The following is a 115,343-nucleotide window of genomic DNA, read 5'->3' as shown; positions in this document are numbered from 1 at the left end:
ACTAACTTTATATTCCAAACCTTTTGTCAAGAGTAACCAATATGAACCATTTTTAAAAAGAAGTTCAGACACATGATGCATATTAACAATAACTTGTCGACTTACTCTTATAAAGTAATTTTGCACCTGAGTTTCTACTGCGGTCAGACTTGCACGAACTAATACTTTTTCATTATTAAAAACTAACCAAATAAACGGTTTATCACATTCAATCGCAACCAAATCACGACAAAAGGCTGTTTTTAACCCTCCTTTATAAGAATAAACGAATGAATTATCTTTAATTTTTATCGTATCCATATAATTTAATTCTTTTATTTCCTTTATGACACAGGTTTACCAACTGAAGTTTCAAACATCCTCCAAGTCCGCACATACTGCATTAATGGTTCTTTATACATGCCACAGACTTTGAGAAATTCTTTACGGTTCTCTTCTTCCTGCTTAAAACTATTAAAACGGGAATTTTCATAGCGATAATGAAACAAGTGATATAAAGCTCCGACTGCACGCGAAACCGGTAATCCCACTATTTCCATTCGCTTGACACGCTCCATATCTTCCATTCCCCAACCGCAAAAATGTTCATTTTCTCCTCCTGCCTCCAAATAATAATCCTTATGTACAAGAAATGCACCACCGACAGAATGAATAAAACAATTTGAATGTTCTTTTTCTTTCAGAAATTCAATCAAACGGTTGTCACGAAAAACACAACTATCCTCCATTGAACAAAAATTGAAACGTCCGTCATAAGGAAAACTCATTACTGATTTCCCATTCCGAATATCGGCTATAGAAGAATCAATTTGATCGTCCGGCACTATCACATCAGTATCCCATATACCGACAATCGAAGTATCTGTTTCGTACAACAACTCATTCAGATATTTCGTCCGATAAAAAACAGAATTATTGTCTTTCACAAAACGATAAGTCACATTCAGACAATTTCCAGGTACTTTATATTTAGAATCGTTATCGGCTTCCAACACTATTATTTTGCTCCGTTTACGTTTCGATAACTGATCTAAAACGACATCCAGGTTTTCCCGCCGTTCGGACGAATCGATACGGACCGGGATTACAAACGTAACAACATCATCTAACGGTTTATCTACATTACATATATGGACAATCTCTTTCTCACCCAATAAGCGCTTTGTCCTCTCCGGGAAGATTCCTAAAACATCTATTTTCCGGATATCCTCCAATAAACAGTCATCGACTATTTCAATATCTCCCAGGCGATCCAGAAATTGGATCAGGTTTTGTTTATTAATAAGAGTAGCCGTGCCCCCTTCCGGAACATCTATCCGAAGTGTCAAATAATGTATCCCACCATATAAAAACTCCTTTTGCTCTTTATTCCAATTTATACTGAGAGCAGACAAACGCGTATCCAACTCCATCAGTATTTCATTTTCTTCACCTTCAGCAAATCCGTTACGCAAAATGTATATAAGCCCGCATCCCAAACTACAAAAACTAGATTCCTTTCCTAAATACGGAACAATTTCTATATCATTTCCCAATAATTGCTCTAATAACTCATCCGCTTGTTTTTCATAAATTACCTCTCCGGTATAACTCGCATAAGTATACAATGCTATAATTCGTCCAATCTCCGGAATACCGACAGTCCATTCGTCCGGCGTTTGCTGATTGGCGTTCCTATAACGGTTTATAAATTCAATCTGATATTTTCGGCGTATATCATACGCAAATGCTTCCTGTTCATCTCGATGTAATTGGGATATCTGAGACGCATGCCAACGATACATCATTAATACATCTGGTAAGTTTTCTACTTTTCCTGCTAAAGAAAACCGTGAGATCAAATCGTAATCAGAAGAATATACATATTTTTCATCATATCCTCCATACTTCCTCATCACATCAGTTCGAATCATCAGAGACGAATGCAAAGATACATTACCCTGTAGTAAGCCTATCATCAACTGCTCATGCGAAGACGGCAAAGTCCATTTCATTCCCGGAATAGAAAAATCAAGTCCTGTACCTAATATCCAAAGATCCGAACAAGCTTCCAAATATTGATATTGAAGTTCCAACCTTTGAGGATAAGCGACATCATCTGCATCCATGACACAAATATATTTCCCAACAGCAATTTCCAGTCCTTTATTCCGGGAAGGATAGTTCCCTATATTCTGTTCATTACAAATCAAAACAATACGTTCATCTGCATATGATTGAATAATAGCCAATGAATTATCTGTAGAGGCATCATCCACAATGATAAACTCAAAACGCCCAAAGGTCTGATGCAGTATACTATCCATCGCTTCATGAAGATATTTCTCTTCATTAAAAACAGGCATTATGACGGATATGTCGATCATGGTATTTAAACTTTTAAAGATAATAGATGTTCATTACTGAAAATAGAAACGCAGTGAACACCCAAAGACAGATTGAAACATTATAATGCACAATTTCCCCAATATAAGATGCCCACTGCTACTTCCTTATATAGCACGTAAGGAATGGTTACTCTATCACAAAATCGCCATATAGGCAGACGTCGCCATACACCACTTCTAGCTTATAAACACCCGAAGCTTTAATTTCATGGAGTTTAACTGATTGTGGAGAACTATAAACCTCTGCTAAAATTTCATTCCCTTCTGCATCCATTACTGTTACAGTCACATTCTCCGGAGAATTCAGGAAATTAAGCAAAATTACATTTCTCTCTAATAAAGCACTCACAGGAATGACACTACGCAAAGCCTCAGAACCGGCTTGTTTAGCTTGCAATTCTATATGCCTGGAATCCATTATTTTGGAATATACACTAAAAGTGACAAGCATACAAAAGAATAAAATAACTGTCTTTTTCATAATCGAATTTTTATTTGTTTTCCATATTACAAAGTAACACATCTTCTTTATAAAAAAAGTGGAATTTTCAATTTCAAATTCCACTCATACACAGTTGATTATAAACAAATTACAACACAATATTAAAAAGAGCAATTTCAGAAAATGGATTTTATGTCATATCATCCAACATATCTTCCAAAGATTTCTCTTCATACGACACAGCATATTTCCTAAGAATATCTTTAGAGTATTTAGAAATAGTGTTAGGTGCTAAAGCCAATATTGCAGATATTTTCGCAGTCTTTACTCCTAATAAGAACAGACAACAGAGCCTCAGTTCTTTTTTATTCATTGTTGGGTAGTTCTTACAGAGTTTCTTTATAAATTTAGGGTATACAACATTAAACTGCTCCTCAAAGGTCTTCCACTCTTCATCAGTATATTCAACAACAACTTCTTTTCTATCGAATAGCCTTTTCATTTGTGGACAGTTTACCTCGAGGTATTTACGCACCAACGACTTCGTACTCTCTTTCACCCCTTTAATAACAGACTCTTTTTCATTAATCTCATTTTGTAAATCGACAATTTGTTTATTTAAAGTGTCTGTTTTTTCAAAATACATATTCTCCAGTCTTTGTTTTTCGGCTTCCACAGATTCCATTTTAACTTTATTATCTCTCAGTTCTTTCTTTTTGAGAGAAAGTTCATGTAATTTGTTTTCATATAAAGAATCTTTTTCTTTAATATCATTCTGCAAATTAGCAATCTCTTCATTCAAGACTTTATTCCTTTGAGCCAAAACCTCTTCCTGTTGATTATTCGCAATACCTAAAGACAGTCTTGCAGTCACATTCTTCTCTAGCTCTATTACTTTTAACCTAAGTTCATTTTCTTTCCCTATTAATAATGCTTTATTAATTTCAACTTCTGATCGACTCTCAGAAAGATTATGCTCCATTTCTTTAATCATTATTAGTTTTTGACGAAGTTTCTTCTGATATCGGACAACTAATAGAATTAGGAGTACCAGCATTGCTATTATCAGAACAGAAAAAATAAATATTGCATTTTTCCTCTTTAATACTAATTGATTCTTTTCATTAATAAGTTTCTCATGATTATAACGTGCTTCAACCTCTGCTAATTTATCCGGCAAATAAAGGTGTTCTATCGAATCACGTAATAAAATATATTGATTATTATGTTCATAGGCCGCTTTGTAATCTTTCCGATCATATAATAAAGCTGAGTATTCACGATTCTGTTGACATTGAATATACAGATTAGGACTACCCGAGGCTTTATCAAGATAACAAAATGCAGAATCTATTTGACCTGTTTTACGATATAAAGAGCCTAATGAATAATAAGAAGAATATAACAAACTTTCATTTTGTGTTAGTGATATAGACTGATTAAGAAGATTAATGGCGTCCTGATACAAACACATACTTTCAAAAACACTGCTCAAACCGACCAAAATGGTGTTACTTAAGTTATTCCAATTATTCATTTGTGAGATATCCAAAGATTTTTTTAGATAAAAGATAGCACTATCCAATTGAGCTAAATTTTCATAAGCAAGACCGATATCCCGCAATGTAAAAACCTCCCCCAATAGAGACTTATCTAATCTGTAACTGGCATTTGCCCTTTGATAAAATAACAAAGCATCTTTATATAATAAATTCTTCTTAGACAGATCCCCTAATTGATTATAAATACGAGCCTGCAAATTATAATCCGTAGTTTGCAATACCAATTCCTCCGCTTTTAAGAAACTGATAATTGCTTCATCAAAAAGTAACATATCCATATACACCCTGCCCTGGCAATAATAAGCTTGCGCCCTTCTTTCTATGTTACCCTTCTTATCATAATAATGTACCGCTATATTTATCAATGAATCAGACGTATGCGTTATATACTTCTTATCCCGCGCCTGAGTGATCAATAAGCTCCAAAGTACCTTATCCTCATTAGACAGAGCCTCCGGCCGTATGATGCTATCTAAAAGATACAAGGCACTATCAGGTCTTTCATTCATATATCCCTCTGCCTTTTTCAATAAAGGAGAGACATTGGTACTTCTACTACAAGCTACCAAACAGAAAAGTAGCAGAAGATTTAGTATTAGCTTAAGTCCTTTTGACATACGCAATTGTTTTATAGAATGCAATATAGAACTTTATTTTCAAAAGATCACAAAAAAATCAATACATTTACCAAAAAATTATACAATGAGTACTTCATGTCCTTTTTTATCTATAATAGTTCCGATATATAATGTCGAAACTTATCTGGAAGAGTGTTTGAACTCCTTGATCAACATACGGATAATTTCAAAGGAGATTATTTTGATCAATGATGGCTCAACTGATCGGTCCGGTGAAATTGCAGAGAAGTTCGCTTCTTCTCATTCCTGTATAAAGCTCTTTCATCAACCGAATCAGGGATTGTCGGCAGCACGTAATAAAGGACTGTCTGAAGTTCAAGGGGAATATATAATGTTTATCGACAGCGACGACTGGGTAATAGAAGGACAGACCGAAAAAATGTTCTCGGAAGCTATCGGTTTTCACCCCGACATAATAATGGGAAATTCCGTTTGTTATTATCCTGACGGACAAACCGGGACCTTATTTAATTCAATCCCATCCCATTTATGCCACATCTGCCTGACAGGAAAAGAGTGTTTTTCAGAATTAATGAAACACGGGGCTTTTCCTCCGATGGTTTCTAATTTCCTGTACAAAAAAGACTGGCTAAACAAGCAAACATTGTATTTTGAGAATGTTGTCCATGAAGACGAACTCTGGACTCCCCAAGCTCTTTGCCTTGCAAAAAGCGTTTACATCACCAACATTGATTTTTACGGATACCGGCAACGGGAAGGTTCTATCATGAGGACATTGGTCACGTCCAAACGCGTACGAGACCTGATCTATATAGCTAATCGTTTGATTCGTTTTGCATCGGGATACAGTTTCAATGGCCCGGACCGGGAAATGAAAAGCGAACTATACGCAAAAGCTTATATGTTATATAATTTAGCTTTCTTATCACTGGCCAAAATCAAAAATGGTAATTTCACTTTACCGTCACATGCATTGTATACCATTTTTAAAATATACCACCATCTCTCACCACTCTCAAAAAAGAGGATTTACCGTTATTACAAAAATGCCCAGAATAATTTGAAGAGTTATTTAAAATGGAAGATATCTTACTGGGCGGAAAAATTATCTCCTGAAATAATAAAAAACAAACATATTATATTGATATATAATACGATGTGGGATACTCCTCTAAACATTCCCGTTGAGCAGATTCCAGAAGACTATAGATTCACGACTGATAGGCAGTATTATTCTCTGGCACAAACTGTTATTTTCCACTTACCTACTTTAATCAATGAATTAGAAGACGACCTGGAAAAACCTGAAGGACAAATATGGGTTGCCTGGATATTGGAATGCGAAGAAAACTACCCGTTCTTCAAAGATTCGGAATTCATGGAACTATTTGATTTATGGATTTCCTATCATCAGGATGCAGATGTTATCCAATCCTATTACAAATATGATTACACAAAATTATTTAGAGAATCAATAGATTCAGAATCGAAACAAAAGGATATCTGTATGCTTATATCCAGCCCAATCAATAACAGTCAACGTCAAGAGTATTTGAAAACTTTGATGCGGTTTATCCCTATCGATTCATACGGTAAACTATTCAATAATAAAACAATGGAACAAGATACCGGACGGGACTCCAAATTAGAATTATATAAACAATACAAATTCATTATCGCATTTGAAAATGCTTGTGCAAAAGATTATGTCACCGAAAAGTTCTTCGATCCGTTGATTGCCGGAGCCATTCCCATCTACCTGGGAGCACCTAATATTAATGATTTTGCCCCAGGAGAGCATTGCTTTATCAATGTCAACGATTTTCGATCACCAAAAGAATTGGCCGATTATATAAAAAAGTGTTGTAATAATCAACAGGAGTATCAATCGTTCTTCCAATGGAAACAGAATGATCTCCGCCCTCAGTTCATAGAAAAAGCCCTGCTACAAAAAACACCACCCTTCATCCGCTTATGTGAACAGTTGGAGAAGAAAAAAAATATGCCACAAATAATAGAGCCTTTAGGTAAAATATATATCTGTGCTTTTGCTGATTCACATATACAACATAGTCCAGTAAGATTATTAGAACAGGCAAAGAGTTTTAACCTATTCAGTAATATATTCATTTATAATGAACATCATTTACCGCACTCCTTCGTTAAAGACTTCGAAACTCAGCTCCGTCCCCATTCACGAGGATATGGTTACTGGGTATGGAAGCCTTTTATCATTCTGGAATCATTAAAGCAAATACAAGATGGTGATGTTCTATTATACACAGACATAGGATGTCATTTGAACAGTAATGGAATATCTCGCTTACTGAAATATTGGAAAGAAGTAAAAAATAACAGAAGCGGATTTCTTGTTACCGAATTAGATAAACTTGAAAAATCATGGACAAAAGGTGATTTACTCGACCATTTCCAGGTAAGAAATAATCCACAAATCACAGATACCCCCCAATATCAATCGGGGATTATCTTTATTCGAAAGAGTCCGGAAACAATACAAATTGTGAAACAATGGTTGGAAGTCTATTACCACAATTTCCATTTAGTAGACGATACACCTTCCGTATCCATGAACATGGATGGTTTTATCGAACACAGACACGATCAAAGCATCCTTTCCATATTACTGAAACAACATGGAACCTCCGCCATCCCTGTAAAGGAATGCTTTTTCCCCGAATGGACATTGCTCGAAAGAAAATATCCGATACTAATAAAAAGAGATTTAGTGTGATATAAATTATATACTTAAAAACCAGGTAAATTATTATACACAGAAATAAACTCTTTAAGTAAACGCGGATCATTATTTTTTCTTATCCTGAATACTCCCATTGTATCTGCCTGCTCCTCAAACTTCAGAAAAGGCAAGACAGTATAATAATAGGGGCGGATAAAAAATAGTTTGAACATCCGGATAATTCATTTTGTAAGAGTTCCAATTCCTTATTTGTCATACGCATACATTTCGATTAACGGATGCAAGGTAAAGCTTTATTTTCAAAAAGATTTATCCAAAAGTGATATTTATAAAAAAACATACCTATCTCCGGTACAATTCCTTCCATTCCGTATTATATTTGTATTCGTACGTTTTTACGTTTGATATATATCAAACGAATAAAACACATATATGCTTCTTTCGTTTGATGATTGATTTCCTTTCGTTCAATGATTATTGAATGAATGGGTGTACGGGATGAAAATTTGTTTTGGCTGGTATTAATTTAAAACAAGATAGGAATGAGTTTAAAATTCGGATGGTACAAGACACCGGTCCCGGGAGACAGGGAAGACAAAAAGATTCCGCATGCACGGATCATTTCACAAGGTACGCTCGATACGAAGTATATGTGCAAGATGATCTCGATGTCGAGCACGATCTCATCGGCAGACGTAAAAGGGGTATTGGAAGCACTTAACTTCTGGATGGGGTTTCACCTGGCGGAAGGGAATAGCATCGAGCTGGACGGACTGGGATATTTCACACCCACGCTGAAAAGCCGGACAGTAACGGATGAAAACGGTAAAGCCAAAGTCATTGCAGAAGCCGACACCGTCAGTTTCCGCTGCGCAACCTCCCTGAAAGAACAGGTCAGGGAAGCCGGACTGGAACAGGTGAAAAAGGCGAAAACAGAAAAACTCACACAGGAGCAACGGCTGGAGAATATTATGAAAGAGGTGAACAAAAACAGGTGTATCAACACTGGCACCTGCGTGCAGATAAATCATTACAGCCGGTTCATGGCCCTGAACGATCTGAAGTTACTGATAGACAGCAATAAGCTAGTTCAGATCGGCAGAGGGAAACAAACAATGTATATACGGTCATTTTAGCAGGGGGGAAATTTATCATTCTGCGTTCTGTCTTTTATCTTTATTCAAAATTTCGCGGTGGCGAAAATAACCGCCGCGAAATTTCAGATTAATTCCGGTAATAGGACATTTTATCATTGAGAAAAAATGGATTTATTACCGTAAATTTGATTTATCCACATGGAAAACAGCTTATCGGTCAAGGAAAACACTTTATTGATTTCAGTAATAATGTCTTTTTCCAGCAGTTTTTTTACGGCCGACTGTACTGAACTTGCAGATGTCAGGCTATGTCGTTTTATAAACGATCCGGATGTAATACGCTCTGCTTCGCCGTCTTTGGCAATAGCATAGAGTAATTCTTTCTGTTTTTCAGGGATATTTGATAATATTTCACGGAAAATCGTATCATTCGCCGCAATCATGTTGTTGATAGCTGCCCGTATCATTTCCAGCGTACAGATTTCCCCTTCTGGGGTGTCGGCAAAAGCTTCGTTAAAAGTTTTCTGAATGTAGAACGTATGCCCTTTAAACAGGGTATAAACCCGTTCTACATCTGCAACTTCGATTCGGCGGTTCCGTTTCAGGAAATGTCCGACAATGAACGGGATATATATATCCGGAGCAATTGCGGTCAACTCAAGCATATCCGCACTATGATAAAAAGGGCGGGCGGCGGACAGGAACATCTCTTGCATCATATGCCGTTCGCTACCGGCAAAAATGAAATGGCTATTCCTTATTTTCTGAATGTGAGTACGCAACAAGGCTTCAATATTCTTTTCCGGATATTTGGCGATCTGCTGAAACTCGTCGATCGCCACGATACAGGGTTTGTCAGCCGCTTCCAGATAACGAAAAATCTCATCCAACGTATATTCGGGACGATCTATATCACCTAACTCTATATTAAATGTCGGTGTACCGGAAAGCGGATCAAATCCAAATTTTCCACTGATGGATTTCAGGGTTTGAATGAAAAGGTTTGTCATTTTCCGGCTGCGGGGCAACAATGTTTCGTAAATCTCACGCCCTAACAAATAAGTAAATTCACGCAGCCCCGATGTATGCAGAATGTCGATGAAAAAAGTGTAATATTCCTCCCTGATCTCCGGCTTCTCATAACAGAATTGAATCAGTCCCGTTTTACCCATACGGCGGGGAGATATAATAACCATATTGTTTCCGTTCGTGACAGACTTTATCAGGCGGGCCGATTCCTGTATACGATCACAAAAATATTCCGGTTCTATTTTACCGGTTACGATAAAGGGATTTATAACTTTTGCCATATACTCGATCTTTTCAGCAAATATAATTATTTAATTCGAATTATTCAAATCGAATAATTTATTCGAAACCTATAAAGATTTTTATTTGCATAATAGGAGAACAAAAAGTATTTTTGTAATAGCCATTAATGTAACGGCCATTAAATTAACGTCAATTTAATTAGCAGCAGTCAAACCTTATGATATTACTCTCAAACATAGATTTCACCCTCCCGCTGGCTGATCCGGTATTGAAGTTCTTACTGATACTGCTGATCATCCTGGCGGCCCCGCTCCTGTTGAATAAACTCAGGGTTCCACACCTGCTGGGACTGATCATTGCCGGAGCCATTATCGGGCCGAACGGCTTTAACCTTGTCCTGCGCGACAGCAGTATCATTCTTTCGGGGACGGCAGGGTTACTTTATATCATGTTTCTGGCCGGGCTGGAAATAGACATGGGGGATTTTAAGAAGAATAGCGGGAAAAGCCTTGTATTTGGGATGTATACGTTCCTGATCCCTATGATACTGGGGACGGTCGTTGGATTATGGGTGCTTGATTTCAGCATGGAGACGTCCGTACTGCTCGCCAGTATGTTCGCATCCCATACACTGATCGCTTATCCGATCATCAGCAAGCTGGGGATCAGCAAAAACAATGCTGTCAGCATAACCGTCGGCGGGACTATGATCACGGATACGCTGGCTTTACTGGTGCTGACAATTATTGTCGGGATGGCGACAGGAAATGCCGACAACGCTTTCTGGATACGCCTGGGCGTTTCCATCGTTATTTTTGCCTTGATTGTGTTACTGGTGTTTCCCTTTATCGGACGGTGGTTCTTCAAACGGGTACACGATAATATTTCGCAATATATATTCGTGCTGTCGATGGTGTTCTTCGGTGCATTCCTTGCCCAGTTAGCGGGGATGGAAGCGATCATCGGCTCTTTCCTTGCAGGACTGGCCCTGAACAGGCTGATTCCGCAAAGTTCGCCGCTGATGAACCGTGTAGAGTTTGTCGGGAACGCGATCTTTATCCCCTTCTTCCTGCTGAGTGTGGGGATGCTGATCGATTACCGGGCTTTCTTTACCAGCTTCGAAACGATCAAGGTTGGTATGGTCATGATCATCGTGGCTACGGCAGCGAAATATGCGGCAGCCTGGCTGACACAAAAGACCTTCCGGCTGTCGGTCGACCAGCGGAGTGTTATTTTCGGACTGAGCAACGCCCAGGCGGCAGCTACACTGGCAGCCGTCATGGTCGGGTATAACGTGATCCTGGGAACCGATGCCAACGGTGCTCCCATACGGCTCCTGAATGAGAGCGTACTGAACGGTACGATCCTGATGATCCTGGTGACCTGCGCCATCGCCTCCTTCTCCGCCCAGAAAGGAGCGCATAATATAGCGATGAAGGAATCCGGAGAGGAGACAGAAGACAAAGATACGAAGGACGAACATATCCTGATCCCCGTCAGCAATGAGGAGACGGTTGAAGAACTGGTCAACCTCAGCCTTGCCATAAAATCAAAAACGAATACCAGCGGGTTATATGCCCTCAAAGTGATAGACAACCAGAATTCGGACGACAAGACACTAAAATCCTCCAAACGGGTATTACAGACCGCCGTCGATACCGCCGCGGCCACCGACACGCGGCTGAAAGGATTGCTCCGCTACGACCTGAGCATCTCCAACGCCATTACCAGCGTCGTGAAGGAACGGGAGATAACCGACCTGGTCCTCGGGCTGCATAAGGAAAAGGACATACCGGCTGCATTCCTGGGAAATATTGTTGAAAACGTATTGCAGCACAGCAGCGTAACGACCTTTATCTACAAACCGGTACAGCCGCTGGCCACCATCAAACGTCACCTGATTATCCTGCCGGACCGGGCGGAAAAAGAAATCGGCTTCATACCGGTCATGAACCGGGTATGGAACGTGTTGCAGAATACCGGGGCAAAAGTCGTGTTCTACGGTTCGGAGGATACGCTGAAAGCCATCAAAAAACTCTTCGCCAAAAGAGCGGGAGAAATATCATATGTAAACTTCAGCGACTGGGATGATTTCCTGATCGTGTTCCGGGATGTGAAAGCGGACGACAGCATGTGGGTGATCTTCAGCCGGAAAGAAGGTTATTCCTATGACCCCGTAATGCCGCGTATCCCCGGTTATCTGAACAAGTATTTCCAGAGTAACAGCTTCATCCTCTCCTACCCGATCCAGGCTAGTATGGACGAAGGGACACGGTACCTGACGTGAAAACAAATCATAAACAGTGAACAGTAGTTGACATATTTCAGTTATATTTGCAGACTGGAACAGAATAAGTAATCAAGAAAATAATGAATAAAGCGTTACATAGAATGGGAGAATATGTCATGTTGATGGGGAAATCCATATCAATACCTGACAGATGGAGCATGTTCTTCAAACAATTGATAAAAGAGATATACAAGCTGGGTGTCGATTCTCTCTGGATCGTGGTTATCATTTCGGTATTTATCGGTACGGTTATCGCCATCCAGATATCATTGAATATCAGTTCACCGCTGATTCCTAAATTTACGATCGGGTATACGACTCGCGAAATTATCCTGCTGGAGTTTTCATCCTCCATCATGTGTCTGATCCTAGCCGGTAAAGTGGGAAGTAATATCGCCTCCGAGATCGGAACCATGCGTGTAACGGAGCAGATCGATGCGATGGAAATTATGGGAGTCAATTCGGCTAACTTCCTGATTATGCCGAAAATTGCCGGACTGATGATCTTTATTCCGGTACTGGTTATTTTCAGTATGTTTACAGGAATTATGGGAGGTATAGCCGCCAGCCATTCGACAGGAACAGGTATGACGCCGGCCTCTTTCGAATACGGCTTGCAGTTTTATTTCAATGAATTCTATATCTGGTATTCTATTATAAAATCTGTCGTTTACGCCTTTATAATCTCATCGATAGCCGCTTATTTCGGTTATTATGTGAAAGGGGGAGCACTCGAAGTCGGTAAAGCGAGTACGAATGCTGTTGTAATGAGCAGTATCATGATCCTGCTGGCAGACGTAATAATGACCCATTTAATGCTTACGTAAGAAATGATAGAAGTAAAAAACATAACGAAATCATTTGAAGGCCGCACAGTGCTGAATGATATCAGCGCCGTTTTTGAAACAGGGAAGACCAATCTGATCATCGGACGAAGCGGTTCCGGAAAAACAGTCCTGATCAAAAATATCATCGGCCTGATGAAACCGGATTCGGGTGAGATCCTGTACGACGGGCGCGACCTTACTTCCATGGATAAACAGGAATTGAACATGCTTCGCAGGGAAATGGGCATGCTGTTCCAGGGATCAGCCTTGTTCGACAGCATGACGGTTCTTGAAAATGTGATGTTTCCGCTCAATATGTTCTCTAAAGAATCTTATAAGGATAGGGAAAAAAGAGCCATGTTCTGCCTGGAACGTGTGAATCTTGCGGAAGCGGAACATCTGTATCCGTCGGAGATCAGCGGTGGTATGATGAAACGTGCCGCTATTGCCCGTGCGATCGCATTGAACCCCAAATATCTTTTCTGCGACGAACCCAACTCCGGACTGGACCCTAAAACGTCCCTGCTGATAGATGACCTGATCCACGATATTACAACGGAATATAAGATGACCACGGTTATCAACACCCATGACATGAACTCCGTAATGAATATCGGGGAAAACATCATCTTCATCAAAGAAGGTGTTAAAGAATGGCAGGGAACAAAAGACCAGGTCATCACCTCCAACAACAAAGCCCTCAACGACTTCATCTTCGCATCCGACCTGTTCCGGAAAGTCAAGGAGGCGGAGATGCATCAGGACGATGGAATTTGAGGATTGAAAATTAAAAATTGAAAATTGAAAATTACTTGATAGAAAAAGAGAGACGGTTGTTAAATCAAATGAGTATTTAACAACCGTCTTTTTAATTTTCAATTTTTAATTTTCAATTCTCAATACCCAAATATCTCTTCTTTACTCAGTTTCGTTACCGGTCCGTACTGTTCCAGGGACTTCAGATCCAGGTCCTTTTCATCTCCCAGTACACAATAGGTATAGGTACGTCCTTTCACCCACTTCTCCTGGAAGGCTTTGATATCGGCAAGGGTCATGGAAGGAGCCTTTTCGTACAGATCCTTACGACTGTCAACATTTATTCCCAAATCCTGTGCATTCAGATAGGCCCACAAAACATCGGATTTAGTGATGCGCTCAGTCCGCAGACGGGTAATCAGTGCCTCTTTCGCCAGAATAAATGCTTTTTCAGACTCCGGCATGTTATTGATAATATCATCAAATGCTTTAATGGCATCCAGCATTTTGTCATTCTGTGTCGCAATGAATGTCCGGTAGACATACGGATATTTTAATTTATTCGGAGTGATCAGGAACGCACCAGCCGAATAGGCCAAACCGCGGGCTTCGCGCATTTCCTGGAATACGATGCTGTTCATTCCTCCTCCGAAATATTCATTATACAAATCCAATGTCGGCTGAATAGCATAATCGTATTTCTCCCCACGATTTGAGACGGCGGAGAAATAAATCTGTTTAGCATCATACTGGGCAAACAGAACTTTATTTCCCGGTGTTTCCTGCTGGACGAAATCTGCGGCGGCAGGAGCCGGTTCCAGTTTATCCGGTACATTGTGGTATTTTGAAATCGCGTCCAATACAACCTCTGGCTTTGCCGGACCATAATACAGGATTTTATGCTTGTATGAATTGATCTTATGGATACGATCGACCAGTTCTGCCGGATCCATCTGCCGGATTTCTTCGGTAGTCAACACATTCGTAGCAGAAGACTTCGGTCCCCAGACTGCATATTGGATCAGTTTATTAAAATTCTGCCCCTGGTTCAATTTCGCATCCGAACGTTTTTTCAGGATATCATCCGCCAGATTAGCATAAGTATCCTTATTCACCTGTGCATCCGCCAGGAGTTCCTCAAAAAGGGCCATAGCCTGCGGCATTTTATCCTGTAATCCCTGAAGACTGACATACGTGCGATCCGAACCCGGGAAAACACTGAAATAGCATGCCAGCTTATAAAATTCTTCGTTGATCTCCTTCAGGCTTTTCTTTGACGTACCCAGATATTTCATATATTCAAAAGCTGTTCCCATCGCCTTATCATTATCATTCCCCATATCGAATACATACATCAGGGAAAAGAGATCATTGGTCGTATTTTGTTTATACAATACCGGAATACCCGACTTTGCCTCTAATTTCTGTAAATCTTTTTCGAAATCGAGGAAGACCGGTTCTATCGGCTTCACCTGTGCCTGCTGTATCTCTTTCAGGAAGATACTGGAACTATCCCGGTTCATAACGATCGGAGTAATTGCAGGCTTGTCTATCTTCTTCTCATTCGGGTCCTGTCCCTGCCGTTTATAGATAACAGCATAATTATTTCCGAAAACCTTATTGGCGTAATCGACAATCTGTTGTTTGGTCACTTTATCCATCTTATCCAACTGCGCTACCTCATCCTTCCAATCTTCGCCATTAATAAAGGCGGAAACAAACATATCCGCACGGGCTTCATTGCTTTCCATACGGGAAGTCTGGCTCAGTTTCAGATTATTGACAGAGGCTTCCAGCAAACCTTCATCGAACTCTCCTTTTTTCAGTTTCTCAATCTCTGCCAACAACAAGTCTTTCACCTCTTCAAGCGTCTGTCCCTGTTTCGGCTGTCCTCCCATCTGATAAGTCGTATAATCAGCCATTGCATCGACACCAGCATAGGAAGTAAGTACTTTCTGTTGCTGGTTCAGGTCCGCATCCAATAATCCGGCCTTCCCATTATATACGATCAGGCTCAACAGGTTCAGCAGATATTGTTCAGGATTATTTGCTCCCGGAAGACGCCAGCCTAATGTCACATTCTCGGCATCCAGTCCCAGCACTTCCCTGACAACCGGTTCTTTGAACGGGGCTTCATGTGTAACCGGCAATTTGGGTAAATTGGGATTCGGCTTCATATGCCCCCAGTATTTATTGATCGTTTCAATCATCTGGTCCGGATCGAAATCACCCGAAAGACAGATGGCGATATTATTGGGAACATACCAGGTCGTATGGTAATTCTTTATATTCGTAATAGAAGGATTCTTCAGATTTTCCTGTGTACCGATCACCGTCTGTGTGCCATACGGATGATCCGGATAAAGGGCAGCCATCAGGTTTTCCTGCACTTTCATACCGTCATGGGTCAGGTACATATTCTTTTCTTCGTACACCGTTTCCAGCTCCGTATGAAAACCACGGATCACATTGTTTTCGAAACGGTCCGCCTGTATCCTTGCCCAGTTATCGATCTGGTTAGACGGAATATCTTCCGTGAACACAGTCTGGTCCACCCAGGTATAAGCATTGGTGCCGCTGGCCCCGATCGTTGCCATCAATTTATCATATTCATTGGGGATGGCCCATTTGGAAGCCTCATAAGATACACTGTCTATCTTATGATAAATGAGTTTTCTCTCACCCTCATCGGTCGTTTTGCGATATACCTCAAAAAGTTGTTCGATTTCATCGAGCATCGGTTTCTCTTTTTCATAGTTCAATGATCCGAACTGCTGTGTTCCCTTGAACATCAGATGCTCAAAATAATGGGCGAGCCCGGTCGTTTCCGCAGGATCATTTTTACCTCCCACTTTGACTGCAATATAAGTCTGGATACGCGGTGTCTCTTTATTGACTGTCAAGTAGACTTTCAAGCCGTTGTCCAACGTGTAGATACGTGCTTTCATAGGATCGTTAGGGACTGACTCGTACTTAAACGGGGAGGTCTCCTTACATGCTGCCGCCAGTAATATAATCACGGCCAGCGAAAGAAACGAAATAATTTTACGCATAAGATTTAGATTTAGGAATTCTATGGCGCCAAATATAGGAAAATATACTCTAAAAAATCCTGTAAGTGATAAAATACTTAAGGTGTAAACAAAAAAGTATTGAAATCTATCGGAGTCGCTTCAGTTCCAATGCTGTAAAAGTGGTTGGTAATTATCGGAAAACGGTAAGGATCTTCTGTTGGAATGATGATTCCAGTGCCGCCGTTAGTCTCAGAGACCTCACCGTCTACGGATAATTTGACTTTATGAATATGCAAAGGGGTTCCGGTAGCATCTACCAATACGATCTGCAAGGTGTAATCTTTATCTGCAGGAAGCGGTACAGGGAGAATATAAGAACCTTTTTTCGTTGTTCCGCCTGCAATAAACTCACTCTTGGGTATATTGACAACGATCTTGTCGCCTGCGTTCGAACTCATCGGACTTATGATAAAATCATCCGGAGTTTGTTTGAGCAGAAAGTTACTTTTGTTTTGTATCGTATACAACTCAATATGTAAAGCACTTACTTCGACACCGTTTATTTGGGTCGGAATATGATTGAAATACCCCGACACTCCGGCTACACGACGATACAAATCCACATATCCGGTATTGCCGTTTAGAAGACTTAGCGTGAAAACAGAAGAACCGGCGAATAACTCCGAAACTGCAATATCAGCACGCCCTTTGCCGGTAGCCAGTATGGCATTAGCATCCTTCAATAAGGTACCGGTAACCTGGTCGGCCCGAATCGCATCCGGCAGGCCATACGTATCCCCGGCCCGGTCATCCAACCCGATTGCCAGGAAAGTATATTCCTTCTGAGGCTGAAAGCCTCCATATTGCACCTTATATTTCTGCTCCCGTGTGGAAAGCCCGTTTTCAGCTCCTGCGACATACTGCCAGTTTATATTCTCAGAGGCCACACAACGGGCGTCACCTGTTGTGCCATCGAAAATATACAATTGTACCTGTCGGACATGTTGAAGGTTGGCCGGACCGGTTAATAAGGTACGGGTCATCAAATCAGGAGAGGTGTTAAAGACTAACATTACCGGTTCTTTATCTTTACCGGGCTCTCCTACATCTTCGCTACTACACCCTAATAAAGAGAAGAGCAATAACGAACAAAGCAGCCTGTATAATCTTGTATATGACAACGTTTTCATATTCATTGTTTTTTTACTATTAATAGTTGCTGAGCTTAAGTACCCTGGGTACTTTTCCATCGATATAAACCTTAATCAGATTGATACCCGGAGACAAGCGTAACCGATATTCAGTTGCCGGATAGGATACCGAATCGACCAACCGTCCACTAACATGGTAAACTTCACAACGGGTCATTGTTGCAGATGTAGCACGCACGACCACCTCATCCGTTCCTTCTTTGTAACAGAAGATACGGTTTTCATCGGATATACCGTTTTCACTATTGGTCATTGTCTCTTTTCTCAGATAAAAACGCCCGACATTGGTTGAGAGATTCCCCAATACGATTGTTGTTTCAGGAGTATCGAGTGAATATTGTAGTCCTTTCTCTGCATCAAACAGGTTCCACCCGGTCCATTCCCCATTTTCTGTTTTGCGAACTGATAAACTTACATCCGCAGGAGTCCGCAGATAAAATCCAAGCTGGATCTCCGCAGCATCGTCAAGTTGCTGGATATCGAGCGCTTTTTCATCCGCAATACTGAAAAGAGCGACAGAGGGACGAACTTCATTATCGATAAGAATCCCAGCGTCTTCTCCCACCACATATTTTTTATCCGCCATCGGATTCCATCGGATCAAGGCGTTGCTCTCCGCCTGCCCGGCGGACGCGGTCAAAAAAAGAGAGCCAGGATCCGGCTGTGCCGGGACAACCGTACTTTTCAACTTATTTTCCGTGCCGGGAGCAGAGACCAACATAGCTTCCGTAAACCTGACCGATTGGCTGGCAGACGGAGACTCTATGGTTATGAAAAATGACTGCATGGGGGCAATCCGGGTATAACCGGCACCGTTACTTAATAGCTGACCATCCGCTTTGATAGTGGAATTACTGCTATTGCCATCATAAACCTGCACAGATTTTACCCCGGGATTCTCTTTCATAAATTCCGAGATATCTATGTGAGACATGAACATATTTCCCACCAGAAAATATGTTCCGGCCGTTTTATTTGTCAATGTAACCGAGATCGGGAAGGAAACACCTTGGGTATTATTTTCATAGATAAAACGACCGACTCCCGAACGGGCGATAGTCTCTTTTATGCCCGTACCCTGATTGTCCGTAGTCACATATTCATACTCGGTATGTTCCTTGGGGAAACGAAATATGAGCGGCAAAGTAGCTGTACCCTGCACAGCTTTCAGAGAAAAACCTTTTCCCATACTGTATTCCTGCGCCAATGCATTAAATGGCTTCGTCCATTGAGTTTCCGTAGGTTTTACGGTTACTTTTCCATTCCTCAATGTTTGACCGACAGCATCACTGGCCCATAAACGTTGATAAATACGGGGATTAAAACGATTTTGCGGTGTAGAAGCTGCATTCAGCGATGTAAATGGTGCCGGATTTCCTCCTGCCGGAATAAACATATCCCCGGTCACCATACTCTTCAACGGAGCCGCAAGCATATAATAACGATCCGAATTAAGCGTCAGGTCTACCCAGGCTTTTTGATAGATCAACAGATGAGTTTTTACGACCTCTCCTCCGGACTCAAAATAAATATTATTACATCCGTTTTGCTCTATGTTGGTCAGAACCGGATAAATATTGCAATCGGAAGGAATGGTCACGTTGGTACATATCAGCGGCGAACCGTTGGTCCAGTTTTCCCAATGGTTCCAATCGAAATTTTCCGGATTGATCTTCCAAGTTGTATTCAAAGGATGCACCTTAAAAAACGGATCGGATACGATCTTTCCATTCTTATCTTTCACGATCAGGTCAAACCGTCCGGATGTGGATATGGGACCGATCACCCAACTAAAAGAGCCGTCGGCACTCGTTATGGAATAAGAAAGTCCATTGATACCGAGGGCAGTACAAAACAAGGTATAATTATTCCCCTGAATGCCGCTACCGGTAACCGTAAGATTGTTGTTTTGACAAATCGGCCCCACATTGACATTAGTAAGACCAGTACGGTCGCCCGGACACGATTCCTCATCGATACAATCCGGTATGCCATCTCCATCAATATCATGACGAAAAAATAAGCCGTATAACTTCAGATTATTTAATAGATCGGCCACACCGTTCACCGTAATACGAACTTCATCAAAGGGGCTCCTGGGGCGCATCATCAAATATTCCTTATCTCCGTAGCCGATAGCATCCAATCCCAACACACTCCAGTTTGTAAGCGTCTCGCCTGTAGAAGTGCCCTTATAATAGGTTTCCATAGTCATCCAGTTCCCGACCGCAACACCAGCCAGATAAGTCGACTGGTCTATGATCAACCCCAAATTATGAGTTGCATTCAATACACCGCCCACCTTAACTGCTATCTTTATGGAAGAAGCTACACCTATACCGTTGACAGAGGTATAGGTCGCCGGATTATTATCGATAAGATTTTCGAGGTTCAATATTGTACCGCCAACGCTTGCTAAGGCATTGATTCCGGTTGCCGCATAATTGATAGCTGCCCCGGTATTATCCGTCGATATGATCGTCGTACTACAGTCAATCGGACTGCCATAACAACTCAGGGTCGCCGGTTCGACAAATGCGCCATAAATGCGTAATGTGGAAATGTCCGTGGAAAGGACGCCACTTTTCCATAAGGCTATTTCATTGAAATTCTTGTCGGCAGGAACAACAATACTGTAACGAACTTTCAAAGAAGAATCGCTACCGATAGCCCCAACCGATATTACGTTTGTATTATCTATTACCTTTTCATACGTTTTTGTCTGGTTGTTATAGACCCTTATCTGGAAGAACTGGAGCAGATTAGCGCTTAATAACGTAGACTTGGACTCAACAACGAAACCAACCCTCTTTGCCGTACCATCGCTAAAAGTTCCGCTATTCTTTTTTACACCTACGATCTGTAAGTTATCTGCAATGTTCAAGCCTCCGTTATATTCGGCGTAAGTACTCATACTGGCATCGATAATATTCTCTTTATGAGTCATATTACTCAATGAAATCAGGCTTCCGCTGGATTCGTTGATAGCAGTCGACAAGGATACACCGGCTACAGGTTGGTTACAGGCATCGGATACTGCAGTCTGTATCCCTTTGGTGATGGTTACCAGTCCGGTATCTCCATCAGAGGCTGTTGCCCGGAACACATAGTCACCGGTTACACCGGCTGTCATATTCGTGACCGTTCCGGTAGATGAGACGGCTACATTTTCTCCGGTAGGTTGGCTTACCACCTCCCATTTTGTGATATCACTGTTTCCCGTAAGCTGGTAAGTCGTTTGCTCCGCACAAATCGCGGTATTCACGGTTAGTCCTAAATTGTGATGGTGAGGGACTGTCAGAGGGTCATAGATATAACCGTAATAGACAGATTTAGTGCTTGTGCTTACTGCGCTAGTAAAAGATAATCTTGCCTTATTGAAGGCTTGGTCGGCAACGACAGATACCTGAACCATTCCTTGCGAAAGGACTCCCAATCCCAGGACAGAGGGATCTAAGGTTGTAGTAGATGTCTTCCCCTTACTATCAGTAAGTATCAGCTTCGTCGTGGCAAGTAAACTAATATTCAATATTCCTGCATCTTTATATTTAAAACCTATTTCAGTTCCGGCAGGATAATCATTAGTCCAAGCTAACTCGACATAGGCAGTTCCGATAAGGGAACTGACCGTAGCGAAATCCGTCAGATTAGGAGTGATCAAGTTTCCTGCATTACTAACAGCTAGTACAGGAGCTCCATTTGCACTCAACCCGGCTATCGAATTATTGGTAGTCAATGTTTTTTCCACAGCATCCCCCACGAAAGCATACCTGATCTTCAGTTCTCCGATAGCAGCCAAAGCGACTCCTGTATTTACAAGGCCGATCTCATCAAAATCCTTGGTAGACGAGACGGTTAGATAAGACACCGCTTCCTGTTGCCCAGGCAGTTGTATCAGATGAAGACTAAGCGCACTTGTATTTTGCCCCTCCTTTACGAGAATTGTTTCCTGAAGTGTCCCTCCCTTATACAACATAATACCTATGCCTTTCAATACATTCAGGGATAAAATACTGCTATTTCCCCCCGCTTGTATGCAAAAACCTGCTGTAGTACCTGCCGGATATACATTTTTAAGATCCTTGATCCGTACAACAGGACCTACCGCCACATCTACTCCGACTACCCCGCTGAACGTGGCGTAATTATTCAGATTCTCATCCAGCAAATAATCCATATTTTGTACACCGGAAGCCACTTTCGCCACATTGACCAAATTATTGATCAAGCAATCGGGAGCAACTAATGCTTTGCGTGTCAGGCTCTCTGCCGTACGTATGTTAAGTGCGGAAAAAGCAAACAGAATGATTAACAGAGGTATATACTTTCTCATGATTTATTAAACTCTAAAAGTACCGGATATATGTATTGATTGTACAGGAAACAGGGCGAAGCAATGTAGGAATCGCCTCGCCTGTTATTATCAGGATATATTCTCCTTATTCAACGACTAACTTATGGATGAATTCCCAGTTATCGTTTACACGAAGCGTTATGATTTGTCCTTTGAAAAGATCTTCAGGCTCTTCGGTTTCTCCTCCTCCGGGATTTTCCGGATCTCCGGGTTTGGCCATTGTCTTCTCGCCAATGGTATATAAATGGTTGCGCACGAAACTATAACTACCGGTCGATTCGTTTGCGATTGCTACGTTATCTTTATTTACAACATTTGTCTGGGCTGTTGCCAAATTTACCGTCCAGTATTTTATAATTGTATTGGCGCCGTCTAATAATTGCAGTTCTAATGTACTCCTATTTTGGTTGGCAAATGGAATAACGAAATTACCGGCAAATACGGTTCCTTTTTTCGCATTAAAATCAGCACGCATAGCTACGGGGATCGCCCAGGTAGAAGCCAGTTCGGTGCCGGCATCCTGATCGTTTAACAGACCATCGTCGTTCGTATCCATCGGATTGGCAGTAAACCAGTCGCTTAATGTAATCTGATAGAGAATAACTGCATTGTCGGCTCCTGCTGCATCATGGAATTTGGCGTTTGCTGTTGCTGAAGTTTTTCCGTTTACGACATATTTCACGTTCGCTCCTCCCGTTTTTCTGAAGCTACTATTGAAATTAGTCATTTCTAATTGTGTGTTTTTTGCTGAGGCTACCAAACGCAGGGTAACAGCGTCTTTATTATCTACTTTAGCCGGAATATTTTTAAAATAACCGAAAGCACCTGCCACCTGGCGGTGGAGATAAAGAACGTTGTTAGCGACATTGGCCGTCAATGTAAAATTCCGATTGGCGTCTACGGTAATTTTTTGGATGGAACCGGCAAATACTTCTTCTCCTTCTGTTGTAGTCGTTGCGGTTACATAGCTAAACGTATTTGCGCCTGACCAGTCTTTTACGATATCGGTAAGAGCCGGAGAATAGGTATAATTAGAGCCGGAAGAGGTATAACCGATCGCATAGACTAAGTAATTACCCGGGTCCAGGCCGACATTACTTCCGTTTGTAATCTCGGTTTTCAGATTCAATGTCGTATAACGCCCATGGTCCGCAGAGCCGTCATTTGCAGAACCGTTATATATAATTCCGGAGGGAGAAGATGCGTCGCTCCACTGATTATACTCTTTATCAAAAACACAGCCGGTGAGAGCATCACCCGTTCCTAAAGAGAATATCGCGACCTTCACTTTATCGATAGTCTGTGTCGCCTCCGAACTGTATAGCGGACGTCCTGCCTTTGTGGTCAGACCGTCACCGGTATTAGCCACACGGAGGATCAATTCCTGTCCTGTTCCGGATTCCGGACCCGGATCATCTTTCGGGTCACCATCGTTACTACATGCAGAGAACAAGAACATGCCTGTCGCTGCTAAACATAAAAACTTCTTCATCATTTTGAAAATTAAAGTGAAACAATAATTGTTACTTACTGATTTGTCAGTTGATTACCAAACCGTGTTGTTGCTCCCAGTTATCGTTTACCAACATGTAAATCAAAAATTCTCCGTTACCGTTGTACACATATCTTAATACAGTCAGTTCATTTCTCTTCAGGATAATATTCATTCCTTTGGGAGAAAAAGTCGGAAGATCGTACGTATCAGTAGCGTAGAAGTTTAGTTTTAACAGCGAATATCGATCTTTTCCGGAAGGCGCCAATACTGTTTTTATAACAGTTTCCTGAACATCCTGCCGGTCAAATCGTTTATAGACGGATGTTGATTCTGTGTAATTAAAGTGACGGTCCACTCGTTTAAAGAGACTGTCAATTGTATTATCGGAATGATTTGCAGAACGAGGTAAATTTACCAGATGAACGATTAATTTACCTTTTACACGTTCCATATCTACAGTATAGAGATAATTCTCCGCATCATATACCAGTGTATCATCGGCCAGGTAAAGGTCATCGCTTTCCCGGTTACCAATGTGTAAAATTGCTTTTTGAGGATCATCCTTTAAAGGACTGTCATCCGATAATCCTCCCCATACGGTAAATACATATTTTCCGAACGGAATATTATCTGGTAATCCGACAGAATATACTTTTTCATCTCCTATTATATTGAATACATTTTTATGTTCAATTACCTCTCCTGTATTGAGATCTGATAAGGTATAATAAAGAGTAGGTATATATTCCCGAAAAGACAGATTTTCTTCCTTATATTCTTCCAACTCCACATTGTTGATATTAAAATAATTTTTATCTTTAACAGCTATATTTATTTGCAAGGGAGGACATGGCTTAATTTCTTCTTTTATACAAGAAATATGCAGCCATAAAGACATAAATAAATATAGATAATTTTTGACACTCATATCTTAACTCGACAACATTTACCGTTGGATATTAAGAACACATCAATAAGGTTTTAAGTTCTCAATTTCTCTTTCATTATTCGGAAATTTTGGAACGGAATATGTTAATTATTTTTCTTAAGTTAAAAGTCTGTAAGTACCCGATAAAACACGATTAAAACGAAAACAAATTCAGGTAACAAGATAAAAAAAAGGATATACCACAGATGGCATATCCTTTTTTAAAATTATTTTTCCGGATATTAAATTCCGAATGCTTCTTTCACTTTATCTACATAATCCAGCTTTTCCCAGGTAAACAACTCTACTTCGCAGACTGTCGGCTGTGGGTTATAACGGGATATAAATGTTTTGGTAACCGTTTCCGGCTTACGTCCCATATGACCGTAAGAGGCTGTTTCCAGATAGATCGGGTTACGCAGTTTCAGGCGTTCTTCAATGGCTTTCGGGCGCATATCGAAAAGATCCCAGATCTTTTCAGCGATTTCACCGTCTGTCATTTTTACATTTGCACGGCCGAAGGTATTCACGAAGATGTTCATCGGTTTTGCGACACCGATTGCATAAGATACCTGTACCAGCATTTCATCAGCCACACCGGCAGCCACCAGGTTCTTGGCGATATGACGGGCAGCATAAGCGGCAGAACGGTCAACCTTCGAAGGGTCTTTACCGGAGAATGCTCCACCACCGTGGGCACCTTTTCCGCCGTATGTATCCACAATGATCTTACGTCCGGTCAGTCCGGTATCACCGTGAGGGCCACCGATCACGAACTTGCCGGTCGGATTCACATGGTAAATGATATCATCGTTGAACAAAGCCTGTACATGAGCCGGATACTGGGCCTTTACGCGCGGTACCAGGATACTCTTTACATCGGCTGCAATCTTCTTCTGCATAGCGATATCGGCTTCTTCCTGGCTAATGCCTTTAGGACCGATAAACTCGTCATGCTGAGTCGATACAACGATCGTATCGATGCGCAACGGCTTGCCGTTGTCATCATATTCAATAGTGACCTGGCTCTTTGCATCCGGACGGAGATAAGGCATTAGGTCGTTTTCGTTCTTGCGGATCTTAGCCAGTTCCCATAACAGGCTGTGTGAGAGATCGAGAGCCAAAGGCATGTAATTCTCTGTTTCATTGGTAGCATAGCCGAACATCATACCCTGGTCGCCGGCACCCTGGTTATAAGGGTCTTCGCGTTCCACACCACGGTTGATATCGCCACTCTGTTCATGGATAGAAGAGAATACGCCACATGATTTCGCTTCAAACTGGTATTCACTCTTGGTGTAACCAATTTTTTCGATCACGCTGCGTGCAACATCCTGCACATCCACATAAGCACTTGATTTAACTTCTCCAGCCAAGACAACCTGTCCGGTTGTAACAAGGGTTTCGCAAGCAACTTTCGAGCTCTTGTCATACGCAAGAAACTCATCCAGCAAAGCATCCGATATCTGATCGGCTACTTTATCGGGGTGCCCTTCGGACACCGATTCGGAGGTGAATAAATAACTCATTACTTTTTAATTGAAAATTGAAAATTGAAAATTGAAAATTAGTAGGGACTAAAGAACGATGTTCAATTAACAACGGGTTATTAATTAATAATGAATTGATAACGGAAGGACCATATATGCCGAACGGCTAAGAAAAGTATCTTGTTTTTAGCATTTTTTCCTGTGGTTGCAAGCAATACAAATCTATCCACATCAATTCGGATGCAAAGATAAGAATAATTGACAATTCAAAATTGAAAATTGAAAATTATTTTTTCTTTTTAGTATTCCGAAGCGCTTTCTTGTATTTATACTCGGCTTTCATTTTGGCAGAGCCTGATTTATGGGTACCTCTCAGAAAGTCAGAATATTTGATTTTCTTGTCGCCGGTATTTTCGTCGCTGGCTTTTTTCTTGAAAACCATTCCTCCACCGGTCAGGATTTTTTCTATATCGTTCATTGTTTTATCTTTTATATTTATGTGAAAACAGTGCGAAGTTACAAAATGTTGCCTTTTATAACAGAGAAATAACAGGCTTTTTAAATACGGGATGAATTACATTCGGGGCAATTTCGGCCAAAGGTTCCATCACGAACAGACGTTCATGCATCAGCGGATGCGGCAAAGTCAGCTCCGGAGTTTGCAGGACCAGGTCGTCATACAACAGAATATCGATATCGATAATACGGTCATGATAGGCTCCGTTACTTTTCTGTGTACGCCCCATCTCTATCTCGATCTCCTGGGTCGCTTTTAAAAGTTCAAGCGGAGACAGAGCCGTTTCAAGCTGCAAAGCCGCATTCAGGAACGTATTTTCCGACTGAAACCCCCAGGGTTCCGTTTCATAAAAACCTGAAAGGGCGAGAACGTCTCCCACCCTTTCAGCTAACAGCGCTGCGGCCGTTATCATATTCCGTCTTTTATTTCCTATGTTCGTACCTAAAGCCAGGTATGCGATAGCCATAAACCGCGTCTTAGATAATCAACATTGCGTCACCATAGGCACCGAAACGGTATCCTTCTTTCAGGGCTACCTCATAGGCATCCATAATCAGATCGTATCCTCCGAATGAAGCAGTCATCATCAGAAGAGTCGACAGCGGCATATGGAAATTGGTGATCATGCTGGTAGCCACACTGAAATCGTAAGGAGGGAAAATGAACTTATTGGTCCATCCTTCGAATTCCTTCAGGTGTCCGTCAGTACTTACCGCCGTTTCTACCGCACGCATCACGGAAGTTCCGACAGCACAGATCTGGCGACCGTCGTCCTTACCCTCGTTCACAATGCTCACAACATCTCCGTTCACGACCATCTGCTCGGAATCCATCTTATGCTTCGTCAAATCTTCCACGTCGATTTCACGGAAGTTTCCTAATCCGGAATGAACAGTCAGGAAAGCAAAACGGCAATCCTTAATCTCCAGACGTTTCATCAATTCGCGGCTGAAATGCAGACCGGCTGCCGGAGCAACCACCGCACCTTCTTCCGTAGCGAAAATGTTCTGATAGCGATCTTCGTCATCGGCTTCCACCGGACGGTCGATATATTTAGGCAGCGGGGTTTCACCCAACGCATACAATGCTTTTTTAAATTCATCATGATTACCGTCATACAGGAAGCGCAGGGTACGGCCACGGGAAGTCGTATTGTCGATCACTTCGGCAACCATCGAATCGTCTTCTCCGAAATAAAGTTTATTACCGATACGGATCTTACGGGCCGGATCGACCAACACGTCCCAAAGACGAAGATCTTCGTTCAGTTCACGCAACAAAAACACTTCGATACGTGCACCGGTCTTTTCTTTGTTACCATATAAACGGGCTGGGAAAACTTTTGTGTTGTTGAAGATGAATACATCTTTTTCTCCAAAATATTCCAACAGGTCTTTAAATACTTTGTGTTCGATCTCCCCGGTGTTGCGGTGTACAACCATCAAACGGGACTCATCCCTGTTCTTTGCGGGATGAAGAGCGATCAGTTCCTGCGGCAAGTTAAATTTGAATTTAGATAGCTTCATAATGTTACTTTATTTATTTTCTTTTTATTCTTATCATTTATCAGAAGGAACCGCTCCGGCTTCATCAGCCACACGATCCCCAATCGCTTCGTCCAGAAAAGCATCGATATCTTCCGGATTCATGCATTTATCCAATGTTATATCTCCGATCCGGGTACGTTCCAATCCGATCAGATGGGCACCCGAATTCAGGGCTACACCGATATCGCGCGCCAAAGCACGGATATAAGTACCTTTACTACACACCACACGGATCTTAATGACCGGCAGGTTGCATTCCAGCAACTCCATCTCATCAATCACCAGTGTCTTCGACTTCAACTCCACTTCTTCACCTTTACGCGCCAGTTCATAGGCACGTTTCCCATCCACCTTGCAGGCCGAAAAGACCGGCGGAATCTGCTGTATCGTTCCTACAAACGAATTCAGTACCTCTTCCACCTTCTCCCGGGTTATATGTTCCGTCGGATATACGGCGTCTATCTCCTTTTCCAGGTCAAAAGAAGGGGTCGTTTCTCCCAGCTTCAGGGTAGCGACATATTCTTTCGTCTGATACTGGAATTCGTCGATCCTTTTGGTTGCCCTGCCGGTACAAACGATCATCACTCCGGTAGCCAGCGGATCGAGCGTTCCGGCATGTCCGACTTTTATTTTTTTCACTTTCAGCTTCCGCGATAATTTATAGCGGAACTTGTTCACCAGATCGAACGAAGTCCACGTCAGCGGCTTGTTAAAATATAATACCTCTCCTGCAATAAAATCCATTCTAATTTACTTCATCAATGTGCATGCAATAGTAACCAGACCGGCTATTGCACAATAAATAGCAAAGTAGATCAACTTTCCTTTCTTCACGATATTGATCATCCACTTACAAGCCAGACAACCAGACAGGAAAGCCGCTACAAAACCGACAACCAGCGAAAGCGTCGGGATATCCCCGGCGATATCTTCACCTTTTACCAGTTTCAATACATCCAACAGGGCCTCTCCCAGAATCGGAGGAATCACCATCAAGAAGGAGAACTGAGCCAGTTTCGCTTTATTATTACCCAGTAACAAACCTGTGGCAATCGTTGTTCCGGAACGTGAAAGTCCGGGCAAGACGGCACAAGCCTGAGACAAGCCGATAATAAAAGCATCTTTCATCGAAATATTTTCTTTCTGCCGGGGTTTTGCATAATAAGAGAAGGCCAGCAACGCCGCTGTCACCAGCAACATGCAACCGACTATCAGCAAACCCGATCCGAAAATAGATTCGACCGTATCTTTGAAAAATACTCCGACAATACCGATCGGTATCATGGAGATCAGGATATTGATCGCATAACGTGTCTCACTGTTCATCTGAAACTTGAACAAGCCGCGAAATATCCATTCGATCTCTTTCCAGAGTATAACTAATGTACTAAATACCGTAGCCACATGGACTACGATTGTAAATGCCAGATTCTCTTCTCCTTCAATTCCGAACAGCGCCGATCCGATAGCCAGATGTCCGCTGCTGCTTACGGGAAGATACTCCGTCAGTCCCTGTACGATCCCCAGCACCAAGGCTTCCAACCAACTCATTCTGCGATTTCTTTACCTTTGCTGTTTTTCAGGATTCCTACAATCATCAGGCCGAACCCGATCACAGTTACTACCGGAGCAACAACGATACGACGTGCACTGAATATCTCCGGGTTAAAACTGGTTGTATCACCAGAACCACCGCCACTCATCAACATAAAACCCACAATGATCACCGCCACTGCAACCGCGATCAGAATAAAATTTTCTTTTCCGAAAGCAAAATCTCTCTTAGCCATCTCTTTTTGTTTATTATATATAATACAACTTATCAACACCCATACGGAGGTACTTGTTTACAGCAAATACGGTAGCCGTTACCGACAACAGGATTCCCAGCAGGAACACCGCCGCATATACAACCAGTAAAGCCTTCACATCCAATAGCTGGATAAAACCGTCCAATTCGTGTTGTAAATAATATAACGAACCGGTCAGCATTAATATTGCCAGGATGGATGCAAAAATACCGCTTACCACATTATAGCGCACAAAAGGGCGCCGGATAAACCCGGAAGTAGCTCCCACCAATTTCATTGTATGGATCAAAAAACGTTTGGAATAAATCAGCAAACGGATCGTATTGCTGATCAGGACAAACGATATAGCCATCAGCATAACAGCCAATGTGAGCAGGATAATGCTCAGGCGTTTCATATTATCGTTCACCATCTGCATCATATCCTTCCGGTAAAGCAGGTCGGATACAGAGGTATATGTTTTGATTTTCTTTTCGATATGCTGTAGGCTGTCCGGGTTTGCATATTCGGAATGCAGCTTCACTTCGATAGATGCCTGCAACGGATTAAAGCCGAGGAAGGTTTCCGGATTCTCACCCAATTCTTCTTCCAGTTCCTTCGCAGCCTGTTCTTTCGATATATATTCGGTAGATTTGATAAAAGGAAGCGCGTCCAGGCTTTTCTGCATCTTCTTGATATCTGCTTCTTTCTGATTATCCTTCAATACAATAGAAAATGATATATTTTCCTTGACATAAACCGACAACTGATTTCCAAGCAACCCCATCAACAAAATCAACCCGAGCAGGAAAAGCACCAGGGCGATACTTATGATGGAAGTAAGACGAGAATTAAAGAAAGAAACCGAGTTAACCTTATTATTTTCAGCCATCAGACGTAACCTTATTATTATTCAATAAATTGGGGAGATACGCACAGGGTGCATACCTCCCAATTTTTCTGCAAAAGAACGAATAAATTGCGAGACAGTAATTACTTTATAATAATTTAACTAATAAGAAGAAAGTTTTCAACTTGCTATTTCACTGATAATCAAAATATTTTTCTTTTTGACGATAAACACAGTAAGCAATGGTTTCTCCCATCTCATTTATTATTATATAAGGAAGATATCTTCCATAAACAACAATTTTACTGATTTTTAGTCGTTTATAATCCAATTTGTATGTATTTCTATAAATACCACCTGGTTTTAATTTCAACACATCTAAAGTGTCAGAAAAACCAAAACCAGAAGGACTATAAAGACCTCTTTTCCCATCTTTATAAACTATATCTAAATAAAAAGGAAGATTATATTTCACTTGGACTATTTCCACCTTAAACTTATAACCATTCTTTATTTGAATAGTCAATTTTTCTGCATCCTTATCAAAAAACCACTCCACAAGTAGCGTTCCCTCCACTTCTATGTCTTTATATTTTTTCATCTCACACTCTTGCGCATAACAGTTATTCATCCAACTAAAAAACAAAAGTATACAAAAAACAATATGCACTAATATTCTTTTCATATCTATAAATATTTATAAGTTATACATTAATGAAGAGTGACCGCCTAATAACATATATCTCCAAAGCATATATTCTCTTTCCGCATCGTACTTAGTTGAGACATTAGGAACAACGAGTCTCTCGGATTTATATGCATTAATTTCATTCTGATAATATTCTGGAGAATATAATTCACTAACTATTTTATCACCTGCTACAAATTGTTGAGGATTTGTACAGTCAAAATACACATACTTTAACAAATAATTTTCGCATTCTATTGGCATAGAAATCAGTAAAGGGGGATCTAAAATCATTGGATCTTCATTAGACAAAGGTTTATCGTGAAGACAATGATAAGCTTCATGGTAGAGTATAGAAGTCTGATCTTCATATTCATAATCAAATAACTTATAACATATTTCAATTCTTTTCTTTCCCGTTTCTTTATCCACTATAACTCGTGCATTGGAACCACATCCTGTTACCAATGCAATCGGTATAGTATCAATGTTACATCCCAATTGCTCAATTTTTTTCTTTATTTCAGGGATTGACTGTTCCCAATTACTTGCATTTAGCTTTTTATTATCATGCGGAGAAGGGGTCCCCCCACCTCCACCACCGATAATAGGTGTTTCACCGCCGATTATCGGATTGTTATCAGTAAAATCGATGACTGTTTCCTGCTTCCATACAGTTCGCTCTTTACAATACAACTCTTTATGCACCTCGACTTCTCCCCATTGAATAATTCCATAATGGCAATCATAATACTCTTTCACCCAACTACGGGTCTGAGGAGATGCCTCAAATTTTATCTTTGCCGTAGATTCATCCCCGAATATATTATAACTTAACTCATCAAATACAAAATCTTGCTGATAATAGCAAATAGAGTCGTTATCGCGGGTGATTGTTTTGTAACGAAGAGTATCTCCTACCAAATCGAAAAACCAGATAGTATTGATGATCTTTTTCGTATTATCCTTATATACCGGGACAAAGAAAGAGATATCCCTCTCGTCTTCTTCCCCCATTGGAATAGCATACTGCCATAATGGATTACCATACAACTCCTTAAACCGATTGAAAAAAGGAATGGTACTATCCACTTTTTGCATAGTAGCCTGGATTTGTAATATATTCTCGTCTAGCGTAATCGAAGATTTTGTAGATAAGGACATAAACTCATTCTCCTCCGGGAAAAGTGGAATATCGTCTTCGCAAGAGCATAACACCAGAAAGAACAACATTAATGCGTAATATAATTGTGTTTGCTTCATACTATATTTCTTAAGGTTAGGAAATTATATATTCCGAGCATTCAGAAACGACCTCCGCCGGGTCTGTTGAGAAGATTGATCGTTTTGGTAAACTATCAATTAGGTTCAATAATTCTTTTAAAATCGGGAATGGCACAATTCCCATTGGACCATTCCCTCTATTTTTTTAAGTGTGTTATGTAAGGTTTTGAATTATATTAAAATTTCATTTCGTGTAAAATAATATTGCCAGGGTTATCAATACCCGGCATTCTGCTGCCCTTTGATCTGCGGATTCGCATCGATCTCATCTTTAGGGATCGGCCATACCCACATATGATCGTCGGCAGACTTTACCATATCCGTACCTAAAGCAGGCAGGTAAGAAATATCCTGAGCTTCGCTTGAAGAACGGTTCAGCCCCTTCTTCCAACGTTTCAGGTCAAAAAAATAAGGCTGTTCACCGAATAATTCGCGTACATACTCATCCTGAATTTCTTTTATCAAAGCATCCCCTTTATAAGATTTATCGCTCCATCCTTTCACACGGGCAGTCTTCAGTTTATTCAACATCGCGGAAGCATTCGTTTCATCTCCCGACATCGCATAAGCCTCAGCCGCAATCAGATACATTTCAGAAATACGGAAAGCCTTGGTCTTATTTATGTTATTGCTCTTTCCTTCATATAATTCAGGGTTACCCGGCCATTTCTTACAATAAGTAATCATAAAATCCGGAACAGTCTGGGCATCGATTGAATCATACGTAAAATAAGCATTATAGCGAATATCATTGTCCTTATCATACAAATTCAATACTGTGTTAGTCGGCAAATAAGAAGGGCGGGGTAATTTATCGATAATACCGCTGAATGCGCTACCCAGGGCGTTCGGTCCTGTTTCCTTGGCTTTCACCATGGCAAACTGCCAGATGGCTTCCGTTCCGTTGTCATGCAACCACATATCAGCATAAGCATCTCCATCTGTCATCAATGGATAGGTACCACTGTTTATCAGCGCGGTAGCTGTAGATATAGCAGTTTGGTAGTCCTCTTTTTCCAATGCAATTCTGGCTTTCAATGCTTTTACCACATCAGCCGTGATATAAGCGGAGTTTATCTCTCCTGCTGTCGTTACATATTCTTCCGCTTTTGCCAGATCGCTGTCGATCTGTTTATAAGTCTCCTCCAACGTGCTACGCCCCGGATATGTTCCGGCAATAGATGGTGTCGAATTATATTCTTCAACAAGAGGAATACCATATTCGTTAGCAGTGGAGGACGGATCATAATTCTTACAGAAATGGAGAGCCAACTCAAAATAAGCATATGCTCTTGTAAAATAAGCATGCCCCATATAAAGCCGGATTTCTTTCCGATCGTCATCCGATAACGAATTATCTGCTAATAAAGCTTCTGCCCCCTTCAACAGGACGTTAGCGTTTGCTATAAAATTATAATTATCGCTCCAGCAACCGGAAAAAGCTCCGTCTGTAATGGTATAGTCCCAGCGGTAAAAAGCACCATACGTATTTCCGTAATCAGCCGTAGCCGTTATCAATCCGGACTGAACCAACGCATCCATAGTATAGCTATTTTGCACATAGCCACGCCATTCCGCATGAAACAAATTACTATATTTTCCACAGTCCTGGACAGACTGAACAGACTGATTGGTAGGTATGCTTGTTTCCGAAGCCAAATCCATATCGCAAGCTGTAAAAGCAGCAAAACAACAGGTAGCAACTGACAATATAATAGATTTTTTCTTCATGATTTTCTTCTTTTTACAAATTATTAGAACGTAAATTCAGCACCAAATGAGAACTGGCGGGTATTCGGATATTTACCCAACTGCAAGTTAGAATCCACTTCCGGGTCCGCTCCCTGATATTTTGTAACAGTCAATAAGTTACGACCTACAGCAAATACCCTGACACCACGGATAAAACCTGTTTTTCTCAACAAATTATCCGGCAAGTTATAACCGATCGTTAAATTCTTCAAACGCATAAACGACGCATTTTCAATCAAATGAGTATCAAATTGAATGGCAGAATTCGCAGCCGGAATATCCGTTATCTGCCCTGGTGTTGTCCACATATTTTCCATTACGACAGCCTGGTTTAACTGTCCGACGAAATTCGGATTTTCAACGAAGTACCGGTTATTGTCAATCATATATTTACCCAGCATGAAAGAAAAGTCCGCATTCAGCGTGAAGCCTTTCCAGGAAAACTGAGTATTGAAACCACCTACCCAGGGAGCAAACTGATTTTTACCGGTAAACACGGCATTATCCTCGGAGTAGGTTTTTGTTTCATTCCCGTCTTTGTCCAGCCATATTTGTTGTCCGTCCTGCGGATCAACGCCTTTCCATCTCACATAATAGAAATCACCATACGTTTTGCCCACCTCATATTTAACACCAGTATTGGCTACAACATATTCATCACGCCCGCCAAACAATTCTGTAATCTGGTTCTTGTTATAGTTTATATTTGCCGAAACACTCCAGAAGAGATCCTTATTGGAGATTATATCATAAGATGCGGTAAGTTCGATACCGCGGTTGAACATACTGCCAATATTTCCCCATCCTGAGCCATGTCCGGTTGTATAAGAGAACGGGATCGTCATCAACATATCCGTCGTCACCTTATTATAGAAGTCAAAATCGACGCTCAGGCGATTAAAGAAACGCGAATTGAAACCGATATTCAGTGTTTTTTGTTTTTCCCAGGTCAGATCGTCATTTTGCACGGAAGAAACTCCGAAACTCTGGTTTCCGTTGTAAAGGCCTGTACCGATCAATCCTAAAGACGGGTAATACGGGTCACCATCAAATGCAGAGTTACCGGTTGTACCATAACTGGCTTTCACACGCAATTCGTCCAGCCATTCTACATCCGCCAGGAACTGTTCTTCCTTCATATTCCACATAGCCCCTACAGAAAAGAAAGAAGCCCAACGTTTGTTTACTCCAAATAAAGAAGAACCATCCGTACGGTAAGAGGCATCCAGATAATATTTTTCATTGAAATTATATTCTGCGCGTGCAAAGAAAGAGTTCATCGTTTTCTTTTTCAGACTGGCACTCGGCGCTTTGTAAGTGGTACCATGACTTACCATGGACAAACGAGAATCCGTTATACCGTCTACACTGGTTCCGAAAGAACTGCCATCGTATATGATCGATTCCTGTCCGACCAAAGCTGTAATATTATGCAACTTATTGATATCGAACTTATATTCAGCCGTATTAGTCAACGTAAAAGAAGAATACCGCTGGAAAGTTTCGGCAGCGCTACCCGAATAATTATTATATCTGGCCGGCAAACTTTTATAGCGATACCTGTAATCAAACGCATCCATAGCTTGAGCGGCACGAATTGTCAAACCCTTAACCGGAGTCAGTTCTTCGAACATATTTCCATAAAGACGAATTTTATTCTTTTCGGTCGGTTGATTTTCCAATAAATAATAGGGATTCCAGAGTCCCAGCACATCCAGTAAATCTTTCCGCTTGCCATAAGAAATGCTGCCATCGGCATTTTCAATAATTTCATAAGGAGTTTCATAAGGGACAGCCCAACGGCTCAAAGTACCCACATTATACCAGCTATTACCGGTACTGGCAAATCCGTTTGTTTCAAAATCTTCATAAGACAAACCTAAATTCAGCCCTACCCGCAGCCAGCTGAACACTTTTGAGTCGATATTACTACGCAAAGTTTCACGGCGCATACCGGAAGCTGGTTCCACACCGTCCGCATCATAATGACTGGCTGAAATAAAATAATTTGTATTATTTGCTACCCCTGTGATACTTGCATCCAATTGCCATGTCGGGGCATTATTCTTTAGGAAATAATCTGCCCAATCGGTGGAAATCCCCATATTCATGTATTTTTCAACCGTAGAAAGATTTGCATCGGGTTTAACTGTTTTCCAGAAATTATAATACTGTGTCGTATTCATCATCTCCGTAGTAGGCAATGCCGGCTGTGAAAAGCCATACTGCCCTTTAACACTAACAGTGGGTTTTGAACCTTTACCACGCTTTGTTGTAATTATCACGACACCGTTTGCCGCACGGGAACCGTAAATGGATGTTGACGATGCATCCTTCAAAACAGTGACATTTTCGATATCACTCGGATTCAAAGCAGTAAAAACACCGCTGGAAATCGGGGAACCGTCCAAAACGAATAAAGGCTCCGTAGAAGAATTGATAGAACCGACACCACGCAAACGCATCGAAACATTTTCGCTCGGTTCGCCGGAAGAGGTGTATACCTGCAAACCGGCAACCTGTCCTTGTAAAGCGTCAGCAAAGTTCGCACTCGGACGATTAGAAATCTTTTCTGATTTAACAGCTGCAACAGAGCCGACCATTGAACCTAATTTCTTTGCCGAACCATAGGTTCCTGTAACCAGCACTTCATCCAGCATCTCTGAAGAGTTTTTCATCCGGATTGTCAGATTCGGAGCGATTTTAACGGTCATCGTTTCCATTCCGACAAACGAGATTTCCAGAACCTTTGCCGAATTCGGGACATTACTCAAATTGAAAAAACCATCAGCATCAGTTACAGTACCGATAGTTGTCCCTTTCACCATCACAGTCGCTCCAATAATCGCTTCTCCATCCTCGTCGGAAAGAACTTTACCGGTTACCTTAGACGACTGAGCCATCACCAAACCTACACCCATTATACAACAGGTAAGCAATAACATCATTCTTCTTCTCATAATTTTACATTTAGATTGTAGTATTAAGTCTATAATACTAAGTTCTCGTAGGACTTATGTAAATCATCAGGATGGTTTACTTTGCGGATGGCATATAATACAATATAAAACAACATGTTAGGTTTCTTGATTTAAGGTAAGGAAAATAAACACCGATCAAGTCTTTTAATATATTTTATTCAACAAATCATAATTACAAAGAATAGGGCAGGAATGATGAATATGCATAAATCAGGAACAGAACCGTATATCAAGTAAATGCCAAATCAATAAAATCATCTAAAGCAAAATTTTCACAACAATATAACCAGTAGAAAAGGAATATATGTTATACGGCAGATTTACTGTATTTTTCCATGCTATTTAATTCATATAAATAAATATATGTATAAATTTGCATTTACTAAGAACGTAGTCCTACGAGAACTCTGTTAATTTATCCTTCTCTCATTGAATATCATTTGACTCGGGTTAATCGTTTCATTTAAAAACCCTGACATTATTCTACTCTGTAAATCAATACAATAACATATAAAAAAAGATATAAACAAAAATTCTTACTTCCAGATGATTTTCCATAATAAACAATTCGGGTGTCAGTTAAAAACAAACCGACACCCGAATAAATAATAGAAGGAACAAATTATAATAATCAGATCATTCGCCCAGATTCTCAAAAATGTCACCTTCCTGAATATTATCAGCTTTCATTTCATCCTGATAATATTCCCGGGCCAGGGTTGCATATTTTTTATACATCTTCAGAGCCGTCCCTATTTCGTCACCCTGCGTGATCGGAGTACGGGCTTTATTGATCCGGGAGACGAACTCCAATTCCCAGTCGCCAAGTTCACTATAGAAATCATTCGCGCGAAAGGCTTCACGGCCATGAGTCATAGGAAGACCTTTTTCCGAATACTCTTTTCCTTCATCCAAATGTTCCTGTAACATGGCATAAAACTTTTCCCAACGTTTCAGGTAATAGCTATCGATCAGGCCGGTCCACTCACGCCAGGAGTAATCGAAGATCAGCGGATCGCCATCAGCTCCCCAGACAGTCACTAATGCCGTGGCATCTTTTTCGAGCAAGTCTTTTTCCTCATTCGTAGTGCCCCAGCTACGGGCATCGGTCAGCCATTTATCGAAATTGAATTCCGGACGTGTACGCAGCAAAACATCTACGTCACGAAGCATTTCCAGAAAACGGTTACTATGTAAAGTGAAAGCCGCTTTGTCTTTCTTTACAAATGCTTCTGCCGCTTTTTTGTGGATGGCCTGTCCCAGGTTCGACATTAATTGCCGCTGAATATCGACCACATCGAAACGATATGGAGTAGAAGCATTCAGCTTATCGGCATCTTTCAAAAGTAAGCCCTGTGCCTGGATTACCAGTAAAGGAGAGTACGGAATGCCTAATCCGGCATTCGGACCTGATTTTTTTACATTCAATGCCGGACGGGCTGCAATAATAGAACTACGTTCCGTACCATTCGTACCAGGACGATACGGACCTTCAAGCAGATGCAACCAAGCCTTATGCGCATTTTCAGAAGCTGCACCATAACGACGCTCCGCATAATTACCCAGCCATTCTTCGATATCCACTTCATCGGCATGAAGCGGCATTTCAAAAGCCAAGTCATAATAAACCGGATTTTGTTCAATCGATTCCATAAACAAACCGGAACCGCAAACATTAGGTGATTTCTGTTTGGCAACAGCATATTGATTAGATGCCAGCAAACGTAAATCGCCATGCAGGTTGATACGGCCTCCGAAGTTATGCAGGTTACCTGCAACTACGGGGTACCCCCAACAAGTATTTTCCTGTCTGCTTCTCCCCCCGTTCAGGTCGAGTATCAGAAGATGTTCTTTGGGAACAGCTTTTACGATCGGCTCGCGAAGGCTCCAGGCCTGCATCGCCCAGGTAGCAGAAGGATCGAAATCCTGAAATAATTTATAGATGGAATTTCCGACGGCACTCAGGTATTCCGGTGTATCGATCGGCGGCCGGCTTTCATGAAACGGATCGGCAGCATACACGCCATGCGCACCGAACAGTTTCTTTTCTTCTTCCAGGAAATCACGACCGAAAGCACTGAACAACGAATCGGTCGGATCCAGCTGCGCGGCACCGGTAAAACCACACCAGGAAGGTTGCAACTGTATTTTTGCATCAGGATATTTATTTTTCAGTTCACGCGGGACATAACCGGAAAATCCTTGCTGTATAGGCTGCATTCCCAATTCCAATTGACGATTGATGACCTTTTTTCCCAGTTCCGCATGGCTGTCTATCCAGGATTTAGGTAACGGGCCGCCATAGCTTTGCAGATTTTGCATCCATTGCCAGGCAAAATGTCCGGGACCAGCCAGGAAGGCACGGGCTTCTTCATCTGTAAAATTGTATTTCAGCAATGTATTATACCAGACCGCTTCAAGTCCGACAACCGACAGCGGCATATTAATGGAGTTCATCGCCATATAATCCAGCTCCTTCTGCCAACGCTCCCAGTCCCACCAGGAGGCGGTATAACTGACGGTACAATAATTCATATACACTCTATACTTGCCATTAATCGTATTTTTTATCACCTTTTCCGGAAGCGGCAATTGTTCCGGTAAATCAAGCTGGTTGCCAAACCAGGAAACATGCGCATTGCAAGTATATTTCAGATATTGATTGTAAGCCGTTGCCAGGGAAACGGTGTTGTTACCCCGGAGAAGTATTTTTCCATCAGCGGATGCAATCTCGTAAGCGTCCTCCCCGTTGACAGGTTCTATCAATTCCAGCTTAAACTGTTGGCCGTAGCCGGGCGTAACACGCTCGATCAAATCATAAGCGGCCTGAATCTGCGGATCTTTTGTACATCCAATACAGAGTAATGTAAGAATAAAGAAGATAATTTTTAGTTTCATTTCGTATCTCTTGTTTGTTATTTATTAGTCTCAAAAGTAAGAATACGCACCTCTTTAGGTTGTAGTTCGACAGTCAACGTATCTCCATAACTCCATGTACCTTTTAAACCCTCCATTCCACTATTCAGGGGAGAAGATAACTTATAATCTTTCACCTGTTTTCCAATACCTATGGAACGATTCATTGTAATCGTCAATTTCTGGGGCTTACCGGAAGGGTTGTGCATGGATATATACCCCAGCTTTTCACTCCAGCCGGAATAACCATACACCTTCTTTTGTCTCGGATCGCCTCCGTACATTTTGACGTGTCCGAAAGCCGGGAAATAATTACCGGCCCATTTTATTCCTTCTGCCAACACATCCCAATCCGATTCTGACAAAACATGTGTCTTGATATACAACTCGATAAACCCGGCTCCACGACTTAAATTCATAAAGAGATAATCGCGAAACTCATCTGCCGATTCTCCGGTTGTCGTTTTCTTCGGTTCATGATTAAAAATCGAATTGATCGGGAATTTAGTATTTTCCGTTTTAAAAACTTCATAATAAACTCCATCCCGGTAAACCAATTCTTCGCTGCGATCAGCCCCTCCTGCCGCATCTCCGCAGTTAATTAACCAGACAACATCAGTATACTGCAACCACCAGGGACTCAGATAAGCACCGTTTGTAATGGCAGTAAATACATTCGGATTTATTTCATGCTGGCGGAGCATTATTTGCATCAAGCGTTCCGTTCCCGCTACCAGATAGTAGGTTTTCAATTCATCATATCGGGTATCATTCAGTCGCGGATCATTGGCTGCAAATCCTTCTGTGTTCAATTGAGGCATCATTGGAGCACCACGGCCATTCAATTCAAAGTCACGAGTATTCAAATGGCCGAAGAGACCGTCGTATTTAAAATAACCGACACCCAGTTTCGTTAAATTCAATATACGTTTTTCCAGCTTATCCATATACTTCGGACCAGCCATCGACATGGATAAGGACAGGGCCTCATATCCACTCTCACGCAAGACATTCACCTGCGAACGGGAACCGAAAAAACATCCCGGACTGAGCCATAATCCCAAAGTCGATTTCACCTCTTTCATTAATTTGAGAGTCTCTTCAAAATCTTTTGAAAATTTATTATTGATACTCCAAACACCATCAGGCTTGTCTAAATCCGGCAGAGAAGTATCTTCCCAACCATCATCGATCACATAGGCTTTTAAAGGTTCCACACCACGACGAGTCACTAACTCCTGCTGGATATGCCGGACACTTTCCGCAAACTTCTGCTCATTCACCCCCGGACCAAAATCGAACCAACTGTTATATTGTACCTGAAGACGAAGGGGCCGGATACGGATATCATCAATATATTCAAAGAAAGCATCATCGATATAATCCGGATCATCCGCCGTCCCCATCACACTTTTATAAGATATATAGGGAATCTCCGGATATATTTGTTTCCCCCACAGATATCCTAACCTCATCTGCTGTTCGGTTACCGTATTAGTCGAGGCCGGAAATTCCACACCCCAATATATACCACTCGTCAACGTATAAACAGGCTGTCCCAGTCCCGGACTCCAATTCCCGGGAGCCTGAGAAGTAATCGCCTTTTTGGTATAAGGTTGATATACATCTTCCAACGAAAGCACATCGACGTCTATACGCTCCAGAGTTATCTCTTTTTTGCTTGTGATCGACAAATATTTATGCAAATAAGGTTTATTATCCGGCAACTCATAATAGACATTCAAGATCAAATCATTTGGTTCGTTAAACAGCGTCACCTGTAACCCCTTACCCGGTTGTTTACGATCCAACTTGTATTCTTTTGTTTTTTCTACTTTAAAATCTTCTGATCGCAAAATAAAATCAGTCCCCACCTTATCAGTCCCCTCTGAAAAGCGCAGAATAAACTCATCACAGGCAACAGGAACCAGCTTCGTACCTGTCTGCTTATTTACGATTTCCGTTGTATGGAGAAAATCTTTTGTTGTAATTTTTCTTGAAAGGTATTTATTTTCAAGAGAATATATTTCCTGTCCAACTGCATAGATACTGAAAAAGCAAAATATACACAACGCTAATATTAATCTCATTTTATACTTTTTATTATTTAAAACTATCTCTGAACATACTAATGGTATGCAAAATAACACCTCTCGAACGTATTATCTGCATACCATCAGTTCATAATCATCTTTCAGTTACTATTCCGCAATCGGGACATGATAAACCGTTGCACTCGCTTCAAAGGTATCCAGAGAGCCAAATGGTTGATAAACAGACACCACAGTGAATTCATCTCCTGCTTTCAAGTTTGAGAGAACAGTCTCCGATGTATCATTCTCCACTTTCTCCTCAACTGTTTTAGGGTTAGACGGATCAGTATTATCTGTATAAATGATCATGGTATGCAATAAAGTCTCGCTCTCTATTGAACTCCAGGTCAACTTAACGCTATTACCTTCTTGAGCTACTACTGTTCGTATTTCCCTGTTTCGCAAAGTCGAAACATATTTGGAACCGTAAATATCTGCTGTTTTTTCTACATTTAACGATTTATGCCCTTCGTCATCTTTTGTCACAAATTTAAAAATATAGCTATTCTCAGGCAGATTCAAATTTGTTTCCATTCGCATAACACCTGGTTGAGTACGATTCACTTCTACAACAGCAGAATCTCCCCCGTCATTCCAGTAAATTACTGTTTTAGTAATACGAGGATCCGCATTGATCATCCAGGTAAATTTAATACGCTCATTTCCGGGATAGGCCTCCAATGAATCTACAACGCCAGTATAGATTTCTTCTCCCCATTTCAGATACTCCTCATGTACATCATTGATATTTTCACAACTGCTTAATCCTATGATGATACAAATAAACCCTGCAATGTTTTTTATTACACTTTTCATTCTGATTCTCATTTTAATAGTTTATTGATCATTACCCCAAAAAGTCAATTCAGCAATATGCAAATAGGCAGCTCCCGACCATGTACTTTTCACAACAAAACGCAGATAACGTACTTTTTTCAGGTCCAAAGGTGCAGAATACTCGAATCCCTTAGAAGCATACTCCGCATCTTCATTGGTGACAGTTCCGTCTCCGGAAGGTTTCAAAGTAACATAATCACCAACTTGTACCCAGTCGTTTTTCCACTCTTCCGTCCAATATTCATCGTCCATTCCTTCTTTATAAGTATCGGTAGCCCATACTTCGAACGTTTTAGGGTTGTAATGTTTATAGAACCAGGACGTACCGTCACGATGATACAGCTTAAAACGACTCAATTTTGCATCGACACCTAAATCCAGTGTAAAATAGATTGGTATAGATCCATCTTTCTCCGTTGTATGCCACATAGTCGAAAGACTATTATCAAACATTTTTTCGAATGTCATGCTTCCGCTATAATTTGTACTATTATCCTTTGGCAAAACAAGCCGTTTATGCTTACTCTTATCCAACTGCATTTCATAATACGGAGAAACCTCCTGTTTAATGGTATCAGAAACATTTCCCCACTTATCAGTCAGATATAAGGCAAACACTCGTTTGACATCATCATAACCTCTAAAGGAATAATCACCTTCTTTCATATTCGAATAATATGTTTCCCCATCTTCCAATTCACCTTTACTGTTTGTCGCCATTATAGTTAAACCTATCTCAGAGCCTAATTCATTGTCCCAGGTAGCATTGACACCTCCAAAGTCTGCCTGCAATTTTACAGAGCTCAATATAAGATCGACTATCGGCGTTGACGGATTGATGGTCACCACGAACGGTTCGGAAACATTTTCACTATGATCAACAACATATAATGTGACATCTAATGGGTCCGTTGTTCCCAAACCTTCAATTTCCAAACTGTTTTTATAAATCGAAGACCTCACCACATATTCCCGGTTATTAACATAATAAACCCCCTTCACATATGAAATATCGGTTTCTTTAGGTATTGTATACGATATCTTAGCCCCGCCGGGTGTACTTTCTACCTCCACTGCCGTGATCGTTGATGGGGCTGTACCATCTGTTGGAGTTTGTCCGATATGATCTTCTGCACATGAGATCAATACCAACAAGAAAAATGAATATATTAACTGTTTCATAATGTTCTCTTTTATTATTTCTAGATATTACTCCCAGCCAGGATTTTGTACCAGATTCGAATTAATTGTTATAGAATTTGTCTTGATTGGCCATAGATAATCTTTAGTCTTAAATATACGGTTAGCATAAGTCACCACCGTATAATAAGAATCGACTGTTTCCCCTTGATAATTCCAGCCTCTAACCGGTTGATTCAAATAATCCATGGCTTCTTTCCAACGGCGCAAATCACCGGAGCGAACCCCTTCACAAGCCAATTCATTCAGACGTTCCTGATGAATGATCTCTCTCATTCCTTCCTGTGTATTCGGTTTATTAGCCAGTTTGGATTTCTTCCAGGATTCAACAACACCTTTTAATCCGGCACGCTCCCGAACTTTATCAATATATCCATAAACATCCGCCACAGGAGTAGAGTTTGCTTCATTCAAAGCCTCGGCATATAAAAGATAGAGATCGGACATACGAACTAGCGGAAATGAATAACGAACTCCGTTATAAGTATTGGAAGCCGTCCCTGCAGTTGTTTCATAATTGATTAACTTCTTAATAAAATAGCCGGTCGGAATATGTTCACCCGTACTTCTGAACCCGGATATTTCACTCTTACGGGCATGCAGATACCATTTATCATTATCCGTAATTTTACCGGCACCTTCAAAAACAGATCTGTCAAATCCCAGAGTCGCATAAAAACGAGGTTCCCGGTTAAAATGAAGCTTAGCTGTCACCTCACCCGGTTCCAGATAAAACTTATCCTTATCCGTAACCTTCTGCGTATCGTATCTGTTTTCGTAGTCCCATGAAGGATCCTCATCGATAGGAATACCGTTTTCAGTATAAAACTGTTCTGCAATCTTCAGAGTAGCACATATTTCATTTGTTCCGTTCCCCAGATTGTTTACGACCAGGTGAGGCATACAATATTTTTGCAAAGCTCCCACATCATGTGTCGATCCCCAAACAACCTCTTTATTCCATTTTTCAGAAAATGCAGAACGAAGTGTCAACTTTAATACAGTTGTATCAGATATAGAAGTGGTCGGTCTAAAAGTATACAATTGATGTCCTGCCAGCTCACAGGTATCTATCGCATTTTTTAGTGCTGTCGCCGCACGTTGCCATTTCTCCACTTTAAATTCAGTGTCTATCAGTTTCCGTCCCTGATTATCTACAAAATGTATATAATCCGCATTACCGTTAAATAACGGGCTGGCAGCCCAGACTAAAGCTTTTGCTTTAATAGCAACGGCTATAGGCTGCGTGATACGTCCAGCTTCATTTGTCTTATCAGCAATTTCAAGCGGAAGGTCGGGAATAGCTTCATTTATCAAATTCACAATATATTCCACAACATCATCCACCGGTTCCCGATATACACGAACATCTTCCGGAGAAGCTGAAACCGGTAAGTTCTCATCAATGATTGGAACAGGTCCGTATAAAGTCATTAAATAGTAATGATAGTAGGCTTTCAAAAATTTGACTTCCGAAATCCAACGGTTCCTTTCATAATCCTCCATATCATGTACCCGGTCAATATTTTCCAGAAAAATATTACAGTCGCGTATTGCCACAAACAATTTCTTTCCACTTTGTTCACCATCCCAATAATTCAGATACGGGTTATTGGCATTCTGACTCCCTTTGGCAATATAAGTCACCGGATTAGTGACCCAATTAGGCTGATCAATATCCCACCATATCTCATCTCCGGTCATCAACTCCGTACTACTCCAAATATCTGTCGGATTCGGCAGATAACTATAACAAGTAAAAAAGAAACGTTCAGCTGCCGCTCTGTTATTAAACGATTTCTCTATTGTTGCAATATCATCCGGCACAATATCCAGATAATCTGCACATGAGGTAGAGAAAAAAGTCAATGCAATTATGACCAATCTCGAAAAGCATTTCATAATATTCTGATTTATAAGTTAATATTGACTCCAAAATTAAATACACGCTGTAACGGGTAATTAAAAGCATTACCAGCCAACTCAGGATCCCACATTTTAAATTTCGACCAGACACAAAGATTGTTGCCGGTCACATAAAGCCTCACATTTGCCAGATTTATTGCTTTTACCCATTTCTGAGGCAAAGAATAGCCTACTTCTACCGTTTTTAAACGAATGAATGCACCATCCCGCATAAACCAGGTACTGGTTTGCTCATTATTTTTGACCTGACTAGCCGATAGCCTGGGCCACAAAGCGTAAATATTTTTATTATCTTCAGACCAATGGTCATCTGCATAATATTGCAACAGGGCTCTCGGAGCTGTATTTCCTACAAACGGAGCTGTTTTTGCTGGATCAATCCAGAAAGAAGAACGAGCCGACCCCTGGAAGAAACAAGAGAAATCAAAACTTTTATAACCCGCAGAAAGACCGAAACCATAATTTATCTCCGGAGTTTTCGGGAAGCCGATAGGTACCATATCACGGTCATCGATAATCTGGTCACCATTAATATCCTTATACTTGATATCACCGGCACCATAATCACCAAAAGTTTGTCTTGGTGAATTTTTGACCTCTTCTTCATCCAGGAATAAACGTTCAGCAACCAATCCCCATGTCTGGGATATCTTCTTTCCTTTACGTGACAACCAGGGGGTATCACTGTAATCGGGTTCTTCATATTCCACATATTCACTACTTGCATAAGTGAAATTACCACGCATAGATGCCCATAAATTTTTTGAGAAAGAATGATTATAATCAAGAGAAATATCTATACCTCCTCCTTTTGCTTTACCGACATTAGCCTGAGGAGTAGCCTGCAATCCCATTGTAGTCGGAATATATGCACGTTCCTGTAGAATATTCGAACGATGTTCCGTGAAATAGTCTACCTGCAACTCCAAACTATTCCATAAATTCAACTCAAGTCCCAAGTTCATTTTCTTTCCTATTTCCCAGGTAATGAAAGGGTCCTCATAACGGGATATGGAAACACCATTTCTGGTATAATTAAAATATTCGCCGAAAGTAAATCCTTTCCCCGAATCGTTTGCATTTACTTGGGAAAGATAAAAGAAACGGTCTTTATCCTCACCGATCTGGTCGTTACCGACTAATCCGTATGTAGCCTTCAATTTCAGTTTACTCAGCCACCCGGAATAAGGTTTCATAAAAGACTCATTGGATACTATCCAACCTAAACCGATAGAAGGGAAAAATCCGAAGCGTTCATTTTTAGCAAACCGTTCAGAACCATTATAGCCAAAGTTGCCCTCCACAAAATAACGGCTATCGTATCCATAGGTAAAACGTCCGGCTAATCCTATATTACGATGCGGAAGAGCCAACTGCAATGTCTCCGCATTACTATCTACATAATCGCGCATTGTATAAACTAACATACCGGACACATTATGCTTATCATTAAATTCTCTCTGATAAGCAAGCGCACCTTCAAAATACAAGGTACTGGTTACCTCCCGGGCCCCGGTTGCAAACTCCAGATATTCCGTACCGCCATCCGGATTCAACGCTGTCAATTTATATAAGTCCGGACTGTCCGGATTGGCAGAATATGAATAATAAAACGGTTTATATGAATTTGAATTACCCAGTTTAGAATATCGGTTCACATTAAACAATGCTCTTGCAGATAATCCTTCTGTAATAAAATCCAGTTTCTGTTTTGCCTCAAATTGAGCTAACATGGTCGAACGGCTATATTCCTGATAACCTTTAACCATATCGGCATAAGGATTCGAATAATTACCTTCCCCATAATTACCGAAAAGAATATGAGAAGTATATTTATTTGCTTCGTCAGCCGGATAATAAGGTTGGAACAATACAGGACTGGCATTTACGGCCTTACTATATAAAGACGATCCACCGTCTAACGGACCGGAATAATCATCAAAGGCCCCATGCAGACGGACAATGATTTCAGTCGATTTTGTCAGGTCTATATTAATATTCGAACGTAATATATACTTATTAATACTGATATTATTATTAAAATTATTACGTTTATCCATCTTAATAATACCATTGTCCTTATTATAAGCTGCTGCTACATAATAACGGGCTATTTTACCACCACCGCTAATACTCATGTTGTAACGTTGATTGAACGTGTGATTATTGAATAACATATCACGCCAATCGATAGCCGGATATTGGAGAGGATTTAATCCTTTTTCCGTATTTACTATTTTGGATGTAGAATAAGGTAAGGCAGCCAACGGGTCACGTGTACGCACAGCTTCATTGTGCATACGCATGTAAGTGACCGGATCGGCAATCCCCACTTGTTCAGTCGGAGAAGAGAACGAACCTTCAGCACGAACGGAAATGCTGACCTTTCCCTCTTTACCTTCTTTGGTACTGACAAGAATAACACCATTCGCACCACGAGCCCCGTAAAGAGCGGTTGCATTTGCATCTTTCATAATAGAAAAACTGGCTATATCATCTGTCGTCAAACGGGCCAGGTCCTCTGTTGTCATCTCTACTCCATCAATTAAGATCAATGGATTGGACTTTCCGGTACCAAAAGTCGTCACACCACGAATAAAGAAATCCGAATTATCTTCTCCAGGTTCCCCCGTACGCTGATAAGAGATCATACCTGCAATACGCCCGGAAAAAGCATTCGTCAAGTTACTGGAAGGGACCTTCAGGTCAGAAGGTTTAATCGTTGAAACGGAGGCTATCACACTTTCTTTTTTCTGTTTGGCAAAAGCAACAACCGTTACCTCTTCCAATTCATCCACCTTTGCTTTCAGAGTTACGATCAATTCTTTCTTGCTTGCTACCGAAATTGTCTGAGGTTCCATTCCCAAATAAGAGAATGTCAGCTTATCGGTATTCTTCACTTCTATACTAAAAGTTCCGTCGATATCCGTTGTTACCCCACGTGGAGAACCTTCAACTACAATAGCGACCCCCGGTAACGGTTCCCCTGTCTCATCCATGACCTTTCCCGTCACATTCTTTTGCTGCTGCGGAGTCGATGTAGAAACAGGCAAAGGCCTCTCTTCTTTCTTTTTTAATACAACCTGACGATCTTTAATCTCATATGTCACCGGAGTATCCTTCAATAACTTATTCAACACCGATTCTATGGATTCATCTTTTACGGAAACATTCACTTTACGATTCGTGTCCAACACTTTTTCGTAAAAAAGGAATACAAACTCACTATTTTGCTCTATATAATTAAAAACGTCTTGTATTCTACTTTTCTCAAAATGGAATGTAAATTGTTTTACTTGAGCATAATTCGATATCGAAGCAGCATCAAGATTTAACGAAATTGTCAAAAAAAGATTAACAAAGAAGAGGATTTTAATTTTTTTTATCATCCACTTCATTTTAAATGTATTATAATTCATATCTTTGTGATTTAAGGATTTAACCTTTATGCTATTGGTTCAATCTGAGATTCCGGATAGTACCGCTAATACTATCCGGATTTTTTATTTTCTGTGTTCTTATATCATAGGCTTATCATTTTATTTAAGGTTAAACAATATATCATCTATCGCTCTTTTTTATGAATGGAATACCCCGTATCTGTCTTCGCCCACACAATCGGGGCTGTAGAAGAAATCAGGATGATCAAATCGTCCAACGACTGTTTCAAATCGACTTTACCGCGCATTTTCAATTGGCTAGCCTCAGGAGATACATCGATCGTTACTCCATAGAAACGTTCCAACTTTTTAAACACATTAGATAAAGGTTCGGATTGGAGGATCAGCAACCCATCTGTCCAGGCGATATAATCTACCGCTTCGACTTTTTTTACCGCTCCTATTTTTCCATTATTAATAGCAGCTAACTGATCCGGCTTCAATTCAATCTTATTTTTATTCCGGTCGGATAAACGGACAGAACCATTAACCAGCACGACTTCATTATTCCGGTCATTCTTATATGCACTCACATTAAATGTTGTGCCCAATACCTCTACATCAAAGGAAGTCGTTTTAACAACAAACGGGAGTTTCTCATTTTTTATCACATTCAGACAAACTTCTCCCTCCACATATATCTCGCGGTGATTACCGGAAAACACACGAGGATAGACCACACGCGTCCCGGAATTAATATGCACGGTTGAACCATCGGATAGAGTCAGGTGGGTATATTTTCCCTTCGGTACCACAATCTGGTTATACTCTTGTTCTACTACATCTAAAGAGTCGGCTTCTTGTTTTTCTTCATTAATTAATACACTTCCTTTAGAAGAATATGTAACCGAAGCAGTCTTTTCTTCAACAGTTATTTTATCCTGAGAAGATAAATAGACTTGAATCTGGGAGCTATCCAAAACAGGCTCCTCCAGTAATGCAACATATTTGTCCAAAGAATCAGAATTGCCGGGTTGCTTATATTCAATAAGGAAAAATAAAAATATAACCACAGCAGCTACAGCTGTTATCCCCATATAAATACGCCGTTTCAAAGAAAAGACTTTCTTTGAAACAAGTCCCTTCTCTATTTTTTCCCATACTTCATCTTCACCCTGCTTGCGTTCATTATCACGAAAGCGGAGATAAGTAATTAATCGGTCTGTAACTCTTTGAAATTGTTTATAATTCTCTTCCATGTTATTATCTTGACAATAGTATAACTGGAAAAGAGATTTTTACTCCTCACTTTTTCAGAAAAAAATTTATTTTTTTTTCTCTCCTGCCACCATCCTTTGCAATTTGGCAACAGCACGGGCTACCAAATTCATACATGAATGTGGATTAATATCTAAAGACACAGCCATTTCATCCCACGAAAACTCTTTGATAAAATAAAGATATATTGCATTCCTTTGGTTCGCCGATAACAGGTTATAGGCATTCATCAACAATCTACTTTTCTCTAGATAGTCATCTTCCTTTTCAAACAATCGTACTAATTCTACATCTTCCACCAGAAAATCAGCAACCATATTTTCTTCTAAACTAACACTACCGACCGCCCTACTCGATTTGTCGAGTAAAAGATTTCTAAGTGATTTATACAAATAGGCCCTAATATATTCAATCGAAGATAATGTATCTGAAACAAACAACTTTACAAATAAATCCTGAATGCAATCTTTTGCCATTTCTTCATCATTACAGAAAGAAAGAGCATATGCCAATAATGGAGAATAATAACGCCGGTAAAGTTGTTCAAACGCAACTTTATCCTTTTCAATTATCAATTTCCACAATTGAGCATCAGACAATTCTACATACCTCATTTCACTCTTCATTCCATCAGAAACTATATATTTCATGTATCTACAGACAATACAGAATGCATTAGTTCTGATAGAACTGAGGTATTTATATCTTTTTAGAGGCTGATTAATAAGGACTTATAAAACAGAGTAAAATATCGTTTTTCTTTAATAATAGAGCTAACTTGTTTAAAATAAACTATATTTGCGTGTCATAAATGGGTTAGTTCTATCAGAACTAATTACTTATGAATAAAAAAAGACACAGCTTTTATCAGAATCTGACATAAAGCCGTATCTTTTTATCTACTTGATATACAACTCAATCAATCTATCGTTTCACCAAATAACGTTGCTGAAGACGCACGGTTAATCCGTACTTTCACAAACTGACCGACTTTATAATTCTTCTTATCGAAAATAACCACCTTGTTCTGGCTGGTACGGCCAAATAACTGTTCACGTGAACGCTTGGAAAATCCTTCGATCAGCACTTCAAACTCTTTACCGATATCACGCAGGTTGCTTTCCTCGGATAACTGATTCTGCAAATCGATCATACCCTGTAAACGACGTACTTTCTCTTCTTCCGAAACGGTATCCGGGAGATGTTTGGCGGCATAGGTTCCGGGACGTTCCGAATATTTGAACAGGAAAGCGGCATCATACCTCACTTCACGCATCAGCGAAAGTGTTTCCTGATAGTCTTCTTCCGTCTCCGAATGGAAACCACAGAACAGATCGGTAGCAATAGATGCTTCCGGCACGATGCGACGGATAGCAGCGATACGGTCCAGATACCATTCACGGGTATATTTACGGTTCATCACTTTCAAAATCTTCGAACTGCCGGATTGGGCAGGAAGATGGATATACTTACATATATTATTATGGGCGGCAATCACACGAAGCGTATCGTCGCTCATATCTTTCGGATGGGAGGTCACAAAACGGATACGCATATTCGGAGCTTCCAGCGCAACCCGCTCGAGTAACATCGGGAATGTTACGGTTTCACCATCTTTTTCAAAAGCATACGAGTTGACATTCTGCCCCAGCAGGGTGGCTTCTTTAAAACCTTTATCGCGCATATCCCGGATCTCACTCAGGATACTTTCCACATCCCGGCTACGTTCCCGGCCACGGGTATAGGGCACGATGCAATAGGTACAGAAATTATTACATCCGCGCATGATCGACACAAAACCGGAGATATGCACGCCACCCAGCTTCAGCGGCATTACATCTTTATAGGTCTCCTGTGTGGAAAGTTCCACATTGATCGCCTTTTCCCCATGCTCGACAGCTCCGACCAAATTCGGCAGATCCATATAAGAATCCGGCCCGACCACGAGGTCTGCATGATGCACATTGATCAACTCTTCTTTCACCCGTTCGGCCATACATCCCAGTACACCGACAATCAGCGATTTCTTTTTGCGTTTCAGCGACTGGAAATACTGTAGTCGCCCGTAAACCTTCTGTTCCGCATTATCACGCACAGAACAGGTATTTACGAAGACAGCATCAGCGTCTTCAATCTTGTCAGTCAGGGTGTATCCGTCCATTTTCATAATGGAGGCGACCACCTCGCTGTCCGCTACATTCATCTGACACCCGTAGGTCTCGATGAACAATTTTTTCTCCTCATTTCCGGCTGTAGATTTTAAGTCTACGCCATTTTCCTGATTCGTCATTTCGTTCTTGTTAATAAAATTTAAAATCTTGTATTCTATAAAAATAAACCTCCAAAGGTTTGCACAGTTCAATTCCGAGCACTATATTTGCATACGAAAAACGTAAATTTTTTCATAGTTAAGGTTTTGGTTAAATCGAATAAGGGTGGCTGTGAAGTTACCCTTATTTACTTTTATACCCTTTATAATTCTTACCTCTTTCACTATTCAATAATTCTTCGTACATTTGGAGTGCAAAAATAATCAAAGTTATGGATAACGTAGGCGATTGGATCTATATTGTTTTTCTGATAGTTGCAGCGATAAGCGGTTTATTCAGTTCAAAAAACAAAAAAAAACGCCCGACACAAGTCCTCGGACAGCCCGGACACGATACATACCCGGAGGAAAATACCTCTTCGGGAAAAGGTTTTTGGGAAATTCTGGAGGAGGCAACTACCCCTCAAAAGCCGGAAGCACCAACTGCACCGATCCATAAAAAGAAAAAAAAGACACCTGCCTCAAAACCATTTTTATCCACCGAGCAGGAAATCCAAAAGTCAAAAGTCAGTTCATCCCAACCTATGAACTTCCCCATCGAAGAGGAACATTCCATGCTGGAAGATATAGAGTTCAATAACGCCGAAGAGTTAAGAAAAGCTGTTATTTATTCAGAAATACTCAACCGCAAGTACTGATCTATATTCTTTTTTAATACCTTTGCAGCCGTTTAGCTGACTAACAAGTATTTATCTAATATAAAAACAGTATAATATCATGGCTTTAAAATTCATTACAGCTGAAGAAGCTGCTTCGTTCGTACATCACGACGATAACGTAGGATTCAGTGGTTTTACCCCTGCCGGATGTCCGAAAGTTGTTCCGGGAGCCATTGCTAAAAAAGCGATGGAGGAACATGAAAAAGGTAATCCTTTCCAGATCGGTATGTTTACCGGTGCTTCTACCGGAGACAAGCTGGACGGTGAACTGGCTCGTGCCAATGCAATCAAATTCCGTACTCCATACCAATCAAATAAGGATCTGCGCGCTTTGCTGAATTCTCACGGGGCACAATATTTCGATATGCACCTGTCTGAACTGGCACAAGACCTGCGTTACGGTTTCCTGGGAAAAATCGACGTTGCCATCGTTGAAGCTGCTGATGTAACCGAAGATGGTGAAATCGTTCCGACGAGCGGTGTAGGTATCCTTCCGACTATCTGCCGGATGGCTGACCGCATCATCATTGAATTGAACAGCCGCCACCCGAAGGAAATACGCGGTATGCATGATATTTATGAACCGGCTGATCCTCCTTACCGTCGTGAAATCCCTATTTATACTCCTTCCGACCGTATCGGTACTCCTTATGTGAAGGTTGATCCGGCTAAGATCGTCGGTATCGTTAAGACAGAAGAGCCGAACGAAGGCGGTAAATTCTCTCCGCTGGACGATGTCACAATGGCAATCGGTAAAAATGTTGCCGACTTCCTGGTAAGTGAAATCGAAGCCGGCCGTCTGCCGAAAGAATTCGTTCCGTTACAGAGTGGTGTAGGTAATGTTGCCAACGCTGTTTTGGGTTGCATGGGAGCCAACAAAAATATCCCTGCGTTCAATGTCTATACAGAAGTTATCCAGGATGCGGTAATCAGCCTGATGAAAGAAGGCCGCGTTAAATTTGCCAGCGGTTGCTCATTATCTGTAAGTAATGAAGTAATTCGCGAAATCTATGCAAATCTTGATTTCTTCAAGGATAAGATCCTTCTTCGTCCGCAGGAAATTTCCAACAATCCGGAAGTAGCCCGCCGCTTAGGTTTGATCGCTATCAACACAGCATTGGAAGCTGACATCTTCGGAAATATCAACTCTACTCATGTATCAGGTACAAGAATGATGAACGGTATCGGTGGTTCAGGCGACTTTACCCGTTCAGCGATGTTGTCTATCTTCACAACTCCTTCTACAGCGAAAGAGGGAAAGATCAGCGCTTTCGTTCCGATGGTATCTCACCTGGATCACAGCGAACACTCAGTGAAGATCATCATCACCGAATACGGTGTAGCCGACCTGCGCGGTAAATCTCCGATCGAACGTGCCAACTGTATCATCGACAATTGCGTTCACTCGGATTACAAACCTCTGTTAAGAGAATATCTGGCAATGGGCGTAAAAGGCCATACCCCGCAAAACCTGAAATGCTGCTTCGCATTCCACGAAGAACTGGCTGCTAGCGGCGATATGCACAATGTAGACTGGAGCAAGTATAATAAGTAATTATCGTATATAACAGCACGCAGAATAGATTACCGATCTATCTGCGTGCTGTATTTTTTCCACTTTCCATTTCTTTTTGTCACGAAACAGACCTTTTCCAAAACATAACTATTTTTCTTTTTCTCCTTCCAGACAAACACAAATCACAATTATTAACACATTATTAAAAGGATATCCAGCTCCCATTTAATTTAAAACAAAATGCAAACTCGTTTAAAACGAGAAAAATTTCCTTTTAAACGAATTGATGGTTTATTTAAAGAAAGTTTTTTTGTTAATTATAGCAAAAAACACATGATAAAGCAGTTGGACTCACCGTAAAAAACATGCTGTTTAGCAGTTTTCACCTTCTATTTCACACTTAAAGCAGGAACAAATACAAACATCACAAGGCTCCTGTTAGAGACAAATTCATCACATATTCACAAATATAAATTGAGAACTAAATCAGATCAACACAATAAGCGCTAATTTTGCAACATAACAATATTGCACAAACGCTGTAGAATCGCATCTGATTCAACACGTCCGATCAGAGACACATTGAGAGCAGTCATAGAAGGGGTAAATTGACGTTTTGACATACTCAATAATAACTATTGTCTAAATGAAAATAATATAAACCATTTATTAAATACACTTTTCGAACCATCAAGCAAACCATTATTTATTCCATATAAATATATACTATAAACAAAGTTTATTTACTAATTCTCAATTTATTAAAGTATTAATATACTTATAAAAAAATAAAGAACCGAAAGTGTAGTTATTTCCTCATCAGACAAACTTATATTTACAATAATCTTATAAGATAAACCAAAAAAAACAAAAGTTCAAAAGAGACTTTCGATCTGATCTGCTCCACCAACAATGCATAATAGAGATTATGCTTGACTCACTCAAAAAAGTTAGACGATTAACTCTAACTAAACGATTTTATTCGTTTACTGACGATCATATTAAATAATGACTACCTATAGTTGTTATTTAATCTCTACATTAGAAGATGTATTTTTCTTCCAACGAATACTAAATATTATCAATCATTAATTCACATCTCATGAAAAAGAATATTACTTTTAGCTATATATTAGGAATACTTATAATCCTAATAATTAATTCATGTTCAAATGAAGTATTAGATAATTCTAATAATGTTATGCAATATAACAAAATTCAGACAAAAGCAGTAACATTAGACCCTCCTCTTGATTATCTTAATGATCTTCAAGGAATCCCTATAAACATATATTTACCTCCGGGTGCATCTGGAGTTGGTAAAAAATATTTATCTGCAAATAACAAGGATAATAACCTATTGGCTTCAGATCAAGACTCAGGTTCTGGACAAGAACGGTGGATCTTACATAATTTGAGTTCAAATAATGAGAATCGATTCTCTATTAAACCACAAACCGGAAAGTTTCATTATATATCAGCATGGCAAGACCCTAATGACAAAGAAGAGATATACTTATATATGCAAAATGATGAATACCCTGCATATGACAACGAATTTACCGGTTGGAGATTTATCCCTGTTGACAATAAATTCCTCATTGAAAGTGCAACTTCTCCCAAAAGATGGTTAACAGTGTGGTACGGCTTTTATTGGGTAAATTACGTCCTTCCTCCTACACCCATTAATAATATAGAATGTAGATTTGATATTGAACCGATTAATGAATTCATATTAAATGATATAGAATACAAATCTTTAAATAATTCAGATCAAATAATTGGAGAAAACTATCCCATCGTTTCATACCCTCTTGAAAATTATACAGATATACCTATGACCCAAACTATTCAATCTGTAGCAAACTATTCAGAAAAATCAACTTTTTACGAAATGGAAGGAAGAAGTTCAACTAGTACACTCAAGATAGATGCAAATTTTAGCATTAATGTTCCTAAAATTATAAAAATACTAAATTTCAGTGGAACTGTAAGTTATACTAAATCTTCGACAGACAGCTATCAAGTTACTACAGGAAGGGAAGAAAGTAAATCATATACATTAACAAGAACTATATCAATGGAAGTTCCTCCACATTATAATCTCTATATTGTAACTACATCCAAAAAGTTCAAACCTAAAGCCAAATATGTTGGCCATTTTTATAGTTCTGAACTAGGCAAAACGATACGAATGAGTGGAAACTGGGAAGGAGAACAATTTTATGAACTTAAAGTTCAAGCTTTTGATAATGCAGGAAAACTCTTAGGAAACTTCAATGAAAATGGGACGTTTATACCAACAAACACAATTGAAAAAATGGATATTGAAGCAATCAAACAATCTATTGCAAAAAAATAATACCATTTCTTCAATATAAATTATCTGCAAGAGGATGTGAAATCATCTTCTTGCAAATAAATATATAGAAAATATCAAATTGCATATATTTTGTTTATCTTTGAAAAAACATAATAATATTTTGCTTAATGAGACCTCTGATTATTTTATTTATTAGTATAATGTTAATGATGTCATGTAAAGATGACACATCGACTGATTGTTCCATATTACTAAATATGGATATAAACAATGGAGCCATTCAAGGAAATCCTATTAAGTGTAATTTATCAATAGTAAATCATGAAAATTGCATTCTAGACAATATACTTGTATCTTTTATAGCAGAAAGAGGAGAAGGAGTAATATCATATAATAATATATTATATAAGCAAGGTGACGAATTTGAGTATAACTTACAAGCATTTCCTAAGTTAGAATTCGAATATATACCGCTTATGTCTGGAATACAAAGTTTATCATTTACAATCAAAACAAACACAGATTTATTAACCAAAACAATAGAATTCGAAGTTATCAAACCTTATTTAGAAGTAGAAATCCCCAATTTGCCAGAATTCATTAACACTCATGAAGAAAGTAAAATGAGATTGATAGTTAAAAGTAATCTCCTAAATCTGAAAATAACATCTAATTTTACTAAAGGATCAGGAACGGTTCAATTCAATAAGGATTTATTATATGAGACAATGAATATCACTCAAACAGAAAATATTATCACTATTTGTCCAAACTCAAAAGGGGAAATTAGAATTGATTTTTATATTTTCAATGATTTTGGAAGTTCCAAACATTATATAATTGAGTGTTTGTCAATATAATATCCTATATAAAATATAGAATTCAAAAAATAATATCAAGATTCATACTTTTACCAATTTATTATATTATAGTTTTTTGATTTTTATAGTAAAACACATTTTAGATTATAAGCAAGTTTTCATTTTGAATATAATCTACTGAGTTGAAGATATCTTGTTCTTCAACTTGGTAAAATGCAAATTTTTCATTTATATTTCTAATATATTTCATAAATAACAATTGAGTATATTACAAATATAATACAAGAACAACAATATTCTACTACACTTTTGAGTAATAAAAGGCATTTTTATAACAAACATCTTCACACAAAACATCTGAGAACAAATTTATATTTGTATATTTACAAAAAAATACACAAAAGAAAAAAAAGATGAATAAAATCAATATAAATAGTTTTTTCTCGCCAATAAACAAACCTAAAATTGATGATAATTTAATCGATAAAATGAAAAACAGTATGGATATAATCGACAGAATGGCGTGTATCTTAAATCAATCTTTATACGTAATAGATTATCTAAAACAAAATTTCATATATATTTCTCCTAATAAACTTTTTTTATGCGGATATACTATGGAACAAGTGAAAAAATGGGGATATTCATTTTACACCAAAGTAATTCCAGAAGTCGATCTAAATAGATTACTTGATATTAACAAAGCTAGATTTGATTTTTATTATAAACTTCCCATAGATAAACGCTATTTATACACAATTGAATACGATTTTGATTTAATCAATATCAACAAAAAAGTAACTAGAGTAAATCAAAGGCTAATTCCTCTTATCATTAATGAATATGGAGATCTTTGGTTAGCACTTTGTATTGTAACCCCATCATATTCAAAAGAAAAAAATAAAACAATTATAAAAAGTATACATACAGGAGAACAACTCATATACCAAGCAAAAATAAAATCGTGGTATAAAAACATTTTACAACCACTTACAGTAAAAGAAAAACAGATTTTACAATTCTCTTCAGAAGGATACACAAATACAGATATTGCAAAAAAATTATCCTTAAATATTAACACTATAAAGTTTCACAAACGAAATATATATCAAAAATTAGATGTAAAGAATTGTGTTCAAGCAATTTCAGTTGCATCACATTGGGGATTACTTTAAAATAATTTTCTCATAGACCAATAGATCTATTATAATAAGATTATTAGAACAATGCGTAATAAAATTGTGGGATTTTTTTTTGTTTTCCTGTTTAAGACAATATCAACTATTACTCTAGTGTACATTCCAGATATAATAAATGATCCTACCGACAACTGCAGAGGAGGCATAAATACTGTATATCAAGATACTGATCCAAACATTGTTCCATCCATTCGGTAGATATTCCTTGTGCATTCAAGTTTTGAATAATATAATTCACCACATTTACCTCGAACTTATTCACGTTTTGAAGTTGACGAAGTGAATAATCTTTATCGAGAAAAAACAAATCCACTCCATCCCAAATTATAGGGATGAAGGACTTTTACCCCCATATCTATACAAAAATCATCAAAAAGAAAAGGAATATTAGATGTAAAATCCAATGCATTTAAGCAATATTAACACCCTTAATATAATCTTGCAGATTATTTTTATTCAAAAAAACATTTTCCACTTTTATATTAGCTCCAGGGTTAATTTCATATAACCTCTTCAATAGAGACTCAGTCTTACTATGCCCGATATTGTCCATTATATAATTTTGTCGGTTTAGATTACTAAGTTCTACAGAATCTCCATCTATAATAGTTAAATTTTCAAAACCAATTCTTAAAGCACATTCAGCAATATAACTACCCAAGCCAGCACCTGCTAATAATATTTTAGTTTGTGCAATCAGGTTTTGTTCTGTCTCATTTATATATATATTATTACGCTTATATCTTTCATTTTCCATACTTATTAAGCCCATTTCACAAACTTTGTTTAAATAAATTATTACATACGTTTCAGCCACAAAGAAAAGAAACGGTCATAAACCATATAAAAGACCCCTTCTTTGGTTACAAAATCCTTTTCCAACAGGCCTTTTAAAGCAGATTGAACCGAACTGCTCGACGGTAAACTATATTTATGGATAAATTTCCCGGAAGTCAATGCAGTCGCTTTTCCCTCCTTACAAATTGCAATCAGCAACTCTTTTTGCTTTTCCGGTAACTGATAGAGCAATTCCGAATAGGTAAACGAATAAGAATCCAGGATAAAATGTACGGCTTGTTCAATCATCTCCTTATTACAAACCTCACCGGGGGGAGTTACAGCAAAAAGGATATTCAATATTTTCTGAAGATACCAGGTAATTCCTTCAAAACGATCATACAAAGAAGCTACAACCTCCTCATCTATATCCTTTTGAGCCATTCTGAAATGATGCCGGGCAAATTCGATATATTTTTGCTTATCAATAGCTGCCAAATGAAGAATCGACACACTCTGATAAAAAGGACGGGCCGGGCTGATAAACATTTCTCCCATCAGATGACGCTGAGAACCGGCAAACACAAAGCGGGCATTAGGACAATGCTGAATATAGGTACGGAGCAATGCTTCCGTATTCTTTTCCGGATATTGAGCGACTTGCTGAAACTCATCGATAGCAACAATACAAGGTTTGTCTGATAAGGAAAGATAATGAAATATCTCATCCAACGTCGTCTCCGGTGATTTGACATCTCCCAACTCTATATTCCATTGAGGCATACCGGACATATCAAAGGTAAATCCAGCCTTCAACGATGTCAGACTATTGATGAACAATTCCCACGCCTTCCGTCCCTTAGGTTTTAAAGCAGTAAGAATAACTTTTCCCAATTGAAAAACAAACTCGCGGAGTGTCTTCGTTGCATAGATGTCGATAAGAAAAGTATAATAATGATCTTTCACCTCTGCCAATTGAAAACAATGCTGAATCAATCCGGTCTTTCCCATACGGCGGGTAGAAATGATAGCCACATTATTCTCGTTCAACAGCCAGCGAAGCAACTCTTCCGTTTCCTTTTCACGATCACAGAAATATTCGGGAGCAATATAGCCGCTTGTTACAAATGGATTATTTATCAAAAGCATACAACAACCTTTTTATGCAAAGATAATTATTATCTTATAATAATCATTGTAACATAATCTATATTTTAGGCAAAATACCTTTATACTCCAATTCAAGAACAAAAGAACTTACAAACTCATCTATTTAATCAACCGACAAGGGAATAACGATATTACGTGCCTCCTGTCCGTCGAAACCCGTGTGAGTTCCATTCATTGTGGCAAAGAACATATAGGCAGGCATACCGTTTATAAACAGGATAAAAGGACGTTCCATATTTCCCATTTCCGTTGTCCGACCATCCGCCCAACGTATGGTCTTCGAATAGGCTTTTGCCGGATGACAAACTTCCCACTGAATGCAATCCTTAGAACGTGCCAAAACACCCCCACCCTGCTCGCCGGTATATTCACCGCGATGATCTTTAAAGGTTGCATAGAAATAAGAGCCCTCTTTCCACAAGAAAGGATCTTCCGCCTCCCCTTGAACAAAAACCGGTTTCTTTTCATTCAAAACCTTTAATGGGCTATCCGGAGACTCCGCATAGGCAACCCCAAGGTGCATCTTCGAGTATTTCCCTTCTCCTGTATGAGCACGCCCTTTAAAAATCATATAAACATGCCCATTCGACAAGATTTCCGGAGCTGGGTTGGATGCCAGGTAACTATAAAACGTATTGGGTTCTACATCCAAAGAAGGTTTATCCGGTCTTTGCCAGGGACCATAAGGAGAGTCGGCAACAGCAATTCCTATCCGCTTGTTGAAGCGGGAAGAGATGCACCATTTACTTTGAAGAGTCAATTCTTTATCCGACGGTTGCATATATGGATGTCTCGTTCCTCCATAAAACAGATAAAAACGTCCTTTATGTTTCCGTATCTGAGGATTATAGGTAGAACATCCATCCCAATATTGCGCACCGCGAGGCCCCAACGCTACATCATGAAAACGATAAGGTCCTTCCGGACGCTCTGAAACTGCATGAACAATTTCTCCCGCAATCATCCATCCCGGATGGAACTTGTAACTTTTAGGTACACGGGTAACATACATATGATACATGCCTCCGTCTTCTACAACAGAAGCCCCCCACACCCAATAACCGTCCATCTGAAAACTTCCTTCCATCGGTGCCGGAAGCATCTTCTCCATCGAGAAACGACTTTGTTGACCATACGATGTATGAATCATACAACACAGTAAAAAAAATAATAATCCTTTCATGGCTTTTCACTTAAAACTGACATCAACGTATAAATTTGTTTGTTGTTCCATTTCACTGAAACTTCAAAGTTCCCACGAACCAACATTCCTTTATAAGTACCCTTTGCCCAAAAATCAGGCAAAGCCGGTAGTGGTTCGTAACAAAACCTTTCTCAACATATATTTCTATTTTTATGTTTTCAATTTTTTGAGTCTGTTAGTCTATACAACTAAAAAAACAAACTCAAAATACTTACTTACCGCCTTTCACTCCCCAGTAGTTCATTTCGGACTTCGCTATATTACAAGACCCTACTTTTAAATCTCTATCGGAAGATCTTTTATACAGGACAGCCGTTTCTCCTTTTTCCAAAAGCAACTGTACAGTTCGATCGTTTAGGCGCTTCACTTTTGAGGCAGGCAATGTGCATTGCAGGTTCTCATTACTTCCCAGGTGAACGATACAAGGTTCACCGGCAAGACTGGTTATCTCTATTTTACGGGTTTGTCCTCCCTTACGTATGGCACTGACCGTGAAAGCCCCTTCTGCACGCAAATCAGAGAACGAAGCATCTTTCCAGCAATCAGGCATAGAAGGAAAAACACTGATACCATCGCTACTTTGCAACAACATCTCCTGCAAGGCACGAGCAGCAAAGAGCGAACACTCTATGACCGGAGAACCCTCTATATACATGGTGTTGGGCATCACAAAGCGTTTGTTGTTATGATGCGCTTTCAATTGTTTATAGGCATTGTTGCCATCTTTCATCGTGGAATATAGTAAAGAGGCAGCCGCATTCGACCAACCGTATATCTGCTTGCCATTCTCCACTGTAAGCCAGTGCAACAAGGAACGTTCCACTATCTCTCTGTTTTCTGGCTGGTCGGGAGTCAGCAATCCGAAAGGCCAAACCATAAGCAAATGAGACCAGTGCCTATGCGACTTTTCAAAAGAAACCGTAGCACCAATCTTAAACCCATTTTCATCGGTAGGATAAGCTACCAGATTGTTTAATATCCATTCCCATTCCAACGCTAAGGGGTCATTTAATGCGTATCGTTCGTTCAGGTACAACAAAGTATGGCAAGCCCACCTCAAGATGGAAAGATTGTAGTTGTTATTACTGTCCCCTTCTTTGTTATATTCGGGTGAATGCAATACTGGAAGATGTAGCTTGCCATCCTCTCCCTTTTTCAGAAGATGACGATACAGATTTACACTCTGTTTCAACAGCGAAAAAAAGGCATGTGCCGTACTATCTGTTATCAGACGTTCGTTCATTGTATAGCGATACTGCATCCAGTAGAGGTGCAATGCCCAAGTAAAGTCTCCCGGATTGATGTAACGATCCGGGGCTTTGTCTCCATTCCCCCTCAACCCTTCATAACAAGTGGTGTGCGGAGTGGTAGCGCAATTATCTACACCCCAAATATCCTTTGCATTTCTCACAAAGTTAGCTCGCTTTGTATCAATGAAGTTTGTAAACGACTTGCTCAACTCCGCATGATTTGCCGTGAAAACAGGGTAATAGGCCACTTGAATATTCAGATTCCACCACACTCGCGGCCAATTGGTCTTTCGGTTCCAAGGTCCTTGCAAATCCAAGACGATACCATCTTCACGAATAGCACTTCCATATTTATACATCTGAATCCAATAGAATCCCTCTATCTGACCATCTGGAACAGACAGGAAACTCGCTGGATAAAACGTATGCCACCACTGACGATGTTCTTCTATCCTTGTTTCCGAAAGAATCTTATTCACAGAACGAATTGTTTCAAGAGCAACAGCCTTGGAATCATTTGAAGGGTAAGAATCTGCGACGGTTGCCATAAAAGAAGAATTGGACATACTTAGGTTCTGATGTTGCCAAGCAACCGTATAGGTACCGCCTGCATTACGTATCTGTTCACTATACTCTATTCCATCCTCTTTCCCTTTATTGGGAGGGGGATTATAAGGTAAATTTGTGAAATGAGCAGTATCCCACCTCACAATAGCCTGCGCCCCATCCCATGTAAATGCAGCAACTTCACTTCCCTCAGTCTTTATATCGACTATCAAAACCGGACGATTAGCATGTACATAAGCTGTAAAAGAGATTGTACCTTTATCCGTATGAATATCTCCCAAGATTTCAGCATTCCAGAGCGAAGTCCGCAAAGATCCCTGACGGATTGTACCCTTGGTTCGCAACAAGAACCCTCCCATCAAGATTCGTCCGTTGTCATAACGATGGTCTGTCACATCGGAACGTCCCATTGCCAATCGTAAGGTGTTACAGTCTTCTTGATAAACAGTAGTTCCGATGAGTCCATTTCCGATAAAGGCCCCTTTATCAAATTCCTGTGGAAGAAGTTCCCAAATCGGATCGTGGCGTTGCAAAAAGGTTGCCCAGTCAATATGGTCTGTACCTGATGCAAAAGAGATCATAAATTCTGATAAAAACACAAATACAATTAATATCTTCTTCATAATAAATAGACTTTTATTCGATAATATTCCTATTCTATATTTCTCACACAAAAATAACAACTATCAATCTGTGACAATTGCATAAAAAGATATTATTATTGCACAATCTTATCCCATAAAAGAATCAATGATTTTGACAGTTTAAAACTATTCCATCCGGGCGAAAATAAAAATCCTTCCGAAAGAAAACTGAATTTCTCTCGGAAGGATTTTTTTATATCAGTAAGACTGATGAGCCTTTATCCGGTATTTATCAGGGTTGTTTTCCGATATAAGCCAGGATACCGCCGTCTACATATAATACATGTCCGTTTACGAAGTCGGAAGCATCGGAAGCCAGGAACACAGCCGGTCCCATCAAATCTTCCGGAGTTCCCCAACGGGCTGCCGGAGTCTTCGCGATGATGAAAGAATCGAACGGATGGCGTGAGCCGTCCGGCTGAGTTTCACGAAGCGGGGCCGTTTGCGGAGTTGCGATATAACCCGGGCCGATACCGTTACACTGGATGTTATATTGACCATATTCGGATGCGATATTACGTGTCAGCATCTTCAAACCGCCTTTTGCAGCCGCATAAGCAGAAACCGTTTCGCGTCCCAGTTCGCTCATCATCGAACAGATGTTGATGATTTTTCCGTGACCTTTCTTTATCATAGAAGGGATAACGGCTTTAGAAACGATAAACGGAGCGTTCAGGTCCACATCGATTACCTGACGGAATTCGGCAGCACTCATTTCGTGCATCGGAATACGTTTGATGATACCGGCATTGTTTACCAGGATGTCGATAACGCCTACTTCTTTCTCGATCTGGGCAACCATTGCATTTACCTGCTCTTCGCTTGTCACGTCGCAAACATACCCTTTTGCTTCGATTCCTTCCGCCTTGTAAGCAGCTATACCTTTATCCACCAGTTCCTGTTTGATATCGTTGAAAACGACCTTTGCACCAGCCTGAGCAAAAGCAGTAGCCAACGCAAAACCAATTCCGTAAGAAGCACCTGTTACAAGTGCGACTTTACCTTCTAATGAAAAATTTACCATAATAAATAATGTGTTAATGTGCCAATATGCCAATGTGCCAATAAACGCACAAGCAGTTAACACTGTTTTTTTTATTTATAGCAACGGGGAATTGGCACATAGGCACATTTTCCCCATTGGCATATTATTTTAAGTCCGTAATTTTAGAGAAATCCTGATCGCCATAGTCCAGGTTTTCGCCGCCCATACCCCAGATAAAGGTATAGTTGTGCGTAGCAGCTGCACTGTGGATAGACCATTCGGGAGACAAAACAGCCTGGTCGCCCTTCATCCAGATATGGCGGGTTTCATCCACCTCACCCATAAAATGGCAGATGGCCTGGTCTTCCGGAATATCGAAATAGAAATATGCTTCCATACGACGGCTGTGAACATGTGCCGGCATTGTATTCCATACGCTACCCGGTTTCAGTTCGGTCATACCCATCTGCAACTGGCAGGTAGGCAATACCTGATTCACGATCATCTTATTGATGTTACGGTCGTTCGACATTTCCAGTGAACCCATAGCTGCAACAACGGCATCCGCTTTCGTCACCTTCTTATCCGGATAATTACGATGAGCCGTAGTCGAGTTGAAATAGAACTTAGCCGGATTCTTTGCATCCTTGCTTTCAAAAGTCACTTCACGATCTCCCGAACCCAGGTAAAGAGCTTCCTTAAAATCGAGTTCGAAAGTGGCATCGCCGGCTTTTACAATACCGGGACCACCCACATTGAAAATACCCATTTCACGACGTGTCAGGAAATAAGGAGCTTTCAACGGATCAATCGCTTCCAGTTGCAACACTTCGCCGGCAGGCATGGCGCCCCCGACAATCATACGGTCGTACATGGAATAAACCATGTTCACTTCATTCGGCGCGAAAACTGTTTCGATCAGGAAATCCCGACGAATACGTTTCGTATCATATTGCTTGGCATCTTCCGGATGCGCAGCATAGCGCAATTCATAATTTGTTTTCATATCAATCGGATTTATTTAGTTATTATTTTATTTCAATGCATGATCTGCCTTTACATCGCTTTCACCCTTCCAGGCACGCAAATTCGTCCATTCGGTGTAAGGGACCGACCAAAATTCGTCTGTAAGCGGCAAGCCTAGTGGCAACAAACCGACAGCACAAAGATATGTGCTTCCCGTATTAATATAAGACTCAGACATATCAATTTGTTCACCAGTGAAACCTACACGCAACCAACCGTTTGCATCAAAGTTCTTCGGTGATTTCATTACGTTACGGATAACAGCAGTCATTGCACAGCGAACCTGGGCCGGTTTTACCCGCTCAGGCAGTATATGCATCAAACCGGCCTGTGCCAATGCATGAAATGCACCGAAACGATACACGATAGAACGGCCTACTACCGGGAAAGTTCCTTCCGGCGAGATAAAACGTTCCAGCTGTTCCGCATAGCGTGTATGACGGGGCAATTGTGTTTCCAGAAAGTCAGCACCTTCGATATTATGTTTCTTCATAGTCACCAAAACGTCCGTCAACATCGGGTGAATAACGAAACTATTATAATAATCCATGTGGAAAGCAGGACCGTCACCATACAGCGCATCTCCTTTATACCATTCGTCACGGAACTTCTTGACACCATACGTCAGGCGGTCCATATCGCATTCGCCGGTAAATTCCAGCAAAGCGGCCTCGACCATAGAAGCAAACAACAGCCAGTTGTTTTCCCAAGGCTTGATGGCACGGCTACGTTTAAATTCCGTAATCATCCATTCCTTCGCCTGCGGGTCCAGGTTATCCCACAGCTGGGTTCTGGCACGCAACAATCCCTGAGCCAGGAAAGCGGCATCCACCAATGGCTGATACGGTTTTCCGAAGACCAGATAATCGGGAGAATCCGGGTTTACAGCATTCTTCAAGCCTTTCACTGTCAATTTGATATATTTATCACGCAGTTGTCCTTCGGGCGTATTGTCCGGACCCAGTTCCAGCCAGGGAGCAATACCGCATACCAGACGGCCTACCGCTTCCAGATGAGCAAAATCACTTCTGTCTTTCGATAAAGATTCGTAAGGCATATTCTTTTTCAACGTATTGTTGCTCAGGTTTGTCAATACCGGGTCAGCAATACGGGTCAATGTTTCTACCCAAAAGGCACGGTCCTGGGTACCGTTTTGCTGCGCTTTTCCTGCGAAAGAGATGCAGAGGCAGCAAACTAAAATAGCGGTTGTTTTCAGAAGATTTGTCATAATGGCATTATTTTTCAATTAGTTTCTTTAAACGCATCAATGCTTCTACATAATAATAGTCAGCATAACTCAACGGAACATCCACTTCGCTGTTTCCGGGGAAATGGCCGGTGGAATGCATCAAAGCAAAATTACAGTTCATTCCTTTCGCAGCCAGATATTCGGGGGTTGTCAGAGAACGAACCTGCTGTTCTGCAAAATCGAGGTAGCTTTTTGCTTCTTCGCTCTTATCCAGTTGGCTCAGTTCAATCAGTGCAGAAGCCATAATAGCCGCGGCAGAAGCATCTCTCGGCACATTCGGGATACCCGGAGCATCAAAATCCCAATACGGAACCTTGTCTGCCGGCATATTCGGATTGTTCATGATAAATGCCGCAATATGTTTAGCCTGATTCAGATATTCAGGTTTGCCGGTCTCGCGATACATCATGGTGAAACCATACAACGCCCAAGCCTGTCCACGGGCCCAGGCTGATTCGTCGGCTGCTCCCTGGTGGGTTTGTTTCTTATGAGGAACACCGGTTATCGTATCGTATGAAACCACATGATAACAGCTATAATCGTCACGGAAATGATTATTCATTGTCTTGTCGGCATGAGAAACAGCCATTTTATAAAAGCAGTCGTCACCGGATGCTTTGGAAGCCCAACTGAAAAACTCCAGATTCATCATATTATCAATAATAACCGGGAACTGCCAGATTTTTTTATTGAAGTCCCAGGAACGGATAGCTCCCACCCGCTCGTCAAAACGAGTCGCCAGCGAATTGGCACCGGTCAGCATCACCTCTTTATATTCCGGTTTGCCGGTCAGGCGATAACCGTTTCCATAACTGCAATACAGCATGAAACCGACATCGTGGCTGTAAGTGATATTCTTCACTTCTTCCACACGGTCCGTAAACATTTCGGCATATTTCTTTAATTCCGGAGTCGGATTGTTTTCGTACAGATACCATAATTCACCGGGGAAGAAACCGCTGCACCACCAACTATAGTCGCTTGTTTCCAGTTTTCCGTCCTTTCCGATTGCTTTGGGAAGACGGCCTTCCTGGTTTTCCAGGTCTTTAGCCATCAAAAGGGCCTGTTCGGTCGATGCTTTCAAACCACGGTCAATCACATCAGCAAGGGGTTCTTGTTTGGGTTGCGAATCACACGAAGACAACAACACTGTGAACGCAAACACACCATACGAAAGAAATTTGTTCATGATAAAAATAGGTTATTAAGTTTTTAAGTTTGTGGCAAATATACATGTTTATATTCTAAAAAACGACATTGCGCCACGAAAAAGGCAAAAAACACAGAATATAAAGAGCTTCCTTCTCCCTGTAACAAAAACGAAACACCAATGTAATATTTACTTCAAAGCGTCTTAACCCATTCTTAATACATGTTACCTTACTTTGCACTCAGAACAAAGAGGTTAATGACGTGAGAAAGTTTTTTGAAAAAATTGTAGAAGGAGGACTATTAATCAGCGGAGGTGTAACCAGTTTCACGATTCTGTTGATTGTCTTTTTTCTTTTTAAAGAAGCATCCGGCCTTTTCAACAGTCCGGTAGTCGAAGAGGGATACGTGCTTGCCGTGAATAAGAGTAACGATGTGAGTCATCTATCACCGGAAACAATCATGGATATTTTCGATGCCAAAATAACCAACTGGAAAGAGGTTAACGGCAAAGATGAAGAAATCCTGGTCTTTCGTTTTTCCGACCTGACGCAATATTACAGTGAAGAGGAATTGGGAGATGAATTTCAGTACGTTCCCGATAAAATCAGCGAACTCGTCAGCAAAGAGCCGGGAATCATCGCATTCTTTCCTCAGCAATATCTGGCGAAAGACTTCGGGGGAACCGTTCTTCCCGAAGAGAAAATATCGCTTTCCGACTTCTTCGCCGGCACCAAATGGTACCCGACCTCTGCACCTGCTCCTATCTTCGGATTGATACCCCTGTTGCTCGGAACATTGCTGGTCAGTATCGGCGCCATTGTTCTTTCGCTCCCTTTCGGTATTGCCGTTGCCATCTACCTGGCAGAAATCGCGAATAAACGGACCCGGGAGATACTGAAGCCGGTTATAGAATTGCTGGCAGGGATTCCTTCAGTCGTATACGGTTTCTTCGGATTGGTTGTAATCGTTCCGCTCATACAGAAAGGACTGAACCTTCCGGTTGGAGAAACAGCCTTTGCCGGCAGTGTCGTTCTGGCCATCATGGCGTTGCCGACCATTATCACGGTTGCCGAAGATGCCATGCGCACCACGCCGCGTGCCATGAAAGAAGCGAGCCTGGCCCTGGGAGCAACCCAATGGCAAACAATCTATAAGGTAATCATCCCCTATTCCATATCCGGTATCACATCGGCAATCGTCCTGGGTATCGGGCGGGCAATCGGAGAAACAATGGCAGTCCTGATGGTAACAGGAAATGCGGCCGTTATCCCGACCTCCTTCTTTGAACCCGTACGGACCATTCCGGCAACCATCGCGGCAGAACTGGGAGAAGCACCTGCCGGAGGAGCTCATTACCAGGCATTGTTCCTGTTAGGGGCAGTATTATTTATCATTACACTACTGTTAAGCATTACGGTAGAATACATTTCATCCAAAAGAAAAATGTGATTAAGCTATGGCACCTGTTCAAAAGTTAGGCAATGTTGACACAAAGAAACGGACTTCACAGAAAGTTGCGTTCGGTATATTCACACTTCTCAGTTATCTGGTTGTTGTCATTCTTTTCCTTATTCTCGGTTTTATCATTATCCAGGGAGGAAAAGTAATCAGCTGGGATTTCCTGACGGAAGCGCCGGCCGACGGGATGACTGCCGGAGGTATTTTCCCGGCGATTGTCGGAACACTTTATCTGGTATTGGGTAGCAGCCTGATTAGTTTCCCGATTGGAATCATGAGCGGCATCTATATGAATGAATATGCGACAAACGGAAAAATAATCCGTTTCATCCGGATTATGACCAATAACCTGAGCGGTGTACCGTCAGTTGTATTCGGACTATTCGGAATGTCCCTGTTCGTCGTTACCCTGGGGTGGGGAGACTCCATCATCGCCGGTTCGTTTACCCTGGCACTGATGTCTTTACCACTGATTATCCGTACAACGGAAGAAGCCCTCAAAAGCATCGACGATTCTTTCCGCCACGGCAGTCTGGCACTGGGAGCAACCAAGCTACAGACCATTCGCAGGGTTGTATTACCGATGGCTTTTCCAAATATCATTACCGGATTAATCCTGTCTATCGGACGTGTATCCGGCGAGACGGCTCCTATCCTGTTTACCGTTGCCGCTTACTTCCTGCCCCAGCTGCCGGGAAGCATCTTCGACCAGTGTATGGCCCTGCCCTATCATCTGTATGTCATTTCCACCAGCGGAACAGACATCGAAGCCTCACGTGGAATGGCCTACGGAACGGCTCTGGTACTGATTGCAATCGTATTAATCGTAAACTTACTGGCCAATGCGCTGAGAGGCTATTTCGCCAGGAAAGTAAAAATGAACTAAATAATATGCCAATAGGGAAATGTGCCAATATGCCAATAAAAGAAAAGCTAACATTTCGCCCCCTGTTGATACATTTTTCATCGGCATATTGGCACATTGGCATATTAGTATATTGATAAATTATTTATATTATGATAAAGATTGATGCTCAGAATGTAGATTTCTATTATGGCGATTTTCATGCCTTAAAGAATATATCTATGCAAATTGAAGCAAACACGTCGGTCGCCTTTATCGGACCGTCCGGTTGTGGTAAATCCACCTTCCTGCGCTTATTCAACCGGATGAACGACCTGATACCCGACACGCACATGGACGGAAAAATCCTGATTGACGGAAGAGATATTTACGGTAAAGGAGAAAAGGTCGACCTGCTCCGGAAAAATGTGGGTATGGTATTCCAGAAACCGAATCCTTTCCCGAAAACAATCTTTGAAAACGTTGCCTACGGGCTCCGGGTAAACGGGATAAAGGACAATGCTTATATCGAAGAGACTGTTGTCAAAACCCTCAAACAGGTTGTTCTTTGGGATGAAGTAAAGGATAAACTGAAAGAATCGGCTTTCGCCCTGTCCGGCGGCCAGCAACAACGTCTGTGTATCGCCCGTGCATTGGCCATATCGCCTTCCATTCTTTTAATGGACGAACCGACTTCGGCATTGGACCCGATCTCTACCGGTAAGATAGAAGACCTGATACATGAACTAAAAAGCGAATATACTATCGTAATCGTTACCCATAATATGCAACAGGCTGCCCGTGTCAGCGACAAGACCGGGTACTTTTATCTGGGGGAACTGATAGAGTTCGATAATACACGTAAGATATTTACCAATCCGGAGAAGGAATCGACTCAGAATTATATTACAGGACGGTTCGGGTAATTGAAAATTAAAAATTAAGAATTGAAAAATTATATATGAAAGTCATAGATCAGGAGATTGCCTCCTTAAAAAACAGCATCAGCGAGATGTGGGCATTGGTCCACCAACAGTTATATAATGCCGGCGAAGCCATGCTAACCGGAGACAAGGAACTGGCCTACAAAGTAATCAGCCGCGAACGCCGAGTAAATGCGTTCGAACTGAAGATAGACAGCGACTGCGAAGATATCATCGCTTTATATGCTCCCGTTGCCGTCGACCTGCGCTTCGTTCTTGCCATGTACAAAATCAATACGAATCTGGAACGCCTGGGAGACTTCGCCGAAAGCATCGCCCGCTTTGCCGGAAACCTGCCGGAAGGTGTTCCCGTCGACCCGCAACTGATAAAGGATACCCGGGTGGAAGAAATGTTGCAGGAATTGCTGAGTATGCTTACACTCAGCCAGGAAGCATTTGAAAAGGAAAGTTCAGAAATTGCATCACGCATCTTCCTGAAAGATAACCTGATCGACGAGATCAACCATAACTCGACCAGGATCATTGCCGATTACATAGAAAAGCATCCGGGAAGTGCCCTGGTCGGCCTTTACATGGCCGGAGTCATCCGCAAAATGGAACGCTTTGGCGACCACTGTACCAACATCGCCGAAGAACTGATATTCTATCTGGATGCCAAGGTAATGAAGCACATCGGAAAGACAGAAAATTAAAATAGGCATAAATAAGATTTGTGTTTTACGTTTCTATCTTGTAATATTGTATCCGTTAAAGGGAGCAATATCTACAATACTATCGTGGAGATTCATGAAACAGAATTAATAGCCGGTTTGAAAAGTGGGGAAAGCAGAGCCTACCGCACTTTATTTGACAACTATTATCATCTTCTATTCCGTATTGCCTGTCAATATGTAAGGGATGATACAGTAGCCGATACCATCGTCGGTGATGTATTATCCCATATATGGGAAACACGCGAATCACTCCATATCACCTCTTCACTGCAAGCCTATCTGGTCTGTTGCATACGTAATTATGCAATCAATTATCAAAAGAAATTATTTGCAGACCGGGAAATCAGTATCGACGATTACGAAGAATACCCGGAAGCTATTCTTCAGGGACTGTTCCTCTCCGACGAATATCCGTTGGGACAATTGCTAGAAAGAGAACTCAACGAGCAAATACTCCTCGAAATCAATAAACTTCCCCGCGAAACCCGGCAAGTTTTCATCTTTAGCCGGATCGAAGAGTTGGCTTACGACGAGATCGCAGATAAAGTAGGCATCTCGGTTAACACAGTCAAATACCATATTAAACAAGCCCTGTCTACCCTCCGTACTCGTATGAAAGGCTATTTATCTTCCATTTTGTTCTGATACATTTCAATCCAAAATCATTTTTTTGAAAAATATTTCATTTTTCACTACCCTCGCTCTACCCGTATGTTGTCTTTAGGGTAAGAAGCATAAAAATGGATCAAAATAAACAACAAGAATACTACGACGAGCTGATCACCGGTTATCTGAACCGGTCGCTTACTCCTGAGCAGGAGAAAGAACTCAGCCGTTGGGTCGCAGCAAACGAGTCTCATAAAAAATATTATTATGAAATGACCGAGCTGTGGCTATCTTCCTATGATAAACAACATAAAAACAGAAGAAAGAACGAAGCCGTATACCGCCGTTTTGCCGAACAGGCCGGATTCAGAAAACAAAAATATCTGTTCCTACGGGAATATACCCGGATCGCAGCGGCTCTGCTGGTCGGAGTTTTCCTGGGTACTACCGGATTATATCTGTTCAATCAGTCTAACAGACAGGACGAGCAGGCAATGATACGGACCATTGAAGTGCCGCTCGGTTCACGAAGCCGCCTCCAACTGGAAGACGGAACCATAGTATGGCTGAATGCCGGTAGTAAATTCAGCTGTCAACCCGGATTCTCACAGAAGAACCGACAGGTCACACTGGAAGGAGAAGGTTATTTTAAAGTGGCCCGTAATGAAAAGCTGCCGTTCATCGTCAATGCAAAAGAAATCGACGTGAAAGTACTGGGTACAAAATTCAATGTCAAAGCCTATTCCGACGATCAGGAAATAGCCGTTACCCTGGCTGAAGGTTCTGTGAACATGATAGACAGAGCAGCCCCTGCCAATTCCGTCATTATGGAACCTCAACAGCAAGCCGTTTATAACAGACTGACCCAAAAGACAGAAGTTAGAAAAGTTTCGACAGACGCAATCTGCCAATGGACAACAGGGGCCCACTTCTTTAATGAAGTCAGTTTTGGAGAAATCGCCGGACAGTTGGAAAAAGCCTTCGACGTAACCTTCATTTTCCGGAATCCGGAACGTCGGAAACTCCGCTTCTACGGAGAGTTCCGCAGCACGGATACGCTTAACGACATTCTGACGATTATGTCTTCCAGTGAGAAATTTACTTACAGACGAAATAACAATATCATTGAGATATATTAAAATAGTTGATAATTAAAAAAGAAAGGAGAATCACGAAAAGAAAAAAAGAAAGCACAAAAAAGAGCCGGAAAATGTTCGCACCATTTCCCGACTCACGAGTTCATTAAAACTTAATAATTAAATTCTAATCACATTACAAAAGTATGGAAAACATTCTTTATAAAGAAAGAAAAATCACGCTAATTGTTCGCAACCGGTTCTATGTAGCCTGGTTATGTATGATACTTTTCGCAACAAGTATGCAACAGGCGTTCGCAGCATTACCACAAAATCAAAAGATCACACTGAATCTTCAAAATGCCACGATAAAAGAGGCTTTTGAAACAATCAGAAAACAGAGCGATTACATTTTCTTCTTTGAAACCGGCGACGTGGATACCCGGCAGAAAATCAGTCTGCAAATAAGCAGCGAATCCATTAACGATATTCTGAATCAGGTACTGAAAGGAAAAGGCCTGAAATATGAAATCAAAAACAAACACATTATCATCAAACCGGACAAGACACCGCAACCGGCTCAATCCTCCCGACAGTCGGGAACGATCAACGGCGTTGTTACCGATGAAAAAGGGGAACCGATCATCGGAGCCAACATCATGGTCAAAGGGACCACGAACGGTACAGTCACAGACTTGGACGGTAAGTTTGTCATTCAGGCATCTCCCGGCGATATCCTGGAGATCAGCTATATAGGCTACAACCCTTTGCAGATAAAAGCCGGCACACAAACTTCCCTCTCCATCAAAATGACGGAAGACACACAGAACCTGGAGGAAATAGTTGTCGTTGGGTATGGTACACAAAAGAAGTCAGACCTGATCAGTGCAATCACTTCAGTACGCGGAAAAGAGCTGGCCGAACAACCGGTTCCCCGCGTCGACCAGCTATTACGCGGCCGTGTAGCCGGGATGCAGGTCGTTCAATCAAACGGAACGCCGGGAGCCTCATCGAGTATCCGTATCCGTGGCGGCAACTCACTTTCAGCTAGCAACGAACCGCTTTATGTAATCGACGGTTTTATCGATGCCGGAGACCTGAATTCCCTGAATCCGAATGATATCGAATCCATTGAAGTACTGAAAGATGCTACATCCACTGCCATTTACGGAGCCCGCGGTTCAAACGGTGTTATCCTGATCACGACCAAAAGGGGAAAAGAAGGTAAAGCACAGTTTGACGTGGAAGCATCCTACGGCTGGCAAAAGTTACCTAAAAAGATAGACTTGCTCTCTACCGGAGAATATGCTTCTTATCTCAATAAAATTGCCCGAATGAACGGGACCACGGTACCTTATGACGACCCGTCCAAAGTTACAGGCGTAGACTGGCAGGACGAACTATTCCGCACTGCTCCTGTTTATAATGTAAACCTGTCAAGCAGCGGTGGTACGGAAAAGATCAAATACCTGATCTCGCTGAACCATTTCGATCAGGATGGCATCATGGTCGGTTCCGGTTTTAACCGTACGACTTTACGTACGAATGTAGATGCAGAAGTCAATCCCTGGTTCAGTCTTGGCACAACAGTCAGCCTGTCACGCGAATTCAGCGATATATCCACACTCCCGAGCGATTATTCATTAGCTGTTTACGGAATAGGCATGTCGCCTATCGGAACGGCATTCAATCCGGACGGTTCATATAATTATACCGAATCCAGCCGCCCGCTCGGTCGTAATCCCCTCGCAGAAGCCTTGCTACCTACGGATGAAAAGAATACTTATTATGTATTGAACAACTCTTACCTGCAATTCAAGATAGGAGAACATTTCACCTGGCGTTCTACATTAGGTATCAAATGGAACTACTGGCGTGAAGATTATTTCTCTCCGCGTAAAGGCTCTTATCAGGAAAAAACCAACAGTGCCAAGGCGACTACCCTGCAAACACAGGACTTGCTGACAGAGCATACATTGACCTATACACTGAAAAAGGAAGTACACTCATTTTCTGCCCTGGGAGGTTTCACCGCGCAAAAAGGCTACGATAAAGGGTTATCTACCGAAGTCTCGAACTTTGCCAATGATATCACCGGATTCTATGACCTGAACTCCGCCCAACTGAAAAACTCGGTCAAATCAGGTTACCACAACTGGGGATATATGTCCTGGCTTGGACGTATCAACTATTCTTATGACAATCGTTACCTGCTGACAGCCGTAGCACGTTACGACGGATCATCCCGTTTTTCTCCGGGAAACAAATGGGCATTTTTCCCTTCCGTTTCCGTCGGCTGGAGAATTACGGAAGAAGATTTCATGAAAAGCCAGCAGGTTGTGAACGATCTGAAACTCCGCCTCAGCTATGGCCGTGTCGGAAACCAGGCTATCGATATCTATTCAACCCAGTCGCTCTTCTCATCCGGCAGCACGATCCTCGGAGGTCAGGAAGTTGTTACTTACACTCCGAGCAAAGTCCCCAGCAAAGATCTTACCTGGGAAAAGACAGACCAGTTCGATGCCGGAATTGATTTTTCTTTTTTCAACTCCGTCCTGACCGGTTCGCTCGACTATTACCATAAAAAGACCAGCGACCTGCTATGGGAGATATCCGTTCCTTCCTACATCGGACAATCCACCCAGTTGCAGAATCTGGGATCGCTCTCCAACCAGGGAGTTGAATTATCATTGAATGCTTCCCTTATAAACAAGAAGGATTTTCAGTGGGATATGAACTTCAATATCTCGACCAACCGCAGCAAGGTACTGAGCCTTGGCCCGGACCAGGAAAAACCGGTAGGAGAACATTGGGGCGGTTATTACAGCAGCATCCTGAAAGTAGGATCACCCGTCGGACTGTTTTACGGTCAGGTATACGAAGGTGTACTGACCCAGCAGGATATCGACGCAGGAAACCTATCCGCCCGTCCGGGAGATCCGAAATTTAAAAATATTCCCGATGATCCGAACAACTCTACCGTTATCGGTAATGCCAATCCGGATTTCTTCGGAGGATTAGGCACAACAGTAGCCTATAAAGGAATATCCCTAAACGCCTTCTTCCAGTATTCGGTAGGCAACGATGTGATGAACCTGAACAGTGCCTATTTCCTGCCGGGTAATGCCAACGTAAACTGCTACCGCGAACTGGCAGAGAAGATGTGGACTCCTGAAAATCCGGACACAGACGTTGCACGTCCTGGAAACAGTTACATCTACTCCGTCGATTCACGCTTCGTAGAGAACGGAAGTTTCCTTCGTCTCTCTTCGCTGACCCTGGCGTATGATTTACCCCGCAACCTACTGCAATACATCGGCCTGGCTTCAGCCAGAGTATATGCAACCGGCAACAACCTGTTCAATATCTGCAACTACCGCGGATACGACCCGGAAGTCAGCCTCTACTCCACCAGCCCGATCCTGAAAGGATACGACTGGGGACAATATCCGATGAACCGTTCATTCTCCATCGGACTTAAATTCACTTTGTAAACCTATAAAATGATTGAAAGATGAAAAAGTATAATATCCTTCTGATTTTATTTATCCTGTTCACTACAGCCTCCTGCTCCGGGTTGCTGGATGAAGATCCGAGAGGAGACGTTGCTGGTAGCAACTTCTTTACAGATGAAGAGAATGCTTTATCAAACATAAATGATCTCTACAATGCCTTCGGGGATGCAAACGTATATAGTCGCCAGGCAATGATGGTCATGGAATTCGGCACAGACCTGGGAACACGTTCCCCTAGCGATAACTGGCCGACACTCGACCCGATAGCGACCTATACGCACGATGCTTCCGCCCAACGTATCTGGTGGGTATGGCGGGATAGCTACAAGTATATCCGGAATGCCAACCTCTCGATCGCCAGTATAGAAAACATGGATGCTTCCCTGTTCAAACATGCCGGAAAAGAACGGCTGCTGGCTGAAGCACGTTTCATCAGGGGATTCCTTTATTTCCACCTGACAAACTTTTTCGGCGATCTGCCGGTCATCACCGAACCTGCCGAGGATTTGAATTCACTGTTGCATCTTTCACGCACACCCGCCAGCCAGATCAGAAAAGAGATCGTACTGGCAGATATGCAATATGCCGCCGACCATTTACCGGAATTCGACGAGTACAGCAGCAATGATGCCGGACGTATCAGCCGCAGTACAGCAATCGGCATGATGGCAAAGGTCTACCTGTTTGAAAAGGATTACGCCAAATGCGCCGAACTCTGTAAAACTCTTTATTCGGAAGGTAAGCGGGGTTTACTGAACCAGTATGCCGATGTTTTCGATTCAAAATACAATAACAGTAAGGAAAGCCTTTTGGCTATCCAGTCACTGATAGAGAAAAAAGAATCGCCGGCACAGACCACTTGTTACGGTGATTTCACAGAAGATGACGACAGTCCGTATAACAATGGCAGTGCCATTGCCCCGTTACTGCCTTTTGCCTCCTACTACGTACCGAAAGAAGACCAATGGTATGATACGGAGAATGACAACCGGTGGGGTTTCAATTTCCGCCTGGCTTCCGAATCCAAATATAAGGAGTTGATAGACGGAACAGGCACATCAGCCAAACACCTCGGTGCCGGTATCAAATACAAAGGGGAGATTGTCCGTATGCCATATATCGTCAAATTCTGCGATGTAAACAACCGCCGTCCGGACCGTTCGGGTACATCGCTAAACTTCCCGATCCTGCGCTGGTCAGATGTACTACTGATGTATGCCGAAGCGCTGAATGAACAGGGAAATACAGGCGAAGCATTCACTTACATCAATGAAGTCAGAAAACGTGCCTATACAAACAAAGACAATACCCTCAATCCGGGTTGGGAACTCAAAGGACTTTCACAAAGCGAACTGAAAACGGCAATCCTGAAAGAACGTGCATTGGAACTTTGCTTTGAGGGACACCGCAAATTCGATCTTTCCCGTACCGGGACACTTGAGGCGGCGATCAAAGGTGTCACTCACCTGGATGATATCGAATTTCTATTCTCCGAGGCGTATTATCCCAAAGAAGCTGCCCGCAACGTGCATAGCTGGCATCGCCTGTTCGGAGTACCGACAAGTGAGATAACATTAAACAGTAACCTTCTTCCCCAGAATGAAGGTTATTAAACACCATTATTATTTATGCTTAACAAACTAATTTCGGGTATATCTCTGATTACCCTCTGTTCTAACATAGTAGCGCAAAGCCCCGGACAGGGGCTGGCCTACTATCAGTCATTCGATGCCCCACAACCGGAAGCGATCCGGATGGCAGAAATTGCGACGCGGGATTCATCTTCCCTTTTTCTGGTACATACATCGTCTTACAGTGAAGGACTGAAAGGGAAAGCCCTCGACCTGACAGATGAAGTCTCTTACCGTATTCCCCTTTCCCTAACGGCAAAAGATTGCCCGTCTTTCGACGACGGCCGTTCTTTTTCCTTGCAGGTTTGGGTTAAAACCAAGCCGGGCGCTCCTTTAGGCACACCGATCATGACAAATGCCACCACCAAGGAACCTACCGGCTGGTGTATCGGCACACAGGAAAACGGTGCCTGGTACCTGAGCCTGAATGACGGGAAAAACAGTTACACCTACCAACCGACAGCACAGCGACAGGCAATCAATGACGGAAAGTGGCACCAACTGACAGTCTCCGTAGACAAGACAAAGGAAGAAGTATGGATGTACCTGGACGGACGCAATGTCGCCATCTATCAGATCGAAGGATTGAAATCACTTGAAAGTAAATTCCGGACGATTATAGGAGGAAGCGACGAAGAGCAAGACTGGGAATGCCGGGGCGAATGGATGGCTTTCAACGGAAAAATCGATGAAGTGAAAATGTGGGACCGCCCGGTCAGCAGCACCGAAGTACGGGAGAGTTACGAGCAGTTCTTTCCTTTATCCCCTCTTTATCCGTCATACAAACCCGACCGGTTAAAAGTACAGGTATGGAATATATGGCACGGAGGACGCCGCTTTGGTAAACAGGTCGGTGTAAACCGCGTCATCGAGGTATTAAAAAGGGAAAATGCGGATGTGATCGGCCTGATCGAGACATATGGTTCCGGAGCAATCATTGCTGATTCCCTGGGGTATTATTTCTATCTGATCAGTTCCAATCTCAGTATCATGAGCCGTTATCCGATAGATGAAACGATCCAACTGTTCCGCTCGTTCAATTCGGGAGGGGCACTCATCCGCATAAGTGAAGAACAACAGATTGCTTTCTACGATATCTGGCTCCATTATCTGCCCGATGTTTCGGACCTGAACAAAGGAAAAGCAGCCGTAAAGAAATATGAAGAAGATGAAGCACAAACCCGCATCCCGGAGATCAGGGAGATTCTGAAACAAATGGCTCCCCGCACTGCCCAATCGGCAGAAACCCCGGTCATATTGGTCGGAGACTTCAACTGCGATTCGCATCTGGACTGGAACGAACAGGCACGTCCCGCCCATCTGGGCGCTTTTGCCAAACTGGAAGTATCCAGACAAGTCCTCAACGAAGGTTTTACGGATAGTTTCCGCCACCTCTATCCGGACGTTCTGCTGAATCAAGGGGCGACCTGGTCTCCTCTCATCAACCTGGGATCCAAAAAACTAAGCTGCCTGCCCCAACGTATCGACTATATCTATTATAAAGGAGACAAACTTATCCCGTATCGTTCGGAAGCTCTCTCCCATCATCCCGTAGGCTGGCCGTCAGACCATGGAAGTGTAGTGACATCATTCTACTTTAAATAAAAGGCAAACTGCAAGTATTGCATATCACTACTGTCTTCTTTTCATATCACAGTTGGATTCCGTTTGTTTCACAGATGGATTTCTTTTGTATCACAGCTGTGATATGAATAGAAGATCAAGGGAAAAACCACTCTACCCCGGAACAAAGTCATTGTATGTCCCAGGCTGCGGGCTAGATCCCAAGGGTAATTTTACTTTCCGGCCTTGTTCTTTTGAATAAATGCAGTAGGGATCATTCCGAACTCATTTTTGAAGATACGGGTGAAGTATGACTGGCTCTCGATACCAATCCGCTCCATCGTTTCACGGATAGACAAGTTTTCCTCTATCAGTAATGTTGCGGCCTTTCGCAGACGGTAACTTCTGATGAACTCGACGATCGATTTATCCGTCAACGATTTGACTTTCGCATAGAGTTTACTCCGGCTCATCGATAACTCGGAGGCAATGTAGCTGACATCCATGTCCGGCTGGTCGATACGGCTCTCGATAATCTCGATCAGACGGCTGATAAATTTATTATCCTGCTGGTTAGCCGCCAGTTCCCGGCTGTCAACGAAATAATTCCGGGCATAATGTTCCTTCAGGTTTTGCTGTTGCCTGAATATATTCTGCACAGTCAATTTCAGAAGTCCGAAATCGACCGGCTTTTCAAAATAAGCATCCGCACCGGAGTCTAACCCTTCCATCTGATTCTCCAATCCTCCTCTGGCTGTCAGCATAATGAACGGTATATGGGAATAGTTCATGTTTTCCTTTATCTCCCTGCATAAAGTGATTCCGTTTTTTACCGGCATCATAATATCACTGATGATAAGGTCGATTTCCATTTCTTCCACTATACCGGATGCTTCCGCTCCATTCCCGGCCTCGACAATTTCAAAAGAAGCACGAAGATGCCCCGCCATCAAACCGCGCAAATCCTCATTATCTTCCACTAAAAGGATTCGTTTCCTGTCTCTCAACAAGAAAGATTCCTGTTTATCTGATTCCTGATTATCGAACCGGAACTCCGGTTCGATAAAATATGACATTGTCATATTTTTCGCTGATGCTTCATTTTCCAACAGTTCCGCAGCATCATACATTTCTTTATCCAGAGGAAACTGCACAAGCATTTCCGTTCCTTTGTTCCGTTCACTATAAATAGAAATAGCTCCTTTATGAAGCAATACCAGGCTTTTTACCAATGCAAGCCCGATTCCGGAACCGATATGAGCCTCCGTATCATCCGAATCGACTTTATAGAAACGTTCAAACACCTGGGCTATAGATTCGGCAGAGATACCGACACCTGTATCCTTGACCAGAATACTGAAAGTCCGGACCAGCTCCGGATTAGATTGTATTTTATAGCTGTTTTTAAAACCGGACCGGAAAGGTTCCTTATCCAACCGGGTCTCGACGACAATATGCCCTCCGTTGCCTGTGTACTTGAAAGCATTGTTCAATAAGTTCATAATTACTTTCTCCATGACCTGTTCATCGAAGTAAACAGACGCAGATAAAGCAGGATCGCACTGAATCGTGTAGTCGATCTCTTTTTGCAAAGCATACTCCTGAAAATCAGAAGCAACCTCCTGAACAAAACGGTTGATGTTGGACGAATGGACCTTCAGCTTCATTTTTCCGTTCTCCACCGTCCTGAAATCCATCAGTTCATTAACCAGATTCAGCAGGCGGCGGGCATTACTGTTCAACAACCGGATATAATGATTGTTCCCGTACTGCTGTTGCATATGCTCGACAGAAGCCATGATAAGAGACAACGGAGTTCGGAAATCATGGGAAATATTTGTAAAGAAGCGCAGTTGAGCCTGATGGTTCTCTTCCTTCTTCTTCATTTCCAGAGAATCCATATAAAGTTCCAGTTTCAGTTTTTTCTGATGATTGTAGTAATATAAAACAGTTCCTCCCAAAGTAAAAAACAGGAAACCGTAAATCGTATACGCCCACCAGCTAAACCAGGGAGCCGGCAACCTTCTGATCCGGATCGTTGTCGGAACATCATTCCATACCCCATCATTATTGGATGCCATCACTTCAAATGTATAACTACCCGAAGGCACTTTGGCATAAGACACGATCCGGCTTGTGGCATCGATCTCTATCCAACGCTGATCGTATCCCACCAGCCTGTATTTAAACCGGTTCTTCTCCGGTATCAGGTAATTATCGGAAGACAACTTAAAACCAAAATTTATCTGGTTATAATCTAAAACGATCTCTTTGGTGGTAGAAATCGACTGGTGTAATGGAGAACCGGTTGAATCGGGTTTTACAATCGCATTGTCTATATAGAAATCGGTAATAATAGCAGTCGGTTTAAATTCACTGAGCAACACTTCTTTCGGATTGATAATTGTAAAGCCGTTAGTTCCGCCAAAATACAATTCACCGTTTTTCCCTTTCATACAGGCTTTCGGATAAAATACGATCCCCTGTATCCCGTCTTTCTTATCAAAACGGAAAAAAGTATTTTTCTCTATATTATATTTAAACAGGCCGTTATCCGTACCCATCCAAAGATCGTTATCATCATCCGTACAAAGACTGTAAATAGTGGATACTTCATAACGCAAAATATCATTGACGGAATAAAACCGGTTATTCTTCACATCATATCTAACCAACCCGCTCCCAACCGTTCCAATCCAAACATTCCCTGTTTCATCCAGACATAACGCCTGTGCCCTGAGGCTGTAGGTCGAATCCGGAGCAATTTTCCTGTACTCTTTAGTTCTGACGTTCATATAGTAGAGTTCCTCGTTATTGACTACCCATAAATCATCGCCTTTCCCCCGGCAAAGATCCGAGATGGAACTATTGTTGTTGTCCCTTTTCGACATATAATGAGTAAAACGGTCCGTAGCAAACGAATAGAAAGAAATACCGGTCGACTGATAGCTGATCCATAGGCCGGAATCAGCTTCCAGGATTATCTTTCTCAAATCGTTGGTCAGCATTCCGTTGTCCGAACGATAATCTTTATTGAATCGTTTAAAAGCCGAAGTTTTGTGAGAAAAGCAATCCAGTCCTCCCCGGTACATGGCAACCCACAGGTTCTGCGACGGGTCGATGAGCAGCGATTTGACATTATCGTAGGTTAGACTGTTTCGCGACGGATTATGGGTATAATACCTGAACTCCCCCGTTTTCTTATTCATTCGGTTGACACCGCCTCCTTCCGTAGCGATCCACAGGGATTCATCATCCTCAGCAAAACCACTTACCACTTTATGGTTCAAACCGTTTTCACGGGGACTGAATGTACGGAAACGGGATGTTTCCTGAAAATTGAGATAACATAAACCACCCGAGTAAGTACCTATCCAGACATTTTTCTGGGCATCTTCTTCTATCGTCCATACCGAGTTGCTGGGCAAAGTAAAAATATCCGATTTTGAATTTGTGAAATGGGAATATTCCTCCGTTTCCGGATTCATGATATATAATCCTCTCTGAGTACCAACCCACACATAACCGTTCTTATCGACATATAAGGTTTTCGACGGAACATATTCGTTATTCAGCGTACAAAAAAAGCTGTAGTGGTTAATAATGGACAAAGTCTGATAATCCAGCTTATACAGCCCATAACTTTCGGTCAGCACCCACAACTCATTTCCATGTTTTTTTATTTCGATAATTGCCTGATTATCCGGAAGCGCACAAATTTGCTCAAAAAGCATTTTATCATAGTCAAACCGGTATATCTCACCATTGGAAGTTCCGGTTATAAGTTCATCCTCATCAGCACACAAGGTTACGGCATTATACAATAAACCTTTTTCCGACTCCATTCCGAAAAAGGTCTTTTTATCCACATCGAAAATGCCCAGGCTGGCACTTATCAGCCAGAGGTTCCCCCGGGAATCCGTTTTAATGTTCATCGCATTCGGCTTGAACATTCTTTTAAAAGAATCGGTAATCTTATCGTAAACGAAAAGCCCTTTATTGGTTGAAACGAACAAATGTCCGCGGGCATCCAGTTCCACATCCCGGAAGTACCATTTATCCGAGGTATCCAGCATTCTGAAATAAGAATAATATCTTTTAAACTGGTAACCGTCAAAACGGAAAAGATCGTTCTCCATAACGATCCAGATAAAGCCGTCGCTATCCTGCTGAATAGACTTTACCCCATCATAATAAAAGCCACCCTCAGGCGACAAGGTGTGGAATTTGTAGTTTTTTATATTCCCCGCCAGAGCCGGCATACTGAAAGACAGGCAAATAAATAGTATCAGCTTGTATAAAGTATGATTTTTTCTGAGTCTAAACATCGTAATCCCTCATTTTGTATAGAAATAAAACTCCCCCAAATATAGGATATTCAGGGGAGAGTTCTTTATTCAGCTTCGAAAAATATACGGATGTAGCCTTTTTTTGACTTTTCATTCAGACGGATTCCGATACGGGAAAACTCAGGACCGTTTTCCTGTATTTTTTCAGGGATAATGGTATATCCTTTCGGAGATGATACTTCTATTTTTACATTGGCTGTATGTTGCTTGCCTGACAGTTTTATTTTATTGTCTCCCTTTTCCTCCCAGTCGGCCAGTGTCGTAACAGCAGATTCAAAAGAGCCGGCCTGATCCAGTTCGAAACGATCTTCTATCAGCAAACTACCTTTTCCGCTACGATCAAACACAAATTTACGGGTATATGATTTCAGATTCGGACAATCGTAAGCACTCGTTAAGTCCAGGACATATTCATCACGGGCAGCCGTAAAATCCGTTCCGATGATTTCTGCCCGGTATTCTTTTCCAGCTCCCTGTAACGCCTGGTCTATCACTGCGACAGGATGGCCGAAAGAGGAAATCGACTTGAATGTATACCGTTTATCCGTCCACATCGCACCGGCATAATGATAAGGACCTCCCGGATCACCCGCCAGTGTCTCATCTCCTATGATAAGAGAATAACTTCCCACATCATTATGATTGTGATGTTCGGCATTATTTCCGCCTTTCAGGGCAACTCCCATCGAATGTGCCGTTGGATTTTCCGGACGACAAATCAACACACCGGCTTTGTCAAAGAACATTCTGACCGGTTGGCTTCCGGCTGTCTTTGCTGCACTTTCAGCATGGCTGGATGTCTGTAAGGCCGTATTCTGGAAAAGTAACATCGCAGTAAAGACTGAAGGCCGGAGCTCCCGGGTATCGATCTGATCGTAAGCAGACAAGCCCAATCCCAGATTATGGTTACAATACCATAAAATCTGCGGAGAGACAGTCGTTCCGATCCGGCAGTCGGCAAAAGCCGGATAAGCCCCGTTGATAATTTCGAAATTGATGCCATACATTGCTATCTTTTTCATCTTCTCACTCTTGAACAAGTCTATGGCGCCTTTGGTGCGCTGATACAACTGTTCCCGTAGAATGATGTAATGCTGGAATCCGTAATTAAAATATCCCAGCCCTTCCGTACAATATCCGTCATCCGTATATCCCAGCACACTGTTCTGTGAATAATATTCGGCAGCGGCAACAAACAGGGCCCGTTCTTTCCTGTCTTTTATAATCCCGACAGCAGCACTGGTAACCCCTGCCAGACAAACGGCATTCCAGTTATTCGTATTATCGAACCAGTTAAAAGTATATCCTTTCCCCGTTTGTAAAGCATCTTTAACCGGATTGAAAGCGCGGGTATACATGGAATCTATCACAGCCTGTCTGACCGGTTCACTGATCTTATCATCCAGGAAATAAAGGGTCTCCGCCAGTTCATGGACAAAAGCAGCCGCCACCAGGTCCACTTCATGTTTTTTCCCATAAAACACATTCAGATACGTATCGTGAGCCGGAAGTATCCAGGAACGATGGGAGATCAGGTCTTTCAGGGTCGATTCTATTTTAGGGACAAAACGTCCTTTATTCTCCATACATTCAGCCCAGACCAACGGTGCCAGACGCGATTTCCGGGCATTCAGCATTTTCTCGCCGGGAGGTCTGACTCCATTCTTCGAAAATTCCAGATAGAGTTCATCATCCCAGGCCGGCATTTCCGTATTCAAGACCTCCTCAGCCTTTTTCAATACAGAAGGATAGTCAATTTTATCTTTGATCTTTTCCCACTCCGCACGGTTGTGATAGGATACGCCAAAACCAGCCGGCTCCTCCTCCAGGTAACCAGCAATTTCATTGATTCGCTGCCGGTTATTCTCTTCAAAAGGGATACTTTTCGGTACTTGCGCTGCCAAAACAAAAGGCAGCAGACAAAAGGTTAAAAGGTATTTTTTCATGGTATACTGTAATTAAAGATTTATTCAAAACAACTGTATTCCGGAGTTTTTCACGTTCGGCTTCTTTTCTCCGGGTATCAGGCAAACATCTACACACTGCCGGGTATTTGCCGGAACTTCAAATTCGAATCCAACAAAGATAGTTCCTTTATTGGAAGCATCATACTCATGGGGAGATTCCGTACTCCAGGTCCTGCTCTTTATCGCAACCGCCCCTTCAGCTTGTATTGTCAGTTTCTTTCCGTCCATGACAAGTACAATGGTATGGTCATCAATGATCTGAGGGGTAGCGACTGTCAGCAGATTCCACCGTATCGAAGCCGCCTTGTCATTTGTCCGGATTTCATCACGGATCAGGACATATTCGTTATCGATAATCCCGGCACCTCTTTTCAGGCTACTGACTTCCGTTCGGTATAAAGACGTAAGATCCATTGAAACAGACATCTGCTCATCCTTCTCTGTAATATTCTCTACCGGGGCATGCCCTGCTATGATCTGTTTCTTTCCATTTACGGTCAATGTATTATGAGCCATATTGTTATAGCGGAACACATCCCAACGGGGAGATTCCTGCGTCATATTCCACAGGTCAATACCTTTCGATTCCAGCGAATGATAATCCTGTGCCCCGAAGTCCATTGCCCACCGGATGCCATCCGACTCCATCACGAAAGAGCCTATATCCATGTGTCCATGACTTTCCTTCGGGGTTCCTCCCTTCACACCCAGGTAAATAGCGTTATCCGATTCCCAGGAAGTCCGCATAATGGCAAGAGCACTTTTACCTTGTCCCGTATACATCCGTTCGACAGGAGTCATGACGTCTTTAAACGAGAGATCCTTACCCCATATAAGCAACATGGGGAGATAACGGTCTTTAGTCAGACTGGGATCTTTTCTGACCTCAAGCGTTTTCAACTTATCCAGTTCTCTCCAGATAAGCGAAGGGGTATTCGTCTTTCCGGCAAACCAATACATAACCGGATTCACGACTGTGGAACTCCCGTTATCGGCAAAGTTAAAACATTGCAGGCTGGCATGCCTGGATTCCGTAACACGTTCCAGCGATTTTGTGACAGCAAGTCCATTCACCGCCCTGGCTGTACCTTCCATATGTTGCATAAAAGAGGCTGTATTCAAAAATCCGGGAGCCTCGCAAAGGCCAAAATCCTTTTTCCAGATCGTTTCCAGCAGATCAATGAACAACACATTATAGGTCGTCCCATAAATCCAGTAACCGTATCCTTCAGGATAGGCCCCGTTATTCACATAAACGGTCATCGGTTTGCGTATCGACTCCAGAGCACGGTTTATCAGAGCAGCAGATTCCTCCGGTTGTTGTTCATACAAGGCCAGTGCTCCAAAAGTAATGCCTCCGTTACAAACCTGGTTCCAGTTGTTATTGCCACCCAGCCAGCCGTTATATTGTTTTTCCAGCGATGGCTTCAGGCCCTTCTCCCTGATTGCTGCGGCAATCTGTTTCCTCGATTTTTCAGACAACCGGGGATATAGCCAGTCATATCCGATCGACACGGCAGAAGTCATCTCCGCCACATCCAGAAAATGACTGGGATTCCAGTCCGACAGACCGGCCATTGCCAGCAACTCTTTTTCCGCCCGCAGAAAATAGGCATCCTCCTGCGTCAGACGAAAAGCATACGACAGATAAAGAATCCTCCGGATAGCTTCACGCGAAGTATGTAAGATTCTGCGCCCTTTCTGGTTACGGGTAAGGACCGGGAGCGAAAGCATCCGGTCGCATTCCTGTATAATCTCGTTGTGCAGGGTTTGCAACAGAGGCTCGGAAGATATCTTATCCTTCAACAGTGTTTCTTCTCCCTTGGTTAAAAGAAGACGGGGGTGCTCCGGAATAACCTCATGCGAAGAGATCCCGGATAATGACTGTGCATGCAAGACTACCGGCAAAAGCAAGGCGATCAATAAGATATACTGTTTCATTTTTTCTCTATTTGGGTAACTGAATAAAAAGAAAGTGTACCGGTCTTGTAGGATATCCGGTACACTTTCCATAATTTGTTATTTCAACTTATACTCCGGATAAGCGTCGACCACATGCATAATGCCATTGGTCGGCTGCAAATTAGAAGTCACTACCGAAACGACCTTTCCCGAATTTACCACTTCATTGATCCGGACTTCAAACTTATTTTGAATATCATTTTTTTGGCTTCTCAAACTAAGATACATCGTTGCCTCCGGATTCATGGTTTCAACTTTTACCGGTGTAGTTGTCAGATCCAGAGAATGATAACGTCCCTTTACAATATATGAATTCAGTAATGTCTTAATATCTTCCACTTTCATTGCCTGCAAACCGGAATAACGATTATCCTTTAGATAACTGGTGAACGCTACGTCATTCAGAATAATAAAAGTACGGTCGTCGGTCTCATATTCCTGCTGGTAACCGGCCAGTGTAATTGCGTCATACAGCAAAGACATATCCATATTTTTACGGCTTTCAATAAAAGCATAGGCCGACATATCCATTGTCAGTTCAACCGGACTGTATTCATATTCAAAATCCTTTTGCAGATCAAGTCCGAACAGGTTACATGAGCTGAATATTGAAGCCATGAAACAACCTGCAATCAGTTGGAATAGTATTTTTTTCATATCTGTATCTTTTTAATAATTACCATTTTGAACCAAATTCGCGTTTTCCAGAATATTATTATAATATACCGGCCAGTAAAGCTGCCATTCATCTGTAAAGCGGGGACATACGTCACCTGTTTGCGCTTCAATGTAATTCTCAAAATAATCGTTCATCACTTTCATCGCCCGGCCTGTACGGATCAGGTCAAACCAACGGCGTCCCTCACCCAACAGTTCCAGTTGCCTTTCCTGAAGGATAGCATCCTCCATAGCCAGGGTCCGGTCCGAAGTATTTGTAAAATCGGCCATCGTCTTCAGTGACAGTCCCGCCCGCTCGCGGATCATATTCAGTAATTCCAACGCTTCTTCCTGTCTCTGCTGCTTATTCAGCGCTTCCGCCCTCAACAATAAAATATCAGCATAACGGTAAAAAGGAACATACTTTTCATTTGCTTCAATCACACGTTCACCCGGTTGCCATTTCCAGATGGAAGCATCGCCATTCGGACTGGATATATGGTTGGATGCATAGACAATCGTAGTATCGATCGTCTGATAACGGCGAAGGTCCATACGATATTCTTCTGTATTCCACAAGTTCTTCACTCCTTCCGAGGGTATCATCTGCGGGGCGGAGGTCCGGCACATCATATAGATAATCCAGTTTTGTTTATTATTCTGGTAAGACCATTTCATTGTCCAGATATTTTCGCTGGTAGTACCGTCTGCACAAACCTGGGCAAATTCAGTCCCTTTGAGAAGCGAATAGCGTTTCAGATCCATCAGTTTTCCGGAGTAAAGAATCGCTTTGTCATAGTCACGCATCCACATGGCGTAATCGGTATAAAGGGCATACAAGGCACCGGGATTGAAACGGAACACATCATCCTGGCCTTCGTCCACTAATTTCACAGCTTCTTCCAGGTCTTTTCCCACCAGGTCCAACACCTGCGACTGAGGAGACTGAGTCGGTTTTTCAACATCAGCCAAAGATAAAGTCGGCTTTTCTACCAACGGGACATTTCCCCATATCCTCGCCAGATTGAAATAACAGAAAGCACGTAAGAAATAAGCTTCAGCCAGATAATTATCCTTCTTAATCGCAGTCAGTCCCTGCACGTCAGGTATATAATGCAAGGCATAATTAACAGTAGAGATAGATTTATACCACACATTCCAATCAGCAGAAACATGAGATGAATTCAGTTTATTGGTATTGGCGGCATAGGTAGGCATACTGCTGGAAACCGTTGTTCCTACAAAGTTATCGGAACGCATCTCAAACCAGGTCATATAATTACCGGCACTGTTCTTATTATAGTTTGTCTGGAAATCCGCATAAACAGAATTCAATGCGGCACGGACATCATTATCAGTCTGCCAGAAAGTGGAAGTTGCAATATCACTCACGGGGTCCACATCCAGAAAATCATTCAGGCAAGAGGTGAACAAAAGAGTCGACAAGAAAACTGCATATATCTTTTTCATCTTCATATACATTTAAAAGTTAACATTTACTCCGAACAGAATATCTTTTGCCTTCGGATAGGAGTTATTATCATAACCTACGGCAAATCCGCTGCTTGGTAATTCTGGGTCGAAACCGGAATAGTTCGACCAGGTAAAGAAGTTTTGCATCATAGCTGATACGCTTAACGATTCAACACCGATCTTTTTCACGATATTTTTAGGCAATTCATAAGCCAGACGGATATTCTTCAAACGGATATACGAACCATCCTCGATCCAGAGACTGCTGGCAAAGCGGGTATTATCCATGACTGCCGCACCATTCGGTTTCGGAAACTTGGCAATATCGCCGGGAGCTTTCCATGAATTAGCGATATTAGCCGGATTACCGCGGGTGATAGCCGACCATTTATGTTCCGAACGACTCTGCTCGTAAGCATTGAATACATCTCCGCCTATGGCAAAGGAGAAGAACAAAGAAAGTGTGAATCCTTTATATGTAAAGTCGTTATTGAAACCTCCGATCACGTCCGGCTGTCCGCAACCCAGTACCTGACGGTCTTTGGCATCGATGATACCGTCCTTATTGACATCGTCCCACATAACATCACCGCCTTTGAAAACATCACCGGTTGCCGTATTATAACGATACTGTTTGATCTCGCCGTCATAAGCCTTGCCATCCAGTTCATAGCCGGTAAAGCGGTCTTTTTCATCAAATATCGGAGTAAGCTGTTTCCAGTCGGGGGTAAAGGCATTCGATTCATCGTACGGGAAAATAGCATTAGCTTTCCATCCATACATAGTTCCTACCGCATATCCCTTATCCAGGATATATACCGTATTGATAAACTGTTGTCCGCCCTCCGGAATGGAAACGATCGTATTCTTATTGAACGAAAGGTTCAATGAGGTATTCCACTGGAAATCTTTCGTTTTAATATTGGTTGAATTCACCGTTATTTCCCATCCTGTATTTTTTACATCGCCAATATTCTGATAAGAACTGCTGAAACCGGATGTTTGCGGCAATTTAACCTGATAAAGAACATCTGAAGTCTTTTTGTTATAATAATCTGCTATCAATCCGATTCTTCCGTCCAGGACAGAGACATCGAGACCGATATTGTACTGCTGCGTCTGTTCCCATCCCAGATTCCTGTTCTCTAACTGGTTCGGGTAAATACCCGGCATATCCGCATAGAAATTTGTTGTATACAATCCCAAAGAAGAGAAGTTTCCGGCAACCTGGTTACCCGTTACACCATAACTCAGTCGTAATTTGGAATCGCTGACTACCGGTTTCATCCATTTCATAAACACTTCATCCGAAAATCTCCATCCCAATGAGGCTGACGGGAAAAAGCCCCAGCGTTTATCCGTACCGAAACGGGAAGAACCATCGTAACGCAAGTTAGAATTAAACAGATACTTACCTTTATAACTGTAAGAGATACGTCCGAAGAAAGAAGCCAGCCGGTTCGCAGTCCAGGTCGCTTTCGTATTGGTCATATCCACACCACCATAGGCATTTGAAATTTCAATGGCGTCACTGATATTATCGACAACGGCCAGTTTCGTCATTTCTGTTTTAAACTCCTGGAGACTGAAACCGCCCAGCACCGTTAACGCATGGTCTTTATTGAACGTTTTATTATAAGTCAGCACATCTTCATGTGTCCAGCTGGTTTTCGTATCGTCCTGGTTGGTCGATTTACGACGTCCGTTCACATCCAGGATAGCCGGACGGAAACTCTGGTATTTCTGTAAATTGATACTACCGGCAATACTGGCTTTAAACTTCAGTTCGTCCAAAATCTTATATTCCAAAAACTCGTACAGGTCCAGATTGTATATCTTATAATTATTCTTTCCTACCATACTTTCAGCCAAAGGATTACTACGGCTTGCCAGAATCGGGGTATAACTGCCGTCGGGTTCTATCACATTATAGTTGGCAGGACGCTGAAGGAGACGCGACCGGGATTCACTGGTCGACCTGCGCTGGTTGGAAATAGTCAGTGCCAGACGATTACCGATAGTCAGACGCGGAGTCGCGTTGTAATCGGCATTGATACGGGTTGTCAAACGCTTATTAAAGGTGTTGATCTGAATACCCTGCTCTCCCAGATAACCTGCACTGACAAAATATTTCAATTTCTTTTCCGCACCGGAAACGCTGACATCCACCTGGTTTGTCCACGCATGTCTGAACAACAGATCCTGATAGAAATTGTCGGCTGTCATGGACGGGTTCAAAGAGTCGCGGTTGGCGATCGTCGTATAATTGCCGTTCAGGAAATTACGTAAAGTTTCATATTGGATACCTTGCAAACGGCTCATCTGGGCCAGTTTTTTACCTATCCGTGACTGTTTCAATGAATAATTAGCAGAAACTTTTGCTTTTCCTTCCTGTCCCTGTTTGGTAGAAATAATGACAACACCATTGGCAGAGCGGGAACCGTAGATGGCAGCAGAAGCGGCATCCTTCAAGACCTCGACAGATGCTATGTCACGCGGATTGATATTATCGATATTCGAAACTTCCATTCCGTCAACAATAAACAACGGATTGGAACCGCCGTCACTCAAAGTGGAGGTACCGCGAATACGGAATGTAGCGGCAGTACCCGGTTCGGAAGTACTCATAATATCCAGACCAGAGACTTTCCCTTGCAGGGCAGACGCAATGTTTACTGGCTCATTGGACTGTATATCCTTATCACTTACAGAAACGATAGAACCGGTAATATCCCTTTTCTTCATCGAGCCGTAACCGACAACAACAACTTCATCCAAAGCCTGGGAAGATTCTTCCATACTTACATGGATGATCTTCCGGCTATTGACATTGACCGTTTGTGTATTATATCCCAGGAACGTAAACTCCAAAACACCGGTAGCCGGCACCTGGATCGAATACTTACCGTCCATATCGGTCATAGTTCCGGTTTGTGTTCCTTTCAATACGATATTGACGCCGGCCATCGGCCCCAGTTTGTCGTTCACTGTACCGGTGACTTGTATATTCTGAGCAGAAAGGACAGTCCCAATGCTAACAAAGAGCAGCAGGAGCAAAAACTGTCTGTATTTATTAATGTGGTTCATTGTATACTGAATTTAAAGTGATTATTCTTGTTTCGTTGTTACAGAGACCGTATAAGTGGCAGTCTTCTTGCCATCTTCCGAAGTGACTATGAATTGAACAGGTTCCGTAAAATCATAGGCTTTCCCATCCGGTTTGTCAAACGAGGCATTAAAGGACTCCGGAGAAAGTTCAAATTTCGGAACCAGCTTTGTCAGATCTGTGTTTGCGGGCACCACAAGAGTCGCAGTTTTGTTATTCTCATTACAAACCGCTTTCACAGGTTCTCCCGTTTCCGGGTCTGTAACAGCAGGGATAGCAACAGAATACAGTTGACAGGCCGCATACTTGTACGTCATATCCAGTACCACTTCATAAACGGCTTTTTTCCCGCTTTCCGCCACAACCGTATATTCAATGAGACCAGCAGAAAAATCGACAGCCTCCAGGCTTTTGGGAGTGACACTCGTCCAGGGAGCCGCCACAATCTCCGGACGAATCTCCTTCAGGTTCAGATGTGAAGGCAGTTTCAACGTAATTGTTTTTTTACTCTGGTCGATAGTAGCAATGTGCTGTACAAATACATTGCCTCCGTTCTGGGCAGGGTTCAATGTAAAGCGAACAATACTACGCATGTTGGATGGCGGATAATCACTAAGATCTTCACTGCCACAACCAAAACCGATAAAGACAAGGCACAGAAACGTGCTTAAATAAATACTTAGTTTTTTCATGTGTCGAATACAACTAAAAAGGTTAAACATCTATTATTTTATTTTTCTCTCTCTGCGAATTTATACATCTCGGATGCGACCATCAGAAAAGCGCCGCTGCCATATTCCTGGTTATCCGCTGCCTTTACATTTTCAGGGCTGGCACCGATAGCCTGTACATATCCCAATTTCCCGTTTTCATCTATACACTCCAGCAAGGCAGTCCATGCCCGGCGTACTTTAGGCATATAAATATCCGGAGACAATAATCCGTTATTAATTCCCCAGATCATAGCGTAAGTGAAAAAGGTGCTGCTGCTGGTTTCTTTTACGGGCACTTCTTCCGGATCCAGAAGACTCGCACGCCAGAGTCCGTCCGGTTGCTGAACAGATGCTATTTTTGTTATCATTTGCATATACAGTTCCTTATAATCCTTATAAATCGGACTCTTTTCCGGAATCAGCGATAAGAGTTGGGCCAACCCGCCTACCACCCAGGCATTTCCCCGTCCCCAGAATACTTTCTTTCCATTGGTTGTCAATGCATTGAAATAACGCTTGTCCCTAAAAAAAAGACTATCGTCTTTACTATACAGAAAATCAGTTGAATCCCAATACATTTCTTGCAGATAGTCGTAATATTTACCATCACCTGTTATAGCAGCCAGACGGGCCAGCACCGGCGGTTCCATATATAAGGCATCGCACCACCACCAATCGACACGACCGGGTTGAGGGTCAGCGATCAGACTATCTATTGCTTCCTGTATCCCATGAAGCATCTTCGGATCCTTCTCTGCTTTATAGGCATCCAGATAAGCCTGCCCGCAGGCCAGATCGTCTGCATGGCGGTACCGGCGTCCTCTTTTCCAGTTCCATCCATCAGCCCATTTCTTCGTCTGTTCCAGATAAGCCGGATCAGCAGTTGTCTGATACGCGTACATTATACCGGAATAAAAAACAGAACGGGCCCACTGTTCCTGTTCCGCATTTATATCTACCGGATGGTTAACCTGCCATCGGAAAACATCGAGCATTTTTTCTTTAATAAATGCTTTTGAATAAATATCTTCTTCAGCTGATTTCTTTTCTCCGGAAAAAGAACAGGAATAAAGCTGGATTGTTAATACACTGACAAAAACAAATTTCAATTTCATGATTTGCGATTTAGGTGATTTTTAGTCCAAAAGTACAGGGATAAGGAAAAGGTCTTTTGTCCGAATAAGCATCCTTTTGTCTCTATTTGCCTTTTACACAGGAAAAAGCAGAAAAAAAACGATTTGTACTAAATTTGAAGACAAATGAGCAAAAACTCTCTTATTGCCATATTACCCGTTTATATATATCTTTGCCCCCCAAATCAACAAACAGAGAAAGATTCATGAAACGACTGACTGTATTTTGCCTGTCGGCCTTGCTGACGGGAACAACTTTTACCGCTACTTCGCAGAAGACGTTAATTCCTAACAATACGGAAGTATTCAAACTGTCGCTCGAAACTCATGGTTCTTATAACGAAGCGCTTTCCGGGGAAGCCGAACGCGACCGTTTTCTGTTGAATGATTTCAAGGTGGAAGCGACCGGCACCGTCCTCCCCTGGCTTTCCTATACCTACCGTCAGGTGCTCTGTTACCGGAATGAATGGGTGCGTGCCAACGGATTCGGTTCTTATATCGAGAATGCGTGGGTGAACTTCCAACTCTCCGAAAAATTCTCCGTCACTGCCGGAAAGCAGGATGCTGCCTGGGGTGGGTTCGAATACGACGAATATCCTTACCGGATTTATGATTATAGTGATATGAATGACTGGATGGACTGCTATTTTACAGGAGTCGCCGTCAGCTACGAACCTACCGGAACACAGGAGATCTGTGTACAGGTGACCAACGGCAACGATAACCGTAGCAAATCTCCTTCTTTCTATAACCTGGGATGGAACAGCAGCTATCTGGATGAGATGTTATCTCTCCGCTATTCCGTTACGGCCGGACAACAGGCCAAAGGAAACTGGATGTGGATGGTATGGGGCGGACAGCAGGTGGAAGCCGGAAAATTCCTGGGATATTTCGATGTGATGTATACCCGGGGCAAGATGGACCCGCTGGGGATGCTGGCCGAACAGTTCGAACCCGAAGACGAAGAGAACGAGGCTTCAATAGGAAATACAAGTTATCTATCGCTGGTCGCCCGTTTGAATTATCAGATCCATCCGAAGTGGAACCTGTTCGTAAAAGGGATGTACGAAACTGCATCCGTATACAAGGCTAACGGCCCTTACGAGTCGGGGAAATACCGTACCGCCTGGGGATACCAGGGAGGGGTCGAGTTCTACCCGATGGGAGACGACAACCTGCATCTTTTCATGACAGGTACCGGACGGGCTTACAGCCTGACAGAAAAAGCAAAGGCGTTCGATGTCTTTGCAGAGAACACCGGACGCCTTTCCGTAGGATTTGTTTATAAGATTCCTTTATTCTAAAATTGCAGCAACAACGAATCTCCTGCCTCCATCTCTACTGTCAGCATACCGTCGATAACCGGTAAAGAAGCCGGCTTCTGATTTACTTTGATGCTCATATCCGATGATTCGGCAGGCAGTTTGAGGCGGAATGTTCCCGGAACAACAGCTTTAAGTCCGGCTTCCGTCATTTTTCCTTCTGCCCATTTGGCTGATACTTCGCCACCGCCCTGCACTTTGAGTCCTTTGAAACTGCCGGTCTTCCAGGCTGTAGGCAAAGCCGGGAGCAACTCGATATTTCCGGTCTGGCTCTGTACAAGCATTTCGGCAATACCGGCACAACCACCATAATTGCCATCGATCTGGAACGGCGGATGCGCACAGAACAGATTCGGATAAGAACCGCCTCCATTCACCATATTCGTCGTTTTTTCCACACAGGGACGCAGCAGGTCGACCAACAGTTTATAAGCATGGTCGCCATCATGCAAGCGTGCCCAGAAATTGATCTTCCAGGCCATCGACCAACCGGTACTCTTATCACCGCGTGCTTCGAGTGTCTTACGGGCAGCCTCCGCCAGTTCGGGAGTATGCTCCATAGAGATTTCATTACCCGGATAAAGTCCATACAGGTGGGATACATGGCGGTGATGCGGTTCGGCTTCTTCATAGGGTTCAAGCCATTCCAGGATACGGCCATCCTTACCGATCGTGGTCGGCATCAGACGGGAACGCTTATCCGCCAGTTCCTGACAAAAAGCAGAATCAATTCCGAGGATATTGGCAGCCGCAATCGTATTGGTGAACAGCTCGCGGACAATCTGGTTATCCATAGTCGAACCGGCACAGATATGTACGACTTTGCCGTTCGGCATACGGTAAGCATTTTCAGGAGAAGTGGTAGGGGCCGTCACCAGATAATTGTTTCGCGGGTCACGAACCAGCATATCCGTAAAGAACAAAGCGGCACCTTTCATCACCGGATAGACCTCTTTCAGATATTCTTTATCCAGCGTATATTGATAATGGGTAAACAGATGTTCACATAACCAGGCGGCAGACGTATTGGTCGCTCCCCAGGAAGGATGTTCGCCCGGAGCGGTAAATTCCCATACATTGCCCAGGATATGTGTCACCCAGCCACGTGCATTATAAAAGACTTTGGCTGTACGTTCTCCACTTTCTACCTGCTGTTTCGTCCACTCGATCATCGGGAGATGCAATTCGGAAAGATTCGTTACTTCTGCGGGCCAGTGATTCATCTGGAAATTGATATTCAGATGATAGTCGCCGTTCCAGGGAGTATTGATCGTATTACACCATAATCCCTGAAGATTAGGAGGCAATGAACCGGTACGGGTTGACGAGATCAGCAGATAACGTCCGAACTGGAAGTAGAGGGCCCCCAGCGACGGATCGTTCTGATCCTCCTGGAAAGCATGCAAACGTTCATTGATCGGCATCTCATCCCTTGCGGAACGCCCCAGGTCCAGATCCACCCGGTCGAACAGGGAACGATAAGCATTGACATGCTCCTTTCTCAAGGTGGAATAATCTTTTCTTTCCGACTCGGCCAGCAAAGAAAACAGCTGGTCTTCAAATCTTTCGTTCTTATAATTAGTCGCCATACTCACCAGAAGGATGGCTTCGGAGGCATTCTGAACGGTCAAGGAACTGTCACCTGGAACCAGGGAGCCGCCTTTAGGCAGGAGGACCCGTACACGGGCGCCATATTTAACACCTTTCATTTCCAGCGTATCCACGCCGTCCGGCAACTGTCCTTTCATCAGCAAGTCTTTTCCATCGACCGACAAGGCATAATGTTCGGGACGGTTCATCCCCACCGTAAAGTTAAGCGCTTTATCGGCATCTGCCATCAAATGAACTACCCCCAGATCACCGGAGAAAGAGGTAAACGACTCACGGCTGTAATTCACTTTTCCCTTGCGGAAAGAGGTTGAGGCAATAGCATCGTTCAGATTCAGTTCACGACGGTAAGCGGCTACGGAATCGGAACCGTCTACATATACATAATCCAGCACCAGATTTCCCAGCAACTGGTAACTACCATAGGGAACATTGGCACCCTGCCCCTGACCGCTACCAGCCCCTTTACAAACAAAAGTGCGATACATCAGGTCCTGTGCTTCATCGTTTTTCCCTTCAAAGAGCAGACGGCGTATATTTGCCAACGACCATACAGCCTGCGGGTTATCCGTATCCTGTTTGCTTCCGGACCACATGGAGATTTCATTCAACAGGATATTTTCCTTATTGATTCCACCGTCGGGCATCATTCCCAGACGACCGTTTCCCAATGGCAGAGTTTCCTCCCAGATACGGGCAGGTTCATCAAAGTGATAAGCGATCTTATTGGCTGTTTTCACTTCTGCCATATCACAGGAAGCCAGCAATACCAATAAAGCAGCGATAGAAGGACGAATTATTTTCCGTCCTATCTCCTTTAATCGAATCGAGTTCATAGTATTATTAATAAAATTATTACTCAAGCGGTATCAGAAACTTTGCATGTCACACAGTCTCTTATAATAGCCATTCAAATCCAGCAGTTCTTCATGACGGCCACGTTCAACGATCTCGCCTTCATGCATCACACAGATCTCGTCTGCATTACGGATCGTAGAAAGACGGTGGGCAATAACGATCGTAGTACGGTTACGCATCAGGTTTTCCAATGCTTCCTGTACCAGGCGTTCTGATTCCGTATCCAATGCAGAAGTTGCTTCATCGAGGATCAGGATGGACGGGTTTTTCAGGATGGCACGGGCGATGCTGATACGCTGACGCTGTCCACCGGAAAGTTTGCCGCCCCGGTCACCGATACTGGTATTATATCCGTCTTCGCTCGCCATGATAAACTCATGCGCATTTGCGATACGCGCGGCTTCCTTCACTTGTTCCAATGTCGCTCCTTCCACTCCGAAAGAGATATTATTGAAGAAGGTATCATTGAAAAGGATCGCTTCCTGATTCACATTCCCCATCAGGCCGCGCAAATCGTAGAGGGAGGCATCGCGGATATCCGTTCCGTCAATAGTAATGCTCCCCTTATCCACATCATAAAAACGGGGCAGCAGATCCACCAGCGTACTTTTACCGGAACCGGACTGGCCAACCAATGCGACGGTCTTTCCCTTAGGAATTACCAGGTCTACACCTTTCAACACCCAGTCATGCTGGTATTTAAACCAAATATTGTTATATCGTATTTCCTTATTCAATTCTATCTTCTTAGGATCAGCCGGATCATTGATATTACTTTCGGCTTTCAAGATCTTATCGATACGATCCATAGAAGCCAGCCCTTTCTGGATGGCATAAACAGACTTACTTAAATCTTTCGCCGGATTAATAATACTATAAAAGATAACCAGGTAATAAATAAATGTGGAGGCATCGATCGTGCTATGGTTACTCAGGATAAGCGTACCGCCATACCAAAGAACGATGGCGATAGTAGCCGTTCCCAGAAACTCACTCATCGGGTGCGCCATCTGCTGGCGGCGATAGATACGGATGGTGGTCCGACGGAACCGGTCATTACTGTTCTCGAAACGAGTCTGTATTTTCTTCTCGGCATTGAATGCTTTGATAATGCGCAAGCCTCCTAAAGTTTCTTCGATCTGGCTCATCAGGCCACCCCATTGCTGTTGGCCTTCCAGCGATTTACGTTTCAGTTTCTTCCCTACCTGTCCCATCACATAGCCCGCCAAAGGCAACAGTACGAGGACAAAGATCGTCAGCTGCCAACTGATAACGATCATACCGATCAGATAGATAATGATCAGGATCGGATTCTTGAACAACATATCCAGGGAACTCATGATGGAGGTCTCTACCTCGTTCACATCGCCGGAGACACGGGCAATGATGTCCCCCTTGCGCTCTTCCGAGAAAAATCCCAGGGGTAGTTCGGTTATTTTCCTGTTGATCTGGTTACGGATATCACGAACAACCCCTGTACGAATAGGGATCATCGTAAAAAAGGCCATGTACATTGTGCCCACTTTCAGAAATGTAGAGATAATAAGGAAAGCACCTAAAACGATCAGAGTGAATGAGCCTCCTTCTTTTTCAATCAGGTCGCTGACAAACCAGAAGAAATTGTTCTTTATCAGTTCGGGAGTACCTTTCCAGCTTTCCCAGGTCCAGGGATCAAACACCCAGGCTTTATAGGAATAAACATCATCATTCAGTTTGAACAATATATTCAATATCGGAATAATCAGGGCAAAAGAGAACAGATTCAGTATGGCAGATAAAATATTGAACACAATGTTCAACACCATATACTTCTTATAAGGAGGCACAAAACGCCGTAATATGCGTATGAAATCTTTCATGTTTATTTAGTTCGATTGGATTTGGCGCGCAAGTTACTCATAAAAAACAGGTGATGCAACGTTTCGACTTATCTTTGCATCAATTAGGTATGGATGTAAATACAATTAAAACCATACGGATATGAACCGAACAAACCATTTCTTCCTGACCTTTACAAATAAAATATTGGCAGGATTATTAAGCCTGTTAGGCTTTTCACTAGCTGCATGCGACAAAATAGGTGCAGACGAATACGGATGTCCCTATGCCGATTATGAAATCAAAGGGAAAGTAGTCGATGACAACGGAAAAGCCATCAACGGCATACAAGTTATTATTCCCGACCCTTTTGGTAATGAAGAATATACGCATCGGGATACGCTGATCACGAACAGGGCCGGAGAGTTCGTCGCACGACCGGTTGTCACCACTTTTGGCACGGATATCACTTTCAAAATCACAACAAAAGATATCGATGGCACCGATAACGGAGGAGCATTTGAAGAAACAATCACGGAAGTCGCTTTCAAAAAAGAAGACCTGACAGGAGGAAACGGCGAATGGAATTATGGTAATGCACAAAAGAACGTGACTATCAAAATGAAGCAGGCTGTGGAAAACAAAGAATAAGTAAAAACAATTATCCAGACTTATACAACCACCGATGCAGTATTTTTCGTACTTTTGTATTTAATCATATGTAATCTATCAGTTAATAACAAAACAACGCAAGTTATATGAAAAGGTTCTATCCTCATTTTTTGAACAGTATGAACTGGGTATTAGCCGGTTTACTCACCTTACTAGGTTTCTCTTGTTCCGATTCGGATGATGATGGGGGAGGTCAGGTAGAAGAATACGGCTGCCCACATGCTAACTACGAGATCAAAGGGAAAGTGGTAAACAGACAGAACAACCCGATCCCTAATATACAAATCGCCATCAGCGATTCAGTTCCCGACCGTCAAATGCCCAGCGATACCATCTACACCGACGCAAAGGGAGAATTCCTTTGGGAAACCGGAGAATTCCCCGGGGCAACATTCAAACTTATCACGACAGATATTGACAAAGATAAAAACGGCGGTCAGTTTGTAGCCGATACCTCTTTTGTTTCCTTTAAAAACGCCGTCTATGAAAATGGTAGCGGTTGGTACAAGGGAAAAGCCAAACAAGAGGTTACAATCACTATGAGCGAACAGATTAACACGGAAGAATAATGGATAAACGTCCCGGATTTCGTAAACGCATCGCTCTGGAACTCTTCCGCAGTATCCGGAGAAACAGGGCCAAGCTACACGAACTACGCACACTCTTTTGGGAATGTACGCTTCGTTGCAATGCATCCTGCCGTCATTGCGGCAGCGACTGCCATGTATCGGCTGGCATGAAGGATATGCCGGTGGAAGATTTTCTGAAAGTTATAGATGATATTACTCCCCATGTCAACCCTAATAAAGTATTGGTAATTTTTACCGGAGGAGAGGCTTTGGTGCGCAAAGACATCGAAACCTGCGGAATGGAACTTTACCGCCGGGGATATCCCTGGGGAATCGTTTCCAACGGATTGCTGATGACACGCGAACGGCTGGACGCGCTGCTGGCCTCCGGCATGCATTCGGCAACCATTAGTCTCGACGGTTTCGAGGAAGCACACAACTGGTTGCGCCGTCATCCGAAGAGTTTCGAGAATGCGGTCAACGCCATCTGCATGCTGGCGGAAGAGAAAGAGATTGTCTGGGATGTGGTGACTTGCGTAAACCAAAAGAACTTCAAAGACCTGAAACTCTTCAAGGAATTCCTGATGGAGATGGGCGTAAAACGGTGGCGTCTGTTCACCATCTTCCCCGTCGGACGGGCCGCCGAAGAAGCAGACCTGCAACTGACCAACGAACAGTTCACCTGGATGCTCAACTTCATCCGTTACTGCCGGCAGGAAGGAAAGATACACACCAGCTACGGTTGCGAAGGGTTCCTCGGGAACTACGAAGCCGAAGTGCGCGACTCCATCTTCCAATGCAATGCCGGAATCAATACGGCTTCGGTGCTGGCAGACGGTTCCATTTCCGGTTGTCCGAGTATCCGTGCCAATTTCCACCAGGGGAATATCTACAAAGATAAATTCATCGACATCTGGAACAACGAATTCAAGCCGTACCGCAACCGCGAATGGACACGCAAAGGGCAATGCGCCGACTGCAAAATGTTCCGTTATTGCGAAGGCAACGGCATGCATCTGTATGACGATAACGGCAATCTATTGTTCTGTCATTATAATCGGATAAAGTAATTGCGTACAATATCCCATCTTTTTCCTATCTTTATCCCCCGAATAAACTTCTAAAAGAATTTATACATGAAAAACTCTCTTATTCTTTGTGCCCTGCTAACGCTAGGCCCGGTTTGTTACGCACAGCAATCGAATATCACCGATTACACCGAACTGACCGACACCAAGCCACACGATAGTGAGGCTGTATGGAATAAAATAACAACGCCTACCCAACTCAGCTGGGCGAGCACGGACGTTCGTTATCCGAAACTCAGTATCCCAACCGTTACAAAGACCTCCCGCTGGCAGACGAAAGCCTGGAAAGGAGAACGCGTAAACGCTCAGGCCGTATTGTGGACTACCAACGACCTGTCGAACGCAACCATCACCGTCAGCGAATTGAAAAACGGTTCATCCGTTATCCCGGCTTCCAACGTCACCACCAATTTCGTACGTTACGTAATGACCGACGAGTTGAACAAAGAACGCACAGGCGGTTGCGGTGTACGTGAAAACAAGGCGGAATGGGATTCTTCCGTTGTTGCCGACGTGTTGGATATCGTAAAGATGCACGACGTCGCCGCCCGTACGACACAACCTATCTGGATGAATGTATGGGTACCGTCGGATGCACGTCCCGGAAAATATAAAGGAACACTGACCGTTTCAGGCGAAAACTTCCAACCGATGAAGTTACAGGTGGAGATAGATGTACTGAACCGTACCCTGCCGGAACCGAAAGACTGGAAATTTCATCTGGACTTGTGGCAGAACCCGTACTCCGTGGCCCGTTACTATAATGTGCCTCTCTGGAGCAAAGAACATTTCGATGCCATGCGCCCGATCATGAAGATGTTGGCCAACGCCGGACAGCGTGCCATCACCACCAGCATCATGCACAAACCCTGGGCGGGACAGACCGAAGATCATTTCGACAGCATGGTGTTCCGCATGAAGAAACTCGACGGCAGTTGGGAATATGACTATACCGTTTTCGACAAATGGGTAGATTTCATGATGAACGATATAGGCATCAACGACCTGATCAGCTGCTACACCATGATCCCGTGGGCACTGAGTTTCGACTATTACGACCAGGCAACCAACCGCATCCAGTTCATCGAAGCCAAACCGGGCGATGCAGCTTATGCCGACTACTGGGGCAGTTTCCTGAAAGATTTCTCCCGCCACCTGCGTGCAAAAGGCTGGTTTGAAAAGACAGCGATCTCTATGGACGAACGTCCGTTGGCAGCCATGCAAGAGGCCATCAAGGTAATCAAGCAGGCTGACCCGGAATTTAAGATCACGCTGGCCGGTAACTATCATAAAGAGATACAAGGAGACCTGTATTACCTGAGTATTCCGTACGGCCACAAATTCCCGGAAGATGTGAAAGCCGAACGCGACCGCAAAGGCCAGATCAGCACGGTTTATACCTGTTGTTCGGAAGCATTCCCGAACACCTTCACCTTCTCCAACCCGGCAGAAGCTCCCTGGACGATCCTGCACGCTGTTGCCGGTGGTTACGACGGTTACCTGCGTTGGGCAGTCAACAGCTGGACAAAAGATCCGTTGCGCGACTCCCGTTTCCGCACCTGGGCAGCCGGCGATACATACAGTATCTATCCGGGTCCCCGCAGCAGTATCCGTTTCGAACGCCTGGTAGAAGGCCTCCAGGACGCTGAAAAAATCCGCATCCTCCGCGAAGAACTGAAGGGCAGCAAACTGGATAAGCTGAATAAGACTGTTGCCATGTTTACTCCGGAAGGACTGGCTGATACACAGAAGTCGGCTACAGAGATGGTGAATGAATTGAATAAAGTGCTGAATTCGTATTGATAAAGCACTAACATATACAGAAAAGAAGGTGTCTGAAAAGGATGCCTTCTTTTTTTGTTATATTTCAGTAAGATTTTTCTCAATACACAAGAATCAAGAACATAGGTAAACAATAAAATCGACCGAAATATTTCATATCCGGAATATCTTATTGTCTGTTTTAATTATTATCGTATATTTGTCGTGCATTTCATTAAATAATCGGAAGGTGGGAAAACCCGCCTATTATCGTAGCGGGCATTTTTATGCCCGTTTACGACCATTCTATATGGCGGTTCCGTACCCCCGTGTAGAATGTTAATGCATCTACTGCCTTCCGATTAATGGTGAAATGCAACGGGACAGGCGGAACCGCTCTTATATTCAGAAAATCTTCGCCTCCACATCTAATATTAATATGTATGGAAACAGATTTTTTAACTGCCCAACAAAGTGAAGACTTGCAAAAGTTAAGTGGAAACCCCTCGCCTCTGTCCGAAGAGGAACTAAAAGATTTTTACCTCAAACTGGCCCGTCTCGTTAATCCAAATGCCTGTTCCGCTAATCGCAGTGATTTTGAAGTATTGAACATTCTCTGTAAAGACTTGAAAAGAAACCTCGGAATACTTTGCAAATATACGCAACATGCGTGGGACGAAGGTATACTGGAAATACAAATGGCCTGCGGAGTCTATTCCGTACAGGATTCCATCCAAAAAAAAGAACGGTTAGATATGAATGCATCTTTGGGTAAACACTTACAATTCCTAGCCCAAATGGCATCCGCCAGTTCGGTTGTAAGAAAGATGCATGCGGAATATACCCGTCATCTGATCAATGTGGAATATCTTTTGAAGCAATTTTCTAAAGACAAAAAAGGCTCCGACAAGTGAAAGTGACCTTCCGGAAAAAGAATAGGTTGATCAGAGAAAAAACGAAAAAGGGAGGTGATTACTTCCCTTTTTTCATTTGATTCCCCAAAAGGGGAGATCATATCCGGAAAAAACTCTCGGTAGGATGGATTAACTAATTCTCCAATTAGTGGTTGGAGAATTAATCAAAATACTCATATTGTTCCGCAAAAGCAGCTTCTATATCTTCTTTGAGTCTCGGATTATTGACCATCTCAACTTTGTTTAGCATCAGATAAGCACTTTTCAGGCAGTTCTCCTGATGGATAAAATATTTTTCAGAAAAATAGGTTGCCATTATTCTTTTATAAAAACGAAATCGTTTTGTATTATCAGTGTCCTCTTCTACCATATTTGAACCAATAAATCCGAAAGAGGCGTGGTCATCTTTTTGATATATTTCAAGCATAATATTTATACAGGTCATAACAATGCGCCTGGGTTCGTAGGTATTAGTTAATACACTATACTTGTTCTCACAGTTCCTCATACTTTTAAGGTGAAATTTTAGAGCATATACATGATAATCATAGCATTCAACCCAAACCCAATACCACTGATTGGATTTGGTCGATTTAAACGTATATAATATCTTTGATTTTAAATGCCCAGCTTCTTCATTAAAATTTTGGACAAACCGGTGAGGGTAAAAAAACGCCATTTCAGATTAAATAAGGATACAGGTCTATTCGTCTTTTTTTCAGTTCTTCTGATGAAACTTGTACGAAAATAGCAGTATCCTTCTTCGGATCATTTTTAACGTCCGAAACAACAGTTGTAGACTTTTCCTTACAACTAATTGCGGCTTTTGTTTTTCTAATTAAGTTTCCCATATCTATTACTCTAACGACAATATAACAAATCTGTTGATGATTTTGTTGATTAACATGTTGATTATTACATGTAATGGGTCAAAGATACATATCTTTTATATCAAAGACACGTTCAAGTGAATATTTTTACAACAGATTTCATTTTTTTAGCGGCAGAACAAATAAAACGTGATAAAATTTAACAAAAGAACCCGATGACGCTGATTTTATAAAAGCGTCATCGGGTTTATAATATGAATTATCAAAATTCTTATTTCTCGCGAATAAATACATTAATCGGTGTCCCTGTAAAATCCCAGTTCTCCCGGATCTTATTTTCCAGGAAGCGTTTGTAAGGATCTTTGATCCATTGCGGCAGGTTGGCAAAGAAAACGAAGGAAGGAACAGAGCCTGCGGGCAGCTGGGTGATGTATTTGATCTTGATATACTTTCCTTTCCATGCGGGAGGCGGATAGTTCTCGATGATCGGCAACATGATCTCGTTCAGCTTGGCTGTCGGGATGCGTTTCTTACGGTTGTCGTATACTTCTTTGGCTGTTTCGAGCACTTTCAGGATACGCTGCTTGGTCAATGCCGAAATGAACAGGATAGGGAAATCGGTAAACGGCGCCAGACGTTCGCGGATCGCATTCGTATAGCTGTCGATCACCTTCTGGCCTTTATCTTCTACCAAATCCCATTTGTTCACACAAACGACCAGTCCCTTCTTATTCTTCTGCACCAAAGAGAAAATATTCAAATCCTGGCTTTCGATACCGCGGGTAGCATCTACCATCAGTACACAGACATCGGAATTCTCAATCGCACGAATCGAACGGATCACCGAATAATATTCCAGGTCTTCGTTCACCTTTCCCTTCTTACGGATACCGGCTGTATCCACCAGATAGAAATTCAGGCCGAATTTATTGTATTTGGTATAGATAGAATCGCGGGTAGTCCCGGCAATATCCGTTACGATATGACGGTCTTCACCGATAAACGCATTGATCAAAGACGATTTTCCGGCATTCGGACGACCGATAACGGCAATACGAGGCAACTCTTCTTCCAATTCTTCATTTTTTTCTTCCGGAAGGATCTCGATGATCTTATCCAGCAAGTCGCCGGAATTGGAACCGTTGATAGCTGAAACGCAGAAAGGATCGCCCAAACCGAACGCATAGAACTCTGCGGCCTCGGCATGCATCTCAAAGTTATCCGCTTTGTTTGCCACCACGATAACCGGCTTTTTATTACGGCGCAGTATCTTGGCCACTTCGATGTCCAGGTCCGTGATACCGTTCAATACATCCACCACAAACAAGATCACGTCTGCTTCATCCAAAGCGACCTGTACCTGCTTATTTATCTCTTCTTCGAAAACATCATCCGAATTAATTACCCATCCGCCGGTGTCGACCAGCGAAAACTCTTTACCGGTCCAGTCCACTTTACCGTACTGACGGTCGCGGGTAGTCCCTGCTTCCTCGTTCACGATGGCCTGACGCGATTGGGTCAGACGGTTGAACAGGGTGGACTTTCCTACGTTGGGCCTACCAACAATTGCTACAATATTTCCCATAAATTTCTTTTCTGTGCGCTGTTTTTAATCCAGCTGATAACCAAAATTCTTCAACAGGTTATCCCGGTTACGCCAGTCTTTTTCAACCTTGACGAACATTTCCAGGAACACCTTCTTCTCAAAGAAGCGTTCAATATCCTTACGGGCCATCGCTCCTACCTTCTTCAGAGCCTGTCCCTTATGCCCGATGATAATCCCTTTCTGGGAATCCCGTTCCACAATAATGAGCGCCTTGATGTGAATCATTTCTTCTTCTTCCTTAAACAGCTCTACAACGACTTCCACTGCATACGGTATCTCCTTCTGATAATACAGGAGTATCTTCTCGCGAATAATCTCCGTAACGAAGAAGCGGGCCGGCTTATCGGTAAGCGCGTCTTTTTCAAAATAAGGGGGAGACTCGGGCATCAAATCCTCCACCCTATACTTCACATAATCAATATTAAAGTTCGAAAGCGCGGAGATCGGAATAATCTCGGCCTTCGGAAGAACCTCTTTCCAATGGGCTACCATCTTTTCCAGTTCGGCCTGGTTGCTGGTATCGATCTTGTTGATCAGCAGCAGAACCGGACATTCCACCGATTGGACCCGTTGGAGGAATTCTTCATTTTTATCGATTGTCTCAACGACATCGGTCACATAGAGTAACACGTCGGCATCACCTAAAGCCGACTCCGAAAAATTCAGCATAGACTCCTGCAACTTGTAATTCGGATGCAGGACTCCCGGCGTGTCTGAATACACGATCTGCATATCGTCGGTATTCACAATCCCCATGATACGATGACGGGTAGTCTGCGCTTTCGACGTGATGATGGAGATACGTTCCCCCACCAGACGGTTCATCAGCGTGGACTTCCCTACATTAGGATTACCGACAATATTAACAAAGCCGGACTTATGCTTGTTTTCCATTATAACCCCATTTAAGATAAATTGCACCCCAGGTAAAGCCTGCACCGAATGCTGCCAGGATCAGGTTATCCCCTTTCTTCAGCCTGTCTTCCCACTCCCAAAGGCAGATAGGAATAGTACCGGCACTGGTATTACCATATTTCTGGATATTGATCATTACTTTCTCCATATCCACACCCAGACGTTTAGCCGTCGCATCGATAATACGCAGATTAGCCTGGTGAGGCACGATCCATGTAATATCGTCGTGGGTCAGTTTATTTCGTTCCGCTATTTCGGCAGCCACATCGGCCATATACGAAACAGCATACTTAAAGACATATTTGCCATCCTGCAAAACAAAATGTTCCCGTTTATCCACGGTCTCATGACTGGAAGGATAAGCCGAACCACCTGACTTCATAATCAGATGAGAATAGCCTACACCGTCAGTACGTAGAATCGTGTCGAGAACGCCGACTTCTTCCGTAGTCGGTTCCAGTAAAACCGCACCGCAGGCATCCCCGAACAGAGGACAGGTAGAACGATCCTGATAATCGGTAATCGAAGTCATCTTATCACCGGCAACAACAATCACTTTCTTATAGCGTCCCGAACGAATATAATTCGCACCTGTTTCCAACCCATATAAGAATCCGGCACAAGCTCCCTGCAAATCGAAAGTCATTGCATTCTTACAGCCGGTATGATAGGCGATGATTGAAGACATGGTTGGAAAGTGATGGTCTGCCGTTGTAGTAGCTGACAGAATCACTTCGATCTCTTCCGGATTTACTTGTGTTTTTTCGAGTAACTGCTTCACAGCACGTATACCCATGTAAGAGGTACCAACCCCTTCCCCTTTCAAAATTCTGCGTTCTTTGATGCCAACACGTGTCATGATCCATTCGTCAGTCGTATCGACCAATTTGGAGATGTCCTCATTTGTCAACACGTCTTCCGGAACGTATCCGCCTACACCTGTTATAACCGCATTTAATTTATCCATACTTAAAAAAATAAAGAGACTCTATATCCCAATTAAAAAATTAGCCCTAAAAATATTTTTAGGGCTATTTCTTTCGTTTATCAGACTCAATATGATCGTGACAAACTTACACAGCTGCTTCTTTTACGATAGCTAATTTACCTCTGTAGTAGCCGCATTCGCCGCATACAGTGTGATAAATATGCCATGCGCCGCAGTTCGGGCAAATAGCCATTGTTGGAGCGACAGCCTTGTCATGAGTTCTTCTCTTGGCTGTTCTTGTCTTACCTTGTCTTCTTTTAGGATGTGCCATGTTTTAATTTATTTAATTGTTATCATTCTCTATTAAACCTTTCAGGGCATCCCAGCGAGGATCAGAATTACCGCTTACGTCATCATCCATGGATATATCTTCCACTTCGTCTTCTTCGTAATCATCATCTCCGTCATCTGTACTTTTAGCAGTGTGCTTCTTCAGCTTCGTCGACATCGCTTTATTACATTTTCCCGGAGCATGTACATGCTTCATCGGTACTGCCAATGCAATAAACTCATAAAGGAACCATGCCAAATTAATCGCACCTTCCTCTTCTGGTATTACTACTACCTCGTCGCTCTCTTCGGCATATTCTTTACCGAATTTCACTACCAAGCGATTATGTGTATCAACCGGAATCTCCATATCGTCCAGACATCTGTCGCACGGAACGATTGCTACACCTTCCATCTGAAAGTTCATTTCAAAAGCCACTGACGTACGCTTCACTGTCAGGTGAACCTTGACTTTGCCCTTCTGGACTTCGTCTCCGTCAATGTCCACAAAAAACTTGTTCTCCAGTAAATACTCGAATTCGTGCACTCCTGGAGCGAGATTTTTCAAATCTACGTTATATAATTTAAACTTTCCCAAAGCCTTTTAGTGTAAAAACCTTGCAAAGGTACGAAAAAACTAAACACAAATGCAATACCTATGCAGTTATTTTTTATTATTGAACTATTTAGCCTCTATATTTACGAAGCTCTATACGAAATGTCGTGCCTTTTCCGATCTCCGAGTTCTTTACGAATATCTTGCCGCCATGGTAGGACTCTATGATACGTTTGACCAGAGATAGCCCGAGTCCCCATCCGCGCTTCTTAGTCGTATAGCCGGGATTGAAGACAGTCTTATATTTTGATTTGGGAATCCCCTTTCCTGAATCCGTAATATCTATCCGCACAGTCTTGTCACGCTCTTCCACCTGAAACGTTATTTCGCCCTGGCCTTCCATAGCATCCACAGCATTTTTTGTCAGGTTTTCAATAACCCAGGCAAACAGTGAATCATTCATTAAAACCAATACGGGATTATCCGGAAGATGAGTATATATCTTCACCTTGGCAGAAATACGTGTTTCCATATAATTTAAGGCCGTACGAATCGAATTGCTGATATTTACCGGTGTCGGATCGGGATTTGATCCAATCTTCGAGAAACGTTCTGCAATCATCTCCAAACGCTTCACATCTTTTTCCATTTCACCCAGGAGGGACGGATCGATTTCTTTTGTACGAAGATATTCCACCCAGGCGATCAAAGAAGAGATAGGAGTTCCTAGCTGATGGGCTGTCTCCTTCGACAATCCGACCCATACTTTATTCTGTTCTGCCTTCTTCGTACTGGCAAGAGCCAGGAAGGCGATCAGGATAAATATGAAAACAACTGTCAACTGGGCATAAGGATAGATAAGCAGCCTTTTCAGGATAATAGAATCGTCGTAGTATAAATACTGGAAGGTTCCATCCTGCATGTCGATCAGGATAGGAGGATTCTTGCTCTTTAATTCCCGTACTTTATTTTTCAGAAACAAGTCTGAATCCTTTTCCGGAAGGTCGATATTCTTCTCTGCAATTACACTGTCCTTCTCATTACACCATAAAACAGGTATCGTGGTGTTACTTTCCAGAATCTTTAGAATAAGAGCCATATTTGAACCGTTGGTTTCGGTAGCAATCATACGTTGCGCTTCCGCCCAAATCTCGACCTTCTGGCGTTCTTCCTGTGCTAAACTCTTTACAAGCTTATCAGAGACAAACACTGAAACGATCGCAATCAATGTGGCTATTAAAATGAAAAGATATTTCAGCCGTTGCCGGGAATCATATATACTGCTCATAATCTAAAATTCATACTCAATGTATATTAGAACGGAAAAGAAGATACATTATTATAAGAGAGATGTTAAATCAGGAAGAATAAAAACGAAAAGAAGCTATAAACACAAAAAGGAACCAACCTTACGATTGATTCCTTTCATTTGTTTGGAGTCTGTGACTCTAAAACGGCGGCTATCTACTCTCCCACTTTTACGCAGTACCATCGACGTGGTTGGG

At 42.2% G+C, this 115,343-nt stretch carries 81 protein-coding genes and 1 pseudogene (1 of these 82 running past the window's edge); 25 read left to right on the top strand and 57 right to left on the bottom strand.

All coding sequences use genetic code 11. From position 1 onward, the window contains the following. The 4 genes from NBH14_RS12000 to NBH14_RS11985 form a co-directional block, all read right to left on the bottom strand. Window positions 1-300, bottom strand: the 5' portion of a protein-coding gene (locus NBH14_RS12000; RefSeq protein ID WP_186959426.1) for a LytTR family DNA-binding domain-containing protein. The gene continues 51 nt to the left of window position 1, outside the view; the window shows 300 of its 351 coding nt (coding positions 1-300); its start codon is at window positions 298-300; its stop codon lies beyond the left edge, outside the window. A gap of 23 nt (window positions 301-323) precedes the next feature. Beyond that, window positions 324-2,366, bottom strand: a complete 2,043-nt coding sequence (locus NBH14_RS11995; RefSeq protein WP_186959427.1) for a glycosyltransferase — start codon at window positions 2,364-2,366, stop codon at window positions 324-326. Window positions 2,367-2,514: 148 nt separating this feature from the next. Beyond that, the gene (locus NBH14_RS11990) at window positions 2,515-2,868 is read right to left on the bottom strand and encodes a DUF3244 domain-containing protein (RefSeq protein ID WP_186959428.1); all 354 of its coding nucleotides are present in this window, start codon (window positions 2,866-2,868) and stop codon (window positions 2,515-2,517) included. Window positions 2,869-3,019: 151 nt separating this feature from the next. Then, entirely contained in the window at window positions 3,020-5,008 is a 1,989-nt protein-coding gene (locus NBH14_RS11985; protein WP_186959429.1) for a hypothetical protein, read from the bottom strand. Window positions 5,009-5,093: 85 nt separating this feature from the next. Between NBH14_RS11985 and NBH14_RS11980 the strand changes: the two genes are divergently transcribed. Continuing rightward, entirely contained in the window at window positions 5,094-7,742 is a 2,649-nt protein-coding gene (locus NBH14_RS11980) for a glycosyltransferase family 10 domain-containing protein (RefSeq protein WP_250817462.1), read from the top strand. Between the two features lie 509 nt (window positions 7,743-8,251). Further along, the gene (locus tag NBH14_RS11975) at window positions 8,252-8,845 is read left to right on the top strand and encodes an HU family DNA-binding protein (protein WP_009859605.1); all 594 of its coding nucleotides are present in this window, start codon (window positions 8,252-8,254) and stop codon (window positions 8,843-8,845) included. A gap of 113 nt (window positions 8,846-8,958) precedes the next feature. Here the strand turns inward: NBH14_RS11975 and NBH14_RS11970 are convergent, their stop codons facing one another. Then, complete coding sequence (locus NBH14_RS11970; protein ID WP_186959430.1) at window positions 8,959-10,116, bottom strand: AAA family ATPase; 1,158 nt, start codon at window positions 10,114-10,116, stop codon at window positions 8,959-8,961. Between the two features lie 179 nt (window positions 10,117-10,295). Between NBH14_RS11970 and NBH14_RS11965 the strand changes: the two genes are divergently transcribed. From NBH14_RS11965 to NBH14_RS11955, 3 genes are all read left to right on the top strand, one after another. Beyond that, the gene (locus tag NBH14_RS11965; protein ID WP_010800571.1) at window positions 10,296-12,365 is read left to right on the top strand and encodes a cation:proton antiporter; all 2,070 of its coding nucleotides are present in this window, start codon (window positions 10,296-10,298) and stop codon (window positions 12,363-12,365) included. 83 nt (window positions 12,366-12,448) lie between these two features. After that, the gene (locus NBH14_RS11960) at window positions 12,449-13,195 is read left to right on the top strand and encodes an MlaE family ABC transporter permease (RefSeq protein ID WP_044245154.1); all 747 of its coding nucleotides are present in this window, start codon (window positions 12,449-12,451) and stop codon (window positions 13,193-13,195) included. A 3-nt stretch (window positions 13,196-13,198) separates the two neighbouring features. Next, window positions 13,199-13,972: an ABC transporter ATP-binding protein gene (locus tag NBH14_RS11955; protein WP_186959431.1), complete on the top strand. Its 774-nt coding sequence runs from the start codon at window positions 13,199-13,201 to the stop codon at window positions 13,970-13,972. Between the two features lie 119 nt (window positions 13,973-14,091). Here NBH14_RS11955 and NBH14_RS11950 read toward each other — a convergent pair whose 3' ends face one another. From NBH14_RS11950 to miaB, 26 genes are all read right to left on the bottom strand, one after another. After that, the gene (locus NBH14_RS11950) at window positions 14,092-17,004 is read right to left on the bottom strand and encodes a M16 family metallopeptidase (RefSeq protein ID WP_186959432.1); all 2,913 of its coding nucleotides are present in this window, start codon (window positions 17,002-17,004) and stop codon (window positions 14,092-14,094) included. Between the two features lie 77 nt (window positions 17,005-17,081). Further along, window positions 17,082-18,155: a FimB/Mfa2 family fimbrial subunit gene (locus NBH14_RS11945; protein ID WP_186959433.1), complete on the bottom strand. Its 1,074-nt coding sequence runs from the start codon at window positions 18,153-18,155 to the stop codon at window positions 17,082-17,084. Between the two features lie 19 nt (window positions 18,156-18,174). After that, window positions 18,175-22,509, bottom strand: coding sequence for a hypothetical protein (locus NBH14_RS11940; protein WP_250817460.1), 4,335 nt, complete (start codon window positions 22,507-22,509; stop codon window positions 18,175-18,177). Between the two features lie 106 nt (window positions 22,510-22,615). After that, window positions 22,616-24,022 carry a hypothetical protein gene (locus tag NBH14_RS11935; protein WP_186959435.1) on the bottom strand — a complete coding sequence of 469 codons (1,407 nt, stop codon included), beginning with the start codon at window positions 24,020-24,022 and terminating at the stop codon, window positions 22,616-22,618. Window positions 24,023-24,068: 46 nt separating this feature from the next. After that, window positions 24,069-24,866 (bottom strand): hypothetical protein, encoded by a 798-nt coding sequence (locus NBH14_RS11930; protein WP_250817458.1) that lies wholly within the window; start codon window positions 24,864-24,866, stop codon window positions 24,069-24,071. Between the two features lie 329 nt (window positions 24,867-25,195). After that, complete coding sequence (gene metK / locus NBH14_RS11925; protein ID WP_009859617.1) at window positions 25,196-26,482, bottom strand: methionine adenosyltransferase; 1,287 nt, start codon at window positions 26,480-26,482, stop codon at window positions 25,196-25,198. Window positions 26,483-26,729: 247 nt separating this feature from the next. Beyond that, entirely contained in the window at window positions 26,730-26,921 is a 192-nt protein-coding gene (locus NBH14_RS11920; RefSeq protein ID WP_009859618.1) for a hypothetical protein, read from the bottom strand. Between the two features lie 55 nt (window positions 26,922-26,976). Continuing rightward, window positions 26,977-27,426, bottom strand: a complete 450-nt coding sequence (gene folK, locus NBH14_RS11915; protein ID WP_186959437.1) for a 2-amino-4-hydroxy-6-hydroxymethyldihydropteridine diphosphokinase — start codon at window positions 27,424-27,426, stop codon at window positions 26,977-26,979. A 10-nt stretch (window positions 27,427-27,436) separates the two neighbouring features. Further along, complete coding sequence (gene queA, locus NBH14_RS11910) at window positions 27,437-28,486, bottom strand: tRNA preQ1(34) S-adenosylmethionine ribosyltransferase-isomerase QueA (RefSeq protein WP_186959438.1); 1,050 nt, start codon at window positions 28,484-28,486, stop codon at window positions 27,437-27,439. Between the two features lie 33 nt (window positions 28,487-28,519). After that, entirely contained in the window at window positions 28,520-29,251 is a 732-nt protein-coding gene (truB, locus tag NBH14_RS11905; protein ID WP_186959439.1) for a tRNA pseudouridine(55) synthase TruB, read from the bottom strand. Between the two features lie 6 nt (window positions 29,252-29,257). Beyond that, complete coding sequence (locus NBH14_RS11900; protein ID WP_186959440.1) at window positions 29,258-30,058, bottom strand: undecaprenyl-diphosphate phosphatase; 801 nt, start codon at window positions 30,056-30,058, stop codon at window positions 29,258-29,260. After that, on the bottom strand, window positions 30,055-30,297 hold the full coding sequence (locus NBH14_RS11895) for a DUF3098 domain-containing protein (RefSeq protein ID WP_128135715.1): 243 nt from the start codon (window positions 30,295-30,297) through the stop codon (window positions 30,055-30,057). The genes NBH14_RS11900 and NBH14_RS11895 overlap by 4 nt, the downstream gene beginning before the upstream one ends. Before the next feature lie 13 nt (window positions 30,298-30,310). Further along, window positions 30,311-31,189, bottom strand: a complete 879-nt coding sequence (locus tag NBH14_RS11890) for a cell division protein FtsX (protein WP_009859624.1) — start codon at window positions 31,187-31,189, stop codon at window positions 30,311-30,313. Window positions 31,190-31,340: 151 nt separating this feature from the next. Beyond that, complete coding sequence (locus NBH14_RS11885; RefSeq protein WP_186959441.1) at window positions 31,341-31,832, bottom strand: hypothetical protein; 492 nt, start codon at window positions 31,830-31,832, stop codon at window positions 31,341-31,343. 12 nt (window positions 31,833-31,844) lie between these two features. Next, complete coding sequence (locus tag NBH14_RS11880; RefSeq protein WP_186959442.1) at window positions 31,845-33,098, bottom strand: hypothetical protein; 1,254 nt, start codon at window positions 33,096-33,098, stop codon at window positions 31,845-31,847. Between the two features lie 237 nt (window positions 33,099-33,335). Further along, window positions 33,336-34,850, bottom strand: a complete 1,515-nt coding sequence (locus tag NBH14_RS11875; RefSeq protein WP_186959443.1) for a RagB/SusD family nutrient uptake outer membrane protein — start codon at window positions 34,848-34,850, stop codon at window positions 33,336-33,338. Between the two features lie 23 nt (window positions 34,851-34,873). Then, window positions 34,874-37,831: a SusC/RagA family TonB-linked outer membrane protein gene (locus NBH14_RS11870; RefSeq protein ID WP_186959444.1), complete on the bottom strand. Its 2,958-nt coding sequence runs from the start codon at window positions 37,829-37,831 to the stop codon at window positions 34,874-34,876. A 657-nt stretch (window positions 37,832-38,488) separates the two neighbouring features. Continuing rightward, complete coding sequence (locus tag NBH14_RS11865) at window positions 38,489-40,750, bottom strand: alpha-N-acetylglucosaminidase (protein WP_186959445.1); 2,262 nt, start codon at window positions 40,748-40,750, stop codon at window positions 38,489-38,491. A gap of 17 nt (window positions 40,751-40,767) precedes the next feature. Next, window positions 40,768-42,858, bottom strand: coding sequence for an alpha-galactosidase (locus NBH14_RS11860; RefSeq protein ID WP_186959446.1), 2,091 nt, complete (start codon window positions 42,856-42,858; stop codon window positions 40,768-40,770). 111 nt (window positions 42,859-42,969) lie between these two features. Then, the gene (locus tag NBH14_RS11855) at window positions 42,970-43,677 is read right to left on the bottom strand and encodes a DUF4998 domain-containing protein (RefSeq protein WP_186959447.1); all 708 of its coding nucleotides are present in this window, start codon (window positions 43,675-43,677) and stop codon (window positions 42,970-42,972) included. A 21-nt stretch (window positions 43,678-43,698) separates the two neighbouring features. Beyond that, window positions 43,699-44,880 carry a DUF5000 domain-containing lipoprotein gene (locus NBH14_RS11850; RefSeq protein WP_186959448.1) on the bottom strand — a complete coding sequence of 394 codons (1,182 nt, stop codon included), beginning with the start codon at window positions 44,878-44,880 and terminating at the stop codon, window positions 43,699-43,701. A 27-nt stretch (window positions 44,881-44,907) separates the two neighbouring features. Further along, window positions 44,908-46,800, bottom strand: coding sequence for a RagB/SusD family nutrient uptake outer membrane protein (locus NBH14_RS11845; RefSeq protein WP_186959449.1), 1,893 nt, complete (start codon window positions 46,798-46,800; stop codon window positions 44,908-44,910). A gap of 11 nt (window positions 46,801-46,811) precedes the next feature. Next, window positions 46,812-50,243, bottom strand: coding sequence for a TonB-dependent receptor (locus NBH14_RS11840; RefSeq protein ID WP_186959450.1), 3,432 nt, complete (start codon window positions 50,241-50,243; stop codon window positions 46,812-46,814). A gap of 146 nt (window positions 50,244-50,389) precedes the next feature. Beyond that, window positions 50,390-51,463 (bottom strand): FecR family protein, encoded by a 1,074-nt coding sequence (locus NBH14_RS11835; RefSeq protein ID WP_186959451.1) that lies wholly within the window; start codon window positions 51,461-51,463, stop codon window positions 50,390-50,392. A gap of 66 nt (window positions 51,464-51,529) precedes the next feature. Further along, a complete protein-coding gene (locus tag NBH14_RS11830) occupies window positions 51,530-52,132 on the bottom strand; it encodes an RNA polymerase sigma factor (protein ID WP_186959452.1) in 603 nt (200 codons plus the stop codon). A gap of 269 nt (window positions 52,133-52,401) precedes the next feature. Further along, window positions 52,402-53,772 (bottom strand): tRNA (N6-isopentenyl adenosine(37)-C2)-methylthiotransferase MiaB, encoded by a 1,371-nt coding sequence (gene miaB / locus NBH14_RS11825; protein ID WP_186959453.1) that lies wholly within the window; start codon window positions 53,770-53,772, stop codon window positions 52,402-52,404. A 251-nt stretch (window positions 53,773-54,023) separates the two neighbouring features. Between miaB and NBH14_RS11820 the strand changes: the two genes are divergently transcribed. The 5 genes from NBH14_RS11820 to NBH14_RS11800 all read left to right on the top strand — a co-directional run bounded on the left by NBH14_RS11820 (window position 54,024) and on the right by NBH14_RS11800 (window position 60,305). Next, window positions 54,024-54,449 carry a hypothetical protein gene (locus NBH14_RS11820; protein ID WP_186959454.1) on the top strand — a complete coding sequence of 142 codons (426 nt, stop codon included), beginning with the start codon at window positions 54,024-54,026 and terminating at the stop codon, window positions 54,447-54,449. Window positions 54,450-54,528: 79 nt separating this feature from the next. Continuing rightward, a complete protein-coding gene (locus NBH14_RS11815) occupies window positions 54,529-56,025 on the top strand; it encodes a butyryl-CoA:acetate CoA transferase (RefSeq protein ID WP_186959455.1) in 1,497 nt (498 codons plus the stop codon). Between the two features lie 1,063 nt (window positions 56,026-57,088). Next, window positions 57,089-58,348: a hypothetical protein gene (locus NBH14_RS11810; protein WP_186959456.1), complete on the top strand. Its 1,260-nt coding sequence runs from the start codon at window positions 57,089-57,091 to the stop codon at window positions 58,346-58,348. A gap of 218 nt (window positions 58,349-58,566) precedes the next feature. Beyond that, window positions 58,567-59,169, top strand: a complete 603-nt coding sequence (locus NBH14_RS11805; protein WP_186959457.1) for a hypothetical protein — start codon at window positions 58,567-58,569, stop codon at window positions 59,167-59,169. Window positions 59,170-59,543: 374 nt separating this feature from the next. Beyond that, complete coding sequence (locus tag NBH14_RS11800; RefSeq protein ID WP_222622096.1) at window positions 59,544-60,305, top strand: helix-turn-helix domain-containing protein; 762 nt, start codon at window positions 59,544-59,546, stop codon at window positions 60,303-60,305. Window positions 60,306-60,738: 433 nt separating this feature from the next. Here NBH14_RS11800 and NBH14_RS11795 read toward each other — a convergent pair whose 3' ends face one another. The 9 genes and pseudogenes from NBH14_RS11795 to NBH14_RS11760 form a co-directional block, all read right to left on the bottom strand. After that, entirely contained in the window at window positions 60,739-61,086 is a 348-nt protein-coding gene (locus NBH14_RS11795) for a HesA/MoeB/ThiF family protein (protein WP_186959458.1), read from the bottom strand. Between the two features lie 41 nt (window positions 61,087-61,127). Next, window positions 61,128-62,255: an AAA family ATPase gene (locus NBH14_RS11790; RefSeq protein WP_186959459.1), complete on the bottom strand. Its 1,128-nt coding sequence runs from the start codon at window positions 62,253-62,255 to the stop codon at window positions 61,128-61,130. Between the two features lie 124 nt (window positions 62,256-62,379). After that, window positions 62,380-63,426 (bottom strand): glycoside hydrolase family protein, encoded by a 1,047-nt coding sequence (locus NBH14_RS11785; protein WP_186959460.1) that lies wholly within the window; start codon window positions 63,424-63,426, stop codon window positions 62,380-62,382. Between the two features lie 29 nt (window positions 63,427-63,455). After that, window positions 63,456-63,584, bottom strand: a pseudogene (locus tag NBH14_RS28805) (glycoside hydrolase family 95-like protein); the annotation flags it as partial. A gap of 107 nt (window positions 63,585-63,691) precedes the next feature. After that, window positions 63,692-65,920, bottom strand: a complete 2,229-nt coding sequence (locus NBH14_RS11780; RefSeq protein ID WP_186959461.1) for a glycosyl hydrolase family 95 catalytic domain-containing protein — start codon at window positions 65,918-65,920, stop codon at window positions 63,692-63,694. A 253-nt stretch (window positions 65,921-66,173) separates the two neighbouring features. Further along, window positions 66,174-66,965 (bottom strand): gluconate 5-dehydrogenase, encoded by a 792-nt coding sequence (locus NBH14_RS11775; protein ID WP_009859644.1) that lies wholly within the window; start codon window positions 66,963-66,965, stop codon window positions 66,174-66,176. Between the two features lie 124 nt (window positions 66,966-67,089). Continuing rightward, window positions 67,090-67,932, bottom strand: a complete 843-nt coding sequence (gene kduI / locus NBH14_RS11770) for a 5-dehydro-4-deoxy-D-glucuronate isomerase (protein ID WP_009859645.1) — start codon at window positions 67,930-67,932, stop codon at window positions 67,090-67,092. Window positions 67,933-67,959: 27 nt separating this feature from the next. Beyond that, window positions 67,960-69,180, bottom strand: coding sequence for a DUF2264 domain-containing protein (locus NBH14_RS11765; protein ID WP_186959462.1), 1,221 nt, complete (start codon window positions 69,178-69,180; stop codon window positions 67,960-67,962). Window positions 69,181-69,187: 7 nt separating this feature from the next. After that, window positions 69,188-70,390, bottom strand: coding sequence for a glycoside hydrolase family 88 protein (locus NBH14_RS11760; RefSeq protein ID WP_186959463.1), 1,203 nt, complete (start codon window positions 70,388-70,390; stop codon window positions 69,188-69,190). 224 nt (window positions 70,391-70,614) lie between these two features. Here NBH14_RS11760 and pstC point away from each other — a divergent pair, with 224 nt between their 5' ends. The 9 genes from pstC to NBH14_RS11715 all read left to right on the top strand — a co-directional run bounded on the left by pstC (window position 70,615) and on the right by NBH14_RS11715 (window position 82,745). Next, the gene (pstC, locus tag NBH14_RS11755) at window positions 70,615-71,802 is read left to right on the top strand and encodes a phosphate ABC transporter permease subunit PstC (RefSeq protein ID WP_186959464.1); all 1,188 of its coding nucleotides are present in this window, start codon (window positions 70,615-70,617) and stop codon (window positions 71,800-71,802) included. A 7-nt stretch (window positions 71,803-71,809) separates the two neighbouring features. Next, entirely contained in the window at window positions 71,810-72,697 is an 888-nt protein-coding gene (pstA, locus tag NBH14_RS11750) for a phosphate ABC transporter permease PstA (protein WP_009859649.1), read from the top strand. Between the two features lie 131 nt (window positions 72,698-72,828). Beyond that, a complete protein-coding gene (gene pstB, locus NBH14_RS11745; RefSeq protein WP_128134463.1) occupies window positions 72,829-73,581 on the top strand; it encodes a phosphate ABC transporter ATP-binding protein PstB in 753 nt (250 codons plus the stop codon). 35 nt (window positions 73,582-73,616) lie between these two features. Next, a complete protein-coding gene (phoU, locus tag NBH14_RS11740; protein ID WP_010800601.1) occupies window positions 73,617-74,291 on the top strand; it encodes a phosphate signaling complex protein PhoU in 675 nt (224 codons plus the stop codon). Between the two features lie 84 nt (window positions 74,292-74,375). Then, window positions 74,376-74,957, top strand: coding sequence for an RNA polymerase sigma-70 factor (locus NBH14_RS11735; protein ID WP_250817456.1), 582 nt, complete (start codon window positions 74,376-74,378; stop codon window positions 74,955-74,957). Window positions 74,958-75,052: 95 nt separating this feature from the next. Then, a complete protein-coding gene (locus NBH14_RS11730; protein WP_186959466.1) occupies window positions 75,053-76,057 on the top strand; it encodes a FecR family protein in 1,005 nt (334 codons plus the stop codon). 143 nt (window positions 76,058-76,200) lie between these two features. Beyond that, window positions 76,201-79,488, top strand: a complete 3,288-nt coding sequence (locus NBH14_RS11725) for a TonB-dependent receptor (RefSeq protein ID WP_186959467.1) — start codon at window positions 76,201-76,203, stop codon at window positions 79,486-79,488. A gap of 20 nt (window positions 79,489-79,508) precedes the next feature. After that, window positions 79,509-81,122, top strand: a complete 1,614-nt coding sequence (locus NBH14_RS11720) for a RagB/SusD family nutrient uptake outer membrane protein (protein ID WP_186959468.1) — start codon at window positions 79,509-79,511, stop codon at window positions 81,120-81,122. Window positions 81,123-81,137: 15 nt separating this feature from the next. Beyond that, window positions 81,138-82,745, top strand: coding sequence for an endonuclease/exonuclease/phosphatase family protein (locus tag NBH14_RS11715; RefSeq protein ID WP_250817454.1), 1,608 nt, complete (start codon window positions 81,138-81,140; stop codon window positions 82,743-82,745). A 191-nt stretch (window positions 82,746-82,936) separates the two neighbouring features. Here NBH14_RS11715 and NBH14_RS11710 read toward each other — a convergent pair whose 3' ends face one another. The 8 genes from NBH14_RS11710 to NBH14_RS11675 form a co-directional block, all read right to left on the bottom strand. Next, window positions 82,937-87,031 (bottom strand): hybrid sensor histidine kinase/response regulator transcription factor, encoded by a 4,095-nt coding sequence (locus NBH14_RS11710; protein WP_186959470.1) that lies wholly within the window; start codon window positions 87,029-87,031, stop codon window positions 82,937-82,939. Between the two features lie 65 nt (window positions 87,032-87,096). Continuing rightward, window positions 87,097-88,998 carry a heparinase II/III domain-containing protein gene (locus NBH14_RS11705; RefSeq protein ID WP_250817452.1) on the bottom strand — a complete coding sequence of 634 codons (1,902 nt, stop codon included), beginning with the start codon at window positions 88,996-88,998 and terminating at the stop codon, window positions 87,097-87,099. A 24-nt stretch (window positions 88,999-89,022) separates the two neighbouring features. Continuing rightward, window positions 89,023-90,960, bottom strand: a complete 1,938-nt coding sequence (locus NBH14_RS11700) for a heparinase II/III domain-containing protein (protein WP_250817450.1) — start codon at window positions 90,958-90,960, stop codon at window positions 89,023-89,025. Window positions 90,961-91,038: 78 nt separating this feature from the next. Beyond that, window positions 91,039-91,638 (bottom strand): fasciclin domain-containing protein, encoded by a 600-nt coding sequence (locus NBH14_RS11695; RefSeq protein ID WP_186959471.1) that lies wholly within the window; start codon window positions 91,636-91,638, stop codon window positions 91,039-91,041. 12 nt (window positions 91,639-91,650) lie between these two features. Further along, window positions 91,651-93,108 (bottom strand): RagB/SusD family nutrient uptake outer membrane protein, encoded by a 1,458-nt coding sequence (locus NBH14_RS11690; RefSeq protein ID WP_186959472.1) that lies wholly within the window; start codon window positions 93,106-93,108, stop codon window positions 91,651-91,653. Between the two features lie 12 nt (window positions 93,109-93,120). Beyond that, the gene (locus NBH14_RS11685; protein ID WP_186959473.1) at window positions 93,121-96,198 is read right to left on the bottom strand and encodes a SusC/RagA family TonB-linked outer membrane protein; all 3,078 of its coding nucleotides are present in this window, start codon (window positions 96,196-96,198) and stop codon (window positions 93,121-93,123) included. A gap of 21 nt (window positions 96,199-96,219) precedes the next feature. After that, window positions 96,220-96,909 (bottom strand): SGBP N-terminal domain-containing protein, encoded by a 690-nt coding sequence (locus NBH14_RS11680; protein WP_250817448.1) that lies wholly within the window; start codon window positions 96,907-96,909, stop codon window positions 96,220-96,222. A gap of 38 nt (window positions 96,910-96,947) precedes the next feature. Further along, window positions 96,948-98,045, bottom strand: a complete 1,098-nt coding sequence (locus NBH14_RS11675) for a glycoside hydrolase family 88/105 protein (protein ID WP_186959475.1) — start codon at window positions 98,043-98,045, stop codon at window positions 96,948-96,950. A 224-nt stretch (window positions 98,046-98,269) separates the two neighbouring features. Here NBH14_RS11675 and NBH14_RS11670 point away from each other — a divergent pair, with 224 nt between their 5' ends. After that, window positions 98,270-99,367: a porin gene (locus NBH14_RS11670; RefSeq protein ID WP_186959476.1), complete on the top strand. Its 1,098-nt coding sequence runs from the start codon at window positions 98,270-98,272 to the stop codon at window positions 99,365-99,367. Here NBH14_RS11670 and NBH14_RS11665 read toward each other — a convergent pair. Beyond that, a complete protein-coding gene (locus NBH14_RS11665) occupies window positions 99,364-101,742 on the bottom strand; it encodes a glycoside hydrolase family 95 protein (RefSeq protein ID WP_436277961.1) in 2,379 nt (792 codons plus the stop codon). The two genes, NBH14_RS11670 and NBH14_RS11665, sit on opposite strands and share 4 nt — an antisense overlap. A gap of 120 nt (window positions 101,743-101,862) precedes the next feature. Next, entirely contained in the window at window positions 101,863-103,710 is a 1,848-nt protein-coding gene (locus NBH14_RS11660) for an ABC transporter ATP-binding protein (RefSeq protein WP_128134455.1), read from the bottom strand. A gap of 121 nt (window positions 103,711-103,831) precedes the next feature. Between NBH14_RS11660 and NBH14_RS11655 the strand changes: the two genes are divergently transcribed. The 5 genes from NBH14_RS11655 (at window position 103,832) to NBH14_RS11635 (ending at window position 108,673) form a co-directional block, all read left to right on the top strand. After that, on the top strand, window positions 103,832-104,320 hold the full coding sequence (locus NBH14_RS11655; protein ID WP_186959478.1) for a radical SAM-associated putative lipoprotein: 489 nt from the start codon (window positions 103,832-103,834) through the stop codon (window positions 104,318-104,320). Window positions 104,321-104,427: 107 nt separating this feature from the next. Then, a complete protein-coding gene (locus NBH14_RS11650; RefSeq protein WP_186959479.1) occupies window positions 104,428-104,910 on the top strand; it encodes a radical SAM-associated putative lipoprotein in 483 nt (160 codons plus the stop codon). After that, window positions 104,910-105,980 (top strand): TIGR04133 family radical SAM/SPASM protein, encoded by a 1,071-nt coding sequence (locus tag NBH14_RS11645; RefSeq protein ID WP_128134454.1) that lies wholly within the window; start codon window positions 104,910-104,912, stop codon window positions 105,978-105,980. Before NBH14_RS11650 ends, NBH14_RS11645 begins: the two co-directional genes overlap by 1 nt. A 66-nt stretch (window positions 105,981-106,046) precedes the next feature. Next, window positions 106,047-107,801 (top strand): DUF4091 domain-containing protein, encoded by a 1,755-nt coding sequence (locus NBH14_RS11640; protein ID WP_186959480.1) that lies wholly within the window; start codon window positions 106,047-106,049, stop codon window positions 107,799-107,801. Between the two features lie 401 nt (window positions 107,802-108,202). After that, window positions 108,203-108,673: a hypothetical protein gene (locus NBH14_RS11635; RefSeq protein ID WP_186959481.1), complete on the top strand. Its 471-nt coding sequence runs from the start codon at window positions 108,203-108,205 to the stop codon at window positions 108,671-108,673. A 160-nt stretch (window positions 108,674-108,833) separates the two neighbouring features. On the opposite strand, the gene NBH14_RS11630 is transcribed toward NBH14_RS11635, so the two are convergent. From NBH14_RS11630 to NBH14_RS11600, 7 genes are all read right to left on the bottom strand, one after another. Beyond that, on the bottom strand, window positions 108,834-109,100 hold the full coding sequence (locus NBH14_RS11630; RefSeq protein WP_250817446.1) for a hypothetical protein: 267 nt from the start codon (window positions 109,098-109,100) through the stop codon (window positions 108,834-108,836). Window positions 109,101-109,774: 674 nt separating this feature from the next. After that, a complete protein-coding gene (der, locus tag NBH14_RS11625) occupies window positions 109,775-111,088 on the bottom strand; it encodes a ribosome biogenesis GTPase Der (protein ID WP_186959483.1) in 1,314 nt (437 codons plus the stop codon). Window positions 111,089-111,112: 24 nt separating this feature from the next. Beyond that, window positions 111,113-112,003 (bottom strand): GTPase Era, encoded by an 891-nt coding sequence (gene era, locus NBH14_RS11620; protein WP_186959484.1) that lies wholly within the window; start codon window positions 112,001-112,003, stop codon window positions 111,113-111,115. Further along, entirely contained in the window at window positions 111,987-112,991 is a 1,005-nt protein-coding gene (locus NBH14_RS11615) for a beta-ketoacyl-ACP synthase III (RefSeq protein ID WP_122328827.1), read from the bottom strand. Before NBH14_RS11615 ends, era begins: the two co-directional genes overlap by 17 nt. A gap of 106 nt (window positions 112,992-113,097) precedes the next feature. Then, entirely contained in the window at window positions 113,098-113,283 is a 186-nt protein-coding gene (gene rpmF / locus NBH14_RS11610; RefSeq protein WP_009859681.1) for a 50S ribosomal protein L32, read from the bottom strand. Window positions 113,284-113,295: 12 nt separating this feature from the next. After that, window positions 113,296-113,880 (bottom strand): YceD family protein, encoded by a 585-nt coding sequence (locus NBH14_RS11605; protein WP_128134448.1) that lies wholly within the window; start codon window positions 113,878-113,880, stop codon window positions 113,296-113,298. A gap of 88 nt (window positions 113,881-113,968) precedes the next feature. Then, complete coding sequence (locus tag NBH14_RS11600) at window positions 113,969-115,126, bottom strand: sensor histidine kinase (protein WP_186959485.1); 1,158 nt, start codon at window positions 115,124-115,126, stop codon at window positions 113,969-113,971. Window positions 115,127-115,343: the final 217 nt, after the last annotated feature.

It is taken from the genome of Parabacteroides caecihominis (genome assembly GCF_023656785.1).
GTDB lineage: Bacteria > Bacteroidota > Bacteroidia > Bacteroidales > Tannerellaceae > Parabacteroides > Parabacteroides segnis.
The sequence above is the reverse complement of the archived record's forward strand: the minus strand, read 5'-3'. Positions and strand labels throughout refer to the sequence as shown.

Excerpts from the sequence above, each read along its gene's own strand:
- NBH14_RS11960 (WP_044245154.1), top strand. The coding sequence starts at position 12,449 with ATGAATAAAGCGTTACATAGAATGGGAGAATATGTCATGTTGATGGGG.
- NBH14_RS11865 (WP_186959445.1), bottom strand. The coding sequence starts at position 40,750 with ATGAAACTAAAAATTATCTTCTTTATTCTTACATTACTCTGTATTGGA.
- NBH14_RS11985 (WP_186959429.1), bottom strand. The coding sequence starts at position 5,008 with ATGTCAAAAGGACTTAAGCTAATACTAAATCTTCTGCTACTTTTCTGT.
- NBH14_RS11785 (WP_186959460.1), bottom strand. The coding sequence starts at position 63,426 with ATGATTCATACATCGTATGGTCAACAAAGTCGTTTCTCGATGGAGAAG.
- NBH14_RS11720 (WP_186959468.1), top strand. The coding sequence starts at position 79,509 with ATGAAAAAGTATAATATCCTTCTGATTTTATTTATCCTGTTCACTACA.
- NBH14_RS11730 (WP_186959466.1), top strand. The coding sequence starts at position 75,053 with ATGGATCAAAATAAACAACAAGAATACTACGACGAGCTGATCACCGGT.
- NBH14_RS11845 (WP_186959449.1), bottom strand. The coding sequence starts at position 46,800 with ATGAAATGCTTTTCGAGATTGGTCATAATTGCATTGACTTTTTTCTCT.
- NBH14_RS11700 (WP_250817450.1), bottom strand. The coding sequence starts at position 90,960 with ATGAAACAGTATATCTTATTGATCGCCTTGCTTTTGCCGGTAGTCTTG.
- folK (WP_186959437.1), bottom strand. The coding sequence starts at position 27,426 with ATGGCTATCGCATACCTGGCTTTAGGTACGAACATAGGAAATAAAAGA.
- phoU (WP_010800601.1), top strand. The coding sequence starts at position 73,617 with ATGAAAGTCATAGATCAGGAGATTGCCTCCTTAAAAAACAGCATCAGC.
- NBH14_RS11665 (WP_436277961.1), bottom strand. The coding sequence starts at position 101,742 with ATGGCAGAAGTGAAAACAGCCAATAAGATCGCTTATCACTTTGATGAA.
- NBH14_RS11995 (WP_186959427.1), bottom strand. The coding sequence starts at position 2,366 with ATGATCGACATATCCGTCATAATGCCTGTTTTTAATGAAGAGAAATAT.
- NBH14_RS11835 (WP_186959451.1), bottom strand. The coding sequence starts at position 51,463 with ATGGAAGAGAATTATAAACAATTTCAAAGAGTTACAGACCGATTAATT.
- NBH14_RS11970 (WP_186959430.1), bottom strand. The coding sequence starts at position 10,116 with ATGGCAAAAGTTATAAATCCCTTTATCGTAACCGGTAAAATAGAACCG.
- NBH14_RS11860 (WP_186959446.1), bottom strand. The coding sequence starts at position 42,858 with ATGAGATTAATATTAGCGTTGTGTATATTTTGCTTTTTCAGTATCTAT.
- NBH14_RS11645 (WP_128134454.1), top strand. The coding sequence starts at position 104,910 with ATGGATAAACGTCCCGGATTTCGTAAACGCATCGCTCTGGAACTCTTC.
- queA (WP_186959438.1), bottom strand. The coding sequence starts at position 28,486 with ATGAAGCTATCTAAATTCAAATTTAACTTGCCGCAGGAACTGATCGCT.
- NBH14_RS11675 (WP_186959475.1), bottom strand. The coding sequence starts at position 98,045 with ATGAAATTGAAATTTGTTTTTGTCAGTGTATTAACAATCCAGCTTTAT.
- NBH14_RS11975 (WP_009859605.1), top strand. The coding sequence starts at position 8,252 with ATGAGTTTAAAATTCGGATGGTACAAGACACCGGTCCCGGGAGACAGG.
- NBH14_RS11900 (WP_186959440.1), bottom strand. The coding sequence starts at position 30,058 with ATGAGTTGGTTGGAAGCCTTGGTGCTGGGGATCGTACAGGGACTGACG.
- NBH14_RS11935 (WP_186959435.1), bottom strand. The coding sequence starts at position 24,022 with ATGAAGAAGTTTTTATGTTTAGCAGCGACAGGCATGTTCTTGTTCTCT.
- NBH14_RS11815 (WP_186959455.1), top strand. The coding sequence starts at position 54,529 with ATGGCTTTAAAATTCATTACAGCTGAAGAAGCTGCTTCGTTCGTACAT.
- rpmF (WP_009859681.1), bottom strand. The coding sequence starts at position 113,283 with ATGGCACATCCTAAAAGAAGACAAGGTAAGACAAGAACAGCCAAGAGA.
- NBH14_RS11885 (WP_186959441.1), bottom strand. The coding sequence starts at position 31,832 with ATGAAAAGAATATTAGTGCATATTGTTTTTTGTATACTTTTGTTTTTT.
- NBH14_RS11810 (WP_186959456.1), top strand. The coding sequence starts at position 57,089 with ATGAAAAAGAATATTACTTTTAGCTATATATTAGGAATACTTATAATC.
- NBH14_RS11695 (WP_186959471.1), bottom strand. The coding sequence starts at position 91,638 with ATGAAAAAAATACTATTCCAACTGATTGCAGGTTGTTTCATGGCTTCA.
- NBH14_RS11640 (WP_186959480.1), top strand. The coding sequence starts at position 106,047 with ATGAAAAACTCTCTTATTCTTTGTGCCCTGCTAACGCTAGGCCCGGTT.
- NBH14_RS11895 (WP_128135715.1), bottom strand. The coding sequence starts at position 30,297 with ATGGCTAAGAGAGATTTTGCTTTCGGAAAAGAAAATTTTATTCTGATC.
- metK (WP_009859617.1), bottom strand. The coding sequence starts at position 26,482 with ATGAGTTATTTATTCACCTCCGAATCGGTGTCCGAAGGGCACCCCGAT.
- NBH14_RS11805 (WP_186959457.1), top strand. The coding sequence starts at position 58,567 with ATGGATATAAACAATGGAGCCATTCAAGGAAATCCTATTAAGTGTAAT.
- NBH14_RS11850 (WP_186959448.1), bottom strand. The coding sequence starts at position 44,880 with ATGAAACAGTTAATATATTCATTTTTCTTGTTGGTATTGATCTCATGT.
- NBH14_RS11880 (WP_186959442.1), bottom strand. The coding sequence starts at position 33,098 with ATGAAGCAAACACAATTATATTACGCATTAATGTTGTTCTTTCTGGTG.
- NBH14_RS11710 (WP_186959470.1), bottom strand. The coding sequence starts at position 87,031 with ATGTTTAGACTCAGAAAAAATCATACTTTATACAAGCTGATACTATTT.
- NBH14_RS11800 (WP_222622096.1), top strand. The coding sequence starts at position 59,544 with ATGAATAAAATCAATATAAATAGTTTTTTCTCGCCAATAAACAAACCT.
- NBH14_RS11705 (WP_250817452.1), bottom strand. The coding sequence starts at position 88,998 with ATGAAAAAATACCTTTTAACCTTTTGTCTGCTGCCTTTTGTTTTGGCA.
- NBH14_RS11765 (WP_186959462.1), bottom strand. The coding sequence starts at position 69,180 with ATGACAAATCTTCTGAAAACAACCGCTATTTTAGTTTGCTGCCTCTGC.
- NBH14_RS11660 (WP_128134455.1), bottom strand. The coding sequence starts at position 103,710 with ATGAAAGATTTCATACGCATATTACGGCGTTTTGTGCCTCCTTATAAG.
- NBH14_RS11715 (WP_250817454.1), top strand. The coding sequence starts at position 81,138 with ATGCTTAACAAACTAATTTCGGGTATATCTCTGATTACCCTCTGTTCT.
- NBH14_RS11650 (WP_186959479.1), top strand. The coding sequence starts at position 104,428 with ATGAAAAGGTTCTATCCTCATTTTTTGAACAGTATGAACTGGGTATTA.
- miaB (WP_186959453.1), bottom strand. The coding sequence starts at position 53,772 with ATGACGAATCAGGAAAATGGCGTAGACTTAAAATCTACAGCCGGAAAT.
- NBH14_RS11670 (WP_186959476.1), top strand. The coding sequence starts at position 98,270 with ATGAAACGACTGACTGTATTTTGCCTGTCGGCCTTGCTGACGGGAACA.
- NBH14_RS11855 (WP_186959447.1), bottom strand. The coding sequence starts at position 43,677 with ATGAAAAGTGTAATAAAAAACATTGCAGGGTTTATTTGTATCATCATA.
- NBH14_RS11840 (WP_186959450.1), bottom strand. The coding sequence starts at position 50,243 with ATGAATTATAATACATTTAAAATGAAGTGGATGATAAAAAAAATTAAA.
- NBH14_RS11950 (WP_186959432.1), bottom strand. The coding sequence starts at position 17,004 with ATGCGTAAAATTATTTCGTTTCTTTCGCTGGCCGTGATTATATTACTG.
- NBH14_RS11795 (WP_186959458.1), bottom strand. The coding sequence starts at position 61,086 with ATGGAAAATGAAAGATATAAGCGTAATAATATATATATAAATGAGACA.
- NBH14_RS11690 (WP_186959472.1), bottom strand. The coding sequence starts at position 93,108 with ATGAAAAAGATATATGCAGTTTTCTTGTCGACTCTTTTGTTCACCTCT.
- NBH14_RS11875 (WP_186959443.1), bottom strand. The coding sequence starts at position 34,850 with ATGAAGAAAAAATCTATTATATTGTCAGTTGCTACCTGTTGTTTTGCT.
- NBH14_RS11965 (WP_010800571.1), top strand. The coding sequence starts at position 10,296 with ATGATATTACTCTCAAACATAGATTTCACCCTCCCGCTGGCTGATCCG.
- NBH14_RS11725 (WP_186959467.1), top strand. The coding sequence starts at position 76,201 with ATGGAAAACATTCTTTATAAAGAAAGAAAAATCACGCTAATTGTTCGC.
- NBH14_RS11680 (WP_250817448.1), bottom strand. The coding sequence starts at position 96,909 with ATGAAAAAACTAAGTATTTATTTAAGCACGTTTCTGTGCCTTGTCTTT.
- NBH14_RS11685 (WP_186959473.1), bottom strand. The coding sequence starts at position 96,198 with ATGAACCACATTAATAAATACAGACAGTTTTTGCTCCTGCTGCTCTTT.
- NBH14_RS11615 (WP_122328827.1), bottom strand. The coding sequence starts at position 112,991 with ATGGATAAATTAAATGCGGTTATAACAGGTGTAGGCGGATACGTTCCG.
- NBH14_RS11630 (WP_250817446.1), bottom strand. The coding sequence starts at position 109,100 with ATGCTTGAAATATATCAAAAAGATGACCACGCCTCTTTCGGATTTATT.
- truB (WP_186959439.1), bottom strand. The coding sequence starts at position 29,251 with ATGGATTTTATTGCAGGAGAGGTATTATATTTTAACAAGCCGCTGACG.
- NBH14_RS11820 (WP_186959454.1), top strand. The coding sequence starts at position 54,024 with ATGGATAACGTAGGCGATTGGATCTATATTGTTTTTCTGATAGTTGCA.
- NBH14_RS11920 (WP_009859618.1), bottom strand. The coding sequence starts at position 26,921 with ATGAACGATATAGAAAAAATCCTGACCGGTGGAGGAATGGTTTTCAAG.
- NBH14_RS11600 (WP_186959485.1), bottom strand. The coding sequence starts at position 115,126 with ATGAGCAGTATATATGATTCCCGGCAACGGCTGAAATATCTTTTCATT.
- NBH14_RS11945 (WP_186959433.1), bottom strand. The coding sequence starts at position 18,155 with ATGAAAACGTTGTCATATACAAGATTATACAGGCTGCTTTGTTCGTTA.
- NBH14_RS11655 (WP_186959478.1), top strand. The coding sequence starts at position 103,832 with ATGAACCGAACAAACCATTTCTTCCTGACCTTTACAAATAAAATATTG.
- NBH14_RS11955 (WP_186959431.1), top strand. The coding sequence starts at position 13,199 with ATGATAGAAGTAAAAAACATAACGAAATCATTTGAAGGCCGCACAGTG.
- NBH14_RS11830 (WP_186959452.1), bottom strand. The coding sequence starts at position 52,132 with ATGAAATATATAGTTTCTGATGGAATGAAGAGTGAAATGAGGTATGTA.
- der (WP_186959483.1), bottom strand. The coding sequence starts at position 111,088 with ATGGGAAATATTGTAGCAATTGTTGGTAGGCCCAACGTAGGAAAGTCC.
- NBH14_RS11790 (WP_186959459.1), bottom strand. The coding sequence starts at position 62,255 with ATGCTTTTGATAAATAATCCATTTGTAACAAGCGGCTATATTGCTCCC.
- NBH14_RS11890 (WP_009859624.1), bottom strand. The coding sequence starts at position 31,189 with ATGGCTGAAAATAATAAGGTTAACTCGGTTTCTTTCTTTAATTCTCGT.
- NBH14_RS11940 (WP_250817460.1), bottom strand. The coding sequence starts at position 22,509 with ATGAGAAAGTATATACCTCTGTTAATCATTCTGTTTGCTTTTTCCGCA.
- NBH14_RS11635 (WP_186959481.1), top strand. The coding sequence starts at position 108,203 with ATGGAAACAGATTTTTTAACTGCCCAACAAAGTGAAGACTTGCAAAAG.
- NBH14_RS11780 (WP_186959461.1), bottom strand. The coding sequence starts at position 65,920 with ATGAAGAAGATATTAATTGTATTTGTGTTTTTATCAGAATTTATGATC.
- pstA (WP_009859649.1), top strand. The coding sequence starts at position 71,810 with ATGGCACCTGTTCAAAAGTTAGGCAATGTTGACACAAAGAAACGGACT.
- NBH14_RS11990 (WP_186959428.1), bottom strand. The coding sequence starts at position 2,868 with ATGAAAAAGACAGTTATTTTATTCTTTTGTATGCTTGTCACTTTTAGT.
- NBH14_RS11760 (WP_186959463.1), bottom strand. The coding sequence starts at position 70,390 with ATGAACAAATTTCTTTCGTATGGTGTGTTTGCGTTCACAGTGTTGTTG.
- kduI (WP_009859645.1), bottom strand. The coding sequence starts at position 67,932 with ATGAAAACAAATTATGAATTGCGCTATGCTGCGCATCCGGAAGATGCC.
- NBH14_RS11980 (WP_250817462.1), top strand. The coding sequence starts at position 5,094 with ATGAGTACTTCATGTCCTTTTTTATCTATAATAGTTCCGATATATAAT.
- era (WP_186959484.1), bottom strand. The coding sequence starts at position 112,003 with ATGGAAAACAAGCATAAGTCCGGCTTTGTTAATATTGTCGGTAATCCT.
- NBH14_RS11870 (WP_186959444.1), bottom strand. The coding sequence starts at position 37,831 with ATGAGAAGAAGAATGATGTTATTGCTTACCTGTTGTATAATGGGTGTA.
- pstB (WP_128134463.1), top strand. The coding sequence starts at position 72,829 with ATGATAAAGATTGATGCTCAGAATGTAGATTTCTATTATGGCGATTTT.
- NBH14_RS11775 (WP_009859644.1), bottom strand. The coding sequence starts at position 66,965 with ATGGTAAATTTTTCATTAGAAGGTAAAGTCGCACTTGTAACAGGTGCT.